The 115343-nt window shown below is 60.3% G+C and carries 92 protein-coding genes, 1 tRNA gene, 1 pseudogene and 1 riboswitch (2 of these 95 only partly in view); of the genes and pseudogenes, 66 read left to right on the top strand and 28 right to left on the bottom strand.

The genetic code is table 11. The annotated features are described in order from the left end of the window. The 6 genes in view from waaC to I9H07_RS21650 are tightly spaced (each overlapping or abutting the next) and all read left to right on the top strand, a layout consistent with a single transcriptional unit that may run on beyond the window. Window positions 1-963: the 3' portion of a lipopolysaccharide heptosyltransferase I gene (gene waaC / locus I9H07_RS21675; RefSeq protein WP_024674273.1), read on the top strand. It extends 102 nt beyond the left edge of the window; only the last 963 of its 1065 coding nucleotides appear in the window; the start codon falls outside the window, past its left edge; its stop codon occupies window positions 961-963. Continuing rightward, entirely contained in the window at window positions 963-2084 is a 1122-nt protein-coding gene (locus tag I9H07_RS21670; RefSeq protein WP_236425259.1) for a glycosyltransferase family 4 protein, read from the top strand. Before waaC ends, I9H07_RS21670 begins: the two co-directional genes overlap by 1 nt. Beyond that, window positions 2084-2890 (top strand): lipopolysaccharide core heptose(I) kinase RfaP, encoded by an 807-nt coding sequence (gene rfaP, locus I9H07_RS21665; protein WP_024674271.1) that lies wholly within the window; start codon window positions 2084-2086, stop codon window positions 2888-2890. Before I9H07_RS21670 ends, rfaP begins: the two co-directional genes overlap by 1 nt. Then, a complete protein-coding gene (locus I9H07_RS21660) occupies window positions 2890-3624 on the top strand; it encodes a lipopolysaccharide kinase InaA family protein (protein ID WP_236425258.1) in 735 nt (244 codons plus the stop codon). Before rfaP ends, I9H07_RS21660 begins: the two co-directional genes overlap by 1 nt. Continuing rightward, window positions 3621-4400, top strand: a complete 780-nt coding sequence (locus I9H07_RS21655; RefSeq protein ID WP_024674269.1) for a lipopolysaccharide kinase InaA family protein — start codon at window positions 3621-3623, stop codon at window positions 4398-4400. Before I9H07_RS21660 ends, I9H07_RS21655 begins: the two co-directional genes overlap by 4 nt. Further along, window positions 4400-5845 carry a lipopolysaccharide kinase InaA family protein gene (locus I9H07_RS21650; RefSeq protein WP_024674268.1) on the top strand — a complete coding sequence of 482 codons (1446 nt, stop codon included), beginning with the start codon at window positions 4400-4402 and terminating at the stop codon, window positions 5843-5845. Before I9H07_RS21655 ends, I9H07_RS21650 begins: the two co-directional genes overlap by 1 nt. Window positions 5846-5854: 9 nt before the next feature. Here the strand turns inward: I9H07_RS21650 and I9H07_RS21645 are convergent, their stop codons facing one another. Continuing rightward, entirely contained in the window at window positions 5855-11974 is a 6120-nt protein-coding gene (locus I9H07_RS21645; protein WP_236425984.1) for a membrane-targeted effector domain-containing toxin, read from the bottom strand. A 302-nt stretch (window positions 11975-12276) separates the two neighbouring features. Between I9H07_RS21645 and I9H07_RS21640 the strand changes: the two genes are divergently transcribed. The 3 genes from I9H07_RS21640 to I9H07_RS21630 are packed head-to-tail and all read left to right on the top strand — an operon-like array spanning window position 12277 to window position 16244. After that, window positions 12277-14031, top strand: a complete 1755-nt coding sequence (locus I9H07_RS21640; RefSeq protein WP_236424224.1) for a carbamoyltransferase family protein — start codon at window positions 12277-12279, stop codon at window positions 14029-14031. Continuing rightward, complete coding sequence (locus I9H07_RS21635) at window positions 14024-14929, top strand: glycosyltransferase family 2 protein (RefSeq protein ID WP_236424226.1); 906 nt, start codon at window positions 14024-14026, stop codon at window positions 14927-14929. The genes I9H07_RS21640 and I9H07_RS21635 overlap by 8 nt, the downstream gene beginning before the upstream one ends. Window positions 14930-14942: 13 nt before the next feature. Beyond that, the gene (locus I9H07_RS21630; RefSeq protein WP_236424228.1) at window positions 14943-16244 is read left to right on the top strand and encodes a capsule biosynthesis protein; all 1302 of its coding nucleotides are present in this window, start codon (window positions 14943-14945) and stop codon (window positions 16242-16244) included. Between the two features lie 17 nt (window positions 16245-16261). On the opposite strand, the gene I9H07_RS21625 is transcribed toward I9H07_RS21630, so the two are convergent. Continuing rightward, a complete protein-coding gene (locus I9H07_RS21625; protein ID WP_024674263.1) occupies window positions 16262-16891 on the bottom strand; it encodes a toluene tolerance protein in 630 nt (209 codons plus the stop codon). 307 nt (window positions 16892-17198) lie between these two features. On the opposite strand from I9H07_RS21625, the gene I9H07_RS21620 reads away from it, so the two are divergent. From I9H07_RS21620 to hldE, 5 genes are all read left to right on the top strand, one after another. Next, window positions 17199-18308 carry a capsular biosynthesis protein gene (locus tag I9H07_RS21620; protein ID WP_235591766.1) on the top strand — a complete coding sequence of 370 codons (1110 nt, stop codon included), beginning with the start codon at window positions 17199-17201 and terminating at the stop codon, window positions 18306-18308. A 213-nt stretch (window positions 18309-18521) separates the two neighbouring features. After that, window positions 18522-20318 (top strand): lipid A export permease/ATP-binding protein MsbA, encoded by a 1797-nt coding sequence (msbA, locus tag I9H07_RS21615; protein WP_024674261.1) that lies wholly within the window; start codon window positions 18522-18524, stop codon window positions 20316-20318. Next, entirely contained in the window at window positions 20318-21214 is an 897-nt protein-coding gene (locus tag I9H07_RS21610) for a GNAT family N-acetyltransferase (RefSeq protein ID WP_236424255.1), read from the top strand. The genes msbA and I9H07_RS21610 overlap by 1 nt, the downstream gene beginning before the upstream one ends. Window positions 21215-21230: 16 nt before the next feature. Beyond that, window positions 21231-22652, top strand: a complete 1422-nt coding sequence (locus I9H07_RS21605) for a PIG-L deacetylase family protein (protein ID WP_236424230.1) — start codon at window positions 21231-21233, stop codon at window positions 22650-22652. 75 nt (window positions 22653-22727) lie between these two features. Next, on the top strand, window positions 22728-24149 hold the full coding sequence (gene hldE, locus I9H07_RS21600; RefSeq protein WP_236424231.1) for a bifunctional D-glycero-beta-D-manno-heptose-7-phosphate kinase/D-glycero-beta-D-manno-heptose 1-phosphate adenylyltransferase HldE: 1422 nt from the start codon (window positions 22728-22730) through the stop codon (window positions 24147-24149). Between the two features lie 159 nt (window positions 24150-24308). On the opposite strand, the gene I9H07_RS21595 is transcribed toward hldE, so the two are convergent. From I9H07_RS21595 to I9H07_RS21580, 4 genes are read right to left on the bottom strand one after another with little or no spacing between them, the layout of a single operon-like run. Then, complete coding sequence (locus I9H07_RS21595; protein ID WP_024674257.1) at window positions 24309-25265, bottom strand: hypothetical protein; 957 nt, start codon at window positions 25263-25265, stop codon at window positions 24309-24311. Window positions 25266-25301: 36 nt separating this feature from the next. Next, on the bottom strand, window positions 25302-26117 hold the full coding sequence (locus I9H07_RS21590) for an aldo/keto reductase (protein WP_236424232.1): 816 nt from the start codon (window positions 26115-26117) through the stop codon (window positions 25302-25304). Next, the gene (locus tag I9H07_RS21585) at window positions 26114-27289 is read right to left on the bottom strand and encodes an NAD(P)/FAD-dependent oxidoreductase (RefSeq protein WP_024674255.1); all 1176 of its coding nucleotides are present in this window, start codon (window positions 27287-27289) and stop codon (window positions 26114-26116) included. Before I9H07_RS21585 ends, I9H07_RS21590 begins: the two co-directional genes overlap by 4 nt. 48 nt (window positions 27290-27337) lie before the next feature. After that, window positions 27338-27670, bottom strand: coding sequence for an SMR family transporter (locus I9H07_RS21580; protein WP_007251975.1), 333 nt, complete (start codon window positions 27668-27670; stop codon window positions 27338-27340). A 69-nt stretch (window positions 27671-27739) separates the two neighbouring features. On the opposite strand from I9H07_RS21580, the gene waaA reads away from it, so the two are divergent. Beyond that, window positions 27740-29020, top strand: coding sequence for a lipid IV(A) 3-deoxy-D-manno-octulosonic acid transferase (gene waaA, locus I9H07_RS21575; RefSeq protein WP_236424234.1), 1281 nt, complete (start codon window positions 27740-27742; stop codon window positions 29018-29020). A 197-nt stretch (window positions 29021-29217) separates the two neighbouring features. Here waaA and I9H07_RS21570 read toward each other — a convergent pair whose 3' ends face one another. After that, entirely contained in the window at window positions 29218-30657 is a 1440-nt protein-coding gene (locus tag I9H07_RS21570; protein ID WP_236424236.1) for a TolC family outer membrane protein, read from the bottom strand. Window positions 30658-30818: 161 nt separating this feature from the next. Continuing rightward, window positions 30819-30923, top strand: a riboswitch (TPP riboswitch). A gap of 156 nt (window positions 30924-31079) precedes the next feature. On the opposite strand from I9H07_RS21570, the gene thiC reads away from it, so the two are divergent. Then, window positions 31080-32969, top strand: coding sequence for a phosphomethylpyrimidine synthase ThiC (thiC, locus tag I9H07_RS21565; protein WP_024673638.1), 1890 nt, complete (start codon window positions 31080-31082; stop codon window positions 32967-32969). 257 nt (window positions 32970-33226) lie between these two features. Then, on the top strand, window positions 33227-34516 hold the full coding sequence (gene cytX / locus I9H07_RS21560) for a putative hydroxymethylpyrimidine transporter CytX (RefSeq protein WP_236424238.1): 1290 nt from the start codon (window positions 33227-33229) through the stop codon (window positions 34514-34516). On the opposite strand, the gene I9H07_RS21555 is transcribed toward cytX, so the two are convergent. Then, a complete protein-coding gene (locus I9H07_RS21555; protein WP_024672186.1) occupies window positions 34485-35231 on the bottom strand; it encodes an RsiV family protein in 747 nt (248 codons plus the stop codon). The genes cytX and I9H07_RS21555 overlap by 32 nt on opposite strands. Before the next feature lie 208 nt (window positions 35232-35439). Between I9H07_RS21555 and I9H07_RS21550 the strand changes: the two genes are divergently transcribed. The 10 genes from I9H07_RS21550 (at window position 35440) to I9H07_RS21505 (ending at window position 45358) form a co-directional block, all read left to right on the top strand. After that, the gene (locus I9H07_RS21550; RefSeq protein ID WP_024672185.1) at window positions 35440-36057 is read left to right on the top strand and encodes an NUDIX domain-containing protein; all 618 of its coding nucleotides are present in this window, start codon (window positions 35440-35442) and stop codon (window positions 36055-36057) included. Next, complete coding sequence (locus tag I9H07_RS21545) at window positions 36048-36500, top strand: DUF1249 domain-containing protein (RefSeq protein WP_005620906.1); 453 nt, start codon at window positions 36048-36050, stop codon at window positions 36498-36500. Before I9H07_RS21550 ends, I9H07_RS21545 begins: the two co-directional genes overlap by 10 nt. A 267-nt stretch (window positions 36501-36767) precedes the next feature. Then, on the top strand, window positions 36768-37130 hold the full coding sequence (locus I9H07_RS21540) for a hypothetical protein (protein WP_058390785.1): 363 nt from the start codon (window positions 36768-36770) through the stop codon (window positions 37128-37130). 87 nt (window positions 37131-37217) lie between these two features. Beyond that, window positions 37218-38024: a 3',5'-cyclic-AMP phosphodiesterase gene (cpdA, locus tag I9H07_RS21535; protein WP_236424240.1), complete on the top strand. Its 807-nt coding sequence runs from the start codon at window positions 37218-37220 to the stop codon at window positions 38022-38024. 88 nt (window positions 38025-38112) lie between these two features. Then, window positions 38113-38718 (top strand): YqiA/YcfP family alpha/beta fold hydrolase, encoded by a 606-nt coding sequence (locus I9H07_RS21530; RefSeq protein WP_236424242.1) that lies wholly within the window; start codon window positions 38113-38115, stop codon window positions 38716-38718. 71 nt (window positions 38719-38789) lie between these two features. Continuing rightward, window positions 38790-40694: a DNA topoisomerase IV subunit B gene (gene parE / locus I9H07_RS21525; RefSeq protein WP_024672182.1), complete on the top strand. Its 1905-nt coding sequence runs from the start codon at window positions 38790-38792 to the stop codon at window positions 40692-40694. After that, complete coding sequence (locus I9H07_RS21520; RefSeq protein WP_236424244.1) at window positions 40694-41683, top strand: esterase-like activity of phytase family protein; 990 nt, start codon at window positions 40694-40696, stop codon at window positions 41681-41683. Before parE ends, I9H07_RS21520 begins: the two co-directional genes overlap by 1 nt. Beyond that, complete coding sequence (locus I9H07_RS21515) at window positions 41680-42213, top strand: retropepsin-like aspartic protease family protein (protein WP_236424245.1); 534 nt, start codon at window positions 41680-41682, stop codon at window positions 42211-42213. The genes I9H07_RS21520 and I9H07_RS21515 overlap by 4 nt, the downstream gene beginning before the upstream one ends. A 10-nt stretch (window positions 42214-42223) precedes the next feature. Next, window positions 42224-44479 carry a DNA topoisomerase IV subunit A gene (gene parC, locus I9H07_RS21510; protein ID WP_024672179.1) on the top strand — a complete coding sequence of 752 codons (2256 nt, stop codon included), beginning with the start codon at window positions 42224-42226 and terminating at the stop codon, window positions 44477-44479. Between the two features lie 183 nt (window positions 44480-44662). Further along, window positions 44663-45358: a PqiC family protein gene (locus I9H07_RS21505; RefSeq protein ID WP_024672178.1), complete on the top strand. Its 696-nt coding sequence runs from the start codon at window positions 44663-44665 to the stop codon at window positions 45356-45358. A 732-nt stretch (window positions 45359-46090) separates the two neighbouring features. On the opposite strand, the gene I9H07_RS21500 is transcribed toward I9H07_RS21505, so the two are convergent. Next, window positions 46091-47635, bottom strand: a complete 1545-nt coding sequence (locus tag I9H07_RS21500; protein WP_058825304.1) for a HAMP domain-containing protein — start codon at window positions 47633-47635, stop codon at window positions 46091-46093. A gap of 129 nt (window positions 47636-47764) precedes the next feature. On the opposite strand from I9H07_RS21500, the gene serB reads away from it, so the two are divergent. Continuing rightward, window positions 47765-48979, top strand: a complete 1215-nt coding sequence (gene serB, locus I9H07_RS21495) for a phosphoserine phosphatase SerB (protein ID WP_058825330.1) — start codon at window positions 47765-47767, stop codon at window positions 48977-48979. Between the two features lie 45 nt (window positions 48980-49024). On the opposite strand, the gene I9H07_RS21490 is transcribed toward serB, so the two are convergent. The 4 genes and pseudogenes from I9H07_RS21490 to I9H07_RS21475 all read right to left on the bottom strand — a co-directional run bounded on the left by I9H07_RS21490 (window position 49025) and on the right by I9H07_RS21475 (window position 54467). Continuing rightward, on the bottom strand, window positions 49025-50809 hold the full coding sequence (locus tag I9H07_RS21490; protein WP_236424247.1) for a molecular chaperone: 1785 nt from the start codon (window positions 50807-50809) through the stop codon (window positions 49025-49027). 262 nt (window positions 50810-51071) lie between these two features. Further along, window positions 51072-51935 (bottom strand): archaetidylserine decarboxylase, encoded by an 864-nt coding sequence (asd, locus tag I9H07_RS21485; protein WP_058825329.1) that lies wholly within the window; start codon window positions 51933-51935, stop codon window positions 51072-51074. A gap of 141 nt (window positions 51936-52076) precedes the next feature. Beyond that, window positions 52077-52886: pseudogene (locus I9H07_RS21480) on the bottom strand (rhodanese-like domain-containing protein); the annotation flags it as partial. A gap of 45 nt (window positions 52887-52931) precedes the next feature. After that, the gene (locus I9H07_RS21475; protein WP_236424249.1) at window positions 52932-54467 is read right to left on the bottom strand and encodes an HDOD domain-containing protein; all 1536 of its coding nucleotides are present in this window, start codon (window positions 54465-54467) and stop codon (window positions 52932-52934) included. Window positions 54468-54673: 206 nt separating this feature from the next. On the opposite strand from I9H07_RS21475, the gene motA reads away from it, so the two are divergent. Both motA and motB read left to right on the top strand, forming a co-directional pair. Further along, window positions 54674-55525, top strand: coding sequence for a flagellar motor stator protein MotA (gene motA / locus I9H07_RS21470; protein WP_005763001.1), 852 nt, complete (start codon window positions 54674-54676; stop codon window positions 55523-55525). A 3-nt stretch (window positions 55526-55528) separates the two neighbouring features. Beyond that, window positions 55529-56569 (top strand): flagellar motor protein MotB, encoded by a 1041-nt coding sequence (gene motB, locus I9H07_RS21465; RefSeq protein ID WP_024672065.1) that lies wholly within the window; start codon window positions 55529-55531, stop codon window positions 56567-56569. Between the two features lie 68 nt (window positions 56570-56637). On the opposite strand, the gene rsgA is transcribed toward motB, so the two are convergent. Next, complete coding sequence (gene rsgA, locus I9H07_RS21460) at window positions 56638-57669, bottom strand: small ribosomal subunit biogenesis GTPase RsgA (RefSeq protein WP_024672064.1); 1032 nt, start codon at window positions 57667-57669, stop codon at window positions 56638-56640. A 108-nt stretch (window positions 57670-57777) separates the two neighbouring features. Between rsgA and orn the strand changes: the two genes are divergently transcribed. Together orn and I9H07_RS21450 are read left to right on the top strand one after the other, a co-directional pair. Then, on the top strand, window positions 57778-58314 hold the full coding sequence (orn, locus tag I9H07_RS21455; RefSeq protein ID WP_024672063.1) for an oligoribonuclease: 537 nt from the start codon (window positions 57778-57780) through the stop codon (window positions 58312-58314). Between the two features lie 106 nt (window positions 58315-58420). Beyond that, window positions 58421-59032: a trimeric intracellular cation channel family protein gene (locus tag I9H07_RS21450; protein WP_024672062.1), complete on the top strand. Its 612-nt coding sequence runs from the start codon at window positions 58421-58423 to the stop codon at window positions 59030-59032. 111 nt (window positions 59033-59143) lie between these two features. Here I9H07_RS21450 and queG read toward each other — a convergent pair whose 3' ends face one another. After that, window positions 59144-60232, bottom strand: coding sequence for a tRNA epoxyqueuosine(34) reductase QueG (queG, locus tag I9H07_RS21445; protein ID WP_236424250.1), 1089 nt, complete (start codon window positions 60230-60232; stop codon window positions 59144-59146). 63 nt (window positions 60233-60295) lie between these two features. Here queG and I9H07_RS21440 point away from each other — a divergent pair, with 63 nt between their 5' ends. From I9H07_RS21440 to I9H07_RS21385, 12 genes are all read left to right on the top strand, one after another. Further along, window positions 60296-61786 (top strand): NAD(P)H-hydrate dehydratase, encoded by a 1491-nt coding sequence (locus I9H07_RS21440; protein WP_236424252.1) that lies wholly within the window; start codon window positions 60296-60298, stop codon window positions 61784-61786. After that, window positions 61774-62244 carry a tRNA (adenosine(37)-N6)-threonylcarbamoyltransferase complex ATPase subunit type 1 TsaE gene (gene tsaE / locus I9H07_RS21435; RefSeq protein ID WP_024675704.1) on the top strand — a complete coding sequence of 157 codons (471 nt, stop codon included), beginning with the start codon at window positions 61774-61776 and terminating at the stop codon, window positions 62242-62244. The genes I9H07_RS21440 and tsaE overlap by 13 nt, the downstream gene beginning before the upstream one ends. 2 nt (window positions 62245-62246) lie before the next feature. Next, window positions 62247-63674 carry an N-acetylmuramoyl-L-alanine amidase gene (locus I9H07_RS21430; protein WP_200866819.1) on the top strand — a complete coding sequence of 476 codons (1428 nt, stop codon included), beginning with the start codon at window positions 62247-62249 and terminating at the stop codon, window positions 63672-63674. A 47-nt stretch (window positions 63675-63721) separates the two neighbouring features. Then, window positions 63722-65617, top strand: a complete 1896-nt coding sequence (mutL, locus tag I9H07_RS21425; RefSeq protein WP_236424257.1) for a DNA mismatch repair endonuclease MutL — start codon at window positions 63722-63724, stop codon at window positions 65615-65617. Continuing rightward, complete coding sequence (gene miaA, locus I9H07_RS21420; RefSeq protein ID WP_236424254.1) at window positions 65618-66589, top strand: tRNA (adenosine(37)-N6)-dimethylallyltransferase MiaA; 972 nt, start codon at window positions 65618-65620, stop codon at window positions 66587-66589. A gap of 93 nt (window positions 66590-66682) precedes the next feature. After that, a complete protein-coding gene (gene hfq / locus I9H07_RS21415; RefSeq protein WP_002551819.1) occupies window positions 66683-66943 on the top strand; it encodes an RNA chaperone Hfq in 261 nt (86 codons plus the stop codon). Window positions 66944-66955: 12 nt separating this feature from the next. Next, on the top strand, window positions 66956-68257 hold the full coding sequence (gene hflX / locus I9H07_RS21410; protein WP_024675700.1) for a ribosome rescue GTPase HflX: 1302 nt from the start codon (window positions 66956-66958) through the stop codon (window positions 68255-68257). 96 nt (window positions 68258-68353) lie between these two features. Next, window positions 68354-69544, top strand: a complete 1191-nt coding sequence (hflK, locus tag I9H07_RS21405; protein ID WP_058825298.1) for an FtsH protease activity modulator HflK — start codon at window positions 68354-68356, stop codon at window positions 69542-69544. Beyond that, complete coding sequence (gene hflC / locus I9H07_RS21400) at window positions 69544-70413, top strand: protease modulator HflC (protein ID WP_007251004.1); 870 nt, start codon at window positions 69544-69546, stop codon at window positions 70411-70413. Before hflK ends, hflC begins: the two co-directional genes overlap by 1 nt. 273 nt (window positions 70414-70686) lie before the next feature. Beyond that, complete coding sequence (locus I9H07_RS21395; RefSeq protein ID WP_024675698.1) at window positions 70687-71874, top strand: ATP phosphoribosyltransferase regulatory subunit; 1188 nt, start codon at window positions 70687-70689, stop codon at window positions 71872-71874. A gap of 54 nt (window positions 71875-71928) precedes the next feature. Then, window positions 71929-73221 carry an adenylosuccinate synthase gene (locus I9H07_RS21390; RefSeq protein WP_007251002.1) on the top strand — a complete coding sequence of 431 codons (1293 nt, stop codon included), beginning with the start codon at window positions 71929-71931 and terminating at the stop codon, window positions 73219-73221. Window positions 73222-73391: 170 nt separating this feature from the next. Further along, window positions 73392-75326: a methyl-accepting chemotaxis protein gene (locus I9H07_RS21385; RefSeq protein WP_236426534.1), complete on the top strand. Its 1935-nt coding sequence runs from the start codon at window positions 73392-73394 to the stop codon at window positions 75324-75326. A 127-nt stretch (window positions 75327-75453) separates the two neighbouring features. Here the strand turns inward: I9H07_RS21385 and I9H07_RS21380 are convergent. Beyond that, window positions 75454-75540 (bottom strand) — tRNA-Leu (locus I9H07_RS21380). Between the two features lie 225 nt (window positions 75541-75765). Between I9H07_RS21380 and rnr the strand changes: the two genes are divergently transcribed. The 12 genes from rnr to azu all read left to right on the top strand — a co-directional run bounded on the left by rnr (window position 75766) and on the right by azu (window position 93171). After that, window positions 75766-78399: a ribonuclease R gene (gene rnr, locus I9H07_RS21375; protein ID WP_024675696.1), complete on the top strand. Its 2634-nt coding sequence runs from the start codon at window positions 75766-75768 to the stop codon at window positions 78397-78399. After that, complete coding sequence (rlmB, locus tag I9H07_RS21370) at window positions 78396-79151, top strand: 23S rRNA (guanosine(2251)-2'-O)-methyltransferase RlmB (RefSeq protein WP_024675695.1); 756 nt, start codon at window positions 78396-78398, stop codon at window positions 79149-79151. Before rnr ends, rlmB begins: the two co-directional genes overlap by 4 nt. Before the next feature lie 306 nt (window positions 79152-79457). Next, complete coding sequence (rpsF, locus tag I9H07_RS21365) at window positions 79458-79883, top strand: 30S ribosomal protein S6 (RefSeq protein ID WP_002551828.1); 426 nt, start codon at window positions 79458-79460, stop codon at window positions 79881-79883. A gap of 28 nt (window positions 79884-79911) precedes the next feature. Further along, the gene (gene rpsR, locus I9H07_RS21360) at window positions 79912-80142 is read left to right on the top strand and encodes a 30S ribosomal protein S18 (RefSeq protein ID WP_002551829.1); all 231 of its coding nucleotides are present in this window, start codon (window positions 79912-79914) and stop codon (window positions 80140-80142) included. 39 nt (window positions 80143-80181) lie between these two features. Further along, on the top strand, window positions 80182-81078 hold the full coding sequence (locus I9H07_RS21355; RefSeq protein ID WP_024673050.1) for a hypothetical protein: 897 nt from the start codon (window positions 80182-80184) through the stop codon (window positions 81076-81078). A gap of 19 nt (window positions 81079-81097) precedes the next feature. Next, complete coding sequence (gene rplI / locus I9H07_RS21350) at window positions 81098-81544, top strand: 50S ribosomal protein L9 (RefSeq protein ID WP_003317208.1); 447 nt, start codon at window positions 81098-81100, stop codon at window positions 81542-81544. Window positions 81545-81667: 123 nt separating this feature from the next. After that, on the top strand, window positions 81668-83062 hold the full coding sequence (gene dnaB, locus I9H07_RS21345; RefSeq protein WP_024673049.1) for a replicative DNA helicase: 1395 nt from the start codon (window positions 81668-81670) through the stop codon (window positions 83060-83062). Between the two features lie 107 nt (window positions 83063-83169). Next, the gene (locus I9H07_RS21340; protein ID WP_024673048.1) at window positions 83170-85479 is read left to right on the top strand and encodes a YgiQ family radical SAM protein; all 2310 of its coding nucleotides are present in this window, start codon (window positions 83170-83172) and stop codon (window positions 85477-85479) included. 333 nt (window positions 85480-85812) lie between these two features. Then, window positions 85813-89091, top strand: a complete 3279-nt coding sequence (locus I9H07_RS21335; protein ID WP_024672839.1) for a DUF2126 domain-containing protein — start codon at window positions 85813-85815, stop codon at window positions 89089-89091. 89 nt (window positions 89092-89180) lie between these two features. Further along, window positions 89181-91676, top strand: a complete 2496-nt coding sequence (locus I9H07_RS21330) for a circularly permuted type 2 ATP-grasp protein (protein WP_058825244.1) — start codon at window positions 89181-89183, stop codon at window positions 91674-91676. Further along, window positions 91676-92569: a transglutaminase family protein gene (locus tag I9H07_RS21325; RefSeq protein WP_024672841.1), complete on the top strand. Its 894-nt coding sequence runs from the start codon at window positions 91676-91678 to the stop codon at window positions 92567-92569. The genes I9H07_RS21330 and I9H07_RS21325 overlap by 1 nt, the downstream gene beginning before the upstream one ends. A gap of 155 nt (window positions 92570-92724) precedes the next feature. Next, the gene (azu, locus tag I9H07_RS21320; RefSeq protein WP_236424012.1) at window positions 92725-93171 is read left to right on the top strand and encodes an azurin; all 447 of its coding nucleotides are present in this window, start codon (window positions 92725-92727) and stop codon (window positions 93169-93171) included. 742 nt (window positions 93172-93913) lie between these two features. Here the strand turns inward: azu and nadE are convergent. The 3 genes from nadE to I9H07_RS21305 form a co-directional block, all read right to left on the bottom strand. Beyond that, window positions 93914-94741 (bottom strand): ammonia-dependent NAD(+) synthetase, encoded by an 828-nt coding sequence (gene nadE, locus I9H07_RS21315; RefSeq protein WP_024643833.1) that lies wholly within the window; start codon window positions 94739-94741, stop codon window positions 93914-93916. Window positions 94742-94767: 26 nt separating this feature from the next. Next, complete coding sequence (gene pncB, locus I9H07_RS21310; RefSeq protein WP_024672223.1) at window positions 94768-95991, bottom strand: nicotinate phosphoribosyltransferase; 1224 nt, start codon at window positions 95989-95991, stop codon at window positions 94768-94770. Window positions 95992-96090: 99 nt separating this feature from the next. Continuing rightward, window positions 96091-96996, bottom strand: coding sequence for a LysR substrate-binding domain-containing protein (locus I9H07_RS21305; protein WP_024672224.1), 906 nt, complete (start codon window positions 96994-96996; stop codon window positions 96091-96093). Window positions 96997-97513: 517 nt separating this feature from the next. On the opposite strand from I9H07_RS21305, the gene I9H07_RS21300 reads away from it, so the two are divergent. From I9H07_RS21300 to I9H07_RS21275, 6 genes are all read left to right on the top strand, one after another. Continuing rightward, window positions 97514-98650 (top strand): branched-chain amino acid ABC transporter substrate-binding protein, encoded by a 1137-nt coding sequence (locus I9H07_RS21300; protein ID WP_024672225.1) that lies wholly within the window; start codon window positions 97514-97516, stop codon window positions 98648-98650. A 163-nt stretch (window positions 98651-98813) separates the two neighbouring features. After that, the gene (locus tag I9H07_RS21295) at window positions 98814-99728 is read left to right on the top strand and encodes an ABC transporter permease subunit (RefSeq protein WP_024672226.1); all 915 of its coding nucleotides are present in this window, start codon (window positions 98814-98816) and stop codon (window positions 99726-99728) included. 2 nt (window positions 99729-99730) lie between these two features. Beyond that, window positions 99731-101044 carry a high-affinity branched-chain amino acid ABC transporter permease LivM gene (livM, locus tag I9H07_RS21290; RefSeq protein ID WP_024672227.1) on the top strand — a complete coding sequence of 438 codons (1314 nt, stop codon included), beginning with the start codon at window positions 99731-99733 and terminating at the stop codon, window positions 101042-101044. Then, entirely contained in the window at window positions 101041-101916 is an 876-nt protein-coding gene (locus tag I9H07_RS21285) for an ABC transporter ATP-binding protein (protein WP_024672228.1), read from the top strand. The genes livM and I9H07_RS21285 overlap by 4 nt, the downstream gene beginning before the upstream one ends. Further along, window positions 101913-102629: an ABC transporter ATP-binding protein gene (locus I9H07_RS21280; protein WP_004407872.1), complete on the top strand. Its 717-nt coding sequence runs from the start codon at window positions 101913-101915 to the stop codon at window positions 102627-102629. Before I9H07_RS21285 ends, I9H07_RS21280 begins: the two co-directional genes overlap by 4 nt. 721 nt (window positions 102630-103350) lie before the next feature. Then, window positions 103351-104115, top strand: a complete 765-nt coding sequence (locus I9H07_RS21275) for an SDR family oxidoreductase (protein WP_024672229.1) — start codon at window positions 103351-103353, stop codon at window positions 104113-104115. On the opposite strand, the gene I9H07_RS21270 is transcribed toward I9H07_RS21275, so the two are convergent. From I9H07_RS21270 to I9H07_RS21245, 6 genes are all read right to left on the bottom strand, one after another. Further along, window positions 104116-105294 carry an AGE family epimerase/isomerase gene (locus I9H07_RS21270; RefSeq protein ID WP_236424014.1) on the bottom strand — a complete coding sequence of 393 codons (1179 nt, stop codon included), beginning with the start codon at window positions 105292-105294 and terminating at the stop codon, window positions 104116-104118. Window positions 105295-105577: 283 nt separating this feature from the next. After that, window positions 105578-106150 (bottom strand): HupE/UreJ family protein, encoded by a 573-nt coding sequence (locus I9H07_RS21265; RefSeq protein ID WP_024673757.1) that lies wholly within the window; start codon window positions 106148-106150, stop codon window positions 105578-105580. Window positions 106151-106175: 25 nt separating this feature from the next. Beyond that, a complete protein-coding gene (ureG, locus tag I9H07_RS21260) occupies window positions 106176-106793 on the bottom strand; it encodes an urease accessory protein UreG (protein WP_007250976.1) in 618 nt (205 codons plus the stop codon). 21 nt (window positions 106794-106814) lie between these two features. Then, the gene (locus I9H07_RS21255; protein ID WP_236424016.1) at window positions 106815-107489 is read right to left on the bottom strand and encodes an urease accessory protein UreF; all 675 of its coding nucleotides are present in this window, start codon (window positions 107487-107489) and stop codon (window positions 106815-106817) included. Beyond that, window positions 107486-107986, bottom strand: a complete 501-nt coding sequence (ureE, locus tag I9H07_RS21250) for an urease accessory protein UreE (protein ID WP_024644097.1) — start codon at window positions 107984-107986, stop codon at window positions 107486-107488. Before ureE ends, I9H07_RS21255 begins: the two co-directional genes overlap by 4 nt. Window positions 107987-108237: 251 nt before the next feature. Next, window positions 108238-108870 carry a TetR family transcriptional regulator gene (locus I9H07_RS21245; RefSeq protein WP_024673702.1) on the bottom strand — a complete coding sequence of 211 codons (633 nt, stop codon included), beginning with the start codon at window positions 108868-108870 and terminating at the stop codon, window positions 108238-108240. A gap of 223 nt (window positions 108871-109093) precedes the next feature. Between I9H07_RS21245 and I9H07_RS21240 the strand changes: the two genes are divergently transcribed. Continuing rightward, window positions 109094-111160, top strand: a complete 2067-nt coding sequence (locus tag I9H07_RS21240; RefSeq protein WP_236424017.1) for an AsmA family protein — start codon at window positions 109094-109096, stop codon at window positions 111158-111160. A 217-nt stretch (window positions 111161-111377) separates the two neighbouring features. Here I9H07_RS21240 and I9H07_RS21235 read toward each other — a convergent pair whose 3' ends face one another. Beyond that, window positions 111378-111917 (bottom strand): ferritin-like domain-containing protein, encoded by a 540-nt coding sequence (locus tag I9H07_RS21235; protein WP_024644100.1) that lies wholly within the window; start codon window positions 111915-111917, stop codon window positions 111378-111380. 360 nt (window positions 111918-112277) lie between these two features. Beyond that, on the bottom strand, window positions 112278-112616 hold the full coding sequence (gene osmE, locus I9H07_RS21230; protein ID WP_024673643.1) for an osmotically-inducible lipoprotein OsmE: 339 nt from the start codon (window positions 112614-112616) through the stop codon (window positions 112278-112280). Between the two features lie 311 nt (window positions 112617-112927). Here osmE and I9H07_RS21225 point away from each other — a divergent pair, with 311 nt between their 5' ends. After that, window positions 112928-113161 (top strand): hypothetical protein, encoded by a 234-nt coding sequence (locus I9H07_RS21225; protein ID WP_024673644.1) that lies wholly within the window; start codon window positions 112928-112930, stop codon window positions 113159-113161. On the opposite strand, the gene I9H07_RS21220 is transcribed toward I9H07_RS21225, so the two are convergent. Continuing rightward, a complete protein-coding gene (locus I9H07_RS21220; protein ID WP_024673645.1) occupies window positions 113158-114039 on the bottom strand; it encodes a DMT family transporter in 882 nt (293 codons plus the stop codon). The genes I9H07_RS21225 and I9H07_RS21220 overlap by 4 nt on opposite strands. A 152-nt stretch (window positions 114040-114191) precedes the next feature. Between I9H07_RS21220 and I9H07_RS21215 the strand changes: the two genes are divergently transcribed. Both I9H07_RS21215 and I9H07_RS21210 read left to right on the top strand, forming a co-directional pair. Then, window positions 114192-114482 carry a PsiF family protein gene (locus tag I9H07_RS21215; protein WP_024673646.1) on the top strand — a complete coding sequence of 97 codons (291 nt, stop codon included), beginning with the start codon at window positions 114192-114194 and terminating at the stop codon, window positions 114480-114482. 188 nt (window positions 114483-114670) lie between these two features. Continuing rightward, on the top strand, window positions 114671-115343 hold the 5' portion of the coding sequence (locus I9H07_RS21210) for an AI-2E family transporter (protein WP_024673647.1). Its footprint extends 338 nt past the window's final position; the window shows 673 of its 1011 coding nt (coding positions 1-673); the start codon lies at window positions 114671-114673; its stop codon lies off the right edge, out of view.

Raw genomic sequence — 115343 nt, 5'->3', positions numbered from 1 at the left:
TGGGTGGTGGAAGAAGGTTTTGCCGAAATTCCTGCCTGGCACCCGGCGGTCGACAGGGTGATCCCGGTGGCGATCCGCCGCTGGCGCAAGAACCTCTGGCAGACCTTCCGCTCTGGCGAATGGCGGCGCTTCAAGGATCGGCTGCGCGAGCAGCGTTATGATCTGGTGATTGACGCTCAGGGCCTGTTCAAGAGTGCCTGGCTGACGCGCTACATCGACGCGCCGGTGGCCGGTCTGGACCGTGACTCGGCGCGCGAGCCGGTTGCCAGCCGTTTTTATGACCGGGCCTTGCCGGTGGCGCGCGGGCAGCATGCTGTCGAACGGCTGCGCCAGTTGTTCGCTCAGGCGCTGGGCTATCCGTTGCCCGTCGGCATGGGTGATTACGGGCTCAAGCCCCTGGCTGCACTCGACGGTGCGCCGCAAGCGCCTTTTGTACTGTTTCTGCACGGCACGACCTGGGACACCAAACACTGGCCCGAGGTCTATTGGCGACAACTGGCCGAATTGATGGCCGCGCGCGGTTTTCAGGTGCAGTTGCCATGGGGCAACCCGACAGAGAAGGCGCGTGCCGAGCGCATCGCCGAGGGGCTGGACAGTGCTCATGTGCTGCCGAAGCTGAATCTGGCAGGCGTGGCGCGGGTATTGGCCAGTGCGCAGGCCTGTGTCGCGGTCGATACCGGCATCGGGCACCTGGCCGCAGCGCTGGACGTACCGACCATTTCCCTGTTCGGCCCGACCAATCCGGGGCTGACCGGGGCTTACGGCACGTCGCAGGTGCATCTGGCCAGCGACTATCCGGGCTGTGCGCCTTGCCTGCAAAAGAAATGCACGTACCAACCGACCGCCGACGATGAGCGCCGGTTTGACCTGAAACGCGAGTGGCCGATGTGCTTCACTCGTTTGAATCCCGAGCGAGTGGCGAGCCAACTGGGCGCGCTGTTGCTGGCAAAGGAACCTGGCTGATGCAACTGGCTTTCGTACTCTACAAATATTTCCCGTTTGGCGGCCTGCAACGCGACTTCATGCGCATCGCGCTGGAGTGTCAGCAGCGTGGCCATCAGATTCGCGTCTATACGCTGATCTGGGAAGGCGAGGTGCCGCCCGGCTTCGAAGTGCTGGTCGCGCCGGTCAAGGCGTTCTTCAACCATCGGCGCAACGAGAAACTCACTGCCTGGATGGAGGCCGATCTGGCCCAGCGCCCCGTCGACCGTCTGATCGGCTTCAACAAAATGCCGGGGCTGGACGTGTATTACGCCGCCGACGGTTGTTTCGAAGACAAGGCGCAGAACCTGCGCAGCCCGCTGTATCGCAAGTGGGGCCGCTATCGCCATTTTGCCGATTACGAACGAGCGGTGTTCGCCAAAGAATCGAACACTCAGGTGTTGATGATTTCCGAAGTGCAGCAGCCGTTATTCATCAAGCATTACGGCACGCCGCTGTCGCGGTTCCACCTGCTGCCGCCGGGCATTTCCCAGGATCGCCGCGCACCGCCTGACGCACCGCAGATTCGTGCTGATTTTCGCAAGGAATTCGGTCTGGCTGACGGTGACCTGTTATTGGTGCAGATCGGCTCCGGTTTCAAGACAAAGGGCGTCGATCGCAGCCTGAAAGCGCTGGCGACGCTGCCTGCCGAACTCAAGAAGCGCGCGCGCCTGTTTGTAATCGGACAGGATGACCCCAAGGTATTCCAGCTGCAGAGCGCCACGCTCGGACTGGGCGATCAGGTGACGTTCATGAAAGGGCGCAGCGATATTCCGCGTTTCCTGATCGGTGCCGACCTGCTGATTCACCCGGCCTACAACGAAAACACCGGCACCGTGCTGCTCGAAGCACTGGTGGCCGGTTTGCCGGTGCTGGTCAGCGCGGTCTGCGGATATGCGCATTACATTGCCGAAGCCGACTGCGGTCGGGTGCTTGACGAACCGTTCGATCAGGCTCAGCTCAATCGCTATCTGGCCAGCATGCTTCAGGACGCCGCCGCGCGCAGTGCCTGGAGTCGCAACGGCCTGGCCTTCGCTGACACGGCGGACCTTTACAGCATGCCGCAACACGCTGCGGATGTAATTCTGGCGGAGCACGACTGATGAAGCTGTTCCTTGCTGAACCGTTCAAGAGCCTGTGGGCCGGGCGCGATGCCTTCGCCGAGGTAGAAGGCCTGAGCGGTGAGGTTTATCGCGAGCTGGAAGGGCGCCGCACGCTGCGCACTGAAGTCGACGGGCGCGGTTACTTCGTCAAGATCCATCGCGGCATCGGCTGGGGCGAGATCGCCAAGAACCTTGCCACCGCCAAGCTGCCGGTGCTCGGCGCGGGCAAGGAGTGGGACGCCATCGAGCGCCTCCACGAAGTCGGCGTGCCGACCATGACCGCCGTGGCTTACGGCGAACGCGGCAGCAATCCTGCCGCGCAGCATTCCTTCATCGTGACTGAAGAACTGGCACCGACCACCAGCCTTGAGGACGTCAGCCTCAACTGGCGCACCGAGCCGCCCGAGCCGCGTTTGAAAAGAGCGTTCATTGCCGAGGTCGCGCGACTGGTCGGGATGATGCACCGGGCCGGCGTCAATCACCGCGACTGTTACATCTGTCATTTCCTGTTGCACACCGACAGACCGGTGACCGCCGACGATTTCAGGCTGTCGGTCATCGACCTGCACCGTGCCCAGACCCGACGGGCGATCACGCCACGCTGGCGCAACAAGGACCTGGCCGCGCTGTATTTCTCGGCGCTGGACATTGGCCTGACCCGACGCGACAAGTTGCGTTTTCTCAAGGATTACTTCCAGAAGCCGTTGCGGGAAATACTGCTCAAGGAAGCGTCGCTGCTGACCTGGCTGGATAAAAAAGCCGACAAGCTGTATCAACGTAAAGTGCGATATGGAGATGCGCTCTGATGGCAGGCTGGAAGCTCGAACCCGAGTACGCGTTCCTTGAGCGCGACTTTGGCAGCCTGGACGCGGTATTTGCCCTGGAAGGCCAGCGCCTGACCCGCGACCCGCTGTCCGAAGTCATCCGCGTCGAGCGCTCCGGGGTCAATTATTACGTCAAGCGTTACGTGAGTGCCGGCAAGGGCTTGCGTCGTTACATGGGCAGGCCTCGGGTCAAGTCCGAGTGGCAGAACCTCAAACGTTTCGCCAAATGGGGCATTCCCACGGCCGAGGTGGTGGCCTGGGGGCTGGAGCGCAATGGCGCGGCCTATGATCGCGGTGCGTTGATCACCCGGGAGCTGCCAAATACCAACGATCTGTCGGTGCTGGCCAAGCGCAACGATCCGTTGCTGGCCGACAGGCACTGGGTAGACGGCATCAGTCGCCAGCTGGCTGCTTATACGCGCATCATGCACGACAGGCATTTCACGCATAACGATCTGAAATGGCGAAACCTGCTGGTCGATAACGTGGGCAAGCTGTTTTTCATCGACTGCCCCAACGGGGCCTTCTGGTGGAGTTTCCTGCTGCGCTACCGGATCACCAAGGACCTCGCGTGCCTGGACAAGGTGGCCAAGTATCATCTGTCAGCCACCCAGCGCCTGCGCTTCTATTTGCAGTACCGCCAACGGGCGCGTTTGAACGCCTCGGACAAAAAACGTATTCGACATATCGTCAGCTTTTTCGAGGGCCGTGAATGAGCGTATTTATTGCCAGTGCCGATCGGGCGCTGCTGGAGCGCCACGGCCTGGTCGATTTTGAAGCGCTATGGAATCTTCAGCTGGATGCCGTCGACGAGCCCAATACCGGGCGCGGCGGCTGGAGCAGCGTGTTCCGCCTGGATCTGGACGACAGGAGCTTTTACCTGAAGCGTCAGAGCAATTACCTGACCCACACGCTGCACTACCCGCTGGGCGAGCCCTCGTTCTGCCGGGAGTTTCGTAATATCCGCCGTTACCAGAAGCTCGGTATCCCGGCATTGCAGGCTGCCTTTTACGGCGAGCGGCGTATCAATGGCGAGCGCCAGGCGATTCTGATGACCCGTGCGCTCGATGGCTGGACTGAATTGTATGCGCTGTTGCTGGAGTGGTCCGACCTGCCGGCCACCGAGCGCAGCGCAATCCTTCAGGCCTGCGGCCGGCTGGCGCGCACCTTGCACAAGGCCGGGCAGATGCACGGGTGCTTCTACCCCAAACACATCTTTCTTCAGGCTCAAGGTGATGTTTATAACGCGCAATTGATCGATCTGGAAAAGACCCGCCCGGTGCTGTTTGGCAAGCGCGATCTGATCAAGGATCTGGAGCCTCTGCTGCGTCGCTGCCATATGTGGAGTGACGACGAACAGCGTGAATTTCTGGCTGCCTACCTGCAGGCCGCCCCCGACAGCCCTCAGGTCGGTGCCTGGAGCGTGTTGCTGGGTAGACGCGGCCTGCATAAACGTATCGTCCAACACCGTGACCAGAATGAGATCCACTGATGCGCTTGTCTGAACTCAAGAACGCCGGACGCACCCCCGAGTTACCGATGAGTCTTACCCTGGCGGATGCTGCCGGCACCGCCGAACTGCAATTGTTGACCCTGCTGCGGGTACTTCCAGGACAGCGTTACGTCGGTGCTGGCGTATGGCGCGGCCGCTCGGTGCTGGCCAAACTGCTGGTCGGCGACAAGGCTGCCCGGCACTTTCAGCGTGAGCTGGCTGGTGTGCGTTTGCTGGCCGGGCAAGGCCTGAAGACCCCGCTGTTACTGGCCGATGGCTTGCAGGAAGGCGAGGGTGGCTGGTTGTTGTTCGAATTTCTGGCGCCAGCCCCCAGCCTGGGTGATGCCTGGGCTGACGTGCAGGACCTGCCGCCGCTGGCCGATGAGCAGCAGGCGGTACTCGGTGAGGCGCTGACGGCCATCGCGCTGCAGCACGCAAAAGGCTTGTGGCAGGAAGATCTGCACCTGGACAACCTGCTGCGCCATAACGGGCAGCTGTACCTGATCGACGGTGCCGGCATTCGAGCCGAACAGGCCGGGCAGCCGTTGTCGCGGCAGAAAGTACTGGAAAACCTTGGCGTGTTCTTTGCGCAGTTGCCCAGGGCTTTCGAGCCGTACACCGAAGAGCTGCTGGTGCATTATCTGCTGAGCAACGCCGAGCATGGCTTGCCGATGGAAGCGTTGCAAAAGCAGATCGACAAGGTCCGTAGCTGGCGACTCAGGGACTTCATGAGCAAGACGGTGCGCGATTGCAGTCTGTTCAGCGTCAAGGACAGCGCTTCAGTGTTTCGTGCGATTCGCCGTGACGAAGAGGCAACCCTGCTGCCGGTGCTGGAGCAGGCCGATGCCTTGCTCGACAAGGGCCATCTGTACAAGACCGGTGGCGCTGCAAGCGTAGGCCGGGTTGACGTCAATGGCCGCACGCTGGTCATCAAGCGCTACAACATCAAGAATTTCACGCACTGGCTCAAGCGTTTCTGGCGTCCCAGTCGTGCCTGGCATTCCTGGCGCGAAAGCAATCGGCTGAGGTTTCTTGGTATCGCCACGCCGAAACCGCTGGCAGTGCAGGAACAGCGTTTCCTGGGCCTGCGCAGCAAGGCGTGGCTGGTGACCGAATTTCTCGATGGCCCGGACATCATCGAACGGTTCGCACCTTATGTGCAAAGCGGCGATGCCCCGGAGACCGAGTTGCTGGCGCTGGATCAACTGTTCGCACAATTGATCCGGGAACGCATCAGCCATGGCGATCTCAAGGGCCATAACCTGTTCTGGCACAAGGACCGCTGGGCGCTGATCGATCTGGATGCCATGCAGCAGCACGGCTCGCAATCGTCATTCGCCTCGGCTTATGCCCGCGACCGGGCGCGCTTCATGCGCAACTGGCCGACCGACAGTGCGCTGCACCAGTTGCTGGAGCAGCGCCTGCCGCACATCACGCCGGTCTGAGCCTGCGCGTCAGCCTATCCGCTTGAGGCCCATCGTCTCCAGCGCCGCCACCAGTGCGTCCATATCGTCAAAAGGCATGAGGTGGACGCGCGGCCAGCGGACACGTTCCACATACAGTTTGCCCTCGCCGTTGACCAGCACCGGCGTGCGGTAAATCCATGTATCGCGGGCGCGATGAACGACGGTCTGCAAATTGCCTTCGCCTTCCTCCACCAGAAACATCCCTGGCTTCGCGAGGCGCTGTTCGAGAGTCAGCGGTTTAGGGGGGCGGACGACATTGACGGGGGGCGGCACTTCAATTTCGACCCGGTAATCGCTTTTGATCTGTACCTTGGCGGTCGCTATGCCTCCCGAAACAAGCTCGCCTGGATCCTCAATGACGCCCCTCGATAGCCCCGGCGCTACATCGACGACCCGCAGGCCGATCCCGCCCTCCAGTTCGGCAATGCCGGGCACGACGCCCTGATAGGTATTGGCATGGCTATTGCCAACCAGTGCGATCCACTTATGTGAACCCATGACCTCCTGATGCCTGCGCAGGGTGCGCGACGCAAAGTAGTTCATCATTTGCTGGCGGGTAATGGCTTCTTCCCTGGCGATACCTTTGAGGTGGTAACTGCTTGCGCAGTCGATGGCCCGCACTTCCATACCCTGCTGTCGCGCCTTGATGACCAGTTGCTCGAAGGTATAAACCTTGTCCGGGTCGGTGTGATGCCCCCGGTCCAGCGCTTTCAGGTCGTGAAGCAGGGTCTTGCTCATCTGCCCGGTTTCGAAAAAACGATCCAGATCTGCCTGGTGCAAATCGGTCAGCAGGTGCTCCATGTACAGCGTCTTGACGTTTTGCTGTGACAGCAATGGCAAGTTGTCGATGATGAGCTTTTTGCTGGCGACGGAAAAATGCGATTCGCCGATCACAACCCCGTCAGTCTGCTCGTACAGCTTTTCAAGCAGTTCGGACGTGCTTGTCTGCGGCGCGATTTCGGGTAACGCCGGACGAGGCGGCAGCTGTGCTGCGCTGATCGTTACGGCGTCCTGTTGCAGCCGCTTGCGGCGCAGGGCGAAGATGTCGCGAACGGTTTCGAATTCCGGATCGCCGAAAAAGTACTGCATATCGAGGCCCCTCTTTTCGAAGTTGGCCAGCGTATGAAAGGTCGTTCTGGTCTCCAGCGGCATCTCGTAGATTGCATCGATCAAGGATTGCTGAATCGCTGTCACAGGGCTGTCGACGCTCCAGTCTTCCGGCTCGACGCGCAGCCAGGCATCGTTTTCGGCCCGGACAAAGCCATACTGGCCTGCCCATTGTTCGCCGTCGGCAACAGGCGATGAGCCCCTCAGCTCGCGGATCAGTATCTCATCCAGAGGCGTGGCGGAAGGCAGCGGGACGGCCGTCAGTGTCGGGTCGGCAAACGCTATGCTGAAGTCGCAGTTAATCGGCGATTGTCCATCCACTGCCACGCCGGCACCTTGCCTGATGCGGGTCGGGCGTCCCGCCGGGAGGTCCTTGATGTGTACGCTGACCACGCCGTGCATGTCGGCGATGCCGGGTATCTGATCATGTGTCGTGGCAAGTTTCTGGTCGAGCAGTGCTATCCAGCGCTTTGAGGAGGCGCCTGCGATGTCGTTGCTGATGAGCGTATGCCCGAAGAAGTTGCTCATCTTGATGGCGGCGGCCGGGTCATCCGCAGCGGTCAGCACCGGATGGCCGAGAAACGGATAGCTGATCGACGAGCTGAACGGGCGCACCTCGATCCCGTAGCGATGGGCTGCCTTGATCAAGTGGTAGTAATCGTACTCGGTGCTTGAATTGTTCAAGGCCCCGCGATTGGTATCGCGCAGGTAGTACTTGAGCTCTTTAGAGCCCGTGCGGCTTTTTTTGCCCAGCTTTCGATATTTGGCCAGCCTGGACAGGTGTTTGTCGGTCAGCAGGTGTTCGATGTACAGCACCTCGACGCGCTGTTCTGCAAGCAAGGGCATGTTGAGCAGGAGCAGACGTTTGCTGGCTACCGATTTCGGTGCCTCGCTGAAGACCAGCCCGTTGCTGTGAGTAAAGACGTGTTCGATCAGCGTCTCGACGCTGCCGGGCAGCTCATAAGTCGGCAGTGGCGGTTTGGGTGGCAAGGAAAATCGGGCAAAAAAAGCCTGGGCGTCCTGATAGAGTTTTTCTCGAAGCGTTGTAAAGGTTCGCCGCACTTCTGTGAAATAGGTCTCGAAATAGGCTTCCATCCCCGAGCCGGTCGGATCAAAGGGTTCCTTGCTGATGACAATGTCCAGGTGCGCGCGCATGGTGCTCGGCATCTCGTAGCCACTTAACGTGTCGGTCGAGGTTCCGGCTGCCTGTTCAGGCAGGGGTTGATAGCTTTCCGGGCCGTCCAGACCGCCGCCACGCAGGCGCTGGCGGTCGATGACCAACCACTGCCCCTGCTCATCCAGACGAACTGGCTGGTTACCGAAGAACGCGAATGGATTGGCTGGATCAATGATTTGCCAGCAGCGTAGATGGGTGTCGTACCGGACCTGAAAGGTTTGCCCGGAAAGCTCGATGTAGTGTCTGCCGTTGACCAGGCACACGCCTTTGGCATGACCGTCTGCGATCCGCGGCAGGTTATCCAGCGAAATGTCGACGGCCAGATCGGTGCGCAGGGCTGAAGGCGCGCGCGGCACAGGGGCCGGTGTCGGGAGCAGTGGCTGCCAGGCACCACCGGCTTCTCGTGCGGCGAACTGGCCGGTTGCAATCGGCGGCGCTGAAGCGACGTGCGGCGCATGGAAAACCGCAGCATGGCCGTTGGCGTTGGGCTTGCCGAGCAGAAAGACCTGTTCTTGCAGCTCGACCGGGTACAGGTCTTCGTAGCGCGTCAGGGAAGACTGGCGCTGGAACGAGCGCAGCACGGGTACTGATTCTCGGCCTTGCTCAAGGTTGTGCAGCACGCCGCCAAAGCCTTTCAGGCCGCTCAGCAGATCGCCGCCTGCGCCGATCCCGTTGAACAGTGCCGACACGATGTAAGCCGTGGCGCGGTCCTGGTCGCCTTCGCTCAGTGCGGCAAGTGCCTGACCGCTGTCGTGCAAGGACAGCAGGCTGCCAACTGCAAAGCTTGCGGGAGGGAAGGGCAGGGTCAGCGCGGTGGCGATGATCTCGACACTGACCCAGATCAGACGGGACAGCATGTCATTGCGGCCGGTGGTGGTCTCTTCCACGTCCCGCAGCCTGCGCTCGAGTGGCCGGTTGTAACAGGTGTCGGCAACGTCGGAAATGAACGCTTTGGGAATGACCGGCGGCTTGTTGGCATTGCCTTGCTGCATATCGCGCAGGAAAAACGACAGGGTCCGGCGCGCCTTGATCCGGCAGCGATCCTTGTAGTAATCGATCATGCCTTCGGTGTTCAGCGAGCTGACGAAGTCGCTGAACAGACGGAACTCGATGCCGTCAGGGGCCTGCGGTGTGTAAAGCAATGCAGCGTGGCGAATCTGCATCGGCAGAACCACCAGGCAGCCCTGCACGGTCTCAACGTGGGTAAGCAGCGGGCTCGGAATAACCAGTTGATCGATGTCGGTCAGCCCTGAAGCAATCAGTGGTTTGTCGATATGCAACTGCAAGGGATAGAGCGGGTATTGCTCGCGAGCGGCCGGACTGTTCAGGTGTGCATTGTCCAGCGATTGTTTCAGCCAGGTATAGTGCGCCGCTTCGGTATGGCCTTTCAGAAGGCTGCGCAATGCGGCTGCCTTCATCTGGAGCTGAGTGATCAGCACGCTGGCCTGACGTCGGTCGGCGTAACCGGCGTTTTCAGTATTCAGCAAGGTGTTCCTGATCAGCGCAATGTAATCGTCTGCCAGCCATTGACCGCGTACCGAGCCTGCCACTGCCGCGGGTGACAGCGCGCTCAGGTCCACTCCCTCCGGGCCGCTGAAGGTTGCCTGTGTTGCAGCAGAGGTGCGTATAGGGTCGATGCTGTCGTTGTAGCCGTTGAGCAGCATGTCGGTGTAGGTCAGCGTTTCGCGCTCGCTGGTGATCACAACCAGATCCGGGTTCACCGTGCCAGCCGGTACATTCAGCAGCTTGCCGAGCTGCTGGCTGGCGCGCTGATGAACGTAGTCCTTGAACGGCTGGACCTGGGTGTGGGGCTGGGCCTGGTAGTTGCCGAGTGCGCCTCCGACAGCCTCTTCGAGTGCCAGCAGTTCGCGGCGCTGTTCACGACTGGCGCGCAGATACCAGTCCGGGGTATGGCTGGCTTGCTCGGAAAGCATCACCCGGGTCTGTTCGTCGGTAAAGCCGCGCAACGCCACCTCACAGTCGGGGTGATCAATGAATTGCAGGAAATCTTTTGCCGGCTGGGGCTTCTGACTGAGGGCCGTCAGTTGTTGCGCGAGTTCAGGGCGGGCAGCGACTTCCACCTGACCGAGCAGCCAGGCACTCATCGCAGGCGACGCACTCCAGCCGACCACCTCGTGGAGCAGGTGGGTTTCAGTGTCGAAGGCTTTGAAATGCTGGCCCGGAGCGTCCAGCGCGACCATGATCAGCCGCTCGGTCCGACCCTGCGCGCCTTGCTTGCGAAATACCAGCAGCCTGGCCATCACGTTACGTCCGTTCAGGCGTACCTGTTGCACGCGCAGTGCCGGGGCTGGCGTGTTCTGTGCCGGGGTTGCCGATGCTGCAACAATGGCGAAATCCTCGGGACGAATATGCCCTTGCATCTTCGCTGCCCAGGCCAGCGCGCTGAGGCGGGTTCGCGCCAGCAAGCGCAACAGATGCCTGTTGTGTTCTTTCTGGTAGGCCGTTCGCTGAAAATCGCCAAAGTTCGCGCGCAGCTCCAGCTCGTTGATCAGGCTGGCGAGGTACGTCGGGGTTAGCGTCGAGTAAGCCGCTGGCAGAGGTGCGTCGTCCAGACGGATGACGGTCTTGTCGAGGAACTCCGAGCCTGCGACCTCGTCATTCGGATGCAGGCCGTAGAGCGCCAGTTGCACCAGCGAGCGGCTCACGCGGTAGGTCTTGCTGGTCGATGGCAGCGTGCGCAGTGTGTCGATGGTTATGGCCTGCGGGTCCAGATCGTGGCCCAGATCATCGGCCAGCCGCATGCGCAGATGCGCTTCGGCGAATTGCTCGGGTGATGCCGCGCTGCCCAGCACGCTGAGCATGGCAGCACGCGCTTCATCATAGCGGCGCAGGTACCCGGCATAGGTCTGCAGGTCGGCCATGCTGGCAATCTTCAACCAGTCCGGCAGGCCCCGGTGGTACTGGCGTTGCCGGTAGCTGAGCTCGCGCAGCTCAAGCACGGCGGCGGGGCCGAACATGCCCCGCATGTCGATGGCTTCCTGAATCAGTACCTGACGCTGCGCCTGGTCCTCTATGTCGGCGCGTTCGCAGGCGTAGCGGACGTCGTTGCGCTGCTTGTTCAGCTGGCGATCCAGCGCATGCCTGAACGGGGCGCTGTTGACGGGTTGTAATTGCACGTCGGCTGCAGTGAAGGGGGCAAGGTACAGGTCGGCGTCCTCCCTGATGGCAGCCAGTCGCTCCTGTTGCTGGCGGTCGACCGTGTTCAGGAGCCCGCTTTGCAGCGTCGGCGAGTTGAGCCAGCGCGCCACGGTTTCGCACATGAGGGCCTGGCTGGCGAAAGCAATGAGGCCAAGGCCGGGCAGAGCCAGTAGCGTACGGTCCTGTGCTTGGGATATCACCAGCGCGCCGGCCATTTCAAACTGCTCGTCATCATGCAGTTGCACGCTCAGGGAGTGATAAGTGAGCGCGGGGTCTTGTGGCTCTGCCGATGCGGCGGGCAGGCAGGCCAGGTAGCCGCTTTCCAGATCGCGCTCGTGAATCCTGACGCTGGCCTCATCACGCAATGCGCGCTGCAAGGCGGGCACAAGCCGGTCCCGGCGGCTCTCAGCGGTTTCGCCGGGGTCAGCCCAGAAGTCGTCGATCTGTTGCAGCAGGCTGGAAATCTCCAGCTCTCGCTCGGCCGGGTCGACTCCGCCGATAGCCGTCAGCAGGGATTCGCCGGGGCTGGGCAGTGCTTGCAGTTCGCCAGCCAGCGCGATACGCAGCTCGTCGAGCCTGTGCAGGGCTGCCGAGGCAGCGGGCCAGGTGTCGGCCGGCGCCAACGGTACGGGGGTGAGAACGACAGGGGACAGTGTTTGTGTCATGAGAGGTTTCCCATTGCGCTAGGGGCGCTGAGGTGTTGAGCGGCGGCCTTCGGGCCAGCGGTTAATGGGCCTCAATTAATCAGACGCAGCGGGCGGCACGTCATAGATAGTTATCGAACACACTGAAAGAGACGTTTCTTACAGTGTCTGACGAGCGCCTTGTGGGGACATTTCAGGCCGTCGAGCCAATCCTCGGCCATTACGTTATAATCCCGCCCTTTAGCTGCCCTCAGCCCGCTGTGCGGGGGCACACCTTTTCTCGGGCGCGATGCGCCTGTGTGCAGACAAAGAGGCTAGACCCAGTGGCATTGACGATCCTTGGCCTGTCCGGCGCCCTTAGCCATGATCCTTCCGCAGCGCTTTACATCGACGGCAAGCTGATAGCCGCCGCCGAAGAAGAGCGCTTCGTTCGCGACAAGCACGCAAAGAACCGCATGCCCTACGAGTCGGCGAAGTTCTGTCTGGAGCAGGCAGGCATCAAGCCATCGGATGTCGATGTGGTCGCGATTCCGTTCGCCCCGATCAGCCTGTTCGGCAAGGCGCGCTGGCACTATGCCAAGCGCTACTGGTACGCCCCGGATCGCGCCCTCGACGCGCTGCTGATGGGCAACCGCCGTTACAAACGCTATCGCAACAAGATTGTCTGGTGCCTTGAACAGCTGGGCTTCGATCCGAAAAAGATCAAGATCGAGCCGGTCGAGCATCACCTGGCCCACGCCTCCAGCGCGTACCACTGCTCCGGTTTCACCGAGAAAACCGCGATCATGGGCATCGACGGCAAGGGTGAGTACGCCACGACCTTCTTCGGCTATGGCGAAAACGGCAAGATCCACAAGATCAAGGAATTCTTCGATCCGGACTCGCTCGGCGGCCTGTACGGCGCGATCACCGAATTCCTCGGTTTCGAGATGCTCGACGGCGAATTCAAAGTGATGGGCATGGCGCCGTATGGCGACGCCAGCAAGTACGATTTTTCGCGTCTGGCAACGTTCGAGAATGGCGAGCTGATCATCAATACCGAACTGGCCAATGTCATTGGCCTGCGTCGTTATAAAGAAAACGGCAAGGGCTTCTATTTCTCGCCGAAGCTGATCGAATGGCTCGGTCCGAAACGCGTCGGCGATGTAGCCGACGAGCCGTACATTCATTACGCCGCCAGCATGCAGGCGCTGTTCGAAAAACTCGCGTTGCAGATGATGGACCACTACCTGGGCGACATCCTCAAGGAAACCGGCAAGATCGCCTTCGCCGGTGGCTGTGCGCTGAACGTCAAGCTCAACCAGCGCATCATCGCCCGTCCGGAAGTCAAGGAACTGTTCGTGCAGCCGGCGTCCGGCGATGCCGGTACGGCGGTCGGCGCTGCGGCTTATGTGTCGCATGCCCGTGGTGTACCGGTCGAGAAGATGGAGCACGTCTATCTCGGCCCGGCGTACAGCAACGAAGATGTGATCGCAGCCTGTGCCCGTCATCCGAGCAAGCCGGTCTGGCGCCAGATCGACAATACGCCGCAGCGGATTGCCGAGATCATGGTCAAGGGCAACCCGGTTGCCTGGTTCCAGGGCCGTATGGAGTTCGGTCCGCGCGCGCTCGGCGGTCGTTCGATCATCGGTTGTCCAAGCGTCACCGGGGTGGCTGACCGCATCAACCATCAGATCAAGTTCCGCGAGCGTTGGAGGCCTTTCTGCCCGTCGATGCTCGACACTGTTGCGCCGCAGATGATCAAGATCGATCACCCGGCGCCGTTCATGACGTTCACCTTCGAAGTCGCCGAAGAGTGGAAGACCCGCGTGCCGGAAGTCGTCCACGAAGACGGCACTTCGCGTGCCCAGGTGCTCAAGCGCGAGTACAACCCGCGCTACTACGACATGATGAAGGCGCTGGAAAACCTGACCGGCAACGGCGTGTCGCTGAACACCTCGCTGAACCGCCGTGGCGAACCGATGATCTGCTCGCCGACCGATGCCCTGAACATGTTCTTCGGCTCGGACCTGGAGTACCTGATCATGGAAGACATCCTCGTCGTCAAAGAGGGTGTGGACGGGCTGAGCCTTGACTGAGGTGCTGATCAGCGTCGTCATTCCGGCTTACAATTACGCCAGCACTTTGCCCCGCGCGGTCAATTCGGTGCTGGCGCAACTGGATCAGACCCGTGCCGAGCTCTGGGTGATCGACGATGGCTCGACCGATGCGACGCCGCAGGTACTGGAGCAGTTGCAGGCCGATAACCTGGGGCGTTTCAAGGTACTGCGCAAGCCCAATGGCGGACTGTCCTCGGTGCGCAATCGCGGCATCGCGGAGGCGCAGGGTCAGTTTCTGGTGTTCCTGGATGCCGATGACGAAATGGCCCCTGATGCGTTGCAGGCGTTGCTGCACCATATTGCCAGCCACCCCGACAGTCGTCTGATCATCGGTGGGCATTGGTCGGCATTCGACGATGGCCGCCGTTCTCTGCATACCCCCAAACCGCTGCCGGCCGATGCAGAGCAGCGTGTGCGCGGTTACCTGCTGGACAAGACCGTGTCGCTGTCGAACGGTGCCTGTGCCATGCATCGCGATGTGTTCAAGCCAGGGCTGTACCCGGAGCAGTTGCGTAACGCCGAAGACATTCCGGTGTTTGCCCAGGTGCTGGCGCGTTTTCCGTGCAGCGTGGTTGAAACGCCGCTGGCGATTATCCACAAGCATGCCGACAGCATGCGGCATGACCTCAAACAGAGCCTGGCTTCCGGGCTGAACGTGGTCGACGAAGTCTTCTCGCCCGAGCGCATGCCTGCCGAGCTGCAAAGCCTGCGTCAGTCTTATCTGGCCCAGCGCTGCCTGTCGCTGTTCCGTGATTGCTACAGTGCCGGTGATTACGCCAACGCGAAGATGTTTTATGCCAGGGCATTGCGCGCAGACTGGCGCTCACTCGCACGCTGGTCGTATACCCGCAAGGCTGCGCGGTTGCTGTTCAAGTGAGGGGCCTGGTCCGTTGAGCAAGTTGTCTGTTCTGGAAGAAGCGTGCCCGGCTGAAGGCAGTTGGGCGCTTCGGGCTCGTCAACTGGATCGCTATCGCTGGAAGATGCTGCGCGAGCGTCACGGGCTGCCAGGCAGCTGTCTGCGCATGGCGCGCGATGCGCTGGTGGATTTCGCGGTCGGTGTGCGGGCCCGGCTCTGTCTCGGTTTTTCCAGTAGCGGTGCGCTTGCCGATACGCTGCCATGCGACACGCTGCTGCTGCATTCGGCACCTAAATCCATGGCCTTGCAACGCAAGAACATCCTGATTGATGCCGTGCGCGCGCGTGGCTGGAATCTGCAGGAAGCTGCACTGCTGTCACCGTCTCTTGCTTGCGCCAAGGGTCAGTTGCTGGCTCCGGAGCAAGCAGTTCCGTTGCGCTATCTGGCCTATGCCGCCCACGCGCAATGGTTGGTGGCCCGCTATAACCCGCGTGTGCTGATCAACGAGCGCAACGGCAGTTATCACACCCCTTTCCTGCGTCTTGCTCTGGCGGCGCGCAATGCCCGGCTGCTGCACCTGGCGCACGCTACCACCCTCGAGTCGTCGCGCCGTCTGGGCATGAACGATTACGACTATTACGGTGTTTTCGGGCACAGCTCGCTGGTGGCGTTGCAGGAGCGACCGTTGCGCTTCGGCCAATCGACCGTGGTGCTGCTCGGCTCTTACCTGGCCGACGAAACCTACGATTTGCCGGTCGCCGACCCTGCTATCAAAACCCTGCTGGTGCTGGGTGTCGGGCCTGATCGCGAGAAGGAACCCGGCTACCTGCGCACCTATGAATTGCTGCGTGACTGGGCGCAACAACACCCGGATTACCGCATGCTGTTCAAGCGTCATCCGCGCAGCCGCGCACAGTTCTGGAGCGACTCGGCTGCCCGGCTGGACACTATCCGGTTGCTGGATACCGACTGCACGCTGGCCGAGGCCTTTGCGCAAGCCAGCGTAGTGATCAATATCATGTCCAACGCGGGCATCGAGTCGGGCCTCGCCGGGCGGCCGGTGATTCACGTCAATGCCGGCGACGATGTGGACATCTTCTCCCATGCGCTGTTTTTCGGTACTCAGGTGCGCGATGGCGAAGAGTTTTCCCGGCAGTTGCAGGCGCTTGAGCTGGATTACCAGCAGCACGTCGAACAGGCGCGGCGCTTTGCGGATTATCACCTGGTGTATGGCTCTCAGGGGCTGGCCAGAACCACGCAACTGATCGACGATCTGTTGCGCGGCCAGAGCCCTGAACATGACTTCGAAACCTTCGAACTGCCTGCCGCAGGCTGAACGCTAGCGGGTCAGGTTCACGCCTTGAGCGCCAGCGCCATGTCCGCTTCATTGCAGGCGCGCTGGTGGCTCAGGTAGTGCTCCATAAACTGGCGGTCCTGCAACAACCACTCACGGTCCGCGCGATAACGCAGCATGTGGCTGAAATTGCGCAAGCGCAGGCCTTTGCGCAGCGGCCTTGAATACAGGCGCAGATCAGCGATGTCGATAAGGCCCAGCGTGCCGTTCGGGGTGAGCACCACATTGCCCAGATGGGCGGAGCGAAAGTAGATGCCTTTTTCGTGCAGCCGGGCGATGAATTCGCCCAGTGCTGCGCGAAGAGTGTCCCGAGGCTCATCAAGCAATTGTCGCAAAGTGTGACCGGGCAGTGGGTCGTAGTGAACGGCGTCGCGTTCGATACCCGGAATGCGATAGACCTGCAGAACCTTGGGGCAGTCTATGCCACGCGCATGCAGCGCCTGGCAGTTATCGGCGAAGCGCTGGGCATAAGGTGCCCAGATAGCGGAGCTCAGCAAGCGTTTGCGGCGGAACAGCTTGAGCATCGTCCCGTTGGACAGGCGCAGAACCTTGTCTCCGTTACGGTCTGATTCAAGCACCTCGGCACCTTCACGCAGGTCGAGGTAGGCAGTATGGTCGAGCTTTTGCATCAAGGTTCCAGTGCGGGGCTGACGAGTGTGCGACCGGCATGTTACCGCAGTGCGCGTGCCGCAAAAAATCGTTGTGCTACAATCGCGCCAAATTTTTTAGATGCGCACCGCCGCGTTGCGACAGGGCCGTCCCCCGCTGGTCATATTTTCATACCGTTTTCGCCGAACCACGCCGCACTGTTTTTCATGTTGAAGCTGTCCTTCTGGTCACGAAACAACGCAGTGTCAGGCCTTCGGATTCACAGGGCTGTTGCGTGTGGTCACGTGCGCGCCGGCGGGTGGATGCATCCTTTTCGGACTCATCACGATGACAATGCTGTTCCTATCGATGGCCCGACACCAGGGCCTCTATTTCAACCGTCTGCTCAACGAGACCGACTTGCGTGGGCGGGTGGTCACATCACTCAACATGCCGTGGCCACGTGCATCCCGGATGGTGGTCACGCTTTCGCGCATCGACTTCGACGCGCTGGTCGACGAGAAATGCGAAGAGCGCCGGATCAAGAACAAGAGCGCCGGCTACCTGTATCGCCGGTTACTGCGCCTTGAACTGACCTGGGCAGCCCTGCGCATCCAGGCCTTGCTCGACCGCGAGCGCCCGGATGCGGTGGGCGTGTGGAACGGCGCTCATCGCTACTGCCGCCTGCTGATCGCGCTGGCCCCTCCCGAATGCAAGACCTTCTTTTTCGAAAACGGTCTGCTGCCCAACACGACGACCGTAGACCCGAAGGGCGTGAATTACCTTAATTCCATGCCTCGCGATCCGGCTTTTTACCTCGATTATCCGTACCCCGTGACCGAGCGACCGTCTGCTGCAGTGCTTGTCCCGCGCAAGCCGCGCAGTCGTGGGCCGGCACCGATCAAGCTGCCCGAGCGGTTCATCTTCATCCCGTTTCAGGATGATCGAGACACTCAGGTGCGACTGTTCTCGCCGTGGGTCAGGAACATGCGCGACATGTTTGCCGTGGGTGAGCGTCTGGCGGCAGAAACCGGCATGACGGTGATCTTCAAGGAGCATCCGTCGAGTCGCGAGAGCTATCCCGATCTGCACAAACGCGCATCGAAAAACGTGCTGTTTGCCAACGGTAACGTCACGCAACAGCTGATCGAGGCCAGCCAGTTCGTGGTGACGCTGAATTCGACGGTGGGTCTGGAGAGCTTGCTGCTGGGCAAGCCTGTCATGACGCTGGGCAAAGCCTTTTACAACATCGAAGGGCTGGTCTGCCATGCCGAAGATGCTGACCAGGCCGTCGCGCATGCCCGTGCATTCCCTGACTGGTCGCTCGATGAGCGCTTGCGGCGCAACTTTCTGCATTACCTGTCCGAGCACTACTGCATCAAGGGTGACTGGAAGTCGGCCGACAGGTCGCAACTGCGACGGGTCGCCAATCGCTTGTTGGGCAAGCCGAGATGTTGAGCGCTCTGTCGACAATGACGTGTGCGTCTTTTCCTCATTATCTTCAAGCCACGTTCAAGGTGCCCGAGTGTATTCTCCCGGGAGTCTGATGGCGGCAGGTCCTGCCATCCCCATAACGCAGGACCGCCGGTTGCACACAGTCGTTTGTGCGCTGCCAGTCTTGTAACGGGTTCACTGGTACAATCACCGTTTTATACGCACGAGGCGCGCCGAATGGCCAATTCCAACCAGCAATCGAGCATGAAGATATACCTGAGGTTGCTGAAATACGTGCTCCCTTACTGGGGCGCTTTCGCTATCAGTATTGTGGGTTTCGTATTGTTCGCCTCCAGCCAGCCGATGCTGGCCGACATGCTCAAGCACTTTCTGGATGCCTTGCAAAAGCCTGATGACACCAAGTTTCTCGGCTTTTCACTGGTGCTCGGTGTGCCGCTGCTGGTTGTGCTGATCGCCGTTTATCAGGGTATTGGCTCGTTCCTGGGCAACTACTACCTGGCCAAGGTCGCACGCGGTGTGGTCCATGACCTGCGTTGCGCGCTGTTCGATAACCTGCTGACGCTGCCCAACCGCTATTTCGACAACCACAACTCCGGCCATCTGATCTCGCGTATCACCTATAACGTGACCATGGTCACCGGTGCGGCCACGGATGCGATCAAAGTGGTGATCCGTGAGGGTCTCACGGTGGTCTTCCTGTTCGGTTATCTGCTGTACAGCAACTGGAAAATGACCCTGGTATTGCTGGCGATTCTGCCGTTCATTGCGGTGCTGGTGAGCAGCGCAAGCAAGAAATTCCGCAAGCAGAGCAAGAAGATTCAGGTGGCGATGGGCGATGTGACGCACGTTGCCTCGGAAACCATTCAGGGCTACCGCGTAGTCCGCAGTTTTGGCGGCGAGACTTACGAAACCGAGCGTTTCCACAAGGCCAGCGCCGATAACATGAACCGCAGCCTGGGCATGACGCGTACCCAGTCCATCTACACCCCGGTCCTGCAACTGGTCATCTACATCGGCATGGCGGTGCTGATGTACCTGGTTCTGTATCTGCGTGGCGATGCATCGGCGGGCGAACTGATTGCCTACATCACTGCTGCGGGTCTGCTGCCCAAGCCTATCCGTCAGTTGTCCGAAGTCAGCGCCACTATCCAGAAAGGCCTGGCGGGTGCGGAAAGCATCTTTGAACAGCTGGATGAAGCGCCGGAAATCGATACCGGCACCCAGACCCGAGAGCGGGTCAGCGGTCGTCTTGAAGTGCGTAATCTGAGCTTCCAGTATCCCGGCACCGAGAAGCTGGTGCTCGACGACATTTCCTTTACGGCCGAATCGGGCCAGATGGTCGCGCTGGTCGGCCGTTCAGGCAGTGGCAAGTCGACCCTGGCAAACCTGATTCCGCGGTTCTATCACCACGACAAGGGTCAGATATTGCTCGACGGCATCGACGTCGAAGACTACAAACTGGTCAATCTGCGTCGGCATATCGCGCTGGTCACCCAGCAGGTCACGCTGTTCAACGACACAGTCACCAACAACATTGCCTACGGTGATCTGGCCGGTGCGCCGATCGAAGATGTACGCAAGGCGTCTGAAGATGCCTACGCAGCCGAGTTCGTCGAGCAGATGCCGCAGGGCTACGAGACGCTGGTCGGTGAAAACGGCGTGCTGCTTTCCGGCGGTCAGCGCCAGCGTCTGGCGATTGCCCGGGCGCTGCTCAAGAACGCCCCGTTGCTCATTCTCGACGAAGCCACCTCGGCGCTCGATACCGAGTCCGAGCGTCATATCCAGTCTGCTCTGGATCAGGTCATGAAAGGCCGCACGACGCTGGTGATCGCGCATCGCCTGTCGACCATCGAGAAGGCTGACCTGATTCTGCTGATGGACAAGGGCCGGATTGTCGAGCGTGGCACCCACGATGAGCTGCTTGCCCTCAATGGTCTGTATGCACGTTTGCACGAGAAGGACTTCATCGAGGTAACAGGCGAGGTCGTGACGGCGGCGGAGTCCGACGTTTGATTCTGAGTTACTGGCGATCCTGGCGTGAGCGGGGCTGGACCCCGATTGATGCAAACGCTTACGCCGAAGCCTGGCACAGGCTGGGCGGCAGCGTGGCGACTCACCCTGATGTAGTGGGGCGGCTGTCGGCGCTGGCGGCGATTCCGGTGCAGTATCTGGGCTGGTTCGCGGACGGTCTGTTGTTGGCAGCCATGCCCGTCTGGGGGCGTCATCTGGCGCTGTCCAAAGATGTCCTCAAGCGAGAAGGCAAGCGTGGCCTGTTCGATCTGGGCAACGCAGAAATCATACTGCCTGTCGCCGAAGGTACAACCATAAGCCTGCGCCACAAGGTGCGCTATGTGTCCGAGCTCAATGTCGGCAACATCGCCGGTCTGCGCGAGCAGTCCGAAGGGCTGGCCATGGCGCGTGAACCCGAGGCCTACAGCAAGAAGTTTCGGTACAACCAGCGCCGCGAGCAGCGTCTGCTGGAAGAAGCGGGTGGCAGTATCCGGGCCATGCCTGAGCTGAGTGCCAGCGAGCAGGCGACCATTTATGCCGACCTGTTCCAGCGTCGCTGGAATTTCGAGGTGCCGGGCAAGGCGCACCTGGCCGAGGTGTTCAGCCTACTGCGCGAGTTCATGACCGGCTCGCTGATCTACCTGAACGACGAGCCTGTTGCCATCCAGATTCTCTACCGGGTAGAAGCCCCCAAATGGGTCAGCCTGGAATACGTCAACGGCGGGGTCGACCCGCAGAATCGCGAATTCAGCCCCGGCAGCGTACTCAGTTTCGTCAATACGCAGACGGCCTGGGAGCAGGCTCGTGCGACTGGCAAACCGCTACGCTACTCGTTCGGCCGCGCCGACCGGGAATACAAGGATCGCTGGTGCCACCGGGTCCCGGTCTACCAGATTTGAGCGAGATCACGCCGTCATGAGTGGACGCAAGCAACAGCTGCTTAAACGTCACCGCCAGCGCAAGCGGGTGATACTGATCTGTGCGGTGCTGGCTGCTGTGCTGTTCGGGCTATTCGTTGCCTGGTGGCCGCTGCCGCTTTTCCTGCTGCTCGGCTGGTTCGCCCACGAGGCGTGGTTCGCCGACCACCTGTTTTATGCACCCTCCGACGACTACCGCTATGACTTCCCCGAAGGCACGCCTCACTGCCCGGCTACGCTGGAAAACGGCAAGCTGACGATTGTGGGGGATGTGCTTGCGACTCAGACGCTGGTCCTCAAGGTGCGGATCAAGAGCCACTGGCTGGGGCGTTTTCTCGATCCACAGGTGTGGATTGGCGATGATCGCCAGGACATGGAGCGGGGCGTCGACGGCGAGCGCTTTCTCAATCTTTCGGGGCAAGGTCAGGCGCTGCTGGCCGGGCGGCTCACGCTGCGCGGACGCTTTTGCAGCCTGGCTGCGCAAGCCACTGTGTATGCACTGGATAATCCCGACTTCGCCGCACAGCGCCTGCTGATTGTCGCGCCACACGCCGACGATGCGGAGCTGGCAGCCTTCGGCCTTTACAGCCGCGCACCCGACGTGGCGATCGTGACGCTCACTCAGGGTGAAATCGAAGCCGACCATTATCGCGACATGGGCCTCAACGCTGCCGAGGCCGCGCGCCTCAAAGGCCGTCTGCGCAGTTGGGACAGCCTGGCTGTGCCGCTGTGGGGCGGGGTGGCGCAACAGCACTGTTTCCAGCTGGGGTATTTTTGCCTGAGGCTGAGCGAGATGGCCCGCAACCCGCAACAGGCTTTTGGTTCTCGTGAGTCTGGAGAAACCGACATCCGCGCAGTGCGTCGGCATAACAGCCTGAGCCTGCCAGGCGATGCCGATGGCCAGCCGCACTGGAACAATCTGGTGGCCGACCTGGCCCGGCTGCTGGAGCATCAGCGCCCGGAAGTGGTGCTGACGCCGCATCCGGAGCTTGATCCGCATGACGATCATGTCTCCAGTACCCGCGCCCTGATGGAAGCTATCGAGCTCAGTGCCTGGCGGCCACGGACATTACTGCTTTACGCCAACCACCTCCACGATAACGATCGCTGGCCCATGGGGCCTGCGGATTATGGTATCGCCTTGCCGCCCACTATCGAGCCGCTACCGGCCGACGGGCTGTGGAGCCCTTCGCTGGATGCCGCTGCCCGCATGGACAAGGCAATGGCGTTAGGCATGCAACACGACTTGCAGGGGCGTCCACCGCTGAAGCGCCGCATCCGCCGAATGATCCAGCGACTGCTGGCCGGTCGGCGCTGGCCTCGTACTGGCGAGGATGAGTTTTTCCGCAAGGCCGTGCGTCGACACGAGATTTTCTGGGTGCGGCCACTGCAGGCTGTGCCGCCCGATGACATCCGCTGAGCCGGTTGGCGCATCGCTGATGCGCGCTTTCTCTATGTTATTATTGCCGCCGCTTTTATCGCTCCCGGAGTTTTCATGAAGCTATCCATGCCGCGCTTTGATCAGGCCCCTGTCCTGGTGGTTGGCGATGTCATGCTCGACCGATACTGGCATGGTGGTACCTCGCGTATTTCCCCTGAAGCGCCAGTGCCGGTGGTCAAGGTCGATCAGATCGAGGATCGCCCCGGTGGCGCGGCCAACGTGGCCTTGAACATCGCGGCCCTGGGTGCTCCCGCATCGCTGGTCGGCGTTACGGGCGACGACGAGGCTGCAGAAAGCCTGTCCAACAGCCTGAAAGCGGCGGGTGTACTGGCGCGCTTCCAGCGCATTGCCAATCAGCCGACCATCGTCAAGTTGCGCGTCATGAGTCGCCATCAGCAGTTGCTGCGTATCGATTTCGAAGAGCCGTTCAACACCGACCCGCTGGCCCTTAGTGCAGAGGTTTACAGCTTGCTGGATGGCATCAAGGTGCTGGTCCTGTCGGATTACGGCAAGGGCGCGCTGAAGAACCATCAGGCCCTGATTCAGGCCGCCCGCAAGCGCGGCATCCCGGTGCTCGCCGACCCCAAGGGCAAGGACTTCGCGATCTATCGCGGTGCCAGCCTGATCACGCCAAACCTCAGCGAATTCGAAGCCATCGTCGGGCATTGTGAAGACGAGGCGCAACTGGTCACCAAAGGTGCGCAGTTGATGCAGGAGCTTGATCTGGGCGCACTGCTGGTGACCCGTGGCGAGCATGGCATGACCCTGCTGCGCCCTGATCAGCAGGCGCTGCACCTGCCAGCCCGTGCGCGTGAAGTGTTCGATGTGACCGGTGCTGGCGATACAGTCATTTCCACACTGGCGGCAGCGATTGCGGCGGGTGAGGAACTGCCGCACGCCGTGGCCCTGGCCAATCTGGCGGCAGGCATCGTGGTCGGCAAGCTGGGTACAGCCGCGATCAGCGCCCCGGAACTGCGTCGCGCCATCCAGCGCGAAGAAGGCTCAGAGCGCGGTGTGCTGGGCCTGGAGCAATTGCTGCTGGCCGTCGACGATGCGCGTGCGCACCAGGAAAAGATCGTTTTCACCAACGGCTGCTTCGACATTCTGCATGCCGGGCACGTGACCTATCTGGAACAGGCGCGTGCGCTGGGTGATCGTCTGATTGTTGCGGTCAACGACGACGCCTCGGTCAGCCGACTGAAAGGGCCGGGTCGTCCGATCAACAGCGTCGACCGGCGCATGGCGGTACTGGCCGGGCTGGGCGCGGTGGACTGGGTGATCAGCTTCCCTGAAGGCACACCGGAAAACCTGCTCGCTCACGTCAAACCGGACGTGCTGGTCAAAGGCGGTGATTACGGGGTCGAGCAGGTCGTCGGTGCCGATATCGTCCAAACTTACGGTGGCGAAGTGCAGGTGCTGGGGCTGGTTGAAAACAGCTCGACCACGGCTATCGTCGAGAAAATCCGGAGTCAGTAGCTGGGGAGCAGCTGCAAGCCTCAAGCTTCTAGCTTCTAGCTTCTAGCTTCTAGCTTCTAGCTTCTAGCTTCTAGCTTCTAGCTTCTAGCTTCTAGCTTCTAGCTTCTAGCTTCTAGCTTGAGGCTTGCAGCTTGCAGCTTGCAGCTTGCAGCTTGCAGCTCAAAGCTTGCCACTAATAGCCTGTATCAGCTCCCGGGCTTTGCCGGTCAGGCGTTTGAGGCCGGTCTTTTTCGGTGGCGGGGTCATGCCCTGCTGACGCAGCCAGTCCTTCCAGCGAATGCGTTCTTCGCGCACCACCCAGCCATCCTGCGCGGCAAAACTCTCTGCCAGATACAGCCCTCGGGTCGGGGCCGGGATCAGCTTGTCGCGCTTGAGCGTGTACAGCTCGGGCAGCGGCGCTCCGTTTTCCAGCGGCATCAGGTACAGGTCAGGCTTGCTGCGATTGAGGCGGGCGACCAGTTCGTCGTTTTCCAGCGCCTCATCGACGTGAAACAGGCTGACCGGGCGCGCCTCTTTGGGAATTTCCAGGCGCATGTCGTAGATCAATTGCAGCGAGGCGGTGGGCAGATGCACATAGGCCCTGGGCCGTTCCAGTAGCGTCAGGGTGCCGCTGCGCACTGGTCGCGCCGCACCGGACAACGGGCTCAGGCGAAAGGGCATGGCTTCGCGGTAATGCAGCGCTGCGGCATAGGGCGCAGGCAGCCAGGTGTCCTTGAAGCGCCCGCTGAGCCAGCCTTGGGGCGTTTCGATCAGGCACTCCTCGGCCACTTCCTGAATTGCGGTGTGCAGCGGCAGGCTCAGCTCATGGGCCGGAACGTAGCCGGAGATCAGCTTGAGCACCACGTCGCCACGGTCCTGACGCCGCTGGCGGACCAGCACCCAGTAGTCGCGGTTCTGCCAGCTGACGGTCAGGCGCACCGACACACCCAGGTTGGCCAGTTCGGTGGCGAAGCGCTCGGTGTCCGGCACGTCGATTTTGCGCCGCCGCTGCAAGGTCTGAGCGAAGTTCATCGGCATGCCGACGCTCTGGTAGGTCAGGTTTTCCGGGGTCGCTTCGACGAACAGTGGCAGGGTCTTGAAGTTGCTGGGGTTCTTGCGGATCAGTGTTCGCGGCATAACGGCTCCTTCTTGCGTTGGGGTCGGCCGCCTCAATCAGGCTTGGCGACAAATCACGGCAGCGGCAGTTGCAACGTTGTGCGCCAGGTGCATGGGGTTGATGGTCCCGACAATAGCACTGGCAACCCCCGGATGTTCAAACAGCAGCTGGAAGCTGGCCTGTACCGGGTCCATGCCCGGCGTCAGGCAGACATGACCACTGGCCAGTGCTTTCTTGACCAGGATGCCTTTGCCATGCGCGGCAGCGTAGTCCAGAACCGGTTTTTCATCCTGCTTGTCGAGGTTGTAAGTGACCATTGCACAGTCCCCTTCGCGCAATGCCAGCAGGCCGCCTTCGACGGTCTTGCCGGAAAAACCGAAGCCGCGGATCTTGCCTTCGCGCTTGAGATCAGCAAGCGTCTGGTACACCTCTGCGTCGTTGAGAATCGCCAGATCGTTGCCGTCCGAATGCACCAGGACCAGATCCAGAAAGTCAGTTTCAAGACGTTTCAGGCTGCGCTCCACCGAGCGGCGTGTGTGTTCAGCGCTGAAGTCATGGCTTGACTGACCGTTGTCGAATTCTTCGCCCACCTTGCTGACGATTACCCAGTCCTGACGCTGTCCACGCAGCAGCGGACCGAGGCGTTCTTCGCTGGTGCCATACGCCGGAGCGGTGTCGATCAGGTTGATGCCCATGTCACGGGCCATGCGCAGCAGCATCTGCGCCTGCTGGTCATCGGGGATCTTGAAGCCGCTGGGGTATTTGACGCCCACGTCGCGGCCCAGTTTGACGGTGCCCAGCCCCAGCGGCGAGACGCTCAGGCCGGTGCTGCCGAACGGGCGGTGCAGGTCATGCAGGGTTTTCAGGCTCATGGCAGCAGTTCATCCCATACAGGTATGGCCATTGGTGGCCTTGGCACATCCACCAGCGGTGCTTGCGGTGTCGGATGGATACCGTCTCTCGACAGCTGGGACAAGACCCGATCGGCGAAGTCCGGTGCCAGTGCGAGCTTGGTCGGCCAGCCGATCATCAGGCGATGCTGGCTGTCGAGAAAGGCGTTGTCCGGGCGCACCAGTCCCGATTGTGCAGGCTCGGCGCGATCCACCCGCAGCGTCGCCCACTGCGCCTGGCTCAGATCGACCCACGGCAGCAGGGCTTCGAGTTCTTTGCGAGCAACGGCAATCTGCGCGCTCGGCTCGCGTGCCACGCCATCGGCTTCGGCCAGGTCGCCGCCCAGGTACCACACGCACTGGCCATCAGCCGCAGGATGCGTGGTGACCGTGATGCGCGGCTTGGGCCCGCCGCCCAGGCAGTGGGCGAACAGCGGTTTGAGGGTCGGCCCCTTGACCAGCACCATGTGCAGCGGGCGGCGCTGCATTTGCGGTTGCGCCACGCCCAGTGCGTTCAACAGCTCGGCATTGCCCCCCCCCGCGCTGAGCACGATACGCTGGGCATGAATATCGCGACCGTCGACGCGCAGGCCGATCAGCTCATCAGCTTCGTACAGCGGCTCGATTTTCTGCCCGGCCAACAGGCTGTCGCCCGCGAGTTCTGCGAGTCGTTCGATCAGGCTTGGCACGTCGACCACCAGTTCCGCCAGTCGATAGACCTTGCCCTTGAATTTCGGGTTTTGCAGAGCGGGCGGCAGTTGCTCGCCCTTGACCTGATCCACGCGACCGCGCACCGCCTTGCTGGCGAAAAAGCTGGTCAGGTTGCCCGCAATGGTGCCCGGCGACCACAGGTAATGGGCCTCGGACAGCAGGCGTACGCCAGACAGATCCAGTTCGCCCTTGCCGTCAAGCGCTTCACGCCAGCGGCGCGGCATGTCGGCAATGGCTTCCGAGGCGCCAGACAGCGCGCCGTGCAGTGCGTACTTGGCGCCACCGTGAATGATCCCCTGCGACTTGAGGCTCTGCCCGCCACCCAGGCTGGCGCTTTCTACCAGCACTGTCGAGAACCCTTGACGACGCAACCGGGCATTGAGCCAGAGACCGGCTACGCCAGCCCCGACAATCAGGACGTCAGTGGAAATAACCGATGGCATGAGCACCTCAGTGAGCAAAAAGTACGAGCATTATAAGGGATCAGGTTTTCAATGCCCGGCGGTTTTCGAGAACAACTGGATGACCGCCACCCCTGCGACAATCATCCCCATGCCCAACAGCGCGGGCAGATCGAGTTTCTGGCCGTAGATAAAGAACGCTGCGATGCTGACCATGACGATGCCCATCCCCGACCAGATGGCATAAGTGATACCGACCGGAATCGTGCGCATCACCAGGATCAGCATCCAGAACGCAATCGCGTAGCCGGTGATCAGCAGTATCAAGGGCAGGGGGGTACTGAATCCCTTGACCGCTTTCATGGAGGTGGTGGCGATGACTTCCGCGCAAACGGCGATGGCCAATAGGTAGTAAGCGTTCATGGTGCATTCCTTTTCGTCAGGCTGCGCATTCTAGCGACTTGTGATGGCGGGCTGATAAACTCCGCGCCCATGAATAGAACCCTTTATACCGTGCTGTTTCATCTCGGCCTGCCGCTGGTCGCACTGCGCCTGTGGCTGCGTGCGCGCAAGGCCCCGGCGTATCGCCAGCGTATCGGCGAACGCTTCGCCAGAGGCCTGCCGGCCATGCAGCACGGCGGCGTCTGGGTACACGCGGTGTCGGTCGGCGAAAGCATTGCAGCCGCGCCGATGATTCGTGCGCTGCTGGCGCAATACCCGCAGTTACCGATCACTGTGACTTGCATGACGCCCACAGGTTCGGAGCGAATCAAGGCGCTGTTCGCCAGCGAGCCGCGCATTCAGCATTGCTACCTGCCGTATGACCTGCCGTGGGCCGCTGGGCGTTTTCTCGATCATGTGCAGCCGCGTCTGGGCATCATCATGGAGACTGAACTGTGGCCCAACCATATTCATCAGTGTGCCAGGCGCGGGATTCCCGTGGTGCTGGCCAATGCGCGGTTGTCGGAGCGTTCGGCGCGCGGCTACGCGCGTTTTGCCAGGCTGACCCGGCCGATGCTGTCGGCAATGGCCTGGTTTGCGGTGCAGACTGAAGCCGAAGCGCAGCGCTTTCGTGATCTGGGTGCGCGTCCCGAGTGCGTTACGGTGACGGGTTCGATCAAGTTCGACCTGAGCATCGACCCGCAACTGCTGGAGCGCGCTGCGCAGTTGCGTGAGCAATGGCAGGCGACACAGCGTCCGGTATGGATCGCCGCCAGCACCCATGCTGGCGAGGACGAAAGCGTTCTTTCAGCCCATCGCACGCTACTGACGAGCCATCCCGATGCGCTGCTGATTCTGGTGCCGCGTCATCCCGAGCGCTTCGACAGCGTGCATGCACTGTGTCAGCAGCAAGGCTTTGCGACAGTTCGGCGCTCTACTGCGCAACCTGTCACGCCAGACGCCTCGGTGCTGCTGGGCGATACCATGGGCGAATTGCTGTTTCTCTATGCGCTGGCCGATATCGCCTTCGTGGGGGGCAGCCTGGTGCCGAATGGTGGACATAACCTGCTGGAACCTGCGGCATTGGCCAAGCCGATACTGAGCGGCCCGCACCTGTTCAACTTTCTTGAGATTGCCGCAAAGCTGCGCAATGCCGGTGCCCTGGAAGAAGTCAGTGACGCGACCACACTCGCCGCTGTCGTGCAGCGCCTGATCGACCAGCCGGAACTGGCCCGCGGCATGGCCGAGGCTGGGCTTGCGGTGATGAAAGCCAATCAAGGTGCGCTGCAGCGCTTGCTGGACGGGATAGGGCGGTTGATAGCCCGGCGCTGAATCGGGGAGGACGCAGAGCGTCCAGAACTGCATACCGACGCAGAGCGTCGGCACGATAGTTGAGATTCTCGTTCCTCACGCCTGTGCAGACGCCTATCGTTCCTCACGCTCCAGTGCGGGAATGCCTTGGGTGACGCTCCGCGTCACACATCTGGCCCGCGCTGCATGACTAAAAGCATCCAGAACGGCCAGCAACCTCAGCGTTGCGCCGGCCGCTCGAAATTCTTCTGCGCCGCCGTCGCCAGGTCGGGTGGCAGGAAGTCCTTGTCCGGGTTGTAGTCAGGCTTGAGGTAGCGCGACAGGTCCTGCAGGTCGCCGGGGTTCAGGGTGCCTGCTGCCTGTTTGAGGCGCAGGTTGTCGAGGATGTAGTCATAGCGCGTGTTGTTGTAATCACGCACCGAAGCGTACAGCTGGCGCTGCGCATCCAGTACGTCGACGATGTTGCGCGTACCGACCTGATAGCCGATTTCCGTGGCTTCCAGCGCGCTCTGGTTGGAAATGATCGACTGCTTGCGCGCCTGGACCTGCTCCACATCAGTGTTCACAGCACGGTGCAGGTTGCGGGTGTTTTCCACCACCTGACGGCGCAGGCTTTCACGACGCTGCTCGCTCTGGCTCAACCGCGAATAAGCCTCGCGTACCTGCGAGCTGGTCAAACCGCCGCTATAGATCGGGATATTCAACTGCACGCCAATGCTGCGCTGCTCGACATCGCCGCCGTAATTGCGGCCGGTGTAGTTGGGGTTGCTGAAACCGAGGGCGTCGTTGTCGCCACGCTGATAGGTGGCCACGGCGTCCAGTGTCGGTGCGTGCCCGGCCTTGCGCTGACGCAAGGTTTCTTCGGCGGCGCTGACCGCGTAGTTACTGGCCAGCAGATTGAGGTTCTGCTGCGCGGCGGTGTCGACCCAGGCTTTGGCGTCATTGGGTGTTGGCGCGAGCACCGGCAACGTGTGCACGATGCCTTCGATGGAGTTGTATTCACGATTGGTCAGCGTCACCAGTGCCTGAAAGGCATCGTCCACCTGACGCTTGGCAAGCAGCCGGCCGGCGCGGGAGGTGTCATAGCTGGCCTGGGCTTGCAGCACATCGGTCTTGTCCGACAGGCCGACATCGAAGCGCTCATTTGCCTGATCCAGCTGGCGTTTGAATGCCGCTTCCTCTGCCTTGGTCGACGCCAGGTTGTCCTGCGCACGCAACACGTTGAAATAGCTTTGCGCCGATTGCAGGATCAGGTTCTGTTCAGTGGCCGACAGCTCCAGCGCCGCCTGTTCGTTACTCGCTTCGGCAGCCTGCAACTGGAACCAGCGGTCGGCGCGGAAGATCGGCTGGCTCAGTGTGGCTTGATAGACATTGCCGCTGCGCGTGGCCACGGCTCGGGGCTGGTCGATGCTGGTGCGCGTGTTGCTGTTCTGCACGCTCCCGGAAATATTCGGCAGCAGACCGGCACGCGCTTGCGGCACGACTTCCTTGCGGGCGTCGTAATCGGCGCGCGAGGCGGCGAGGTCGGCGTTGTTGTCAACCGCTTGCTGGTAAACATTCAGCAGGCCGGTCTGGGTAGGCATTGGCAAGTCGGCTGCCCAGGTCAGCCCGCTGGACGCAAACGAAACGGCCACAACCAACGAAAGTTTGCGCAACATGAGGCATTCCCTGTTCATGAAGAAAGTAATCACAGTTTGAAAAAAACCGGGCTAGCGAGTGTAGAGCCAGACGCTTTTGGCAACAATCGTCGATTCACGCCATTTATCGAGGTCTGTGCAAATAGGCTGGCATTGCGACCGCGCCCCGTCATAGACTGACCGCGTTCTTGTCGGGGTGCCTTGCTATGAGGCTGAGATCGGTTAAACCGGATCCCGTTGAACCTGATCAGGTTAGCGCCTGCGTAGGGAACAAGATTTCTCGTCTCCCGGCGAGTCCTCTTGAGTTTCGTCCGGGGTCGATTGTTCAAATAATGAACAGTTCCGCCTCCTTTCGATACTCAGCACCAGCACTGGTGCATCCGTCCGTCATGATCAGGTCACTCCGACAATAAATCCGCAACCGGATGTCTGGAGAGCCCGTGATGAGTACAACACTAAAAAACACAGCCCATTTGAGCGAGTCGGCGCAGGTCGATTCCGGATCGGTACAGCCCTTTACCCGTTCGCAGAAAATCTACGTTCAGGGCTCGCGCCCGGACATTCGCGTGCCGATGCGCGAAATCACTCTGGATGTCACACCGACCGACTTTGGCGGCGAAATCAACGCCCCGGTCACGGTTTATGACACCTCCGGCCCCTATACCGACCCCAACGTGATCATCGACGTGCGCAAAGGTCTGGCTGACGTACGCTCGCCGTGGATCGATTCGCGCAATGACACCGAACGCCTGCCTGGCCTGACCTCCAATTTTGGCCAGCAACGCTTGAGCGACGCCGAACTGACCGCGCTGCGTTTTGCCCATGTGCGCAACCCGCGCCGCGCCAAGGCAGGTGCCAACGTCAGCCAGATGCACTATGCGCGTCAGGGCATCATCACCGCCGAGATGGAATACGTCGCCATCCGCGAGAACATGAAGCTTCAGGAAGCCCGCGCCGCCGGTCTGCTGACCCAGCAACATGCCGGGCACAGCTTTGGTGCCAGCGTCCCGAAGGAAATCACCGCCGAGTTCGTGCGCGAAGAGATCGCCCGTGGCCGCGCCATCATCCCGGCCAACATCAATCACGTCGAGCTGGAGCCGATGATCATCGGCCGTAACTTCCTGGTGAAGATCAACGGCAATATCGGCAATAGCGCGCTGGGTTCTTCGATTGAAGAAGAAGTCGCCAAGCTGACCTGGGGCATTCGCTGGGGTTCGGACACGGTCATGGACTTGTCCACTGGCAAGCACATTCACGAAACCCGCGAATGGATCATCCGCAACTCGCCGGTGCCGATCGGCACCGTGCCGATCTATCAGGCGCTGGAAAAAGTCGGTGGCGCGGCCGAGGACCTGACCTGGGAACTGTTCCGCGACACGCTGATCGAGCAGGCCGAGCAGGGTGTCGATTACTTCACCATCCACGCCGGCGTGCTGCTGCGTTACGTGCCGCTGACCGCCAAGCGTGTGACCGGAATTGTCAGCCGTGGCGGTTCGATCATGGCCAAGTGGTGCTTGGCGCATCACCAGGAAAACTTCCTGTACACCCATTTCGAAGACATCTGCGAAATCATGAAAGCCTACGACGTCAGCTTCTCGCTGGGTGATGGCTTGCGTCCGGGCTCGATTGCCGACGCCAACGATGCGGCACAATTCGGTGAACTGGAAACCCTCGGCGAACTGACCAAAATCGCCTGGAAGCACGACGTGCAGACCATGATCGAAGGCCCCGGCCATGTGCCGATGCAGTTGATCAAGGAGAACATGGACAAGCAGCTGGAATGCTGCGACGAAGCGCCGTTCTACACCCTGGGCCCGCTGACCACCGATATTGCGCCAGGTTACGACCACATCACGTCGGGCATCGGCGCGGCAATGATCGGCTGGTTCGGCTGCGCCATGCTGTGCTACGTCACCCCCAAGGAACACCTGGGGCTGCCGAACAAGGATGACGTGAAGACCGGGATCATCACCTACAAGATCGCGGCCCACGCGGCGGATCTGGCCAAAGGGCATCCGGGTGCGCAGATCCGCGACAATGCGCTGAGCAAGGCGCGCTTCGAGTTTCGCTGGGAAGACCAGTTCAACCTCGGCCTGGACCCAGACACCGCACGCTCGTACCACGACGAGACCCTGCCCAAGGACTCGGCCAAGGTCGCGCACTTCTGTTCCATGTGCGGGCCGAAATTCTGCTCGATGAAAATCACCCAGGAAGTACGTGAATACGCGGCCAACCAGCGGATTGAAGCTGTGGACGTCGACGTCGCCAAAGGCCTCGCCGAACAGGCCGAACGCTTCAAGCAGGAGGGTAGTCAGCTGTACAAGAAGGTGTAGAGCATGACTCTCCTTATCTGGCGCGGCACAGATTTGTGACGCGGAGCGTCACCCAAGGCGTTCCCACGCTGGAGCGTGAGGAACGATAGTCCGTAACTATCGTACCCATGCTCCGCGCTCACGGTTATACACAAGCCTTGAGATGACTATCGTGCCAACGCTCCGCGTTGGCATGCCGTTCTGGACGCTCTGCGTCCGACTTTGGGCGTGCAGCGCCGCCGTAATCAGTTCATCAACGCTCCACATGAGACATACACGTGAACACACCCGGCACCTATTCTCCCGACACGCCCGTCCCCGCCAGCCAGCGGGTGTTCGGCGGGCGGGATCTGTTTTCCCTGTGGTTTTCCCTCGGCATCGGCCTGATGGTGTTGCAGACCGGGGCCTTGCTGGCGCCGGGGCTGGGCATGTCGGGTGCGATGCTGGCGATTTTTCTCGGCACGCTGCTGGGCGTTTTGCTGCTCGCCAGTGTCGCCGTGATCGGCAGCGACACCGGTTTGTCGTCCATGGCAGCGCTCAAGCTCAGCCTGGGCAGCAAGGGCGCGTCGTTGCCTGCGCTGTTGAACCTGCTGCAACTGATCGGCTGGGGCTCGTTCGAGATCATCGTCATGCGCGATGCCGCCAGCCTGTTGGGCGCCCGGGCTTTTGCAGACGGCAGCCCATGGGCCAGTCCGCTGCTCTGGACGCTGTTTTTCGGTGCCCTGGCGACCTTGCTGGCGGTCAGCGGTCCGCTGACCTTCGTGCGCCGTTTCTTGCGCAAATGGGGTGTGTGGATTTTGCTGGCGGCCTGCTCATGGCTGACCTGGAACCTGCTTGCCAAGGCTGATTTGGCCGCGTTGTGGGCGACAACCGGCGACGGTTCGATGCCGTTTGCTTCCGGTTTCGACATTGCCATCGCCATGCCGCTGTCCTGGTTGCCATTGATCGCCGACTACTCGCGCTTCGGCCAGCGCGCCAAACGTGTCTTCGGCGGCACCGCAGTCGGCTTTTTCATCGGCAACTTCTGGCTGATGAGCCTCGGCGTTGCCTACACCCTGGCGTTCGCGCCGAGTGGTGAAGTCAACGCCTTGCTGTTAGCGCTGGCGGGTGCAGGCCTAGGCATTCCGCTGTTGCTGATCCTGCTGGATGAAACCGAGAACGCGTTCGCGGATATCCACTCGGCGGCGGTTTCCAGCGCGCTGTTGACGCGCATCAAGGTTGAGCATCTGGCGTTGATGATTGGCGTGATCTGCACCTTGATCGCCTGTCTCGCACCATTGGCGCAGTACCAGAACTTCTTGCTGCTGATCGGCTCGGTGTTTGCGCCGCTGTTCGGCGTGGTGCTGGTCGACCATTTCATTCTGCGTCGGCGCAGTGGTCTGGTCGCGGAGGGCGGTTTTCGCTGGATGAGTCTGCTGGCGTGGCTGGGTGGCATCAGCACCTATCACCTGCTGGCCAATCTCTATCCCGAGGTGGGCGCAACACTGCCAGCGCTTATCGTCGCTGGCGTGTTGCAGCTGTTCATCGACGGAGCGATCAACCGCGACCGGGGAACAGTTCCGACTTGAGGATGCCATTGAGCTGCGGATAAGGAATCTTCAGCTCGATATGGCCCATCGCGTAAGGCGCGATGGTTTCCACCGGATACTTGAGAATCACGGCACCGTAAGTCAGGGCGATATGCGGTGTGCGCTTGAAAGGCCAGGTCTTGATGAATTCGCTGTCTTCGTTCAGCTTGGCCGAGACCAGCCAGCTCTGGTGAGCCAGTTGGGCTTTCTGCCAGAACTCGCTTTCCTTGCCCGGAATGATCATGTCGGCCAGGGTCAGGACTTTCTGCTGCTGACGCGAATAGTTGATGAACGCACGGCCGGGATTGCCGTGAGCGCCACCGTTATCCAGATAACTGGACAGCTCGACAACCACGATACCGTCATGCTGTTCGCGTACCTTGGCTTGCAGGTAACTGGCGTTGCGGCCCTGGGCCTGGCTCAGGAACTGCTCCTGATAGGCTTTGACGGATGGCGGTGCCGACGCGCTGGTTTCACCGACCGTCAATTGCAGCAGGGTCTTCTGGACGATGGCGTCCAGGCGCGGCTCATCGGGGAAATGCACGGTATCGACGTTCACCAACGGGCAGTCAGCGCTGGTGCAGCCCGGCTTGATCAGCTCGGAGGCATCGCGCTGGACTTGCAGCGGTGTGCGCATGTTGGGCGTGAAGAGGCTTTGGCAGGCGCCGAGCAACAGGGCCAGGCAAGCCAGTGAAGTGATCCTCAATAACGACATGTTGATCCTTGGCAGTGTCAAAAAAGGCGGTTGCGTTGTGCGTGTGCAGGCTGGTTGGACTGTAAACAACGACTTCGGTTCGCTAGATGGCAGATTAGAATTGTTTTATGTTGCGGCCGTCTACCCTGCGTGTTCAAGGGGGCTGCATCCGACCGTCGATGCGCGTTAGGATGGACCGATGTCCAAAATGGCGGCAAGCGAGAATTCCATGACCCAGAACACACGAACTGCACCTACAGCGTTTGAAACCATCAGCCGTGAAAACTGCTTCAAGGGCTTCTATAAGCTGGACAAGCTGCATGTGCGCCATGAGCTGTTCGCAGGTGGCATGAGCAAGGAAATCAGTCGCGAACTGTTCGTTCGTCACGATGCCGTCTGCGTGCTTCCTTATGACGCCAAACGCGATGAAGTGGTGCTGATCGAGCAGTTCCGCGTCGGTGCCATGAAGAAGACCGACAACCCATGGTTGATCGAACTGGTCGCCGGTCTTATCGACAAGGACGAGCTGCCGGAAGAAGTTGCTCATCGCGAGGCAGAAGAGGAAGCTGGACTGGTGTTCGACGCGCTGTGGCCGATCACCAAATATTTTCCTTCGCCGGGCGGCAGTGACGAGTTCGTTCACCTGTACATGGGGCGCTGCAGCAGTGAAGGGGCCGGTGGATTACATGGCCTTGAGGCGGAAGGCGAAGACATCCGCGTGACGGTCTGGTCCTTCGACGACGCGATACAGGCGATGAAAGACGGAAGAATCAAGAACGCTTCAACCATCATTGCCTTGCAATGGCTGGCGTTGAACCGCGCTGAAATAAGGGGGTTATGGTCGTGAATCTATTGCGCGAACGCTACCGTGTCGATCTTGCCGGGCTACAGGCTGCGTGTGAGGCCAACTACGCGCGCCTGATGCGCCTGTTGCCCGACATGCGCAACGAACAGCGCTCGCGCCGCGTCGCCGTCACCCAGGGCGACCAGATGCTGGGCGTCCTGGCCGTCGAAGTGCTGCTCGACTGCCCGTACACCACCACCCTGCAAGTCCGCCAGGAACACAGCCTGCCGTGGCTGCCGGTGCCCGTGCTTGAAGTGCAGGTCTATCACGATGCGCGCATGGCTGAAGTCATCGGTGCCGAACATGCACGGCGCTTTCGCGGTATCTATCCCTACCCCAACGCCGAAATGCACCAGCCAGACGAAAAAGCCCAGCTCAACCTGTTCCTGGGCGAATGGCTGAGCCACTGCCTGGCGTGTGGGCATGAGTTTGAAGCGGTGCGTTAACTCCCCCTTTTTTCAGTTGTTATCTCGCGACGCCTTCGTCGCTTCGCTCTGAGTTTTTCTCCCGCTGCTTGGTGAAAAGTCGTATCAGCTGACAGTGAGTAAGCTTCGATCGTGTAGGTCGTTTCTGAAAATGTCGCAGCACCTTGGATTTGCCGCTGCATGCCTTACATTCGGCCTGAATTGATTTGCAGGTATGACGAATGAGCCACTTAAGCATCCCCACTGAATGTCTGTCGGATTGTTTCCTGCTCCGCAAGGTGGCGGTAAATGACTGACTGGCGTCCGTTAGCGTGCATCTCGGGCATTACGTTCGGTCTTTTCCTCTATCTCGGCTTGATCACCTTGCTGGGCAGCGCTCTGCGTTGGGAACATTCCCTGTATGCGGCCATGATCGGCGCGGTGATCGGTGTTTTGTCTCTGAGGGTTATGCCGTGGACCGTTCATCTGGCCGGGTTGGGAGGAATGATTCTCGGCATTGTTTCAGTGCTTTTGCTGGCAGGCTATATCTGGCCCGGCATGCCTTATGAATACGCTCTAAGCTATCTGCTGAGTGCAGGACTGGCGGGGATGGTGCTGGCGGGTCTTATTGCTTCCATTGCGCTCAAGCGTCGAGCGAATCAGCAAATGTGACCAAATGCTCACCCGCGACCACATTCCCGGTTTACCCGCTCGTTGCCACATCACATAATCGCGCTGAATCCTCCCTGGGAGACACCCTTGCCGAGCGCAGCCCCTTCATCGTCAGTTTTGCTGGTGCAGTTATCCGACAGCCACCTGTTCGCCGAGGCGGACGGGGCATTGCTGGGCATGAGCACCCGCGCCAGTCTGGAAAAAGTCGTTGATCGGGTGCTGGCCGAGCAGCCGCAGGTGGATCTGGTGGTGGCCAGCGGGGATATTTCCCAGGATGGCAGCGTCGAGTCGTATGAGGCGTTTCGCCGGACGAGTGCGCGGATTCATGCGCCAGTGCGCTGGTTTGCCGGTAATCACGACGAATTGCCGCAAATGGAGTATGTCGCGCAGCGTCTCGGGCTGCTGGACCCGATTGTCGATGTTGGCCAGTGGCGCGTCACGCTGCTCGATTCGGCGGTGCCCGGCTCGGTGCCGGGTTTTCTGGCCGCGCAGCAATTGCAGTTGCTGGAACAATCGTTGAGTGAAGCGCCTGACCGCCATCATCTGGTCTGTCTGCACCATCATCCGGTGGCCATTGGCTGCGAATGGATGGCGCCCATCGGTCTGCGCAATGCCGATGCATTGTTTGCGGCGCTGGATCGATTTGCGCAGGTCAAGGCTGTGCTGTGGGGGCATGTGCATCAGGAGTATGACCAGATGCGTAATGGCGTGCGCCTGCTGGCGTCGCCGTCGACCTGCATTCAGTTCGCACCGGGCAGCGCGGATTTCAAGGTAGACACCTCGGCGCCGGGCTATCGCTGGTTGCGGCTGCACGACGATGGAGGGCTGGAAACCGGGGTATCCAGGGTCACCGGTATGCTGTTTGAGGTCGACGAGAGTGGCACTGGCTATTAAATGAGCCGTTCGACACGTTTGCGGTGAGGTGTTGTAGCCTGAGTCCCTGTAAACTGCACGGCTTTGCACCGCACTCGGGAGCGACAGCGTGATCAGCGACACACCTGCATTGCTGTATATCCATGGCCTGAACAGTTCGGCCCAGTCAGTAAAGGCCCGTCAACTGATTGCGCTGATGACCTCGTTGGTGCTGGCCGACCGGCTACAGGTTCCTGAGCTGCATCACCATCCGCGTCAGGCCATGCTTCAGCTTGAGTCCGCCATTGTCGAGCTGGGGCGGCCATTACTGGTCGGCAGCTCCCTCGGCGGCTACTATGCGACTCATTTGGCGCAGCGCCACGGTCTCAAGGCTGTGCTGATCAACCCGGCGGTCAATCCGCATCAACTGTTCGACGGGTTTCTCGGCATGCAGCAGAATCTGTATACCGGCGAGCAATGGCAACTGACCGAAGACCACATTCGCGCACTGGCCGAGCTGGAAGTACCCGCTCCGCAAGACCCGCAGCAGTTTCAGGTGTGGTTGCAGACCGGAGACGAAACGCTCGATTACCGGCGCGCCGAGACGTTTTACCGGGCCTGTGCCTTGCGCATCCAGGCGGGCGGCGACCATAGCTTTCAGGGTTTTGCCGAGCGCTTGCCTGCGCTGTTGGGTTTTGCCGGTTTTGCACCCGGCCTGCTGCAAACGATCAAGTGATCGATGCCCGGTCACATGAATGCAAGAACATTGAATCCCGAAATTCCATGAAAGATTGATAACGAGAACCCATGGCCAATCCCAGCGCTAGCTCTTATAACGCAGACGCCATCGAAGTCCTCTCGGGCCTCGATCCGGTTCGCAAACGTCCGGGCATGTACACCGACACCTCGCGGCCCAATCACCTGGCCCAGGAAGTCATCGACAACAGCGTCGACGAAGCCCTGGCCGGTCATGCGCGTTCGGTTCAGGTCATCCTGCACGCCGACAACTCTCTGGAAGTGTCCGACGACGGTCGTGGCATGCCGGTGGACATTCACCCGGAAGAGGGGGTGTCCGGTGTCGAGCTGATCCTCACCAAGCTGCACGCGGGCGGCAAGTTTTCCAACAAGAACTACCAATTCTCCGGCGGCCTGCACGGCGTGGGCATTTCCGTGGTCAACGCGCTGTCCACCCAGGTCCGGGTGCGGGTCAAGCGTGACGGCAACGAATACGAGATGACCTTCGCCGATGGCTATAAGGCCACCGAGCTGGCCATCATTGGCACCGTCGGCAAACGCAACACCGGCACCAGCGTGTATTTCGCGCCCGATCCAAAGTATTTCGATACCCCCAAGTTCTCGGTCAGCCGTCTCAAGCACGTGCTCAAGGCCAAGGCCGTGCTGTGCCCCGGCCTGCTGGTCAGCTTTGAAGACAAAGCCTCGGGCGAGAAAGTCGAGTGGCATTACGAAGACGGCCTGCGCTCTTACCTGCAGGACTCGGTGAGCGACTTTCTGCGTCTGCCGGACGAACCGTTCTGCGGCAGTTTTGCCGGTAACAAGGAAGCGGTCGACTGGGCATTGCTGTGGCTGCCCGAAGGGGGCGACAGTGTGCAGGAAAGCTACGTCAACCTGATCCCGACTGCGCAGGGCGGCACCCACGTCAATGGCTTGCGCCAAGGCTTGCTGGATGCGATGCGCGAGTTCTGCGAGTTCCGCAATCTGCTGCCGCGTGGAGTGAAGCTTGCGCCGGAAGACGTCTGGGAACGCATCGCCTTCGTCCTGTCGATGAAAATGCAGGAACCGCAGTTCTCGGGGCAGACCAAAGAGCGTCTGTCGTCCCGTGAAGCGGCGGCGTTTGTCTCGGGAGTGGTCAAGGACGCGTTCAGCCTGTGGCTCAACACCCATTCCGAACTGGGCCTGCAACTGGCTGATCTGGCGATCAACAACGCCGGTCGTCGCCTGAAGGCCAGCAAGAAGGTCGAACGCAAGCGCATTACCCAAGGGCCGGCGTTGCCAGGCAAGCTGGCTGATTGTGCGGGTCAGGACCCGGCGCGTTCCGAGCTGTTTCTGGTCGAAGGTGATTCTGCCGGTGGTTCGGCCAAGCAGGCGCGTGACAAGGAATTCCAGGCCATCCTGCCGCTGCGCGGCAAGATTCTAAACACCTGGGAAGTGGACGGCGGCGAAGTGCTTGCCAGTCAGGAAGTGCATAACATTGCCGTTGCCATTGGGGTCGATCCGGGCGCGGCCGATATCAGCCAGTTGCGCTACGGCAAAATCTGCATCCTCGCCGACGCCGACTCGGACGGTCTGCACATCGCCACCTTGCTGTGCGCGCTGTTCGTCCAGCACTTCCGCCCGCTGGTGGATGCTGGCCATGTGTACGTCGCCATGCCGCCGTTGTACCGCATCGACCTAGGCAAGGAAATCTACTACGCGCTCGATGAAAGCGAGCGCGACGGAATTCTTGACCGGCTGGTGGCGGAAAAGAAACGTGGCAAGCCGCAGGTCACCCGATTCAAGGGCCTGGGTGAAATGAACCCGCCGCAACTGCGCGAGACCACCATGGACCCGAACACCCGGCGTCTGGTGCAGCTCACCCTGGATGATTACGCAGCCACTGCGGAAATGATGGACATGCTGCTGGCCAAGAAGCGCGCCGGTGATCGCAAATCCTGGCTTGAGTCGAAGGGCAACCTCGCCGAGGTTCTGACTTGATGCGAGCCTGGCTCGCAACGCTGGTCTTTACTGTTCTGGCGTCTACAGGCGTGGCGGTTTTCGCCGCGCCGATCGAGGGCCTGAAGCTGCAATCCGAGCATCCGGTGGAGGGCATGGTCGGCGGCAATCTGTCCGGGCTGGCCATGTGCAATGGTCGGCTATGGACGGTTTCCGACCGCGACGACAACCTGCTTTACAGTCTTGATGTGTCGGAAAACACCTGGAAGGCCGAGCCACACGCCATCGAGGCTCCGGCACCGCAGAGTGACCTGCCGCTGAATCTGCGCTCGATGGCGGGCCTGTCAGCGGTGGTGCGTGGTGGCAACCTGGATTTCGAAGGTGTCAGTTGTGACGCTGCCGGTAATCGCTACCTGATCAGCGAAGCCTACGGCACGGTTCTCAAGGTTCCGGTCAGTGGCCCGCCTTCGTGGTTGCCGCTGCCTAAAGAGCTGATCGAGCAGGCGCGTGCGCAAGGCATGTTGCAACACTTCAACGCGATTTTCGAAGGCATCGCCGTGAATGCCGCAGGTGACCGCATCTGGCTGGCTGCCGAGCGCGAGAAACGCGGCTTGCTGGTGGTCAGGCGTGACCAGAATCGCTGGAACTGCGGGCAAAGCTGTGTGCTGCTGTCTGAATCCGGTCTGGACACGTTGCCGGCAGAGCAGGGCAGCAAAAAGGTGTCCACGGATTTTTCTGATCTGTCGCTGTACAACGGCAAGCTGTTCACGCTGGAACGTGCGGTGTATCGCATCTGTCGGCGTGACCTGCAGACCGGGCAGGTTGAACGTTGCTGGTCGTTCGCCAAAGAGGCCATGCTGCCTTCGCGCCGTTACGATCAACCTTATGGCCTGACGGAAGCGCTGGTGGTGGATGAGAGCGGTGCCTGGATTGGCATCGACAATAACTTCGGTGCGCGTGCCGACGGTGAAAAACGCCCGATTGTCTGGCGTTTTGCTGCGCCGAAAGCGGGCTGGAGCGAGGGTCAGTGAGTCAGCCAGCACATCAGCCGCAGCCCGGCAGGCGCGCTGGCAAGGTACTGATGCTCGTGGCCTGGGCGGCCGGTCTGTTTCTGGCGACGCGCTTTTTCGGCAGTTGGGAAGACAAGCAGCAGAACCCTAACGCAGTAGTCACCTCGCAACACGGTGACGGCTATATAGAAGTGCAACTGGCAGGCAATCGTCAGGGGCACTTTGTCAGTACCGGTCAGATCAATGGCCGGACGGTGGAACTCATGATCGACACCGGGGCGACCGACGTCGCCATTCCCGGTGAGATGGCCGACAGCCTTGGCCTGAAGCGCGGCCTGCCGGTCACGGTCAGCACCGCCAACGGCAATAGCCAGGGCTTTCGTACCACGCTGGACCGCCTGCAGCTGGGCGATATTGTTTTAAGCAACGTGCGTGCGCTGGTAGCACCTGGTCTGGAAGGCGAACAGGTGCTGCTCGGCATGAGCGCAATGAAACAACTCGAATTCACACAGCGCGGCGGCAACTTGCTGCTGCGCCAGTCAACGAAATAATGAGGCCCGCATGAGCGACTCCCTTGACCTCAGCCTGGATGGCGTAGAACGCCGATCACTGGCGGACTTCACCGAACAGGCCTACCTCAACTACTCCATGTACGTGATCATGGACCGTGCCTTGCCGCACATCGGCGACGGCCTGAAGCCGGTACAGCGGCGCATCATCTATGCGATGAGCGAGCTGGGCCTGGGCGCTGACGCCAAGCACAAGAAGTCGGCGCGTACTGTCGGTGACGTGCTCGGCAAATTTCATCCGCACGGCGACTCGGCCTGCTATGAAGCCATGGTGCTGATGGCTCAGCCGTTCAGCTATCGCTACACGCTGGTGGACGGGCAGGGCAACTGGGGTGCGCCGGATGATCCCAAGTCCTTCGCCGCCATGCGTTACACCGAGGCGCGTCTGTCGCGCTATTCCGAAGTGCTGCTCAGCGAGCTGGGCCAGGGCACCGCAGACTGGGTGCCGAACTTTGACGGCACACTCGACGAACCGGCGGTTTTGCCTGCGCGGTTGCCGAATATTCTGCTCAATGGCACCACCGGCATTGCCGTGGGCATGGCCACTGACGTTCCGCCGCACAACCTGCGCGAAGTCGCCAGCGCTTGCGTGCGTTTGCTGGACGACCCGAAGGCGACGATCCCCGAGCTGTGCGAGCACATTCTCGGGCCGGATTATCCTACCGAAGCGGAAATCATCACCCCGCGCGCCGACCTGCTGAAAATCTACGAAACCGGTCGTGGTTCGGTGCGTATGCGGGCGGTTTACCGGATCGAGGACGGTGACATTATCGTCACGTCGCTGCCGCATCAGGTGTCCGGTGCCAAGGTGCTGGAGCAGATCGCCGCGCAGATGCAGGCCAAAAAGCTGCCGATGGTTGCCGACCTGCGTGACGAGTCGGACCACGAAAACCCTTGCCGTATCGTGATCATCCCGCGCTCCAACCGGGTTGAGCTGGATGAACTGATGCAGCATCTGTTCGCCACCACCGAGCTGGAATCCAGCTACCGGGTGAACATCAACATCATCGGTCTGGACGGCAAGCCGCAACTCAAGAACCTCAAGACGCTGCTCAGCGAATGGCTGACGTTCCGTATCGGTACGGTGCGTCGTCGTCTGCAATTCCGTCTGGACAAGGTCGAGCATCGCCTGCACCTGTTGGACGGTTTGCTCACGGCGTACCTGAACCTGGATGAAGTGATCCATATCATCCGTACCGCCGAGCATCCCAAGGCCGAGCTGATTGCGCGCTTTGACCTGAGCGAAATCCAGGCCGATTACATTCTCGACACCCGTCTGCGTCAGTTGGCGCGTCTGGAAGAGATGAAGCTGCGCAGCGAGCAGGATGCTTTGCGCAAGGAGCAAGCCAAACTGCAAGCCTTGTTGGGCAGTGAGGCCAAGCTGCGCAAGCTGGTTCGCGCCGAACTGATCGCCGACGCTGAAACCTACGGCGACGACCGCCGTTCGCCTATCGTCGCCAGGGCTGAGGCCAAGGCACTGTCTGAAAACGAGCTGATGCCGACCGAGCCGGTCACTGTGGTGCTCTCGGAAAAAGGCTGGGTGCGTTGCGCCAAAGGTCATGACATCGACGCTACGGGGCTTTCCTACAAGGCGGGGGATGGTTTCAAAACCTCATCCATTGGCCGTTCCAATCAGTTTGCGGTGTTTATCGACTCGACCGGGCGCAGCTACTCGGTGCCTGCACACACCTTGCCGTCGGCACGGGGGCAGGGCGAGCCGTTGACTGGCAAGCTGCAACCGCCACCGGGCGCGACGTTCGAGTGCGTACTGATGCCGGAAGACGACGCGCTGTACGTGATCGCGTCTGACGCCGGTTACGGTTTCGTGGTCAAAGGCGAAGATTTGCAGGCCAAGAACAAGGCGGGTAAAGCGCTGCTGAGCTTGCCGGCTGGCGCCAAGGTGATTCTGCCGCGCTCCGTGCCTGACCGTGAGCAGAACTGGCTGGCGGCGGTGACCACCGAAGGTCGCCTGCTGGTCTTCAAGATAAGCGATCTGCCGCAATTGGGCAAAGGCAAGGGCAACAAGATCATTGGTATTCCGGGCGAGCGGGTTGCCAGTCGCGAAGAATATGTAACTGATCTGGCTGTTATCGCGCAGGGCGCTACGCTTGTGCTTCAGGCGGGCAAACGAACGCTTTCGCTCAAACCTGAGGATCTCGAACATTACAAGGGTGAGCGGGGCAGACGGGGTAATAAGCTGCCAAGGGGCTTCCAGCGCGTCGACGCGTTATTGGTGGAAAATAGCTGAAAACGTTGATCTGGCACCAGTGTTCTTCGTTTTGCCATGAAGTACGATGCATAATCGCTGGAGTCACGATGCATATTCACGGATGATATGAGGTCTTGGGGTGCATGCGTGGCTCTGTGCCTGCATGGGTCTTGAAAGCACTTATACCGTGGCCAGTCTCTGGACGGCCACTTGGATGGGATGATGAATTTTTTACGTTTTCCCCTGATCTTGCTGATGACTGGCGTTCTGGGTCTGGCTGGTTGCAGTTCGCGCCAGCCGACCGCGCTTTATCAGCTCGATAGCGGTGAGCCGGGTCAGCCGAAACAGAGTAGCGGTCTGGCAGTATTGCTGGGTCCTGTTTCGGTGGCCGACTATCTGCAACGCGAAACCCTTCTGCAACGCCAGCCCGATGGCACCTTGACCGTATCGCCCGACGGGCGCTGGGCGGGCAATCTGTCGTCGGATATCGACCAGTTGCTGTTGCGGCAACTGGCCTGGAAACTGGACAGCCAGCGCGTCGTGATGGCGCCTGCGGTTGCCAATTTCACCCCGGATGTTCAGGTTGTATTGTCGATCACACGACTGGACTCCGGCGCCAGACAGCCTGCCGTTCTGGATGCGCAATGGCGCCTTCTGGACCGCAAGGGCCATGTGCGCGATAGCCGGCTGGTGCACCTTGAACAGGTCCATTCCGGTAGCTCGGCCGATCAGGTCAAGGCGCAAGGTATGCTCTTGCAGCGCCTGGTCGATCAGGTCAGCACGGCAATCAAACCGATTGCCTGGCAGCCACTGGATGAGCCGAAGAAAGCCCCGGTCGCGAAGGCCAAAGAGCCCGACAAGCCAAGAATGCCGCTGGCGTCCCCTATACGGACCGATCTTGAAGTGTTCCGCTTCTAGGTCTGCCATCAGGATCTGCCACAACAAAAAGCCCGCAGCGATGCGGGCTTTTTGTTGGCTGGGCGAATGGCCCTCTTTAAGAATGGCCTTCGTGATGTTCCGGGTCAGAGGTCTGCGGTGCAACGCGCATTCAGGGTCTGGCGCGGAGCATGGGCACGAGAAGCCTGGTCCATCAGACCTTGTTGATGAACCCGGAATACGTGCCTTATCAGGCTTCTGCCCGCAGGGCGTAGGAGCGGACTTGTCCGCGAAGAGGGCGGTATATTCAATGCATTTTCCGGTGTTGAAATACCGTCTTCGCAAACAAGTTCGCTCCTACGGCCTATGGCCAGAATCAAAAGCGGACTTGTGTATAACGCTGAGCGCGGGCACGAGAAGCTTTGTCCATCAGACCTTGTTGATGAACCCTGAGTACGTGCCTTATCAGGCTTCTGCCCGCAGGGCGTAGGAGCGGACTTGTCCGCGAAGAGGGGGGTATATTCAATGCATTTTCTGGTGTTGGAATACCGTTTTCGCGAACAAGTTCGCTCCTACGGCCTATGGCCAGAATCAAAAGCGGACTGTGTATAACGCTGAGCGCGGAGCATGGGCACTATAGGTATTCTTTCGGACACCTATCGTTCCTCACGCTCCAGCGTGGGAATGCCGTGGGTGACGCTCCGCGTCACAGGTCTGCGGTGCAACGCGCATTCAGGATCTGACGCAGAGCATGGGCACGAGAAGCCTGGTCTATCAGACCTTGTTGGTCTCATGCATGCGCGACAGCTGCCGTTCGAGCATTGACGGGTAGGGCTCCATCAGGCGTTCCACGCAGCAGGCGCCTTCGGGGCTGGCGATGGGGCGGATGCGCGCGCGTTGGCGGATCAGCGGATCATCGTTGATGCGCCGCTCTACCAGCAGCAGGTTGCGACTGTGCTGTGACAGTGCCAATGCATCCTGAGCGGTCTCGGTCAGCAGCAGATCGATCTGACTCAGATCGCTCAGGTTTTCACCCAGCGTCAGGCCCAGTTGCAGTTGCAAGGTGATGCCGCTGTCTGCGACTTCAATCTGCAAGGCATGACTCAGTGCCCGCAGCAGCTCGCCGCAGCAAATCGCATTGGTCAGGTAGTCTTCGCCGCTTTCGTGGCTGTGGAACAGCATCAGGGTGCTGCCGTCATTCAGGGTGTGCAGCTCGCCTTCGTACAGGGAAGCCGCCTGATCGAGGCAGTCGCGATAACGTTGCAGCAGTTCGGTCAGACGGGCACGCGGCAGGCGGCGCAACTGGTCCTGCGCGCCAAGCTGTACGGCCAGCACGGCGCTGTCGTGGGGCTCGCTCTGAACAGCAGCAGAAGCGGCAGCGGGGCGCGCGGCCGGTGTGCTGCTTGACGTGTCACGCAGGTCCGCGAACGGATCTTCCTCGTCTTCTTCATCTTCTTCGGCAACGATGCGACGCTGCACGGGCGGCGCTGGCAGGCGAGGCTTCGGCTCGCTGGCGGCGGGTGTGCGTACCGAAACCGTTGGCGCAGGCTTTTCTTCCGGCTCCAGATACGGGTCATCATCCTGTTCGTCGTATTCGGCTTCAGGCTCGGGCAGCGGCTCTGGCTCGGGTGGCGCGAACGAGGTGCGCAACTGACGGGCAAGGTCGCCGATCTCATCCTGACGGTCAGTGGCCGGGGTGTACGGGTCGATGTTGCGCAGCCAGATGCGCATCTGCATCAGCGGCGTAGAGATATGCCGCCCCAGGCGCAGGCTCAGGGCCAGCGCGAGTGCCAGCAGGATACCGGCCAGAATGCCCATGCTTTGCAGGCTGATGGTCATCGGCTGCTGGAACTGCGACATGTCGAGGCTGATGCGCAGATGACCCGCCATCGTGTCCTGGAAGGTTATCTTGATTTCATACAGCCCCTGCGCCTCACCCAGAATCCCGTTTTTCGGGCGCTGGCCGGCTTCCGCAAGAATACGGTTGTCCACGCTATAGATAGCGGCGTGCGCCACCAGCGGGTTCTTGACCAGATTGCCCAGAAGCACGTTGAGACTGAGGATGTCGTTGGACACCAACAGCTCGGTGGCCGAGGTGGCGGTCTGGGTCGTCAGGGCCTGCCCCAGCGCATCAGCCTGTTCATGCATGGCCTGCTTGAACTGCAGCCCCATGACACCGGCGTAGATCACCAGCGCCAAGGCGACCAGGATCACGTTATGGCTGGCAATGCGCAAAGCGATCGGTATCCGGCGATGACGCAGGGCACGAAAGATGAGCAGGAAGAAATTATCGGTTTTAACGGGCGTGGGCCGGTTCACAGAGCACGGCTCTTTCGGTGAAGTTGTCGCGCAGTATAACGAGCGACCCAGTAGCGGCAAAGCGCTGCCTGTGCCCGATGGTCACTGAATGTGGTTAGAATGCGTTTTTTTTCACTGCGGGGGTGCGCCTTGCGCGAAATCGTCCTGATTAACATCACTGGTGTCGACCGTCCCGGTCTCACCGCAGCCATCACCGGCGTCCTCGCCCAGGGTGGCGTGAACATTCTCGATATTGGTCAGGCGGTGATCCACGACACCCTGTCGTTCGGCATCCTGGTTGAAATTCCGGATACCGTCGAAGGCTCGTCTGTGCTCAAGGATATTCTGTTCACGGCCTACAAGCTGGATCAGCAGGTGCGCTTCACGGCGGTGTCCGAAGAAGATTATCAGCTGTGGGTCGACGGCCAGGGCAAGGCGCGGCATATCGTGACGTTGCTGACCCGCAAAGTCACTGCCGAGCAATTGCAGTGCGTCAGCGCCATTACCGCGAAATACGGGCTGAACATCGATCAGATCGACCGTCTTTCCGGGCGCATGCCACTCGATACGCCGGTCGACAAAGGCAAGGGCTGCATCGAGTTCACCGTGCGCGGCGAGCCTGCCGACCCTAAAGCCATGCAGGCCGAGTTTCTTGCCGTGGCGCAGGATCTGAACGTCGATATCGCTTTTCAGCAGGATTCACTGTTCCGTCGCAACCGCCGCCTGGCAGTGTTCGATATGGACTCGACCCTGATCGAAGCGGAAGTGATCGACGAACTGGCCAAGGCCGCAGGCGTCGGCGAGCAGGTTTCCGAGATCACCGAGCGGGCGATGCGCGGCGAGCTGGATTTCAGCGCAAGCTTCAAGGAGCGTCTGGCGCTGCTCAAGGGGCTGGACGTCAGCGTGCTGGATGAAATCGGTGCCTCGCTAAGGCTTACCGAAGGCGCTGAAACACTGTTCGCCGAACTCAAGCGCCTGGGCTACAAGACCGCGATTCTGTCGGGTGGCTTCACCTACTTTGCCAAACAGCTGCAAGCGAAACTGGGCATCGACTATGTATTCGCCAACGAGCTGGAAGTGGTCGACGGCAAGGTGACCGGCGTTGCCGTCGAGCCCATCGTCAATGCTCAGCGTAAAGCCGACCTGCTGCGCGAACTTGCGCACAAGGAAGGCCTGAGCCTTGAGCAGACCATCGCGGTCGGCGACGGGGCCAATGATCTGCCGATGCTGGCAATTGCCGGGCTGGGCGTGGCATTCCGCGCCAAGCCGCTGGTCAAGCAATCTGCCAGACAGGCGATTTCGACGTTGGGGCTGGACGGTGTGCTGTATTTGCTGGGTTTCCGCGACCGTGAGGCGCAGCACTGAGTCTGGCGTGGTACGTCGTCGTGATTCGCCAATGGATTGCGGCGGCTACAGCGAGCCCCACAAGGAATCGAACTCCTGCCCCGGCTGCACTTTTTCGGTCTCGGCCGCTTTCGGTGCGTCGTACATCTGATACTCGAACTGGTTGTAACTGGCGCTGCTGATGCGCCGGTTGTTCAGTGAGGCCCGGCGTTCCTCGCCACTGACGTTGATCATCACCTTGCTGCCTTCCTGAAACGGCAGGCGCGGCGCGAGCACGGTCGGCGGTTTGTCCATGGCGCGTACTTCCGGCAGCATCAAGGTACGCAAGTACTGGCTGTTCTGTTGCTCTCGGATCAACTGCATGCCGCATGGCTGGGCAAAAGGCGCGATCAATTCGATGCCCATCTGCGTACCGCCGCTGCGTACCTGGCGAACCCAGCGCACAATGGCCACGCTCCAGCCCTGGCCGGCATCGTCCTGAATACCCACCAGTTCGCCCGCCTGCAATTGTTGTGGCACATCCTTCTGCCACGCCAGGCAATAACCACCGGGGCTGTGGTTGACGATGTTCAGGTCAAACGTCGGGAATGTGTGCTGACCGTTGGAAAGCGAGTCAGTGTCGCCGTCGATTTTCGGGTATTCGATCTCTTCATACGGCAGCAGGACCGATGAGGTATTGCCGCGCTGTGTGTCGAAGGCCGAAGACCAGGGATCATCCTCGGAGTCGTTGGCCATCTTGAGCGAAAAACTCGCCACACTGGTCGCGTTCTGCAACTGTAGCAGCTGGCTGAACGATTTCTGACCGGCAACGTAATAATGCAGAGCGCTCATGCCGATGCACAGTTTCAGCGTGCCTTGCCCGGCGGTGCGCTGGAAGACGCGTTCGGCCACATCGCCCCAGGCCGCTGCCAGATGTTGCAGCAAGTCGGTATTGATGCCGGTCGGTATCAGCAGCCTGGACGGTGAGCGTTGATCATCCGGCAGGGCCAGATACTGATTGATTGCTTCCGCCAGCGCAGCGGTATTGATGCCGAGCAGTCCGTGCATCTTCTCATCAGTGAACAGCGTGCTGTACAACGGCGGCTTGTCAGCAGTGGCGTCCAGCGCAAACAGGCTGCTTTCTTCAGCAGGCGATTGCAGCTTGACCAGCGGGCTCCAGGCTTCGAGCGCGTCGGCCAGCTTGCCGATATTCAATTGGCGCATCTGATTGCAGCGCGAGCAGCCCATCAGCAGGGCAATCACATAGGTTTGTTCGACGCTCAGGGCTTTGGTGTGGTGCGCCAGAGGCTCGTCGATCATTGCGTAATGCAGCCCGTAATGACGGGCGATCTGATAGAGCTGGTGAATCTCGAGCCAGAGCCCTTCCTGCACCGGGCAATAGAGCTGGTTGGCGCGAATCAGCGGCCCGTTGAGGCCATGCAGCGCGCGTTGCAGTGCGGTGCCGAGCAGGCCGCTCTGATCCTTGCTGTAACGCGCTGCGACCTGCTGAATGATCTGCTTGTAGCCAGTCGCCAAGTGGTTTTGCAGGGCCTGGCAAAGATTGGCAACCTTGCGCGGCCGCTCGTCGAGCACGATGGCCTGGTTGAGAAAGTGACGCTCAAGGTGCTTGCAGACGAAATACACCTCGGGGCGTAGCAGTTCAAGCAGTTGCAAACGGTTGTCGCTGGGGGTGACCAACTGGTTCAGTTCGGTCAGGCCTTGATACAGCTGGCGCGCCATTTCCCCGAGATTTGCCTTGGGCAGTCTGGAGATCCAGCGTTTCAGGTCGCGTGGAGTGGCTTCACAGAACGTCAGGCTCGACTGCGTTGGCGTGGGGGCACGCAACAACAGAGGGAGGCTAAAATTACTCATGTGAAAGGCAGACTCCAACGACTCACTGGAACGGGCGACGGCATTAATTGGGTGGCTGACACCATCGTCCTACAGAGATGTGTCCAGCATACGCCATGAACGTGCGAAGTATCCTACAACGTCAAATGAGTGACTCTACCAGCATCGGTGAAACCGCGCAGTAAGTGTGGCTTTATGCCAGCTTCGCTCCGGTTTGACGCCGCATGGGTGCTGCCGTTCAGGCAGGACCCATGTATTTTCAGCTTCAGGCAGCTATCGGCTATCAGGCGTGTTTCGGAACCGCCAACGCCTGCCCCATCTGCACGCTGGAGCCAGCCTTCAGTTGCTCGACCCATTGCACCTGGTTCGGCCCGAACAGCACGATGGCGGTAGAGCCCAGCTTGAAGCGACCCATCTCTGCGCCTTTCTCCAGATGGATCGGCGCACGTGCCGCTTCGTCGTAACGGAAAGTCTTCAGTTCACGCTTGGGCGGCGTGACCAGCCCGGCCCAGACTGTTTCGACCGACGCCACGATCATTGCACCCACCAGCACTACGGCCATTGGCCCGCGCTCGGTATCGAACAGGCAAACCACGCGTTCGTTACGGGCGAACAGCTCCGGTACGTTTTCAGCGGTGGTCTGGTTGACCGAAAAGATGCGACCCGGCACGTAGACCATTTCACGCAGCGTACCGGCGAGCGGCATGTGCACGCGGTGGTAATCTTTCGGCGACAGGTAGACCGTGGCGAACTCGCCGCCCATGAACGGCGCAGAAAGCTTCGGGTCGCCGCCCAGCAATTCAAGGACGCTGAAGCTATGACCCTTGGCCTGGAAGATCCGGCCATGCTCGATCGGGCCCAGTTGACTGACTGCCCCGTCGGCGGGCGACAGAATCGCGCCGGGGGTGGTGTCCAGCGGACGCGCGTCGGGTTTCAGGGCGCGGGTGAAAAAGGCGTTGAAGTGCTCGTAGGAGGTCAGGTCTTCGACCAGCGCCTGCGACATGTCCACCTGATAGCGGCGGGCGAACCAGGCGGTAAATGCGTTCTTGAACCAGCGCACGCGGCACTCGGCGACACAGCCAGCCAGTCGGGACAGCAAGTGGTGCGGCAACAGGTACTGACTGAGAATAAACAGACGGTCTTTCATTGAGGGTCCTGAAGAGGTTCCTGAAGATTTTTGAGAGGTCCGGCCTGGCTCGGTAGCGCGAACGGGGTCGGCAGCTTCGACTGGCGGAACGGGCCGGGCCGGTTCGACGGGCTCGACGGGCGCTGAAACCGCTGCGGGTCCTTCCACCGGGGTTTCCGGATGATTGCCCCATTCGCCCCACGAGCCGGCGTACGCCTTGACCCTTGGATAACCCAGCGCTTTCGCCACCAGATAGGTGAAGCCAGAGCGGTGGTGGGTCTGGCAATGGGTGATCACTTCCTTGTCGGGAGTGATGCCCAGGTCGCGCAGAATTTCTGGCATGTCCTGACGAATGCGCAGGTTGCGCGCCTTGTCCATGCCCTCGGTCCATTCGAAGTTGACGGCACCGGGGATGTGCCCGCCTTTGGCTGCAACCACTTTTTCGCCTGAGTACTCGGTCGGGCCGCGCGCGTCCCAGATCGCCAGGTCGGCTGCGCCCAGGCGGCTTTGCAGGTATTCACGGGTGGCGGTCGGTTCGTCGTGCAGCGTCAGCGTTACCGGGCCGCCCGCAACCGGCGGCACCTCGGTGCTCAGCGGCAACGATTCGGCTTCCCAGGCCAGCACGCCGCCGTCCAGATAGTGGTAGCGCGTATGGCCAATGACATCCAGCAGCCAGATGAAGCGCCCGGCCCAGCCGCCGCCTTCGTCATCGTAGACCACGTAGACCGCATCGGGGTTGTGCCCCAGCTCGCCGAACAACTGCTCAAGCCCGGCATGCTCCGGCAGCAGGCCGGGCGCAGGGGGTGTGCCCAGTTGCGTGCGTTTCGGATCGACAAAGCGGGCGCCGCGAATATGCCCGGCTTCGTAGCGAGCGCTGCTGGTCAGATCCACGAGGATCAGTTCAGGAGCGTCAAGGCGCTGAAGCAGATCGTTGGGTTCGATGACCAGCGACAAGCCAGTGAATTCGGACATTTGCAGCCTCCGGGGGAAAGAAAGAGGCGAATTGTACGCCAGGCCTCACGCTTTGCGATGACTAAAGATACCAAGTGCCCGTTCAATACATTGCGCGGTTTTTCCGAATGCCTGAACGGAAATTTCCGACAAGACACCGCCACCCTGGTCCGCGACGACCAGCAGCATGACCTTGCCGTTATTGCTCAGCGAGCGAATCAGCCAGTTCTGGCCGCTGAACAGTGTCTTGAGCGGCGCGGGCAGCAAAGCCGAAAACTGTGCGTTGTTGGCCGGCGTCATACGCAGCTGGGTCGGCTGGGTCAGCAGGCGTTGCAGCACGGTGCTTTCCTTGACGAACAGCTGCAAGGTGGCGGCGTCCTGGGGCAGACCGGCAAGCTGATTGACCCGTAGCACCGATGAGGTCTTGTCGAGCATCAGCAGCATGACCCGTTGCATGCCGCACGCCATGAACGCATCACGAGCCGAGGTGGTCAGGTGCATGGCGTTGATGAACGGGCTCGGCTCCTGCAACAGCTCGGCGCACTGCTTGCGCCATAATTGCAGGGCGTCGGCCGATGGCGGTGGTGTGGGTTCGTTATCGCGCCGGACGCGACGCGCATCCCACGGCCAGATCAGCGATTCGGCCGGGTGCCACAGATCGTTTTCCGCATGAATGCGCGCGCTGCTGGCCGCGTTCTGGTGCGCCTGTTGTTGCACTTCGCTCAGCGGTTGTTGCAGATAAAGGCTGGTCAGTCGCTCCCAGCGCAGGCAGTGCGGGCTGTTCCAGGCCTGTTGTGCCGCCAGCGCCAGGCCGTTGCCCAGCAACACGGTATTGGCGGGCTGATTCAGCCAGCGGCGCAGGTTGGGGTCAGCGTCCATCAGCTGTTGCTGTTCCAGCGGGCTGCGGCTTTCACGGGCGATGCGCAGCGTCTTGGCCAGCTCGCGTCGTTCATTGATCAGCAGCTTGTAGCCGCGGGTCACCCAGACCGGCAGACGCCAGAACTCGGCCAGCGCCAGGCACAAGTCCAGCAGGTTGACGCCAAATAGCTCTTTTTCCACCGCGTCGCTGGAGTGTCCCTTGTGGATAACCCTTACTTCCAGCTCTTCCAGCAATTTTGGATAGGCCAGCGCCATGGGCCAGAGCGGCGCGAGGAACAGCAGGCTGCCCAGATGAATATCCTGCCAGAGCCGCGCAAGCCGGCTGGCAAAAAGCCCGTTGGCCTGTTGAGTGGCGTGCTGGCTGACCAGGATCAGCTGGCGATAGGCGGCGGGGATTTCTGCGGGTGGTTTGGCTGGCAGGCGACCCAGCAGGGTTTCAGTGCGCGCCAGCCCCAAGCGATTGATGGCGATTTCTAGGCTTTCGGCCTGCTCGGTCATCCCGTGGGTGTGATGGTTGGCTTCGCGCATCACACTCAGCACCAGTGCAGGACTTTCCTGCATCATTTCGGCGATTTCACGCAGCGAACGGCGGCTGTCATTGAGCGCTGAACGAACGTGAGCATGATTGACGGCAGGAACCGGCAACGCGATACCGTCGAGTTGTTTGACCCAGGCATCAAGCGTTTTTGGAGCCAGGTGATGTGGTGCGCTTTCTGTCGGCATTCGGTGGCCTGTGCGACTGATTATCTGGGCTGGAGGACTGCCAGTGTGCAGGGCGGCCCGGCCATTTTCACCCTTTGATTGACAGGGCAAAACGGTTTTTCACAAGAACCGGCTATAGTCTGGCCCAGATGGGCCGATAAGGAGAAGAAGAGATTCAAGAACTTCCGCACTGTCCCTGAACCCGACTCAGTAAAGTATTTTCTCCTATGGCTAAAATCATCGGCATCATTGTCGTCATCGCGAGCGTCCTCGGCGGATATGTTCTGTCCCATGGCAAGATCATGGCGCTGTTCCAGCCCTACGAGGTCTTGATTATCGGCGGTGCTGCACTGGGCGCGTTCCTCCAGGCCAACCCTGGCTACATGTTCATGCACGTGTTCAAGAAGTCGCTGAAGATGTTCGGTACGCGCTTCACGCATGCCTATTACCTCGAAGTGCTGGGGCTGGTCTACGAAATCCTCAACAAGAGCCGCCGTGAGGGCATGATGGCGATTGAAGGGGATATCGAAGACGCTGCTTCCAGCCCGATCTTCGCCAAATACCCGGGTGTGCTGAAAGATGAGCGCATGACGGCGTACATCTGTGACTACCTGCGCATCATGTCGTCCGGCAACATGGCTCCCCATGAGCTGGAAGGGCTGTTCGACATGGAGCTGCTGAGCATGAAAGAAGATCTCGAGCACCCATCCCACGCCATTACCGGTATCGCCGACGGTATGCCAGGCTTCGGTATCGTGGCGGCGGTACTGGGTATCGTGGTGACCATGGCGTCGCTGGGTTCGGGCGACAAGGCTGCGATCGGTATGCACGTAGGTGCGGCGCTGGTCGGTACGTTCTTCGGTATTCTCGCGGCTTACGGTTTCTTCGGGCCGCTGGCCACCAGCCTTGCGCACGACGCCAAGGAAGAAATGAACGTTTACGAAAGCATCAAGGCGTCACTGGTGGCTTCTGCCTCGGGCATGCCGCCTTCGCTGGCTGTCGAATTCGGCCGCAAGGTTCTGTATCCGCTGCATCGCCCCAGCTTCAGTGAGCTGGAACAAGCGGTTCGCGGTCGCTAAGTCATGGAAAATAATCAGCCGATAATCATCAAGCGCGTCAAGCGCTTCGGTGGCGGACACCACGGTGGCGCCTGGAAAATCGCTTTCGCTGACTTCGCGACAGCCATGATGGCGTTCTTCCTGGTGCTGTGGCTGATGTCGTCCGCTACCCCTGAGCAGTTGCTGGCCGTTGCAGGGTACTTCAAGGACCCTGTGGGCTTTTCGGACAGTGGTTCGCCGTACGTGATCGACCTGGGTGGTTCGCCGGAAATGTCGCCCAACCAGACCCTCAACCCCGAGGTCAAGACCACGCCGTCGCCGGATACCGTGCCTATCGAGGCGGAGACGTCGGAGGCCAAGGCTGAGGCGGTCGAGCAGGAGCGTCTGGAGATGCTGTTGCAGGAACTGCAGAACAAGGTCGAGGAAAACCCGCAGCTGCAGAAATTCAAGGACCAGATTCTGTTCGAGATCACTCAGGACGGCTTGCGTATCCAGATCATGGATGCCGAAAACCGGCCAATGTTCGACTCGGGCAGTGCCCGCCTCAAGCCTTATTTCGAAGACATTCTGCTGGCACTGGCTGACACCATCAAAAGCGTGCCGAACAAGATCAGCATCAGCGGTCACACCGATGCAACGCCTTTCGTGGGCAGTGGCGGGTTCGGCAACTGGGAGCTGTCGGCCAACCGCGCCAATGCTGCTCGTCGCGCGCTGGTTGCCGGGACGTATCCGGATTCACAGGTGGCAAGGGTGGTGGGCTATGCCTCGTCGGCGCTCTACGACCACCAGAACCCTACCAATCCGGTCAACCGTCGCATCGATATCGTGGTCTTGACCAAAAAGGCTCAGCATCGTATCGAAGGCGATCAGAACTCCGGCGGTGCGCCACCCGCCAATCCAGCGGCACCAGCAACTCCGGCACCAGCGCCAGCGGCACCTGCTGCTCCGGGAGCTTCGAGTGCTACGCCGCCCGATCCGCAGGCCTACGCTCAGCCTCACGAGCTTCGGCAAAAGCTGAACATCTTCGACGACGGTAAGTTGCGTATCGAGCCCGCTCAGAACTAAGCAGCAACACCTACGAAAACGCCGCGATCATCGCGGCGTTTTTGTGTGCGGCTTTCAGTCTGCGGTGTTCAGTAACTTTCTTGCGGCAGGCTGGCAATGATCGAGCGGTAGCTGTTCATGCGCTGCTGTTGCACACGACCGTCTTCCAGACCCTTGAGCAAGGCACAGCCCGGCTCGCGGTCATGCTTGCAGTCGCGGAAACGGCACGTGCCGATCAAGTCGTTGAACTCGATGAAGCCGGCCTCTACATCGGCACGGCTGACGTGGCCCAGGCCGAATTCACGAATACCCGGTGAGTCGATCAGATCGCCGCCGCCCGGGAAGTGAAACAGGCGGGCGGTGGTGGTGGTGTGCGTACCCTGACCGGACACTTCGGACAGCGGGCCGACACGGGTATCGGTTTCCGGCAGCAGGCTGTTGACCAGCGAGGACTTGCCGACACCGGACTGACCGACGAACACGCTGATGTGGCCATCAAGCTGGCTTTGCAGCTTCTGCATGCCGTCGCCGTGGTGGGCGGACACTTCCAGTACCGGATAACCGAGGGTGCGATAGACCGCCAGCAACGCATTCAGCGCCGGTGCGTTCTGCTCGTCGATCAGGTCGGCCTTGTTCAGCAGCAGCAGCGGATGAATCCCGGCGTGCTCGGCAGCGACCAGGTAACGGTCGATAAGATTGGCGTGTGGCTCGGGCATCGGCGCAAAGACGATCACGATCAGATCGACGTTGGCGGCCACAGGCTTGAGCTGGCCACGGGAATCCGGGCGGCGCAGTTCGGTGGTGCGCGGCAGCTGCGCGACGATCACCCCGATGCCCTGATTGCCGGCACGCCATACGACGCGGTCGCCGGTGACCAGTGCGGGCAGGTTGGCGCGCAGGTGGCAACGAAAGACCTTGCCGCTTTCCTCGCCTTCCTGGGCCTCGACTTCAACCTGTACGCCGAAGTGAGCGATCACCAGGCCGGTCTGCTCGGGGCCGAGGTCGCCGCCTTCCAGTGTTTCGAGTGTCACGGACTCGCGTTTTGCCGCGCGGGCAGCGCGCTCGCCCTGAATTTTTTCGATGCGCCAGTTCTGACGTCGATTGAGTTGGCGTTTGGCCATGGGTGTTCCGATGTGATGTAACCGATGAATTAAGCTGTGCGTTTGATCGGCAGGAGTCTATCACGGCAGGGTGAGCTAAACTGCGCGCCTACGCTGAGGAGTCGACACATGCAGAACAAGCAGAACCTGATCTGGATCGATCTGGAAATGACCGGACTGGACCCTGATACCGATGTCATCATCGAAATGGCCACGATCATCACGGACAGTGAGTTGAACACGCTGGCGGAAGGGCCGGTCATCGCCGTGCATCAGAGCGACGAGACGCTGGCAAAAATGGACGAGTGGAACACTCGCCAGCACGGCGGCTCGGGCCTGACCCAGCGCGTGCGTGAAAGCACCGTCAGCATGGCTGAAGCCGAGGCGCAGACCCTGGAGTTCATCAAATTGTGGGTGCCCGAGCGCAGTTCGCCGATCTGCGGCAACAGCATCTGCCAGGATCGTCGCTTTCTGTATCGCCACATGCCGACGCTGGAAAACTACTTCCACTATCGCAACCTGGACGTCTCGACACTCAAGGAACTGGCTGCCCGCTGGTCTCCCGAGCTCAAGTTCAAGAAAGGCAGCACACATCTGGCGCTGGACGACATCCGTGAGTCGATCGCCGAGCTGCGCTTTTATCGCGAGCACTTCATCAAGCCGTGACCGATCGATAGCAGGGCCTTGGCGTGCGGCGAATAATCTTTGCTGCACTCTTTCAGTGCGCAAGTCCGCTGGTTAGACTGCGCGCCTTTGTCGCAGAGTCGCCGCCATGCTACTGATGCTTTATCTGATCGCCATCACCGCTGAGGCCATGACCGGCGCACTGTCGGCCGGGCGTCGCGGGATGGACTGGTTCGGAGTGGTGCTGATCGCCTGCGTGACGGCGCTGGGTGGCGGTTCGGTGCGCGATGTCTTGATCGGCCACTACCCGCTGACCTGGGTCAAACACCCGGAATACCTGATGCTGACCAGCGTGGCAGCGTTGGTGACGATCTTCATCGCGCCACTGATGCGCCATCTGCGTTCGCTGTTTCTGGTGCTTGATGCGCTGGGCCTGGTGGCGTTCACCTTGATCGGCTGCATGACCGCGCTGGAAGCCGGGCATGGACTGGTGATTGCGTCGGTGTGCGGTGTTATTACCGGCGTATTCGGCGGCATCCTGCGCGACATCTTTTGCAACGACATCCCGCTGATCTTCCGCCGCGAGCTGTACGCCAGCGTTTCATTTCTGGCTGCGTGGTGCTTTTTGCTGTGCCAGTCTCTGCAACTGCCGAACGAGCAAGCCGTATTGATCACCTTGTTCGGCGGCCTGCTGCTGCGCCTGCTGGCCATCCGTTTCCGCTGGGAAATGCCCAAGTTCGTCTATAAAGACGAGCCTTGAAGCGGACGCAGAGCGTAGGCACGATAGTTGGAGAATTATCGTTCCCCACGCTCCAGCGTGGGAATGCCCTTCGTGACGCTCCGCGTCACAACTGCGCGCCACGCTGCGGGTTCAAAGCGGCGCCACACCATGCCGCCGCAACGCCCATTCCACATGCTCCCTGACCAGCTCCGACGGGTAGTCGCGGCGTGCCCGCAGGGCTTCTACGACCGGAATGGTGGAAGGCGCGTTGCCGAGACCGACGGCCAGGTTGCGTAGCCAGCGTTCGTATCCGGCGCGGCGCAGGGGTGAGCCTTCGGTGTTGCCGAGAAATTTTTCTTCGTCCCATAGAAACAGTTCGGCCAGCCCGGCGTTATCCAGGTTGTGGCGTGGCTGAAAATCACTCTGCCCGGTAGGGCGGGCGAAGCGGTTCCAGGGGCAGACGATCTGGCAGTCGTCACAGCCGAACACCCGGTTACCAATCAACGGCCGCAGCTCTTCGGGAATTGCCGTCTTCAGCTCAATGGTCAGGTAAGAAATACAGCGCCGCGCATCCAGCACATAAGGCCCGACAAACGCAGCAGTCGGGCAGATATCCAGGCAGGCCGTGCAGCGTCCGCAGTGTTCGGTCGCGTGGGGCGCATCCACCGGCAGCGGAATATCGACAAACAGCTCGCCGAGAAAGAAAAAGCTCCCCGCCTTGCGATTGAGCACCAATGTGTTTTTGCCGATCCAGCCCAGCCCGGCCTGTTCGGCGATGGCCTTTTCCAGCACCGGCGCGCTGTCGACAAAGGCCCTGAAGCCAAATGGCCCGATGGCCTGCTGAATGCGTTCGGCCAGTTGCTGAAGACGCTTGCGGATCAACTTGTGGTAGTCACGGCCCAGGGCGTAGCGTGAAACGTAGGCTTTTTCCGGCTCTATCAGGCGCTGGGCCATTTCGCTGTCGCCCGGCAGATAATCCATGCGCAGCGACACCACACGCAGGGTCCCCGGCACCAGTTCTTCCGGGTGGGAACGTTTGCTGCCATGGGCTGCCATATAGTCCATTTCGCCGTGATAACCCGCATCGAGCCAGCGTTGCAGGTGCTGCTCGTGCTCTGCCAGATCCAGGCCGCTTATCCCAACTTCCTGAAAGCCCAGCTCACGCCCCCACGCCTTGATCGACAGGGCAAGGGCGGCAAGATCATCGGAAGTAGGAAGTTCAGCAGTAATAGCGGACATGCGCAGAGAGAAACCGGGGCCAAGGTGCGTATAATTCTGCCAGACATCGGAGCCCATAGACGCATGTTCGACACTAAACCTCATTTACCCGACGCGCTGTACAGCGCAGCGCAGGTCCGCGACCTCGACGCCCGGCTGATTGCCGCCGGTACGCCGGGCCTGGAACTGATGCAGCGCGCTGCCCATGCCACATGGCGTGCGCTACGCCGGCGCTGGTCGGAAATGAACGAGCTGACCGTGCTGGCCGGGCGTGGCAACAACGCCGGTGACGGGTATCTGGTGGCAGCGCTGGCGCACAAGGCGGGCTGGCAGGTCAGTGTGCTGGCAGTCGGCGCGCCGGACGCGCTGACGGGCGATGCGGCAGCAGCCTATGCCATGGCTGCTGACGTGACTGTTCACGCCTGGGCCGGGCAGTCGCTGAAGGGCGTTGTGCTGGATGCCTTGCTCGGCACCGGGCTTAACGGCGACGTGCGCGAGCCTTATCGTTCGGCCATCGAAGCAATCAATGCCAGCGGTCTGCCGGTTGCCGCCGTGGACATTCCGTCAGGCTTGAGCGCCGACACCGGGCAATCCCTCGGTGTTGTGGTGCGTGCCGATCTGACGGTGACCTTCATCGGCCTGAAAGCAGGGCTGCTGACCGGCGAGGCGGCTGATTGTGTCGGCGAACTGGTTTTTGACGATCTACAGGCCGATCCCTCGTTGGTCGCACAGACTCAAGCAAGCGCGAAACGTCTGGACACTTTCAACCTGCCGGTGCTGCCGCCACGCCCGCGCACGGCCCATAAAGGCATGTTCGGGCGTGTGCTGGTCATCGGCGGCGATCACGGCTTTGGCGGTGCCGCGTTGCTCAGCGCCGAAAGCGCATTGCGCAGCGGTGCCGGCATGCTCACCCTGGCGACCCGCGCCGAACACGTGCCGGCTGCCTTGACGCGCATGCCGGAAATCATGAGTGCGGCGATCCGTTCGGCCAATCAGTTGATGGCGCTGATCGAGCCCGCCAGCGTGCTGGTGGTTGGTCCCGGTCTGGGCCAGGCCAGTTGGGGGCGCAGCCTGCTGTCTGCCGCCGCCAACGCTGACCGGCCACAAGTCTGGGACGCCGATGCGCTGAACATGCTGGCGACCGGGCAGGTGAGCCTGCCCGCGCACAGCGTCATCACCCCGCATCCGGGGGAGGCGGCGCGCTTGCTGGGCGTCGGCATTAAAGAGATTCAGGCCGATCGCCTTGCCGCTGCTCGGGCACTGGCCCGCAAATTCAATACCGTTTGTGTCCTCAAGGGCTCCGGCAGCCTGATCGCCGATGCACACGGTCAACTGGCGTTATGTGATCGCGGCCATCCAGCAATGGCAACCGCCGGGCTGGGTGACGTGCTTGCCGGCCTGATCGGCGCGCTGATGGCGCAACACCTGAAGCCCTTCGACGCAGCCTGTCTGGCCGTGTGGCTGCACGCCAGTGCCGGTCAGCAGGTCGGTGAAACAGGTCGCGGGCTGGCCGCCAGCGATATTATTCCCGCCATTCGTCAGTTATTGGAGGAGCTGCAACCGTGTCTGAATTAACGCTGCATGTGGTGGGTGAAGAGGCAATGATGCATTTTGGTGCGCGCCTCGCCGAGGTCACCGAAGGCAAGGGCGTGATTTTTCTCGACGGCGATCTGGGTGCCGGAAAAACCACCCTTTCGCGGGGAATGATTCGCGGGTTCGGGCACGCCGGGCCTGTCAAGAGCCCGACTTTCACGCTGGTCGAGCCCTACGAAATCGATGCCGTGCGGGTGTTTCACTTCGACCTGTATCGTCTGGTAGATCCCGAAGAGCTTGAGTTCATGGGCGTGCGTGATTACTTCGACGGCGAGGCACTTTGTCTGATTGAATGGCCCCAACGCGGTGCAGGCTTTTTGCCAAAGCCCGACCTGACCATTACCATTGGCCCGCACGGCGACGGTCGGTCGGTCATGTTGAGCCCGCTGGGCTCGCGTGGCGAACGCTGGTGTGCCACTTTGGCTTTGGAATTCAAATAGATATGGGGTTAGGTATGCGCATGCGCGCGCTGGTTACTGTAGTGGGTCTGCTGTTGATGGCCATGGCTGTCGAGGCGGTTGCCGCTACGCAAGTGCGAAGTGTCCGCTTATGGCGAGCGCCGGATAACACGCGTCTGGTCTTTGACCTGACCGGGCCGGTGCAGCACAGCCTGTTTACCCTGACTTCGCCTGATCGTCTGGTGATCGATATCAACGGCGCGACGCTCGGCGGACCGCTGAACGTACCGACGGCCAATACACCGATCAGCAGCATGCGCTCTGCGCAGCGCACGCCCACCGATCTGCGCGTGGTCATCGACCTGAAAAAGGGCGTGACCCCGAAGAGCTTTACGCTGGCGCCGAACCAGCAGTATGGCAACCGTCTGGTGGTTGACCTTTACGACAACGCGGCCGATGCCAACCCGACGCCAGTGATCCCGGATACCCCCGCCAACACGGCACCGGCGGTTCCGGTCAGCCCTGCCAAACCGGAAATCAAATTGACCCCGGTGCCCAATGGCAAGCGCGACATCGTGGTCGTGATCGATGCCGGGCACGGTGGTGAAGACCCGGGCGCCTCGGGCGGCGCGGGTCAGAAAGAGAAAAACGTGGTGCTGTCGATTGCCAAGGAGTTGCAGCGCCAGGTCAACGCTGAAAAAGGCTACCGCGCCGAGCTGACGCGAACCGGCGACTACTTCATCCCGCTGCGCAAACGTACCGAGATTGCCCGCGCCAAGGGCGCAGACCTGTTCGTGTCCATTCACGCCGACGCGGCCCCGTCTTCTGCTGCATTCGGCGCCTCGGTGTTTGCCCTGTCGGATCGCGGCGCGACCTCCGAAACCGCGCGCTGGCTGGCAGACAGTGAAAACCGTTCCGACCTGATCGGTGGTGCCGGTGCGGTCAGCCTCGATGACAAGGACCGCATGCTGGCTGGGGTACTGCTGGACTTGTCCATGACCGCCTCGCTGTCGTCGAGCCTGAACGTGGGCCAGAAAGTGCTGAGCAACATCGGCCGCGTCACCTCGCTGCACAAGGCTCGCGTCGAGCAGGCGGGCTTCATGGTGCTCAAGTCGCCGGACATTCCGTCGATTCTGGTGGAAACCGGCTTCATCTCCAACGCCAACGAAGCCAACAAGCTTGGCTCTGCATCACACCAGCAAGCGTTGGCGCGCTCGATCACTTCCGGCGTGAAGCAGTTCTTCCAGCAGAATCCGCCGCAGGGCACCTATATTGCCTGGCTGCGTGACAACGGCAAGCTGGCCCAAGGGCCGCGCAACCATGTGGTGCGCTCCGGCGAAACCCTGGCTATGCTCGCGGCGCGCTATGACATGAACATCGCCACGCTGCGCAGTGCCAATAACCTGAAGACCGATGAATTGAAAATCGGCCAGGACCTGCGAATCCCGAGTTCCGAGGTTGCGACCCAGTAATGAGTGACCTTCTGCTCGACGGCAGCGAAGCCGATAACGCCCCGACTGTGCTGAATGCGGCGCGCATCGAACTGCTAAGTCCTCGTCTGGCCAACCAGATCGCTGCGGGTGAGGTAGTCGAGCGTCCGGCTTCGGTCATCAAGGAACTGCTGGAAAACAGCCTCGATTCGGGGGCGCGACGCATCGACATCGATGTCGAGCAGGCCGGCATCAAACTGCTGAAAGTGCGTGACGACGGTGGCGGTATTTCCTCCGATGATCTGCCGCTGGCTCTGGCGCGACATGCGACCAGCAAGATTCGTGATCTGGAAGACCTTGAACGGGTGATGAGCCTGGGTTTTCGTGGCGAGGCGCTGGCGTCGATCAGTTCCGTGGCCCGCCTGACGCTGACTTCCCGCACCCGCGAGGCCGATCAGGCCTGGCAGGTCGAAACCGAAGGCCGCGACATGGCTCCGCGCGTTCAGCCGGCAGCGCACCCGGTAGGCACCTCGGTAGAAGTGCGCGACCTGTTCTTCAATACGCCTGCCCGCCGCAAGTTTCTCAAGGCCGACAAAACCGAATTCGATCACCTGCAGGAAGTCATCAAGCGCATGGCGCTGGCGCGTTTCGACGTGGCCTTCCACCTGCGCCATAACGGCAAGACTGTGCTCAGCCTGCACGAAGCGCATGACGACACCGCCAGAGCGCGTCGTGTCTCGGCCATCTGCGGGCCGGGCTTTCTTGAGCAGGCGCTGCCTATCGAGATCGAACGCAACGGGCTGCATCTGTGGGGCTGGGTCGGGCTGCCGACGTTCTCGCGCAGCCAGGCCGATCTGCAATATTTCTTCGTGAATGGCCGTGCCGTGCGCGACAAGCTGGTCGCCCACGCGGTGCGTCAGGCGTATCGCGACGTGCTGTTCAACGGCCGTCATCCAACCTTCGTGCTGTTCTTCGAAGTCGACCCGGCTGCCGTAGACGTCAACGTGCATCCGACCAAACATGAAGTGCGCTTCCGTGACGGACGCATGGTCCACGACTTTCTGTATGGCACTTTGCACCGCGCTTTGGGCGACGTCCGCCCTGAAAACCAGGTGGGTGGCAGCGTGCCGGTGGCCACCGAACCTCGGCCGACCGGGCCGGAGGCGGGCGAATTCGGGCCGCAGGGCGAGATGCGCCTGGCCAACAATGTGTTGGAGCAGCCGCAGGGCGAGCCTTTCGCCAGGCCTGCGGGCAGCGGTTCCGGCAGTGGTTACCAGTATCAGTATTCACCGCGACCCACTTCGGGCGTGCCGGTTGCCGAAGCGCAAAGCGCGTATCGCGAGTTTTTCGCGCCGTTGCCGAGTGCCACGCCATCGACCTTGCCAGAGTCGGCCAGTGACATCCCGCCATTGGGCTACGCATTGGCGCAGCTCAAAGGCATCTACATTCTGGCTGAAAACGCCCAGGGTCTGGTGCTGGTCGACATGCACGCGGCTCATGAGCGAATCATGTACGAGCGCCTGAAAATAGCCATGGCCAACGAAGGCCTGAGCGGGCAGCCGCTGCTGGTGCCCGAGTCCATCGCGGTCAGTCAGCGCGAAGCGGATTGCGCCGAAGAGCACATCACCACCTTCCAGCGGCTGGGCTTCGAGCTGCAACGGCTTGGCCCGGAAACCCTGGCGATCCGCCAGATTCCTGCGTTGCTCAAACAGGCCGAGGCCAATCGGCTGGTCAGTGATGTGCTGGCCGACCTGATGGAATACGGCACCAGCGACCGGGTGCAGGCGCACATGAACGAGTTGCTCGGCACCATGGCCTGTCACGGAGCGATCCGCGCCAACCGGCGTCTGGCCATTCCGGAAATGAACGCTCTGCTGCGCGACATGGAAAACACCGAGCGCAGCGGACAATGCAACCACGGTCGTCCCACCTGGACCCAGATGGGCCTCAGTGACCTGGATAAATTATTCCTGCGCGGTCAATGAATGAACGCTTTACCTCCGGCCATCTTTCTCATGGGGCCAACCGCTGCAGGCAAGACCGATCTGGCGATCGAGCTGAGCAAAGTCCTGCCCTGCGAGCTGATCAGCGTCGATTCGGCACTGGTCTATCGCGGCATGGATATCGGCACCGCCAAGCCTTCAAATGCGCAACTGGCCGAGTTTCCTCATCGTCTGATCGACATTCTCGACCCTGCGCAAAGCTACTCCGCCGCTGACTTCCGCGCCGATGCACTGACCGCCATGGCGGAAATCACCGCACGCGGAAATATTCCTTTGCTGGTCGGCGGCACTATGTTGTATTTCAAGGCTCTATTGGACGGGCTGGCAGATATGCCGGCCGCTGATGCAGAGGTCCGGGCGCAGCTTGAAGCCGATGCACTGGCCTTTGGCTGGCAGTCGTTGCACGATCAATTGGCGGTGGTCGACCCGGTGTCGGCGGCACGTATTCACCCCAATGATCCGCAACGTCTGATCAGAGCGCTGGAGGTTTATCGCGTCAGCGGAATGAGCATGACCGCACACCGCGAGCAACAAACTGCGCAAAGTACTGAAGCGGCCGCATCAGGGCGTCAGCAATTGCCCTATACTGTCGCGAATCTTGCAATCGCTCCGGCGGATCGCAAGGTGCTGCACCACCGCATCGCGCTGCGTTTTGAGCAAATGCTGGATCAGGGGTTTCTGGACGAAGTACTGGCATTGCGCTCAAGAGGCGACCTGCATTCAGGGTTGCCATCGATAAGAGCAGTCGGTTATCGCCAGGTCTGGGATCACCTGGATGGAAAGCTGACGCGGGATGAAATGCAGGAACGGGGCATCATTGCGACGCGCCAACTGGCCAAGCGGCAATTCACCTGGCTACGCAGCTGGGAGAATCTCCACTGGCTCGACAGTCTGGCCAGCGACAATCTGCCACGTGCCTTGAAATACCTGGGATCGGTCTCCATATTGGGCTGAGTCCCTGCAATAGCCGTCTATCCTTGGGGGGTGGCCGGTCAAGCCAATCGAATTCGATTTATTATTTTTTTGATCCTTAAAGGAGTGCGGCACATGTCAAAAGGGCATTCGCTACAAGACCCTTACCTGAATACCTTGCGTAAAGAGAAGGTCGGGGTATCGATCTATCTGGTCAACGGTATCAAGCTGCAGGGTACGATCGAGTCTTTCGACCAGTTCGTCATTTTGCTGAAGAACACGGTCAGCCAGATGGTCTACAAACACGCTATTTCCACCGTCGTACCGGTTCGTCCGATCCGCCTGCCAAGCGCTACCGACGCTGACGGCGCGGACGCCGAGCCAGGTAACGCCTGATAGGAGTCTGCCTTGTTCTTTGAGCGCCACAGTGGTGGTGAGCGGGCCATACTCGTTCATCTGGATGGTCAGGACCCTGAGGCGCGCGAAGATCCGCAGGAGTTTCAGGAGCTGGCCATTTCGGCCGGTGCCGATACCGTTGCGTTTATCAACGTGCCGCGTCATCGGCCATCGGCCAAATACCTGATTGGCTCTGGCAAGGTCGAGGAGCTTCGCGACCAGGTCAAAGCCGAACAGGCTGATCTCGTGATATTCAATCACACCCTCACGCCCAGTCAGGAACGTAACCTCGAACGCGTTTTCGAGTGTCGCGTGCTTGATCGCACCGGGCTGATTCTCGACATCTTTGCCCAGCGGGCACGTACTCACGAAGGCAAGTTGCAGGTCGAACTGGCCCAGCTTGAGCACATGAGCACGCGTCTTGTGCGTGGCTGGACTCACCTTGAGCGTCAGAAGGGTGGTATCGGCCTGCGCGGTCCGGGTGAGACCCAGCTCGAAACCGACCGTCGTCTGTTGCGGGTGCGCCTGCGCCAGATCAAGGGGCGGCTCGAGAAGGTTCGCAGCCAGCGTGACCAGGCCCGTCGTGGGCGTCGTCGCGCCGATATCCCGTCGGTATCGCTGGTGGGCTATACCAACGCCGGCAAGTCGACGCTGTTCAATTCGATCACCGATTCGAATGTGTTTGCGGCCGACCAGCTGTTCGCCACGCTCGATCCGACCTTGCGCCGTCTGCAGCTTGATGACCTCGGTCCCATCGTGCTGGCCGATACCGTGGGCTTCATTCGTCATCTGCCGCACAAGCTGGTTGAAGCCTTTCGCGCGACGCTTGAAGAATCGAGCAACTCCGATCTGCTGCTGCATGTCATCGACTCTCACGAGCCTGAGCGCATGTCGCAGATCGAACAGGTCATGGCCGTGCTGGGCGAGATCGGGGCCGAGGGCTTGCCGATCCTCGAGGTCTATAACAAACTCGATTTGCTGGAAGGGGTAGAGCCCCAGATACAGCGGGATGCCGATGGCAAGCCGCAACGTGTCTGGTTGTCTGCCCGTGATGGCCGGGGTCTGGACCTGCTCAAGCAGGCGGTTGCCGAGCTGCTGGGTGACGATCTGTTTGTCGGCACGCTGCATTTGCCGCAGAATCTTGCCCGGCTGCGTGCCCAGTTTTTTGAACTGGGTGCGGTGCAGAGCGAGACGCATGATGAAGAAGGTGCAAGCCTGCTGGCAGTGCGATTGCCGCGCGTTGAACTCAATCGTCTGGTGAGTCGCGAAGGATTGCAGCCGCTGGAGTTCATCGAGCAACACACTTTGCAATAAAAGCACGAGAAAGCCGTTGTACGGTTTTCTCGGGCATTCTGTAGCATTGGTCGGCGCGCCGTGGGCGCGTCTTTGCTTTATCAGATGGAGAGCGCTATGGCTTGGAATGAGCCGGGTGGCAACTCGAATAATCAAGATCCCTGGGGTGGCAAACGCCGTGGCGGCGACCGCAAGGGGCCACCGGATCTCGACGAGGCCTTCCGAAAGCTGCAGGAAAGCCTGAAGGGGCTGTTCGGTGGCGGAAACAAACGCGGCAGTGATGGCGGCGGCAGTGGCAATGGTGGCAGCTCGGGCAAGAGCGGTGGCCTTGGCCTGCTCGGCATCGGTCTGGTCGTACTCGTCGCTTTCTGGCTCTACAGCGCTATCTATGTTGTCGACGAGCAAGAGCAGGCTGTCGTGCTGCGCTTCGGTCAATACCACGAAACCGTGGGGCCGGGCCTCAACATCTACTTCCCGCCGTTCGACCGCAAGTACATGGAAAACGTGACTCGCGAGCGTGCTTACAGCAAGCAGGGCCAGATGCTCACCGAAGACGAGAACATCGTCGAAGTGCCACTGACCGTGCAGTACAAGATCAGCAACCTGAAAGACTTCGTTCTGAACGTCGACCAGCCCGAGATCAGCCTGCAGCACGCGACTGAAAGCGCGCTGCGCCATGTCGTGGGCTCCACGGCGATGGACCAGGTACTGACAGAAGGGCGCGAGCTGATGGCGAGCGAAATCAAGGAGCGTCTGCAACGCTTCCTCGATACCTACGGCACCGGCATCACCGTGACTCAGGTGAACGTGCAGAGCGCCGCTGCACCGCGTGAAGTTCAGGAAGCCTTCGACGACGTGATCCGTGCCCGTGAAGACGAGCAGCGTTCCCGTAACCAGGCTGAAAGTTATGCCAATGGCGTGATTCCGGAAGCCCGTGGTCAGGCCCAGCGCATCCTTGAAGATGCCAACGGCTACCGCGATGAAGTGGTTTCGCGCGCCAAAGGTGAAGCTGATCGCTTTACCAAACTGGTCGCCGAGTACCGCAAGGCACCTGAAGTCACTCGCCAGCGTCTGTACCTGGACACCATGCAGGAAGTCTTCAGCAATACCAGCAAGGTTCTCGTGACCGGTGACAAAGGGCAGAACAACCTGCTTTACCTCCCGCTCGACAAGATGATCGAGAGCAGCCGCAGCAGCACCGCCAATGGCAACAATACTGGCGCGTCATCTCAGGCCGCTTCTGAGGCTGCCACGCGAGCGACCGATACTCAGCAGCGCGGTGAAGTACGTACCAGGGAGACTCGCTGATGAGTAACAAATCGCTGATCACCCTTATTGTTGGTGTGGTACTGGCAGTCATTGCCTGGAACAGCTTCTATATCGTGTCCCAGACAGAACGTGCGGTCCTGCTGCAATTCGGTCGTGTGGTCCAGGCGGATGTTCAGCCGGGTCTGCATGTGAAGGTTCCTTACGTGAATCAGGTGCGCAAGTTCGACGGGCGTTTGCTGACGCTTGACGCACCCACCCAGCGTTTTCTGACGCTGGAAAAGAAAGCGGTCATGGTCGATGCCTACGCCAAGTGGCGCGTGAAGGATGCCGAGCGTTTCTACACGGCGACTTCCGGCCTCAAGCAGATTGCCGACGAGCGCCTCTCGCGCCGTCTGGAATCAGGCCTGCGTGACCAGTTTGGCAAGCGCACCCTGCACGAAGTGGTGTCGGGTGAGCGCGATGCGCTGATGTCGGACATCACCGGTTCGCTGAACCGCATGGCCGAGAAAGAACTGGGCATCGAAGTTGTGGATGTCCGGGTCAAGGCCATCGACCTGCCGAAGGAAGTGAATCGCAGCGTCTTCGAGCGCATGAGTACCGAGCGTGAGCGTGAAGCTCGCGAGCATCGCGCCAAAGGTAACGAGCTGGCCGAAGGCATTCGTGCCGACGCCGATCGTCAGCGTCGTGTGTTGCTGGCAGAAGCCTATCGCGAGTCTGAAGAGGCGCGTGGTGATGGTGATGCACAGGCTGCCTCGATCTACTCCAAGGCGTACGGCCAGGATCAGGAGTTCTATGCGTTCTATCGCAGCCTGCGCGCCTACCGTGAGAGCTTCGCGAACAAGAGCGACGTGATGGTGCTGGATCCGAATAGCGAATTCTTCCGCTATATGGAAAAAGCCAAGCCGTAATCAATCACCCGCCGGGCGGCAAAACCGTCCGGTGGGGTGATCGCACGGTGAAACGTGTGTATCATGCGGCAGCCGGGAAATTCCCGGCTTTTTTGCGTCTGCACGGTTGATTGGCTGCAGTCGGGTCGATCCCGGCAGGCGGCAGGTTTTTCGAGGGAAGTGGTCCGGGGTCTTTCGCGGGCGTTTGTCGTGCCCGTCATACGGCTCACCACTTTCTGCTTCACTCAAGGCTGGCCTCGAGGCTGGCCGCCCGGATCACAGGGGAATGGCGTAATGGCAACGGTTGACCGCTGGCTGCTACCAGATGGCATCGAAGAAGTACTGCCACCAGAAGCGGCGCGCATTGAAGTGGCGCGCCGTCAGGTGTTGGATCTGTTTCAGAGCTGGGGCTATGAATTTGTCGTCACCCCGCATATCGAGTACCTGGAGTCCCTGCTGACTGGCGCGGGCTCGGATCTGGATCTGCGTACCTTCAAGGTCATCGACCCGCAATCGGGCCGGCAGATGGGCTTTCGTGCCGACATCACGCCGCAGGTTGCGCGTATCGATGCACACACGCTCAAGCGCGAAGGCCCGAATCGTCTGTGTTATGCGGGCAGTGTCCTGCATGCTCAGCCGCGTGCGCTGTCTTCGTCACGCAGCCCGATTCAACTCGGCGCAGAGCTGTACGGCGATGCGAGCCCGAGCAGTGATGTCGAAGTCATCAGTCTGATGCTGGCAATGCTGCAACTGGCTGAAGTGCCTGATGTGCACATGGACCTCGGGCATGTCGGCATTTACCGGGGGCTGGCGCGTGCTGCCGGGCTGTCGGGAGAAGTCGAGCAGCAGTTGTTCGATGCCCTGCAGCGTAAGGCCATTGATGAAGTGGTTGCCCTGACGGCCGATCTGCCGCAGGACCTGGCGTCAATGCTTCGCGCACTGGTTGACCTGTGCGGTGGTCGCGAGGTGCTGGTTGCGGCGCGTGATCGCCTGGCTGCCGCACCGGCACCAGTGCTGGCGGCACTGGATGACCTGCTGGCCATCGCAGATCGTCTCGCCGCACGCTTCCCGCAGTTGCCGCTATATTTCGACCTCGGTGAGCTGCGCGGCTACCATTACCATACCGGTGTGGTGTTCGCGGTATTCGTACCGGGCGTCGGGCAGTCGATTGCCCAGGGCGGTCGTTATGATGACATCGGTGCCGACTTCGGTCGTGCCCGTCCGGCGACCGGCTTCTCCACTGACCTGAAAACCCTGGTAACCCTGGGGCAGGCAGAAATTGTTTTACCGTCCGGTGGCATCTGGATGCCGGACAGCACGGATGCAGCTCTCTGGCAGCAGGTATGCCAGTTGCGCAGCGAAGGTCAACGTGTGGTTCAGGCGTTGCCTGGGCAGCAGGTGAGCGCGGCACGTGAAGCCGACTGTGACCGGCAATTGATTCAGCATGGCGAGCACTGGCAGGTAATGCCGCTGGCTTCTTGAGTATTCCTGCCGGCCGCCGCCGGCACCAAGTTTGCGTGAATGAGGACAAGTGTTATGGGTAAGAATGTCGTAGTCCTGGGCACTCAATGGGGTGATGAGGGCAAAGGCAAGATCGTTGATCTGCTGACCGAACATGCTACCGCCGTAGTTCGCTATCAGGGTGGCCACAATGCGGGTCACACCCTGGTGATCGACGGTGAGAAAACCGTATTGCACCTGATTCCGTCCGGTGTACTGCGCGAAGGCGTGCAGTGCCTGATCGGTAACGGTGTGGTGGTTGCTCCCGACGCGCTCCTGCGCGAAATCATCAAGCTGGAAGAGAAAGGCATTCCGGTGCGCGAGCGCCTGCGCATCAGCCCGTCCTGCCCGCTGATCCTGTCGTACCACGTAGCGCTGGACCAGGCGCGTGAAAAGGCCCGTGGCGAGTTCAAGATCGGTACCACCGGTCGTGGTATCGGCCCGGCGTACGAAGACAAGGTCGCACGTCGCGGTCTGCGCATCGGTGACCTGTTCCACCGCGAGCGCTTCGCCGCCAAGCTGGGCGAGTTGCTCGACTACCACAACTTCGTGCTGGTCAATTACTACAAAGAGCCTGCCATCGACTTCCAGAAAACACTCGACGAGTGCATGGAATACGCTGACATGCTCAAGCCGCTGATGCTCGACGTTACCGCTGCGCTGCATGAAATGCGTCGTGACGGCAAGGACATCATGTTCGAAGGCGCTCAGGGTTCGCTGCTGGATATCGACCACGGTACCTATCCTTACGTGACCAGCTCCAACACCACCGCTGGCGGCATCGCCACCGGTTCGGGTTTTGGTCCGATGTACCTGGATTACATTCTGGGTATCACCAAGGCTTACACCACGCGTGTGGGGTCGGGTCCGTTCCCGACCGAGCTGTTCGATGACGTCGGTGCGTTCCTGGCCAAGCGCGGCCACGAGTTCGGCGCCACTACCGGTCGTGCCCGTCGTTGCGGCTGGTTCGATGCCGTCATCCTGCGTCGCGCCATCGAAATCAACAGCATCTCGGGCCTGTGCCTGACCAAGCTGGACGTGCTCGACGGTCTGGAAACCATCAACATCTGCATTGGCTACGAGAACGAAGAAGGCGCGGTCATCGACGCACCTACCGATGCTGACAGCTACCTCGGTCTGCGTCCGGTCTACGAGCAAATGCCGGGCTGGAGCGAGTCCACGCTGGGTGCCAAGACCCTTGAGGAACTGCCTGCTGCGGCACGCGCTTACATCAAGCGTGTTGAAGAGCTGGTGGGTGCGCCGATCGACATCATTTCGACCGGTCCTGACCGCAACGAAACCATCGTGCTGCGTCACCCGTTCGGCTGATACGTCACCGAGCTGTACAAAAAGGGCCGCATTTGCGGCCCTTTTTGGTTCCAGTGTGTGGCGCAGCGAATTCGGCAAAAGTGAGACTTGTGTCACGGCACGGCGCTTGCTACAAAGATGACAGAAAAGTGCCATCATTTTAATGGCGCTCATGGCGGAAGGATTCTCCTGTGTCAGCTGTCCTGTCTCTTTTGCAAAGTCGTCTGCTGCGCCCGGTCTTTATTGCGCTGGGCATCGCCCTTTTGGTGCAGGTCGTGGTGGCGGTTGCGCTTACCCGGAGCACGGTCACTGCCCTTGAAGCTGATCTTGCCACTCGTCTCGGGGTAGATTCGCAACATCTTTCCTCCGAGCTGGAGCTGGCGAGTAGCGAAGTGACGTCGAGTCTCGATGCGCTTTCTGCCAGTACCCGTCAGCGCCTGAGCGTCGGGCTGTCGACGCGCCTGAAAGATGAACAGGCGCAATTGCGTGCGACACTGGAAAAAGACCTGAAGGATTCCGCCACCGATCTGGCCGAACTGCTGGCCGCCGTCGCGCCGCGAGCCATGTGGGACAACGATACACCCACCCTCTCCGAGTTTGCCCGACGTGCGCAGCGCAATCCCAATGTGCTGTTCGTGGTGTATGACGATGCGGCAGGCGAGCACCTTACCCGCTACATGAACCGCGATAACCCGCTGGTCAAGGCGCTGCTCGCCAAGGGCGAGGGCGAGCGGGCGATGGACAAAATCCTGAATGCCGCAAAAAACGATGCTTCGGTGTACTACGTCGAAGCGTCCATCAGCCCTAACGGTGTGGAGATCGGCAAGGTGCGCATGGGCGTTTCGACCGCAACGGTCGAGGAAAACCTTGCGGCACTGGACAAGCGTTTTGCAACGCTGATCACCAGTGGTGAGCAGCTGGTTTCCGACAGCCTTGCCGGTGCCTCCAAAGACAGCTCGACGGCCTTGCGTACCCGGTTGCAATCCGCTCAGTCGGCCGCGACTGCGATGACCGGCAACACCCAAGTCGCGGTTCAGGAAGCGGCGGAAACCCTGCGCTGGCGGATCGGCATGGGCCTGGCGCTGGTCGGCCTTGGCGTGCTGTTGTTACTGGCTGTTGTGCTGGGGCGTCGCGTGGTCAGCAAGCTGCACCTGCTGATCGCTGCGCTGAATGATCTGGCAGCGGGTGAGGGCGATCTGACCAAGCGCGTCAAGCTGGACAGCAATGACGAGATCGGCGACATGTCGGCTGCGGTCAACCGCTTCATCGACAAGCTGCAACCGATCGTGCGCGAAGCGGGCGAGGTGGCGCAGCGCACTGGTGTGGAAATCGGCGTCATGAGCGAGCGCAACGCCGGTGCCGATGCGGCGGCCGAGTTGCAGCGTGACGAAGTGGCGGCCAGTCTGAAGGCTCTGGAGCAGATGGCCGACGAAGCGCAGTCGGAAAGCCATGCGATGCAGGCGGCCCTGCGTCAGGTCATCGATATCAAGCAGGCAACCGATGAAAATACCCGCACGTCCAATCAGGTGGGCGGTTTGATCGAGGCGCTGGCCGGGCAGGTCGAAACCGGTGCGCAGGTGATCGAGCGTCTGGCGCGGCAAAGCCAGCAGATCGAGGTCGTGCTGGAGGTGATCCACGGTATTGCCGAGCAGACCAACCTGCTTGCACTCAACGCGGCCATCGAAGCGGCTCGCGCGGGCGAGACGGGCCGGGGCTTTGCGGTAGTGGCTGATGAGGTGCGCGCGCTGGCCAGCAAGACGCAAAGCTCGACCGGCGATATCCAGGAGCACATCGTGGCCTTACAGCGAGGTGCGAAAGAGGCGGTTGCCGCCATCGGCATTGCCGGACGTCAGGCCAAGGAAGGTCTGGAAGTGCTGCGCGACAGTGCCAAGCGGCAGCAAACGGTGCAGACGTCGGTAGAGCAGGTGCATGCAGCTATTGGTCTGGCGACACAGGCTGCTGCTCATCAGGCCGAAGGGGCTCATGCGGTGCGCGGTCGGGTCGAGGTGATTCACGCTCAGGCCGAGCGTGCTGCCAAAGCAGTGGTGGAGACGACGGCCAGCGGCAAGGTGCTCAACGGGCTGGCTGCACAGTTGAAGGCGAGCCTGGGGCAATTCAGGGCTTGAGGCTGTCGTGCAGGGCGCCACGTGTGTGTGGCGCTATGCACGGGCAAGGCGAGAACACTTCCAAACCCCGGAAAGTTCAAACCCCAGAAAGCACAAAACCGAGCCAGTGGCTCGGTTTTGTTTGAATTGGTGCCCAGAAGAAGACTCGAACTTCCACGACCTTGCGGTCACCAGCACCTGAAGCTGGCGTGTCTACCAATTTCACCATCTGGGCAGTATCAACAAGCATCAGCCTGTCGATGGCGCGCACTATACGGAGCGCCTTTTGGGCTGTAAACCCCGGCAGTGAAAAAAAGTCCAAAAAAATCGTGGGCGGCGTGTTTCGGGTGTTTCAGCGTGGTTGAAGAGGCTTTTTAATGAGCGGTTTGAGCGTGAAATTTCCCGTTTCATGAGGTCTATGCCAAACTAACCCCTATATATACAAGGTGAAAACTATCTAATGGCCGATTGGCAGTCCCTCGATCCCGAGGCCGCTCGTGAAGCGGAAAAATACGAAAACCCTATTCCCAGCCGCGAGCTGATCTTGCAGCACCTTGCCGAGCGCGGTTCGCCGGCAAGTCGCGAGCAACTGGTCGAAGAATTCGGCCTGACCACCGAGGATCAATTCGAGGCCCTGCGCCGTCGCCTTCGTGCGATGGAGCGCGACGCCCAGTTGATCTACACCCGTCGTGGCACTTACGCGCCTGTGGATAAGCTGGACCTGATTCTGGGTCGCATATCCGGCCATCGCGACGGCTTCGGTTTTCTGGTCCCTGATGACGGCTCCGATGACCTGTTCATGAGCCCGGCGCAAATGCGCCTGGTGTTCGACGGTGATCGCGCGCTGGCACGGGTATCGGGTCTTGACCGACGCGGTCGCCGCGAAGGCGTGATCGTCGAAGTGATTTCGCGGGCCCACGAAACCATCGTCGGCCGCTATTTCGAAGAAAGCGGCATCGGCTTCGTTGTTCCGGACAACCCGAAAATCCAGCAGGAAGTGCTGGTGACCCCGGGCCGCAACAACAGCGCCAAGATCGGTCAGTTCGTAGAAGTGAAAATCACTCACTGGCCGACCCCGCGCTTCCAGCCGCAAGGTGATGTGGTCGAGGTTGTCGGTAACTACATGGCGCCTGGCATGGAAATCGACGTCGCGTTGCGCACGTACGACATTCCGCATGTATGGCCAGAAGCCGTACTCAAGGAAGCTGCGAAGCTCAAGCCGGAAGTCGAAGAGAAAGACAAGGAACACCGCGTCGACCTGCGTCACTTGCCGTTCGTGACCATCGATGGCGAAGATGCTCGCGACTTCGACGATGCGGTTTATTGCGAAGCCAAGCCGGGCAAGCTGCGCTTGTTCTCCGGTGGCTGGAAGCTCTACGTGGCGATTGCCGACGTATCGAGCTACGTGAAGATCGGTTCGGCGCTGGATGCTGAATCCCAGGTGCGCGGCAACTCGGTGTATTTCCCCGAGCGCGTCGTACCGATGCTGCCAGAGCAGTTGTCCAACGGTCTCTGCTCGCTGAACCCGCATGTCGACCGTCTGGCCATGGTTTGCGAGATGACCATCTCCAAAACCGGCGAGATGACGGACTACGTGTTCTACGAAGGCATCATCCACTCCCACGCTCGCCTGACCTACAACAAGGTCAGCACGATCCTGGAGCAGCCAAAGACCGCCGAGGCGAAAAGCCTGCGTGGTGAATACGGCGATGTGGTCCCGCACCTGAAACAGCTTTACGCGATGTACAAAGTATTGCTGGGCGCGCGTCATGTGCGCGGCGCGATTGATTTCGAAACGCAGGAAACCCGGATCATCTTCGGTTCCGAGCGCAAGATTGCCGAAATCCGTCCGACCACTCGCAACGATGCTCACAAGCTGATCGAGGAGTGCATGCTGGCCGCCAACGTGGCCACCGCGCAGTTCCTGAAGAAGCATGAAATTCCTGCGCTGTACCGCGTCCACGACGGCCCGCCGCCAGAGCGCCTTGAAAAACTGCGCGCATTCCTGGGTGAGCTGGGTCTGACGTTGCACAAAGGCAAGGAAGGTCCGACACCGAAGGATTATCAGGCGCTGCTTGAAACCGTTCGCGATCGTCCCGACTACCACCTGATCCAGACCGTGATGCTGCGTTCGTTGAGTCAGGCGGTCTATAGCTCGGACAACAACGGTCACTTCGGTCTGAATTACGAAGCGTATACGCACTTCACGTCGCCGATTCGTCGTTACCCGGATCTGCTGACCCATCGCGCGATCCGCAGTGTCATTCGCTCCAAGCAGGATACGCCGCACGTTCGTCGTGCCGGTGCTGCCACGATTCCGAAGGCGCGCATCTACCCGTACGACGACGCGTTGCTCGACCAGTTGGGCGAACAATGCTCGATGAGCGAGCGCCGGGCCGACGAAGCCACACGTGACGTGGTCAACTGGCTCAAGTGCGAGTACATGAAAGATCGCGTCGGCGAGTCTTTCCCGGGTGTGATCACGGCGGTGACCGGCTTTGGCCTGTTCGTCGAACTGACCGACATCTATGTCGAAGGTCTGGTCCACGTCACCGCTCTGCCGGGTGACTACTACCACTTCGATCCACTGCATCACCGCCTTGCCGGCGAGCGTACCGGGCGTAACTTCCGCCTGGGCGACACCGTTGAAGTGCGCGTCATGCGGGTCGATCTGGACGAGCGCAAGATCGATTTCGAAATATCCGAGACCGCAGCGGCTGCCACTCCGGTGGGGCGCAAGCGTCGTGGTCATGACACTGCGCCACCTGCTGCTGCACCGGCTGAAAAGGACAAGGCACCTGCCAAGTCGTCCGGACGCCGTGCGGCCTCTACCAAAGAGAGCAGTCCCGAAGCGTATCGCCCAAGCGATGCGGCGGCAAAAAACGCCGAAGTGCGTAAAAGTCGCGAGCTGAAGAAAGCTCTTTTGGCAGACGCGAAGGGTGGTAGCAAGGCGTCGTCGGGAAAGTCTGACAGGTCGGGCTCTGCGCCTTCATCGGACAGGCCGGCCAGCAAGCACCGTAAAGGCTCGTCGAAGACGGGCTCCGCGCCAGCTGCAAAAAGCAGTGGCGCTCGTAAACCCAAGGCCAAGTCATGAGTCAGCTGGAAAAAATCTACGGTGTGCATGCTGTAGAAGCGTTGCTTCGTCACCATCCGAAACGCGTCAAGCATATCTGGCTGGCCGAGGGTCGTAACGACCCTCGCGTGCAGACGCTGGTTGCGCTGGCGAGCGAGAATCGCGTGACTATCGGTCAGGCCGAACGTCGCGAAATGGACGCCTGGGTCGATGGCGTGCATCAAGGCGTGGTGGCCGACGTCAGCCCGAGCCAGGTCTGGGGTGAGGCGATGCTCGACGAGCTGCTGGACCGCAGCGAAGGTCCGCCCTTGCTGCTGGTGCTCGACGGCGTGACCGATCCGCACAACCTGGGCGCCTGCCTGCGTACGGCCGATGCTGCCGGTGCGCTGGCTGTTATCGTGCCCAAGGACAAGTCTGCAACGCTGACACCTGCGGTACGAAAAGTTGCCTGCGGTGCGGCCGAAGTCATACCGCTGGTCGCTGTAACCAACCTTGCGCGCACGCTGGAAAAACTCCAGCAGCGCGGTTTGTGGGTTGTCGGTACGGCAGGCGAGGCCGAGGTCGAGCTGTACCAGCAGGACCTGACCGGCCCGACGATCATCATCATGGGTGCGGAAGGCAAGGGCATGCGTCGCCTGACCCGCGAGCACTGTGATTACCTGGTACGCCTGCCGATGGCCGGCAGTGTCAGCAGCCTCAACGTGTCGGTTGCCACCGGCGTGTGTCTGTTCGAAGCGCTGCGTCAGAGGTCCGCCAAGCGGAAGCCGGCCTAGAAGCAGCTGCAAGTTGCAAGCTTCAAGCTTCAAGCTACAAGCTACAAGCTACAAGCTACAAGCTACAAGCTACAAGCTACAAGCTACAAGCGGACTGCCTCTACTTGCAGCTTTCCACTTGCAGCTTGTAGCTGCTCCCCCATTTGTAGCTTTCCACTTGCAGCTTGCAGCTGCCTTCTCTACACTTGCGCCCCTTGCTGTCACGGCAGGCGCTCATGTGCCTGTCCCTGAGCAAGACCAACAGTGTCATTCACTCCTTGTCTGACCGCTATTTGAGCGGCAGGCTACAACCCGTAAGGAGCATTCATGCGTCATTACGAAATTATCTTTTTGGTCCACCCGGATCAAAGCGAGCAAGTCGGCGGCATGGTAGAGCGTTACACCAAGCTGATCGAAGAAGACGGCGGCAAAATCCACCGTCTGGAAGATTGGGGCCGTCGTCAACTGGCTTACGCAATCAACAATGTTCACAAGGCTCACTACGTGATGCTGAACGTTGAGTGCACTGGCAAGGCTCTGGCCGAGCTGGAAGACAACTTCCGTTACAACGATGCTGTGATCCGTAACCTGGTCATCCGTCGCGACGAAGCCGTAACTGGCCAGTCCGAGATGCTCAAGGCTGAAGAGAACCGCAGTGAGCGCCGTGAGCGTCGTGACCGTCCTGAGCACTCCGACAGCGCCGATGGCGATGACGGCGACAACAGCGACGTTAGCGATAACGCTGACGAGTAATCCACGGACCTTTTGAGGAGCCAATTACATGGCACGTTTCTTCCGTCGTCGTAAATTCTGCCGCTTCACCGCTGAAGACGTCAAAGAGATCGATTACAAAGATCTCAACACTCTGAAAGCCTACGTATCCGAGACCGGCAAAATCGTTCCAAGCCGTATCACTGGTACCAAAGCACGTTATCAGCGTCAGCTGGCCACCGCTATCAAGCGTGCCCGCTTCCTGGCCCTGCTGGCCTACACCGACAGCCACGGCCGCTGAGACCAGGTAGTCGACAAAACGTAACAAAGGATAGAAAGCATGCGTGCCCTGGCTGAATTCATCATGCGCGGCCGTATGCAGGCCACTCTCGTAGTGGCTGGATGTGCGGCATTGCCGCTGTTGTTCTGGTTGAGTGCTGCCGCGGGTTGCCTTGTGCTCCTGCGGCGCGGGTTCAGTGATGCCGTTGGTGTCCTGTCCTGGGCTCTGCTGCCGGCCTTGGTCTGGTGGTATTTCGGCGAACCTCGTACAGCCATGGTGCTGGCCGGTTCGCTGGGTTTGGCAATGGTTTTGCGTGCCAGCGAGTCCTGGGTCCGCACGCTGCTGGTCAGCGTGGCGTTGGGTGTGGTGTATGCAGTAATTCTGGGCACGGTTTTTCGCGAACCTCTGGAAGCAATGTCGCAGGAGTTGCAGAAACATCTGCCGACAATGCTGGCCGGGCTCTACGAGCAAATGAACGTAGAAGAGCGAGCGCGTCTGGGAGCACTGATTGCCCCCGTCCTGAATGGCCTGATAGCGGCTGTGTTGCAAATCGTCAGTGTGTTGTGCCTGGTTATCGGGCGGTACTGGCAAGCGATGTTGTACAACCCTGGCGGTTTCGGGCGTGAATTTCGCGCCGTGAAGCTCCCGCTGGTGGCTGCGTTGATGCTGTTGGTGTGCATGCTGGTGGGGCCGAATTTCGGTCCGCAGATAGCCATGCTTACACCGCTGTGCAGCGTACCGCTGGTGTTCGCCGGGCTGGCTCTGATTCACGGACTGGTCGCTGAAAAGCGTCTGTCGCGGTTCTGGCTGGTAGGGATGTACATCACGCTGCTGGTGTTCATGCAGCTGATTTATCCGTTGCTCGTGGTAATTGCCATTGTCGACAGCCTGATTGATTTTCGCGGTCGCCGGGGTTCGAAAGATTCCGGCAATGGTCCTGCGAACGGTGAAGGTTAAAAGTTAAGAGGATTTCCACATGCAACTGATCCTTCTGGAAAAAGTCGCCAACCTGGGCAACCTGGGCGACAAAGTAAACGTTAAGGCCGGTTACGGTCGTAACTACCTGCTGCCTTACGGCAAAGCAACCGCTGCAACCGCTGCCAACGTGGCTGCGTTTGAAGAGCGTCGTGCCGAGCTGGAAAAACTGGCTGCAGACAAGAAAGCATCTGCCGAAACTCGCGCTGCCCAACTGGCTGAGCTGGAAGTGACTATCACTGCCACCGCTGGTGACGAAGGCAAGCTGTTCGGTTCGATCGGCACCCACGACATCGCTGATGCACTGACCGCCTCTGGCGTTGAAGTTGCAAAAAGCGAAGTTCGTCTGCCGAACGGCACTATCCGCAACGTTGGCGAATTCGACGTAGCCGTGCACCTGCACAGCGACGTAGAAGCGACCGTACGCGTTGTCGTAGTGGCTGCTTAAGCAACACGTAATCGTCTGGCGGCATTGACGTCAGAGGATTAACATCGGGCACGATCCTGTTTACAGGTCGTGCCCTTTGTCTTTGTGCCATCCCCATTCTGCAAACTCCGAATTAAAGTGGCCATGAACGATATTTCCGCCCCCGAGCAATACGATCTGCAAACCGCTGCCCTCAAGGTGCCGCCGCATTCCATCGAGGCCGAACAGGCTGTACTCGGTGGTCTGATGCTGGACAACAACGCCTGGGAGCGCGTGCTCGATCAAGTCTCTGATGGTGATTTCTATCGACATGACCACCGTCTGATCTTCCGGGCCATTGCCCGGCTGGCCGATCAGAACAGCCCGATTGACGTAGTGACTCTTGCCGAGCAACTGGACAAGGAAGGTCAGACCTCGCAAGTCGGCGGTCTGGGCTACCTCAGTGAGCTGGCGAAAAACACGCCGTCCGTGGCCAACATCAAGGCTTACGCGCAAATTGTCCGCGCACGAGCCACATTGCGCCAACTGATCGGTATCAGTACCGAAATCGCTGACAGTGCGTTCAACCCGGAAGGTCGAACCGCCGAAGAGATTCTTGACGAAGCCGAACGGCAGATCTTCCAGATTGCCGAAGCGCGGCCCAAGACCGGTGGCCCGGTCAGCGTCAACGACCTGTTGACCAAGGCCATCGACCGCATCGACACCCTGTTCAACAGCGATAACGCGATTACCGGCCTGTCCACCGGCTACACCGATCTGGATGAAAAAACCAGCGGCCTGCAGCCAGCCGACCTGATCATCGTCGCCGGTCGTCCGTCGATGGGTAAGACCACCTTCGCCATGAACCTGGTCGAAAACGCCGTGTTGCGCAGCGACAAGGTGGTGCTGGTCTACTCGCTGGAGATGCCAGGCGAATCGCTGATCATGCGTATGCTTTCGTCGCTCGGCCGTATCGACCAGACCAAAGTGCGTGCCGGTCGGCTGGACGATGATGACTGGCCGCGCCTGACGTCTGCGGTCAACCTGCTCAATGACCGCAAGCTGTTCATCGACGACACTGCCGGCATCAGCCCGTCGGAAATGCGCGCCCGTACACGCCGGATCGTTCGCGAGCACGGCGAAATCGCCATGATCATGATCGACTACCTGCAGTTGATGCAGATTCCGGGTTCCAGCGGCGACAACCGTACCAACGAGATTTCCGAGATCTCTCGCTCGTTGAAAGCCCTGGCCAAGGAATTCAACTGCCCGGTGATTGCCCTGTCGCAGCTCAACCGATCGCTGGAGCAGCGTCCGAACAAACGCCCGATCAACTCCGACCTGCGGGAATCCGGAGCGATCGAGCAGGATGCCGACGTGATCATGTTCGTCTACCGGGACGAGGTGTATCACCCGGAAACCGAACACAAAGGCATTGCCGAGATCATTATCGGCAAGCAGCGTAACGGCCCTATCGGCACCACGCGCCTGGCATTCATCGGCAAGTACACGCGCTTCGAGAACCTGGCGCCGGGCAGTTATAACTTCGACGAAGATTGATCGCGGGGCCAGCCCGTCAAATCCGACCACTGTCGTCGGATTTGATCAAAAAATATGCTATATTCCGCGCCCGCGATTTTTCCAACGTGCAAACGTAGGTCCTGAACATGCAATCAGCCAAGCCGTTATTTGACTATCCCAAGTACTGGGCCGAATGTTTCGGACCAGCACCTTTCCTGCCCATGAGCCGGGAAGAGATGGATCTGCTTGGCTGGGATTCCTGCGACATCATCATCGTCACTGGCGATGCATATGTTGATCACCCGTCTTTCGGCATGGCGATCATCGGCCGTCTGCTTGAGTCCCAGGGCTTTCGGGTCGGGATCATCGCGCAGCCCAACTGGCAGTCCAAAGACGACTTCATGAAGCTCGGCGAGCCGAACCTGTTCTTCGGTGTCGCTGCTGGCAACATGGATTCGATGATCAACCGATATACCGCCGACAAAAAAATCCGCTCCGATGACGCCTACACCCCTGGCGGCATGGCCGGCAAGCGTCCGGACCGTGCGAGTCTGGTCTATAGCCAGCGTTGCAAGGAAGCCTACAAGCATGTGCCGATCGTGCTGGGCGGCATCGAAGCCTCGCTGCGCCGCATCGCGCATTATGACTACTGGCAGGACAAGGTTCGCAACTCGATCCTGATCGACGCCTGCGCCGACATCCTGCTGTACGGCAACGCCGAACGCGCGATTGTCGAAGTGGCTCAGCGTCTGTCCTACGGCCACAAGATCGAAGACATTACCGATGTGCGCGGTACCGCGTTCATTCGTCGCGACACGCCACAGGGCTGGTACGAAGTCGATTCGACGCGCATCGATCGTCCGGGCAAGGTCGACAAGATCATCAACCCGTACGTCAACACCCAGGACACCCAGGCCTGCGCCATCGAGCAGGAGAAAGGCAACGTCGAAGACCCGAACGAAGCCAAGGTGGTGCAGATTCTTGCCAGCCCGCGCATGACCCGGGACAAGACGGTGATCCGTCTGCCATCGGTGGAAAAAGTCCGCAACGACGCCGTGCTGTATGCTCACGCCAACCGCGTGCTGCACCTGGAAACCAACCCGGGCAACGCCCGTGCGCTGGTGCAGAAGCATGGCGAAGTCGACGTCTGGTTCAATCCGCCGCCGATTCCGATGACCACAGATGAAATGGACTACGTGTTCGGCATGCCTTACGCACGCGTCCCCCATCCTGCGTACGGCAAGGAAAAAATCCCTGCCTACGACATGATTCGTTTCTCGGTGAACATCATGCGTGGCTGTTTCGGTGGCTGCACGTTCTGCTCCATTACCGAGCATGAAGGCCGGATCATCCAGAACCGTTCCGAAGAGTCGATCATTCGCGAGATCGAAGAGATCCGCGACAAGGTGCCAGGCTTCACCGGGGTTATTTCCGACCTGGGCGGGCCGACTGCGAACATGTATCGCATCGCCTGCAAAAGTCCTGAAATCGAGTCGGCGTGCCGCAAGCCGTCCTGCGTATTCCCCGGTATCTGCCCGAACCTGAACACCGATCACTCGTCGCTTATTCAGCTGTACCGCAGCGCTCGCGCCTTGCCGGGCGTGAAGAAGATTCTGATTGCTTCAGGTCTGCGCTATGACCTGGCGGTCGAGTCGCCGGAGTACGTCAAAGAGCTGGTGACGCACCACGTTGGTGGTTACCTGAAGATCGCCCCGGAACACACCGAGGAAGGTCCGCTCAACCAGATGATGAAGCCGGGCATTGGCAGCTATGACAAGTTCAAGCGCATGTTCGAGAAGTACACCAAGGAAGCGGGCAAAGAGCAGTACCTGATTCCTTACTTCATCGCCGCCCACCCGGGCACCACCGATGAAGACATGATGAACCTGGCGCTGTGGCTCAAGGGCAACGGCTTCCGCGCGGATCAGGTGCAGGCGTTCTACCCTTCGCCGATGGCCACCGCTACAGCCATGTATCACTCGGGCAAGAATCCGCTGCGCAAGGTCACTTACAAGAGTGATGCGGTCACGATTGTGAAGAGCGAAGAGCAGCGTCGTCTGCACAAGGCCTTCCTGCGCTATCACGACCCGAAAGGCTGGCCGATGCTGCGTGCAGCGCTTGAGCGCATGGGCCGTGCCGACCTGATCGGGCCGGGCAAGGATCAACTGATTCCGCTGCATCAGCCGGCGACCGACAGCTATCAGAGTGCCCGTCGTAAAAACTCGACGCCTGCCGGTAGTCACAAGGTTGGCAAGGACCCGAAAACCACGCTGATCCAGACCCAGCACACCGGCCTGCCGCCACGCGGCAGCGACGGCAGCAAGCCATGGGACAAGCGCGAAGAAGCCAAGGCTGCGGCAATGGCGCGTAACAAGCAGGCCGCTAAAGAACGCATGGACGCGGCCAAAGGCAAAGGTCCGAAACCAGCGAAGCGCAAGCCAGTGGTGCCTCGCTAACCCTGAGCGTCAGCCGCTTCCGGCGCCGTCTGCTAAAGAGCGGACGCAGAGCGTCCGGAACGGCATGCCGACGCGGAGCGTCGCACGATAGTCGAGATTCTCGTTCCTCACGCGCCAGCGTCACCGTCACAATTGTTCACCCCCCGTTCAATCCCTCTGCCACACTGTCTGCCTTATTACTGTGCGACCCTTGCACGGTCAGGTCTGGCTGGCACAATTTTGGTGCCGCGTCTGACCGGGCGGGCGATGCCGATGTCGTTGGCGCATGACTTTGACCGGATGGCATAAGTCTTGCGCGGCTCATTTACCGTTCAGGCTCGCAGGAGGCACGCCGTGTCGATTCATATTGCCTTGCACCACGTCACGCATTACCGCTACGAACGCGCGGTCGAACTGGGTCCTCAGATCGTTCGTCTGCGCCCGGCCGCACATAGCCGCACCCGCGTACTGTCCTATTCGCTCAAAGTCCTGCCTGAAAACCACTTCATCAACTGGCAGCAGGACCCTCAGGGCAATTACCTGGCGCGTCTGGTCTTTCCGGAAAAGACCAACGAGTTTCGCGTCGAGGTTGATCTGGTCGCCGAGATGGCGGTCTTCAACCCGTTTGACTTCTTTCTGGAGCCGTACGCCGAAAACATTCCCTTCACGTATGCCAGTGAAGAGCAGCGTGAGCTGGCGCCGTACCTCGAAAAGCTGCCGCTGACGCCGAGATTTCAAGCCTACCTCGACAGCATCAGTCGCGAGCCAATCCCTGCCATCGATTTTCTGGTCGGCCTCAACCAGCGTCTGAGCCAGGACGTCGCTTACCTGATCCGCATGGAGCCGGGTGTTCAGACCCCGGAATTCACCCTCGAAAACGCCTCGGGCTCGTGCCGTGACTCCGCGTGGCTGCTGGTGCAGTTGCTGCGTCATCTGGGCATGGCCGCACGGTTCGTGTCGGGCTATCTGATCCAGCTCAAGGCTGACGTCGAAGCGCTGGACGGACCTTCCGGCACCGACGTCGATTTCACCGATCTGCACGCCTGGTGCGAGGTGTATCTGCCGGGAGCGGGCTGGGTCGGGCTGGATGCCACGTCCGGGCTGTTCGCCGGTGAAGGGCACATTCCGCTGGCGTGCAGCCCCGAGCCGTCCTCGGCAGCGCCGATCAGCGGCCTGGTCGAGCCATGCGAAACCGAATTCAGCCACGAGATGTCGGTCGAGCGTATCTGGGAGGCGCCACGCGTCACCAAGCCCTATACCGAAGCGCAATGGCAGGACATCCAGGCCCTCGGTCGGCAGATTGACGCCGACCTGCTGCGCGACGATGTACGCCTGACCATGGGCGGCGAACCGACGTTCGTCTCCATTGATGATCGCGATGGCGCCGAATGGAACACGGCTGCACTCGGCCCGCGCAAACGTGAACTGTCTGCCGAGCTGTTCCAGCGTATGCGCGCGCATTACGCGCCGCTGGGGATCGTGCATTTCGGGCAGGGTAAATGGTATCCGGGCGAGCAACTGCCGCGCTGGTCGCTGAACTGTTTCTGGCGCAAGGACGGCAAGCCGGTCTGGCACAACAACGCGCTGATCGCTGATGAAACACAGGACTATGGCGCGACCGGCGAACTGGCCGGGCGTTTCCTTGCCAGCGTTGCCGAGCGCTTGAAGCTGCCGGGCCGTTTCGTGTTCCCGGCCTACGAAGACAATTTCTACTACTTGTGGCGCGAAGGTGCGCTGCCGGTGAACGTGAGCGCTGAAGATTCGCGGCTGGATGATGAGCTGGAGCGGGCGCGCCTGCGCAAGGTCTTTGCGCAAGGTCTGGACAAGATGATCGGTCAGGTCCTGCCGCTGGCACGTAGTGCAGAAGGTGACAGTTGGCAGAGCGGGCGCTGGTATCTGCGTGACGAGCATTGCCGTCTGGTGCCGGGCGATTCGGCGCTGGGTTATCGACTGCCGCTGGCCTCCCAGCCTTGGGTCAAGGCAGCGGAATATCCGTTCATCCATCCAACCGACCACAACCAGGACTTCCCTGAGCTGGCCGACAGTGAGTCGCTGACCTCGCAACTCAAGTCCAGAGAGACTGATGCCGAGCGCGAACCCAAGATCGACGAGTCCGCCGACTGGCTGACCCGCACGGCGCTCTGTGCCGAGGCGCGTGACGGGCGTCTGTACCTGTTCATGCCGCCGCTGCAAAAGCTTGAGGAGTACCTTGAGCTGGTGGCCGTGATCGAAGCGACCGCCGAAGAGCTGCAATGCCCGATCCTGCTGGAAGGCTATGAGCCGCCGAGCGATCCGCGCCTGTGCAACTTCCGTATCACGCCTGATCCGGGTGTGATCGAAGTCAACGTGCAGCCCTCCGCAAGCTGGGACGAACTGGTCGAACGCACCGAGTTTCTCTATGAGCAGGCGCGTCTCACGCGCCTGACCACCGAAAAGTTCATGATCGACGGTCGTCATACCGGCACTGGCGGCGGTAACCACTTTGTATTGGGCGGGGCGACCCCGGCTGATTCGCCGTTTCTGCGTCGCCCGGACCTGCTGCGCAGCCTGATCAGCTACTGGCACAACCATCCATCGCTGTCGTACCTGTTCTCCGGCCTGTTCATTGGCCCGACTTCCCAGGCACCGCGCATTGATGAGGCGCGCAACGACTCGCTCTACGAAATGGAAATCGCTTTCGCGCAGATGCCCGAGCCCGGCGAAGAGGTTGCGCCGTGGGTCGTCGATCGTCTGCTGCGCAACCTGCTGATCGATGTCACCGGCAACACCCATCGTGCTGAATTCTGCATCGATAAACTGTACTCGCCGGATGGCGCGACCGGGCGCCTGGGCCTGTTGGAGTTACGCGCCTTCGAGATGCCGCCCCATGCGCGCATGAGCCTCGCCCAGCAGTTGCTGTTGCGGGCACTGGTTGCGCGCTTCTGGCGTGAGCCGTATGCACCGGCCAAACTGGCGCGTTGGGGCACGCAACTGCACGACCGCTTCATGCTGCCGCATTTCATCGAACAGGATTTCGCTGATGTGGTGGCCGACCTGAATACCGCCGGTTACCCGGTCAAGGCTGACTGGTTCGCCGCGCACCTGGAGTTCCGCTTCCCGAAAGTGGGCGATTACGCGGTCAACGGCATCCAGCTGGAGCTGCGCCAGGCGCTGGAGCCCTGGCATGTGCTGGGTGAGGAAGGCTCGGCCGGTGGCGCAGTGCGTTATGTCGATTCGTCGCTGGAGCGTTTGCAGGTGCACCTCACTGGAGTGCCACCGCAGCGCTATCTGCTGACCTGCAATGGCGTGCCCGTGCCGTTGCAGCCCACCGGAACGGTCGGCGAGTTTGTCGCGGGCGTGCGCTATCGCGCCTGGCAACCGGCCAACTGCCTGCAGCCGACCATCGGTGTGCACGCGCCGCTGGTATTTGACCTGCTCGACACCTGGATGCAGCGCTCGCTGGGCGGCTGCGAGTATCATGTCGCCCATCCGGGCGGCCGCAACTACGAAACCTTGCCGGTTAACGCCAACGAAGCGGAAAGCCGCCGCCTGTCACGTTTCTTCCGAATCGGTCACACCCCCGGCAAACTGGACGTTCCGTCGCTCAACATTAACGACGAGCTGCCGATGACGCTGGATATGCGTCTGCATTAAAAGAACAGTGGCTCTGTGCGTCAGATGCACACGGATGTGACATCTGACTGCACTACTCTGAAGTCCTTACGTTGCCTGCCGAGCCTTCCATGCCTGACCTGCTTGACCGCTACCCGCTTTCCGAGGGTACTTACCACGAAATGCTCGACGCCGACGGGGCGGTTCGCCCGCACTGGCGTCGTCTGTACGAACACATGCAGCGCAGCACCTCGGCGCAATTGATTCAGCGCCAGGCGCTGTTGACCCGGCAGATTCAGGAAAACGGTGTCACCTACAACGTGTACGCCGACCCCAAGGGCGCGGACCGGCCGTGGGAGCTGGACCTGCTGCCGCACATTATTGCGGCGGATGAATGGCAACACGTGGCGGCAGGGATTGCCCAGCGTGCGCGCCTGCTGAATGCCGTGCTGGCGGACCTGTATGGCCCACAGACGCTGATCGCCAACGGCCTGCTGCCTGCGGAACTGGTATTTGGCCATAACAACTTTCTGTGGCCGTGTCAGGGCATCAAGCCGCCGGAAAACACTTTTCTGCACATGTACGCCGTCGACCTGGCGCGCACGCCCGATGGCCGCTGGTGGGTCACGGCCGACCGCACGCAGGCGCCTTCGGGTGCTGGCTACGCGCTGGAGAATCGTCAGAGCGTCGCCCGTGCCTTGCCGGAGACCTTTCGCGACCTGCAGGTCAGGCACCTGTCGGGCTTTTTCGACACGCTGCAACAGACCTTGTCCCGTCAGGCGCCGACCAGCAATGAAGCACCGCTGGTGGTGCTGTTGACGCCAGGTCGTTTCAACGAGAGCTACTTCGAACATCTTTATCTGGCGCGGCAGTTGGGCTATCCGCTGGTCGAAGGCGGTGATCTGACGGTGCGTGATGCCACGGTCTACCTGAAAACCCTCAGCGGTCTGCGTCGGGTTCACGCCATCATGCGGCGTCTGGACGATGACTTCTGCGACCCTCTGGAATTGCGCACCGATTCTGCGCTGGGCGTGCCGGGGCTGCTGGAAGCGGTGCGTCAGGGCAATGTGCTGGTCGCCAATGCGTTGGGCAGCGGTGTGCTGGAGTCGCCAGGTTTGCTGGGCTTCTTGCCGAAAATCAGTCAGTACCTGTTTGGCGAGGATCTGATTCTGCCCTCGGTTGCGACCTGGTGGTGCGGCGAACCGACGGTGCTGGCGCAAGCGCTGGAGAAACTGCCTGATCTGTTGATCAAGCCGGCATTCCCCTCGCAGCATTTCGCCCCGGTCTTCGGCCGCGATCTGGATGAGAAGCAGCGCCAGGAACTTGCCCGGCGCATGCAGTCACGACCTTATGCCTACGTTGCTCAGGAACTGGCACAGCTTTCCCACGCGCCGGTGTTGCAAGCCGATGGCACCGGTTTGCAGCCGCGCGCCATTGGCATGCGTGTTTACGCCGTGGCCAGTCGCGATGGTTATCGTGTGCTGCCGGGCGGCCTGACCCGGGTCGCCGCCGAAGCCGATGCCGATGTGGTGTCGATGCAGCGCGGCGGCGCGAGCAAGGACACTTGGGTGCTGGGCGAACGCTCGCACCTCGGCGAACCCTGGAAAGGCCAGCGGGCATTGGGGGTCTACGACCTGATACGCCGCGATCCTTATCTGCCTTCGCGGGTGGTGGAGAACCTGTTCTGGTTTGGCCGTTATTGCGAGCGTTGCGAGGACAGCGCCCGACTGCTGCGCATCATGCTGACCCGTTATGTCGATGACGACGACCCGCTCGCGCTGGAGGCCGCCGTCGCGCTGGCTGAAAACCTCGGCATGTTGCCCGAGGCGGAGGAGGGCGAAGAACTGAGAGAGCGTCTGCTGACGGCCATGCTGGGTGATGAGTGGCCGTTCAGCCTGCGTGCCAACCTGCAGCGTCTGCAATGGGCTGCTTCGCAGGTGCGCGGCAAGCTCTCAAGGGAAAACTGGCAGGCGCTGGTCGAATTGCAGCGTGAAGCGTTGAGTCTGGAAACCGAAGAGCCGGACTTTGGCGAACTGGTGGATTTTCTCAATCGTCTGGTGATGTCGCTGGCGGCCCTTTCCGGGTTCGCCATGGACGACATGACCCGCGACGAAGGCTGGAACTTCCTGATGATCGGGCGGCGCATCGAGCGTCTGAAGTTTCTCAGCACCAGTCTGGCGGCATTTCTGCGGGGTTCGGCAGTTTCGGAAAAGGCGGGGCTGGAGTGGTTGCTGGAGCTGGGCAACAGCAGCATTACCTATCGTTCTCGCTACATGGCCGTGCCGCATCTGATTCCAGTGCTGGACCTGTTGCTGCTCGATGAGCAGAACCCGCATGCGGTGCTATTTCAACTCAAACTGGTGCAACGTTCGTTGCGCCGCCTGAACGACGAGTTCGATGCGCCGCGCGACAACAGCCTTGTGGTGCTGGCGCAGCGTCTTGCCGGGTTTGATCTGGGCAGCCTTGAAAACCCGCTGTTTGGCCAGAGCAGCATCGACGCGGTGCTCGACGGGCTCGCCGATCTGCTACAGAGCATCGGTGAGTGCAGCGGGCAAGCATCCGATCGCCTGGCGCTGCGCCACTTTGCTCACGTCGATGACGTCAGCCAACGCACGGTATCTGTCTGATGAGCGCTTTTTACCAGATTTTCCATGACACGCATTACAAGTACGACAGCCCGGTTTCCCTGGCTCAGCAACTGGCGCATCTATGGCCACGCAGCAGTCCGTGGCAGCGTTGCACCGAGCAGGAACTGGAAATTTTCCCGACGCCCACCACGCGTCGTGATGAGCTGGACGTATTCGGCAACCCGCTGACCCGTCTGGCGTTCGAGCGTCCGCATGACGAGTTGCAGGTCAATGCCCGACTGCGCATCGAAGTGCTGGAGCGGCCGTTTCTGGATTTCAATCTGTCGCCGGAATGGGAAGTGACGCGCAGTGCGCTGACCTACAGCGCCAAACCGATGACCGAGGATATTCTGGACGCCTGTCGCTATCGTTTCGAATCACCCTACGTGCACTTGAAGCGTTCGTTCGTCGAGTTCTCGCAGGACTGTTTCCCCGCTGGTCGACCCTTGCTGCTGGGTGTGCAGGCGTTGATGGAGAAGATTTTCAGCGAATTCACCTTCGATGAAGAGGCGACTCAGGTCGCCACGCCGCTGGTGGAAGTGCTGGAGCGGCGGCGTGGTGTCTGCCAGGACTTTGCCCACCTGATGCTGGCCTGCCTGCGCTCGCGTGGTCTGGCGGCGCGTTATGTGAGTGGTTATCTGCTGACTCAGCCGCCACCGGGCCAGCCCCGATTGATCGGCGCAGATGCGTCGCATGCCTGGGTGTCGGTGTTCTGTCCGGCCTCGGGCTGGGTCGACTTCGACCCCACCAACAACGTGCAGCCTGCGCTGGAACACATCAGCCTGGCCTGGGGGCGCGACTTCTCGGACGTCTCGCCGTTGCGGGGTGTGATTCTGGGTGGCGGTACGCATGATCCGGAGGTCCGGGTGACGGTGATGCCGGTCAGCGCTTAATTACTTGTTCCCGTGAATCGTTCTTCAAAAGGGCGCTCTGTCGCAAGCGCTCAAGGGGACCATTTGACGCACGTCCTTGGAACCCCGGCCCTGATCGGGCACTCTCTTCTTACGTCAGTTTTTACGTTAATCACCTTCCTGCCCTGGAGATTCAAATGATTCGCAAGCTTGTAGCGATTTCGCTGTTGTCGTTGGCCAGTGGTCAGTTGTTGGCTGCCGAGTGCAGCGCCACCGTCGATTCGACCGATCAGATGATGTACGACACCAAAGCCATCCAGATCGACAAGAGCTGCAAGACCTTCACCGTCAACCTGACCCACTCCGGCAGCTTGCCGAAGAATGTCATGGGGCATAACTGGGTACTGGGCAAAGAAGCCGACGCTCAGGCGATCACCACTGACGGCATGTCGGTTGGCATCGACAAGGATTACGTGAAACCGGACGACACCCGCGTCCTTGCCCACACCAAAGTCATCGGTGCTGGCGAAAAGGATTCGGTGACGTTTGACGTGTCGAAGCTTGATCCGGCGGAAAAATACCAGTTTTTCTGCACCTTCCCGGGCCACATCAGCATGATGAAAGGCGCTGTGACCCTCAAGTAACGATAAGCCTTCAGACGCGGACGCAGAGCGTCCAGAACGGCATGCCGACGCGGAGCGTCGCACGATAGTTGAGATGATCGTTCCTCATGCTCCAGCGTAGGAATGCCGTTCGTGACGCTCTGCGTCACAGATCTGTGCCGCACTGCACATTCAGGATCGGACGCGGAGCGTCGCACGGTAGTTGAGGTTATCGTTCCTCACGCTCCAGCGTGGGAATGCCGTTCGTGACGCTCTGCGTCACAGATCTGTGCCGCACTGCACATTCAGGACCGGACGTGGAGCGTCGCACGGTAGTTGAGATTATCGTTCCTCACGCTCCAGTGTGGGAATGCCGTTCGTGACGCTCTGCGTCACAGATCTGTGCCGCACTGCACATTCAGGATCGGACGCGGAGCGTCCAGAACTGCATGCCGACGCGGAGCGTCGCACGATAGTTGAGATGATCGTTCCTCACGCTCCAGCGCAGGAATGCCGTTCGTGACGCTCTGCGTCACAGACCTGCGCCGCACTGCACATTCAGGATCGGACGCACAGCGTCAGAACTGCATGTCGACGCAGAGCGTCGCACGATAGTTGAGATTATCGTTCCTCACGCTCCAGCGTGGGAATGCCTTGGGTGACGCTCTGCGTCACAGATCTGTGCCGCGGCGCACATTCAGAAGCGGACGCAGAGCGTCCAGAAAGGCGTACCCACGCGGAGCATGGGCACGATAGTGTTGCAGCTCTCTCGTTCCGCACCCACTCACGGCGCGTAAGGCAGTTCGCGCTTGTGCTGGGTCTTGGCGTAGGTTTCGCAAATGATCCGGAACGCTTCTTCACGCACCGGCTCGCCGTGCAGGAAGGCGTCGATTTCGGCGTAGGTCACGCCGTGCGAGGCTTCGTCCGGTTTGCCGGGTGACAGGTCTTCCAGGTCTGCCGTCGGGACTTTTTCCACCAGCGATTCCGGCGCGCAGAAGTGGCGGGCGATGGCGCGTACCTGGTTTTTCACCAGGCCACTGAGCGGGGCCAGGTCGCAGGCGCCGTCGCCGAATTTGGTGAAGAAACCCATCACCGCTTCGGCTGCGTGGTCGGTACCGATCACCAGGCCCTGATAAGCCCCGGCGACGGTGTACTGCGCCACCATACGCATACGCGCCTTGGTGTTGCCCAGCACGAAGTCCACCGAGCTGGCCGGTAACCCGTCGAAGGCCTTCACTTCAGCTGCCAGTGCCTTGACGCTGGAGCCGATATTGATGGTGTGGCGCTCGTCTGGCTCGATGAAATCCACCGACGCCTGAGCCTCATGCTCGTCCGCTTGCACCACATAGGGCAGGCGCACGGCGATGAAGCGATAGCTGTTATCACCGGTGCTCGCGCGCAGCTCCTTGACTGCGCGCTGCGCCAGCAGGCCTGCGGTCAGCGAGTCGACACCGCCGCTGATGCCCAGCACCAGCGTCTTGAGCCGTGCGTTCTGCAGGCATTCCTTGATGAAATTGACGCGGCGGGCGACTTCGGCCTGTAACGCGTTCTGGTCCGCGAAAGGTGGCTGGACCTTGAGCTGTTCAGCAATCTGGCGCTGTACGGCGTGCATGATTCACTCCTCGTAAGTAGGGCAATTCAAACGGGTTTTTCAGGCGTCGGCAAGGCGGGCACCTTGAACACATGGCGCAGGTAGGCGACAAAGTTCGGGTCCTTGCATTGTGTCTTGCCTGGCTCATCGGAAATCTTCGCCACGGCCTGACCTGCACAGGCGGTCATTTTCAGCACCATGTTCATGGGCGCGATGCCGGGAATGTCTGCGGTCAGATTAGTACCGATACCGAAACTGACATTGATGCGCCCGCGCAGCGCGCGAAAAATCTCCAGCGACTTTTGCAGGTTCAGGCCATCGGAAAACACCAGCGTCTTGCTCATCGGGTCGATACCGAGTTTGCGGTAATGCGCGATGCATTTTTCGGCCCACTTTATCGGGTCGCCCGAATCATGGCGCAAGCCGTCAAACAGCTTGGCGAAGTACAGATCGAAGTCGTTCAGAAAGGCATCGGTAGTGATGCAGTCAGTCAGGGCGATACCCAGCAGGCCGCGGTACTCGCGAACCCAGCAATCCAGCGCGGCGATCTGGCTGTCGATCAGGCGCGGCCCGAGTTGCTGGTGCGCCATGATCCATTCGTGGGCCATCGTGCCCAGCGGCTTCAGATCAAGCTGGCGCGCCAGATGCACATTGCTGGTGCCGACGAACTGCCCCGGAAAATCCTTTTTCAGCACGCCGAGGATTTCTTCCTGTACGCGGTAGGAAAAGCGTCTGCGGGTGCCGAAATCCGCCACTTTCAGCTCGGCCAGCTCGTCTGCTGTGGCGTGGGTGGTCAGCCATTCGAACTTGTCGTACAGGCGCTCCCGCGCCTGGCTGAGCAGGGTGTCCGGGTAACGGTGGCGGTTGCGCACCTCGCTGACGATGGCCAGCAGAGGTACTTCGAAAAGAATCACATGCAGCCACGGCCCGTGCAGGCGAATGCACAGTTCGTCATGCTCGATCGAGGTTTTCACGTAGCGGGTATTGAAGCGGAACAGGCCGAGGAACCGCAAAAAGTCCGGCTTGATGAACGTGATGCGCTCCAGAAAAACCAGGTGTTCAGGCGTCATGGACAGCTCGCACAACAACTCGATCTGGTGGCGGATTTCATCCAGGTAGGGACGAAGGTCTTCCCCGTTGCGGCAGCGAAACTCCCACTCGACGTCCACGTTGGGGTAATTGTGCAGGACGGCCTGCATCATGGTCAGCTTGTAGAAATCAGTATCGAGCAGGCTTTGCACGATGCGATTGGAAAAGGCGCTCTCGCTCATTGAATCGGGCTCTCCAGAGCAGCCGGATAATGTCGGGCTCGTGACTTCCTGTCTGTCACCAAGGAAAGCTCACAGCCGAATGGGTATGCATTGTCGCCCTTAAGCTGGCGGTTGATCCAACTGTTCCAGCATCCAGTGTAGAAAAACCCGGATTTTAGGCACGTCGGCGGTATGTTCCGGATAGGACAGGTAGTAGGCGCTGTTAGTGCTGGGCAATGCGTAATCCCACGCAATCACCAGTTTGCCCTCGGCCAGTTCTTCCTCGACCAGAAAGCGTGGCAGCAGCGCAACGCCGCAGCCAACCTGAGCAGCGCGGATGCACATGTAGAACGTTTCAAAGCGCGGGCCGTGGTAGCTGTGGTCGGTCTGATAGCCCTGGCTTTCGAACCATTCATGCCAGGCCTGCGGGCGGAAGGCATTCTGCAACAGCACCAGTTCGCTCAGTTGGGTCGGGTCGCTGAAGGGCGTATCAGGCAGGCTGTCCGGGGAACACACCGGCACCAGTTCCTCGCCAAACAGCTTCACACTTTCCGCGCCGGGAATGGCCGCCTGGCCGAAGTAGAACGACACGTCGCAACGGCCCTTGATCAGGTCATCGGGCTCCTGCTCGTTGAGCAGGTCCAGATGAATGTGCGGGTGACGCAGACGCCAGCCCTTGAGGCGCGGCACCAGCCAGCGCGCACCGAAGGTTGAAGGCGTCGATACCCGCAGCACTTCGGTATCGCCACCGTAGGAGCGCAGGAAGTGGGTCGACATCTCGATCTGCGTGAGGATCTTGCGCACTTCTGCCAGATACAGCGCGCCGGCCGGCGTCAGTTGCAAGCGTCGACGTACGCGCTGAAACAACAGGTGCTGGACCAGCTCTTCAAGCTGCGCCACCTGTTTGCTGACTGCACTCTGCGTCAGATTCAGTTCTTCGGCGGCACGCGTGAAGCTCAAATGCCGGGTGACCGCCTCAAAACATTGCAGGGCGGCGATTGAAGGCAGATGGCGTTTGTTCAGCATGGCAGGGCTTCTCTGTTTTGCGACACGAGCGTGCTGACTTCAGCAACATGAATGGCCCGGATGATATCTCGCCTGCACGGCGTTTGTCGGTCGCATACAGGGCAGTGGCCCGCAGGTTTGTCTCTACGATGGGGCGTACTTCTCGAAACCGGGCGCTGGTTTCGGCAATTCCCGACAATTCCGCTAGCCTTAAATGGTGCGTCTCGTAGCGTTCGCGCACCGCGCGTGTGCACTTCGGTGACGTGTGTTGTTACAGGTGGGTTGCCCATCATCCGATACGCCGGTTGCTACTCGGGTTACTGCCGGTTGCTCTTTTTTGAAAGGGGGTTGCACCTTCTGCGTCTCAGGCAATCGCACGGCCTTTGTGCGCGGTATTCAGGTCATTGAATGGCCTGAAAAACACGACATTTTCCATTACCAAAAAGTGATGGCACGCGCCTTGCTCTGAGCAAACCTGTATTTGTTCGATCATGTAAGCGCAGTGCCAACTAAAAAAATATCCTCAGGAGCACCACTCATGTCGCATACGTTTTACAGGAAAGGTTTTCTGGCAATCGCAGTGGCAACTGCATTGGGCGTGTCTTCGTTTGCACAGGCGGACGTGAAAATCGGTGTAGCAGGTCCAATGACCGGCGCCAACGCATCGTTTGGTCAGCAGTACATGAAAGGTGCGCAGGCAGCGGCCGACGCAATCAACGCGGCAGGTGGTGTGAACGGGGAGAAAATCGTGCTGGTCGCGGGCGATGATGCCTGTGAGCCGAAGCAGGCCGTGGCAGTCGCCAACCGCCTTGTCGATCAGGACAAGGTGATTGGCGTGGTCGGGCACTTCTGCTCGTCGTCGACCATCCCGGCGTCGGAGATTTACGGGGATGCAGGCGTGATTGCCATCACGCCCGGCTCGACCAATCCGACAGTGACCGAACGGGGTTTGAAAGAGATGTTCCGCATGTGCGGCCGTGACGATCAGCAGGGTATCGTTGCCGGTGACTACATCGTCGATGTGCTCAAGGGCAAGAAAGTCGCGGTTATCAACGACAAGGACACTTACGGCAAGGGCCTGGCGGATGCAACGGCCAAGCAACTGGTCGCGCGTGGCGTCAAGCCAGTACTTGAGGAAGGCCTGACCCGTGGCGAGAAAGACTTCAGCGCCCTGGTGACGAAGATCCGTTCGGTAGGCGCTGATGTCGTGTACTTCGGCGGTCTGCACCCGGAAGCCGGTCCGCTGGTTCGCCAGATGCGCGAGCAGGGCCTCAAGGACGTCAAGTTCATGTCCGATGACGGTGTCGTGACGGACGAACTGGTGACCACGGCAGGTGGCCCGCAATACGTGGACGGCGTGTACATGACGTTCGGCGCGGACCCGCGTGCACTGCCGGACAGCAAGGCCGTCGTGGATCAGTTCCGCAAAGCCGGTTATGAGCCTGAAGGCTACACCCTGTACGCATATGCGTCGGTACAGGCCCTGGCTGCCGGTTTCAACGGTGCCAAGTCCAACAAGGGTGACGCAGCCGCCACGTGGCTCAAGGCCAACCCGGTCAAGACCGTCATGGGTGAAAAAGCCTGGGATGCCAAAGGTGACCTGAAAGTCTCCGACTACGTGGTTTACCAGTGGGACGCCGCCGGCAAATACAAGCAACTCGAAAAACAGAAGTGAGATAGACCTCGTGTCAGCCCTGCCTGTCAGGTGCTGAACCGGTGATGGGCTCGCCCATGAGCGAGCCTGCATCTCTTTTGTTGTTTTCGGACCTGCCGGTCGTACCTCATCAGGGCATGACCGGCAGGGTGCTGAGCTGCCTTTCAGTGTGTGAGCGTGCGTGATGGACGGAATCTTCCTGCAACAAATGGTCAACGGACTCACTCTCGGGTCTGTCTATGGCCTCATCGCCATCGGCTACACGATGGTTTACGGCATCATCGGCATGATCAACTTCGCCCATGGCGACGTGTACATGATTTCTGCCTACCTGGCCGCCATCGGCCTCGCGGTTCTGTCTTTCTTCGGTGTGGAGTCCTTTCCATTCCTGATTCTCGGTACGCTGATCTTCACCATCATCGTCACCGGCGTTTACGGGTTCGTCATCGAGCGTGTGGCTTACAAGCCGCTGCGCAACTCGACCCGGCTGGCTCCCCTGATCAGTGCCATCGGTATTTCCCTGATCCTGCAGAATTACGCGCAGATCAGTCAGGGTGCCCGGCAGCAGGGCGTGCCCACGCTGCTTGAAGGTGCGTGGCGCTTCGAGGTCGGCAGCGGCTTCGTGCAGATCACCTACACCAAGATCTTCATCCTCATCGCCGCGTTCGTCGGCATGGGCGTGCTGACCTACATCATCAAGTACACCAAGCTGGGCCGCATGTGCCGGGCCACGCAGCAAGACCGCAAAATGGCGTCGATTCTCGGTATCAACACCGATCGGGTCATTTCCTACGTGTTCATCATCGGCGCAGCCATGGCCGCACTGGCCGGAGTGCTGATCACCATGAACTACGGCACCTTCGATTTCTACGCCGGGTTCATCATCGGTATCAAGGCGTTCACGGCGGCGGTGCTGGGCGGGATCGGTTCGCTGCCGGGCGCCATGCTGGGCGGTTTGATTCTGGGGGTTGCCGAGTCGCAGTTCTCCGGTCTGATCAACTCCGATTACAAAGACGTGTTCAGTTTCGGCCTGCTGGTGCTGATCCTGATTTTCCGTCCCCAAGGCCTGCTGGGTCGCCCACTCGTGGCGAAGGTATAAGTATGTCCGCTCCTGCCGCTATTCCTGTCTCCAAACCTGTTGAAATCAAGAAAAGCCTGATCGACGCTGTGATTGCCGGGTTGCTGGCCCTGATCGTGTTCGGCCCCATCGTCGGCATCGTGCTCGACGGCTACAGCTTCAACCTGCAGCCGACCCGCGTCGCCTGGCTGGTCGCCATCGTCATGGCCGGGCGCTTTCTGATCAGTCTGTTTCTGCAAACCCCCCGAGGCCTGCGCGTTTCCCAGAGCTTTGAAAGCTCCGACTCGGGCGTACATGTGCTCAAACCGGATCACCGGTCGAGCCTGTACTGGATCATTCCGTTGCTGATCGTGATTGCCATCGTGTTCCCGATCTTCGCCAACAAGTACATCCTGACCGTGGTCATTCTCGGTCTGATTTACGTGTTGCTGGGGCTGGGGCTGAACATCGTGGTCGGTCTGGCGGGGCTGCTCGATCTGGGGTACGTGGCGTTCTACGCCATCGGCGCCTACGGTCTGGCGCTGGGTTATCAGTACCTTGGGCTCGGCTTCTGGTCGGCGTTGCCGTTGGCGGCGATTGCCGCGGCGCTTGCCGGCTGCATTCTCGGCTTCCCGGTGTTACGCATGCATGGCGATTACCTGGCCATCGTGACCCTGGGGTTCGGCGAGATCATCCGTCTTATCCTGAATAACTGGCTGTCGTTCACCGGCGGCCCGAATGGTGTGCCGGTGCCGTCGCCGACCTTTTTCGGCCTGGAATTCGGACGCCGTGCCAAGGATGGAGGGGTTCCGATCCACGAATATTTCGGCTTCGATTACAACCCGGACCTGAAATTCATCTTCATCTATACCGTGCTGTTCCTTGTAGTGCTGGCGGTGCTGTTCATCAAGCATCGCCTGACCCGCATGCCGATCGGGCGTGCCTGGGAAGCCCTGCGTGAGGACGAGATTGCCTGCCGCTCGATGGGCCTCAATCACGTGCTGGTCAAGCTCTCGGCGTTCACCATCGGTGCTTCGACGGCGGGCCTTGCGGGCGTGTTTTTCGCCAGCTATCAGGGCTTCGTCAACCCGACGTCGTTCACCTTCTTCGAGTCGGCGCTGATTCTGGCGATTGTGGTGCTGGGCGGTATGGGGTCGACCATTGGCGTGGTGATTGCGGCCTTCGTGCTGACCGTCGCGCCTGAACTGCTGCGCAGTTTCTCCGAGTACCGCGTGTTGCTGTTCGGGATTCTGATGGTGCTGATGATGATCTGGCGGCCACGCGGTCTGATCCGCATCAGCCGCACCGGCGTGAAACCGCGCAAGGGCGCACTGGTGACAGAGGGAGCTGCACGATGAGCAATGAAGTGATTCTCTCCGTCGAGCACCTGATGATGCACTTTGGTGGCATCAAGGCCCTCAGCGATGTCAGCCTCAAGGTCCGGCGCAACTCGATCTTCGCCCTGATTGGCCCCAACGGCGCGGGCAAGACCACGGTCTTCAATTGCCTGACCGGTTTCTACAAGGCCACTGGCGGGCGCATCGAACTGCATACCCGCGGCAAGACCACCAACGTGATCAGGCTGCTGGGCGAGCCTTTCAAGGCCACCGATTTTGTGTCGCCGAAAAGCTTCCTCAGCCGTGTGTACTACAAGATGTTTGGTGGTACGCACCTGGTCAACCGTGCAGGGCTGGCGCGCACGTTCCAGAACATCCGTCTGTTCAAGGAAATGTCGGTGGTCGAGAACCTGCTGGTTGCCCAGCATATGTGGGTGAATCGCAGCCTGGTCAGCGGGATTCTCAACACCAAAGGCTATCGCAAGGCCGAAGAGGACGCGCTCAATACCGCGTTCTACTGGCTGGAAGTGGTCGACCTGGTGGATTGCGCCAATCGTCTGGCTGGCGAGCTGTCCTACGGGCAGCAACGTCGTCTGGAGATCGCCCGCGCCATGTGTACGCGCCCGCAGGTGATCTGCCTCGACGAACCGGCTGCCGGCCTTAACCCGCAGGAAACCGAAGCGTTGAGCGGCATGATCCGCCTGCTGCGCGACGAACATGACATGACCATCGTGCTGATCGAGCATGACATGGGCATGGTGATGGGCATTTCCGACGATATTGTGGTGCTTGACCACGGCAACGTGATTGCCATGGGCGGGCCGGAACAGATCCGTAACGATCCGAAGGTGATCGCTGCGTATCTGGGCGCTGATGAAGAGGAGCTGGTATGAGCAAGCCGATCCTCGAACTGAAAGAGATCGATGTGTTTTACGGGCCGATTCAGGCCCTCAAGAAGGTCTCGCTGCACATCAACGAGGGCGAAACGGTCAGCCTGATCGGCTCCAACGGTGCGGGTAAGTCCACGTTGCTGATGTCGATCTTCGGTCAGCCGCGTGCCGCCAGCGGGCAGATCATTTATCAGGGCACCGACATCACCCAGAAGTCGTCGCACTACATCGCTTCCAACGGCATTGCGCAGTCGCCGGAAGGGCGGCGGGTGTTCCCCGACATGTCGGTCGAGGAAAACCTGATGATGGGCACCATTCCGATTGGCGACAAGCATTCGGCGGAAGACATGCAGCGCATGTTCGAATTGTTTCCGCGCCTCAAGGAACGCCGTAATCAGCGCGCCATGACCATGTCGGGTGGCGAACAGCAAATGCTCGCCATTGCCCGGGCGTTGATGAGTCGTCCCAAGCTGCTGCTGCTCGATGAGCCGAGCCTTGGTCTGGCACCGATCATCGTCAAACAGATCTTCTCGACCCTGCGCGAGCTGGCGGCCACCGGCATGACCATTTTTCTGGTCGAGCAGAACGCCAACCATGCGCTCAAGCTGTCCGACCGTGCCTACGTGATGGTCAACGGCGAGATCCGTCTGTCCGGCACCGGCCAGGAATTGCTGGTCAATGAAGAGGTGAGAAACGCCTATCTGGGCGGTCACTGAACCAGTCAAAAACTTCGCTGTTTCCTGCGCACGCCCCGGATGTTCAAACGTCCGGGGCGTCGTTGTTTGCAATTGTGGAAAACAATTTTGGCGAGCCTCCAGACTGCGACATAAAACCGCTGCAAATGGTTGTTTTGTCACAGTTTCGACTTGTTCAGGTTTACTGTGGAACTGGCTGTTAATAACTTGGGAGTATTTGCCTGCAGCCCTTTATGCATAAGGGCTGTAGCTAGCTGGTTAAAATTTGAACAAAGGTTTTCAGCCAACTTTTGGGGGTGTTTGTCAACAGTCCTGGAGCTGGTCGTTCATACAGCTTTCTACACTGCCAGCCCTGTGGATAAGTCTGTGAACAAGCATTGGAAAGAGTGAGCCAGACGTTACTGCATCTGGGCTACAGGCCATCACGGTTTTTCCAAGCTTATGGAGCCGCTCAGGGGATTGATCAAAGTCAAGCAAAAAACTTTGCTTTTTTTGCTGGAGGCCCCGTATGGCGTGGCTTTCAGCGTGTGCGAGTTGCCCCCAGAGATTGTGTGTCTGACTGTGGATAAGGTGGGCAAAACTACCTGCGAGGCCCGAACTATATGGCTTTGTTCGAGTTGGTTGTTTTTTGTACAGATTAAACCGGGATGTTGCATCGCAGTCCCGCTGACGGGCATTCTGCGGCCCTGCCATTCACTTATTAACAGGCTGCGCTTTTTTCGCGCCCTCTCAGGAGACTCAAATGACTTCCACTGTATTCATCACGGGCGCTACTTCGGGTTTCGGCGAGGCCTGCGCACGTCGCTTTGCCGAGGCGGGCTGGGCGCTGGTGCTGACCGGTCGCCGCAAGGACCGTCTGGATGCCCTGAGCGCCGAACTGTCGAAGCAGACCAAAGTACACACGCTGGTGCTGGATGTGCGTGACCGCAAGGCGATGGAGAGTGCCATCGCCGATTTGCCTGCAGAGTTCGCCAGCATTCGCGGCCTGATCAACAACGCCGGTCTGGCGCTGGGTATTGATCCTGCACCGAAGTGCGATCTGGATGACTGGGACACCATGATCGACACCAACGTCAAAGGCCTGGTCTACACCACTCGCCTGTTGCTGCCACGCCTGATCGCGCATGGTCGCGGTGCAAGCATCGTCAACCTGGGTTCAGTGGCCGGTAACTATCCGTATCCGGGCGGCAACGTGTATGGCGGCACCAAGGCCTTCGTCGGTCAGTTTTCGCTGAACCTGCGCAACGACCTGATCGGCACCGGTGTGCGGGTGACCAACCTGGAGCCGGGGCTGTGCGAGAGCGAATTTTCGCTGGTCCGTTTCGGCGGCGATCAGGCCAAGTACGACGCCACCTATGCAGGCGCCGAGCCGATTCAGCCGCAGGACATCGCCGACACGATCTTCTGGATCATGAACACGCCCGCGCACGTCAATATCAACAGTCTGGAACTGATGCCCGTCAGCCAGACCTGGGCCGGCTTTGCGATTGATCGCAATCGTGGCTGATCAGCCTTCTGTGGGCGTTGGTGGCGGGAATGCAGTGATGAAGCGATTCGCGATGCAGTCGGCCAGCCCGATGTAACAGGTCGCCAGATGGTAAGGCGTGGTCGACGGCATATCGCTGCGGCTGACGCTGCCATCTGGTTCGACACACTCGTTCCAGCCCTTGGCATGCAGAAAGCGCCGTTCGAACGCCAGCAACTGGTCGGCCAGTGCGGCCTCGCATTCGGGCCTCAGCGCCATTGCCCGCAAATACTCGGCCTGAGCCCAGATGCGCTGGGTAGCGTCGCGTACCGTGCCCTCCAGCGTCAGCGTGGCCGTTACTGCGCCGGTCTGTGGGTCGACGCCTTGTGCTTGTGCGTAGGCAAACGCACGGCTCATGGATTGGTGCAGCTCGCGACCGTGCAGGTCGGGCGAGGTTTGCAGCAGGAAAAACCATTCGAACTGATGACCTGGCTCGTACCAGTTATCCACAGCGCCCAGCGGTTTCTCCAGCATTACGCCAGTCGCCGGGTCGACGAAGCGGCGCTGCATGTGGATAACCAGCGCATCCATCGCCGACTGAGTGGCCGGGTCAGCGCGCACCGCAAGCGTCGCCAGAAAGGCTTCCGCCAGATGCATCAGCGGGTTCTGCAACGGGCCTGTGCCCAGCGTTGACCAGTCTTCATCGAGTTGCGCTTCATACAGCCCGTCAGCGTCAGCAAAGCGTTCAGCGACGACCTCAAGCGCTGCATTGAGGACTGATTCGGCGAGCGGGTCCCGCACCTTCGCCCAGTAATGCGCGCAGGCAAAGATGATGAATGCGTGGGTGTAGAGGTCCTTGCGGCGATCCAGCGGCTTGCCCTGCGGATCAATGCTGTAGAACCAGCCGCCATGCTCGGCGTCATGAAAATGTTGTTGTAACGAACGGAACAACGCACCGGCCCGCGTTCGCGCATCCGGCACTTCAGGACGGTCGATCAGGCTGGAAAACAGGAACAGTTGCCGCGCACAGGCCATCGCCCGATAGCGCTGCGCAGGCAGCGGCTGATCGTTGGCATCCAGTGCTTCGTAAGGCAATGCCAACTGTGCATTCCAGCCCGGCCCCTGCCAGAGCGGCACGACGACCTGCAGGAAATGCGCCTGCAAAGCGGCGAAAACCAGAGTCAGTTCGGGGGCGGAGGCAGAGCTGGAAACATGAGGCATCGGCGGGCATCGCGGCAGTGTCGAGTGCGCAGCATGTTATCAGGATTGCTGCGCTGTAGGCTCGGCAGCGGACGCAAAGCGTCCAGAATTGCATGCCCGCGCGGAGCGGGGGCACTATAGACATTCTTTCGGACGCCTATCGTTCCCCACTCCAGCGTGGGAACGCCTTGGGTGACGCTCTGCGTCACAAATCTGCGCCGCTCCGCACACTCAGGATAGGACGCGGAGTGTCCGGAACTGCATGCCCACGCGGAGCGGGGGCACGAGAGTCACCGATAGGCAATCAGCCCGCCAGCAACCACACACCCGCCGCTGCCGAGGCTGCGCCTGCAAGGCGAACCAGTGGCGCAGCCGCTTGTGGCAGTACGCGCACGAACGCGTAACCCGCCGCATGCAACGCAGCAGTCGCCGCCACGAAACCTGCCGCGTAAGCCCATGGGCTGGACATATCAGGCAACTCGAGGCCATGCGCCACGCCATGAAACAGCGCGAACAACGCAGTCGCTGCGACCGCCAGTGCCAGCGGTGGACGAACCGCCAGTGCCACTGCCAGGCCCAGCGCCAGCACCGAGGCAGCAATACCGCTTTCCAGCGCAGGCAGGTTCAGGCCTTCGAAACCCAGAACCCCGCCGATCAGCATGGTGCCGACAAAGGTGCAAGGCAACGCCCAGCGCGCCGCGCCTTGTTGCTGCGCGGCCCACAGACCGACCGCAAGCATCGCCAGTAAATGATCCAGACCGCCAAGCGGGTGGCTGATACCGGCGATCAGGCCGTTATCGCCATGACCGGGGTGAGCCAGGGCCAGCGTCGGCACCAACAGCAGGGCGAGGGCGCCCAAGGCTTTTTTGTAGTTCATCAACGGGTTCCTTAGGGTGGTGAATTCAGGCGGCCGCAGTCAGCAGGCCTTGGCGCTCGATGAAAGCAATGATCTGTTCCAGACCCTGGCCGGTTTTCTGATTACTGAAAACGAAAGGCTTTTCGCCGCGCATCTTGCGCGTGTCACTGTCCATCATCTCCAACGAAGCGCCCACCAGCGGTGCAAGGTCGATTTTATTGATCACCAGCAGGTCGGACTTGCAAATACCTGGCCCGCCTTTACGTGGCAGCTTGTCGCCCGCCGACACGTCGATCACGTAGATTGTCAGGTCGGACAGCTCGGGGCTGAAGGTGGCCGACAGATTGTCGCCACCGGATTCGACGATGATCATGTCCAGACCTTCGAAACGCCGGTTCAACTGATCGACCGCTTCCAGATTGATCGACGCGTCTTCGCGGATCGCCGTATGCGGGCAACCGCCAGTTTCGACGCCGATGATGCGCTCAGGGGCCAGCGCTTCATTGCGCACCAGAAAGTCGGCGTCTTCGCGGGTGTAGATATCGTTGGTCACGACTGCCAGGTTGTAGCGATCGCGCAAGGCCAGGCACAGCGCCAGGGTCAGGGCGGTCTTGCCGGAGCCGACCGGGCCACCGATGCCGACGCGCAGGGGTTGGCTGTTCATTGAATTCTCCTTGGAGGCTGATCAGGACCGGAATAACCGGCTGTATTGACGTTCGTGCGCCATGCTCGCCAACGCCAGGCCGAAGGCCGCGCTGCCAGCATGTTGTGTGTTCTGGTTCGTGGCATTGACCTGTGCCTGTTGCAGCAATGGCAACAGCTCGCTGGTCAGGCGTTGCGCGGCCTGCTGGCCCAGCGGCAAGGTTTTCATCAGTACTGCCAGCTGGTTTTCCAGCCAGCTCCAGAGCCACGCGGCCAGCGCGTCCTGCGGACTGATTTGCCAGGTGCGCGCCGCCAGTGCCCAGCCTAATGCCAGATGCGGCTCTTCGGTCTGCTCCAGAAAGTGGCGAGCATCGCGGTCCAGCTCAGGCAGCCCGTTGAGCAACTGCTTCAGGGAGTAGCCCATCTGCCGGCTTTCAAGATGCAGCTCGCGGGTCTCACGGCTGGCGCGATGCTGTTCGCTGACTTGCAGCAATTGGCCCCAGTCGCCAACCGCCGCTGCTGCGCAATGCGCCAACAGCAAGGGCGCTTCGAAACGGGCAAGATTGAGCAATAACTGATCACCAATCCAGCGCCCGGCGGTTTGCGGGTCGACGACAATGGATTGCTCGACCGCCATTTCCAGCCCTTGCGAATAGCTGTAGCCGCCAATCGGCAACTGCGGGCTGGCCAGACGCAAAAGCGCCCAGGCGCTGTTCACGTGCGCACGCCGAACTGGTGCATGCGTGGCGGGTAATTGAAGTCCTCTTCCCCGGCACGCGAATGATGATGGCCGCCACCATAGGCGCCATGTTCCGGCTGAAACGGTGCTTCGATGGTTTCAGTGGTTGCGCCCAGTTGATCGAGCATCGCCTTGAGCACGTAGTCGTCGAGCAGGCGCAGCCAGCCATCACCCACTTGCAGGGCAACGTGTCTGTTGCCCAGATGATAAGCCGCGCGGGTCAGCTCGAAAGCGCTGCTGCAGGTGACGTGCATCAGCTTTTCGGGGCGCGCACAGACGCGCACGATGCGGCCGTCTTCAGCCTGCAGAAACTCGCCATCACGCAACGGTGACTGGCCGCGTTGCAGGAACAGCCCCACGTCTTCGTTTTCCGCACTGAAGCAGCGCAGACGACTTTTGCTGCGCGCCTCGAAATTCAAATGCAGCTCGGCGGCCCATTCGGCCTGGGGTTCGATTCGAGTGTGAATCACCAGCATCAGATAGTTTCCAGGCAGTTGCGATGCTTCAAAGCAGAGCAAGGTGCTTGCCAACAGAGCAGGGTGTAGGAAATGGCTGACGGAAGTGGCTTATATCAGTTCATAACGATGCTGTGAGTGTTTGTTTTTGGTGCGTAAAGTCTGATCTGCACCAAGCCGGGGCGTGGCGATTGTTCGATGAAGGAGCGAGCCGGGCGACGCCTCGCTTGCTCGCGATGCCACTGTTTCAAACACCCTGTCTCTGGGGGCTTTCAATCGTGGCTGCCAAGCCCGCGCCAGTGGCGTGCGCCGATGAAGATGAAGCGCAGTTGCTGGGTGATCTTGGCCTGAGGCGTCAAGTGCGGAGCCAGCGAGGCGGGGGGTGGGTCGATCAGTTCCGGGAGCATGGCGAACACGCTTTTGACTACCAGGTCGGCGATGATCGACAGCGCTTCGGCATTCAGGTGGCGCCATTTCGGCATTTTCGCCAGGTCGGCGGTCAGGTCGGCACTGATGCCTTCGCGCAGGGCGCCCAGTGCCTGCCGTACCTTGAGCGAGCCGCCGTACTGTTCGCGAGCCAGAAACAGAAACTGTGAACGGTTGGCCGCAACGCGCTCCAGAAAGATTTTCACCGAAGCGCGAATAAGCCCGCCCACGGCAAATTCGTTTTGCCGCACCAGCCGAATGGTTTCACGGAAGGTCTGGCCGACTTCGCTGACCAGTGCCAGGCCCAGTTGATCCATATCTTCAAAGTGGCGATAGAAACCTGTCGGTACAATGCCTGCGGTACGGGCCACTTCCCGCAAACTCAGGCTGCCGAATCCACGTCCGCTCTCCATTAATTGGTGGGCAGCCTCCATAAGGGCTCGGCGGGTCTGTTGTTTCTGTTCGGCGCGCGGCAGCATGGCTCAAACGATTCTTGGAATAGACTGGAGCGCACTTTAGCAAAAGCGCTTTGCCTGCGTCGAAGAGGTTTTAGCGCAGCCTGTTCAAATGAGGGGCTGGTCACCATGCTGGCCTTTGGCTTGATTTCATATTCAGATCAAACCCTTGGCGCGTTTGTCAGTCGAAGGGTCATGTCATATTCGGCGCGCCAGGGTAGGGGCGCTGTTTTCTGGAGATTCACGCATGACGCGCAGCCGCAAGATTTTCGGATGGACAGGCATCACACTCGTGGTGCTCCTGGCCCTATTGGTCATCGTGATCGTCACGTTCGACTGGAACCGCATCAAACCCACGCTCAACAGCAAAGTCAGCGAAGCGCTGCATCGCCCGTTCGCCATTAATGGTGACCTGGATGTGCGCTGGACCCGCGAGCCTGAGCTGGGTGGCTGGCGCGCCTGGGTGCCGTCGCCGCACTTTGTCGCGGATGACCTGACGCTGGGCAATCCCGAGTGGTCGAAAACGCCGCAGATGGTCACCCTCAAGCATGTCGAGTTTCGTCTGTCGCTGCTGCCTTTGCTGGTTCAGCAGGTGGTGATCCCGCGTATCGACCTGACCGGCCCGGAAGCGAAGCTGGAGCGGCTTGCCGATGGTCGTGCCAATTGGGTGTTTGACCTGCCCAAGTCCGATCCGAATGCCGAGCCCTCCAAATGGGTGATTGATATTGGCGCAATCAAGTTCGACAAGGGGCTGGTGAGCTTCAATGATCAGACGCTGAACGCCAATCTGGACGTGGTGATCGACATGCTCGGCAAGCCGATCCCGTTCAGTGAGATCGTCGGCAGCAAAGAGGCGCAAAAGGCGCAGGAAAAGGGCGCTGTGCCGCAGGACTACGCATTCGGTCTGGGCGTCACCGGCCAGTACCACGGCCAGAAACTCAGCGGCACCGGCAAGATCGGTGGCCTGCTGGCGCTCAAGGATGCCCGTCAGCCATTCCCGGTGCAGGCAGACGTCAAGATTGGCGACACCCATGCAGTGATCGCCGGGACCCTGACCGATCCACAGAACCTCGGTGCGCTGGATCTGCGCTTGAAGCTGTCCGGCGCGAGCCTGAGCAATCTTTACCCGCTGACTGGCGTGACCCTGCCTGACTCCCCGGCCTATTCCACCGACGGCCGACTGGTCGCCAAGCTGCACGATGCGGCCGGCGCAAGCTTCCGTTACGACGGCTTCAACGGCAAGATCGGCAACAGTGATATCCATGGCGACCTGGCTTACGTCGCCAGCCAGCCACGGCCCAAGCTGAGTGGTGTGCTGGTGTCCAACCAGTTGCTGTTCAGCGACCTCGCGCCGCTGATTGGTGCGGACTCCAACGCCGCGCAGAAAAAGCGCGGGGGCGAAAGCAAGCAACCGTCGGGAAAGGTCTTGCCGGTTGAAGAGTTTCAGACTGATCGCTGGCGTGCCATGGACGCAGACGTCGAGTTCACCGGCAAGCGCATTGTGCAAAGCCCTGATCTGCCGTTCACCGACCTCTATACGCATCTGGTTCTCAACGACGGCCAGTTGAGCCTTGAGCCGCTGCGGTTTGGCGTTGCGGGTGGCAAGCTGGACGCCGACATCCGCCTTGATGGGCGCGACAAGCCCTTGCAGGGTCGTGCCAGACTGTCTGCACGCAACTTCAAGCTCAAGCAGTTGTTCCCGACCTTCGAGCCGATGAAAACCAGTTTCGGTGAGCTGAACGGCGATGCCGATATCAGTGGTCGCGGCAACTCGATTGCAGCCCTGCTCGGCACCGCCAACGGCGAAATGAAAATGCTCGTCAACGACGGCGCGATCAGCCGAGGCCTGATGGAAATCGCCGGGCTTAACGTCGGCAATTACGTGGTGGGCAAACTGTTCGGCGACAAGGACGTGAAGATCAATTGCGCGGCCTCCGATTTCGGCATCAAGGACGGCCTGGCGACCAGTCGCCTGTTTGTCTTCGATACCGAGAACGCCATCATCTACATCAGCGGCACCGCGAACATGAAGACCGAGCAACTGGATTTGCAGATCAACCCTGAATCCAAAGGCTTCCGCGTGTTCTCGTTGCGTTCGCCGCTATACGTCAACGGCCCGTTCGCCAAGCCCAATGCCGGCGTGCAGTCCGGGCCGTTGCTGTTGCGCGGCGCCGGTATGGTGCTGCTCGGCGCGACCGTGGGCCCGGTGGCAGGCCTGCTGGCGCTGGTCGCGACCGGCGACAACGAACCCAACCAATGCGGCCCGCTGCTGGAGCAGATGCGCACCGGCAAGGCGCCGAAGACAGTGAAGTAACGTCCCCTCTCTCGTGCCAGCGCTCTGCGTTGGCATGCATTTCGTGACGCTCCGCGTCACAAGTGTGCGCCCCACCGCATATTTGGCCGGACGCAGAGCGTCCAGAAATGCATTCCCACTGGAGCGTGCGTAACGATGTTCATGCGCACTGCCTGAAAACTTATCACCCACAAAAAAGCCAGGACACAGGTCCTGGCTTTTCATGTGCTGCCGCGTATTACAGGCCTTCGAGAATATCCGCCATGTCATCGGCGTGCTCTTCTTCCTGAGCAAGGATTTCTTCAAAGATGCGGCGAGTCGTCGGGTCGCTGTCACCGAGGTACTGAATGATCTCGCGGTAGCTGTCGACCGCGATGCGCTCGGCGACCAGGTCTTCGTAGACCATTTCCTTCAGCGTGTTACCGGCAACGTACTGCGCATGAGAGTTTTTCGACAGCAGGTCCGGGTTGAACTCCGGCTCGCCGCCCAGCTGCACGATACGCTCGGCCAGCTTGTCGGCGTGCTCGGCTTCCTGAGTCGCATGCTCCAGAAACTCTTCCGCAGCGACGCTGGCTTTCAGGCCGGACGCCATATAGTAGTGGCGCTTGTAGCGCAGCACACAGACCAGTTCGGTCGCCAACGACTCATTGAGCAGGCGCAACACGGTCTCACGGTCAGCGCTGTAACCCTCAGTCACCGCACCATTTTCAACGTTCTGGCGCGCACGCTGGCGCAGGGTATTTACATCGGATAGCTGTGATTGCGGTGCAGAATTCATCATTTATCTCCAGGACTCATCAGGTTTTGCTGTCTCGCTCTGTGGATTGCCCGGCAAGATCAGCAAAGGTTGTGAGTGGTGGAGGGCGCAAAAAGTTTTATCGGATTTTCGCAGGACAGGGCGGATGTGACTAAATGTAAAAATATAAGAAACGAGCGCCGAGCAGCGAGGTCCCAACCATGAGACCCAAATAAATCGTGGAGATACACAATGCTCAAGTTCCTGGGAAGCACCGTCGGCATCATCTTTCTGATCGGCCTGGTTGTGGTTATTGCCCTGTTCAAGCTGGTTTTCTAAAAAGCATTCAACAAAAAGCCCGAGGCATCGCGTCTCGGGCTTTTTGTTTGTAGCGTGCTTTTATCACATCGCTTTTTCGTTCTTCTCGCGCTGTTCGCAGGTCATGAAACCCTTGTTGGTCACACGGCCGTCGCTGTTGAAGCTGACGTGGTAAACCTGCTTGTGGCCATCTTTGTTCATCACGTAATTGTTGCAAGTACCTGGGTTGACCTTACGCTCGATGGTGGTCGAAGGCTCGCCGCCGATGGTCAGAACCTGTTGGCGAGTCATGCCGTTCTCGACCTGTTTGACCAGAGGCTCGTTGCGATAAGTGACGTAGTCCACCGGGTTCTGCACGGTTGTGTTGCTGCAGCCAGCCATTGTTGCCAACACAAACGTCGCCGCGAAGAGTTTCTTGTACATCGTTATTGCTCCACATGTCAGAGCCGGTTTTGGCCCGGTATGCCTTGGAGCAGGGAAGGTGCGCAAGAGTTCGAAAAAAGATGGCGATGAGGCAGTACTTTGCCGTCACGCTGATGCCTTTTCTGATCCGCAATGCCATGACGGTCGAGAAAAGATGGCCCTTTGAATATTCCTCGCACGTTCCCGAAAGACCGAGGTCAATCTGATGGCATGGTCGAGCGCTTTTGTTCGGCCCTGGGCTCGGTCATCGTTTGTCTGTCAGACCGTAGTTCGTTAATCAGCCGATCCTCTGTGACGGCCAGGAAGATGCGATGAGCGATAAAGAACTGTATGAGATCGAGTACACCTTGCTGGGCGAGCACCACGTAGACGTTATCGAGAATCTGGACGTGCCCATTATCGAAGTGGTGCACGAGCTGGCGCTCAAGCATCACGTAGAACTGGACGAGTTGCCAGGCGGCGAAACCGGGCTGCCTCACGCGGCCGGTATCACCGATGTGTCGATTCATAGCCTGGAGGTGGGCGAGAGCAGCGCGACGGCCTAGTCTGCCCTTGACCGCAACGGCGTCGTCCAGCGCTCTGCCAGGATGACGCCGCACAGGGTCAGCGCTCCGCCGAACAGGTGATAGAGCGCCAGTTGTTCGCCCAGCGTCGCCGCGGCAATCAATGCCGTGGCGATTGGCATCAGATTGAAGAACAAGGTCGTGCGGCTGGGGCCGAGGCGCATGATCGCTTTCATCCACAGCCACGGCGCGAGCATGGACGTGGGGATGGCGGCGTACAGCACCATCGGGATGTTGCTCGCATTCAGGCCGGTTTTCGCCGACAGGATAAACGGCGGCAGTAGCACGATAATCGCCAGCAGAATCTGCACATACAGCAATTGCAAGGGTGGCAGACACAGTTGCCACTTCTTCAGCAGCGTGCTGTAGACGGCATAGGATGCCGCGGCCACCAACACCATCGCATCGCCTCGGTTGACGCCATGTTCGATCAGATCGCCCGGATGGCCTGCCGAAACCACGACCACTACCCCCGCGAATGAAATCATGGCCCCCACCAGCGCGCCCGACGTCAGGCGTGTGCCCAGGCAGGCTATCGAGAGCCCGAGCGCCATCATCGGCACCATGGACTGAATGATCCCCATGTTGGTGGCGGTCGTCAGGCCGGCAGCGAAATACGCCAGGCTCTGATAAAGCGCTGTGCCCAGCACGGCGAGGATGAAAATCTTGCCCAGCAACGGTTTGATCGCGGCACGGTTTGCCCAGACCGGCCTGAGCATGAACGGTGTGAACAGCAGCCCGGCCAGCGCCCAGCGATAAAACCCTATTTCAGCCGGGAAGATCACCCCGGACGACGCCTTGGTGACAGCCGTATTGATTGCCCAGATAAGGATTGTGATCAGCGGAAAAGCGTATTGCATGTGGGGATCATCATGAAAGCGAGGAGCGATTATCCGCCTGTTTATCGCGAATGCCAGCGCCAATGCGCTGTGCCCCGTCATATCTCGCAACAGCTGACTACACTGGTTATCAGCTTGCGCCGTCCGGCGCAGCGGATCTGGAGAGTCTATCGATGAAGAAGCTCGGTATTCCTTTGTTGCTCGTTGGCCTGATGTTTTCCGCTCAGGGGTTTGCCGCCACCGCGCAGCAGAACAAGATGACCACCTGCAACGCTGACGCCAGCGCCAAATCGCTCAAGGGCGACGAGCGCAAGGCATTCATGAGCACCTGCCTGAAAGCCGCGCCACCGCCAGCGGCCACCCAGCAGGAGAAGATGAAGACCTGCAACGCGACGGCCAGCGCAGAAGCGCTAAAGGGTGACGCGCGCAAAAGCTTCATGAGCGATTGTCTCAAGAAGAAATAATTTTCCGGCGCTGACCAACGTCTCCAGCGGCAGGCGAAAGTGCAGTAAACACGGCACTTTCGTGCGGTTATCAGGCCGATCATCGGGCGGATGATTGCGCCATGGTTTTTCCGCCTTGCGCATCGCTGGTTCTCGGCTAAGAAGGCTGGCAGACTGCCCACCTTCCTTGTGTCGCCCTTTGAGGGTCTATGCCAACGTTTTCTGCGCGTCAGGTGTTAATAGCCAGCTGGATTCTTGTGTTTGGCGGTTTGCTGTTGGTATTGCCTTTCAAATTGTTGCCCAGTCTGCTGGCCGGTCTGCTGGTCTTCGAACTGGTCAACATGCTGACTCCCAAGCTGCAACGCCTGATCTCTGGCGAGCGTGCGCGCTGGCTGGCCGTGGCATTGCTGGGGACCATCGTGGTCAGTCTGCTGACCCTGATTTTTGCCGGTGTCATCAGTTTTGTGCTGCATGAAGCCGAAAATCCCGGCGCCTCGCTGGACAAGTTCATGGTGCTGGTGGATCGCGCCCGTGGCCAGTTACCGCCATTCATCGACGCCTATCTGCCCGCCAGTGCGGCAGAGTTCCGGATTTCCCTGGGGCAATGGCTACAGAAGCATGTCGGTGAGCTGCAACTGATCGGCAAGGGCGCAGCGCACATGTTCGTCACCATGCTGATCGGCATGGTGCTGGGGGCGATCATCGCCTTGCAGCGGATTTCCGGTGATCACGTCCGCAAGCCGCTGGCGGCAGCACTGTTTGATCGTCTGTACCTGCTCAGCCGGGCGTTCCGCAATATCGTCTTCGCCCAGGTCAAGATCTCCCTGCTCAATACCGCCTTCACCTCGGTATTTCTGGCCATCGTGCTGCCGTTGTGCGGTA

Source organism: Pseudomonas syringae, assembly GCF_023278085.1.
GTDB lineage: Bacteria > Pseudomonadota > Gammaproteobacteria > Pseudomonadales > Pseudomonadaceae > Aquipseudomonas > Aquipseudomonas syringae_Q.
Note: the sequence above shows the minus strand (reverse complement) of the source record. Positions and strands in the feature narration are given on the sequence as shown.

Coding starts and splice junctions, on each gene's coding strand:
- I9H07_RS21670 (WP_236425259.1), top strand. CDS start 963: ATGCAACTGGCTTTCGTACTCTACAAATATTTCCCGTTTGGCGGCCTG.
- rfaP (WP_024674271.1), top strand. CDS start 2,084: ATGAAGCTGTTCCTTGCTGAACCGTTCAAGAGCCTGTGGGCCGGGCGC.
- I9H07_RS21660 (WP_236425258.1), top strand. CDS start 2,890: ATGGCAGGCTGGAAGCTCGAACCCGAGTACGCGTTCCTTGAGCGCGAC.
- I9H07_RS21655 (WP_024674269.1), top strand. CDS start 3,621: ATGAGCGTATTTATTGCCAGTGCCGATCGGGCGCTGCTGGAGCGCCAC.
- I9H07_RS21650 (WP_024674268.1), top strand. CDS start 4,400: ATGCGCTTGTCTGAACTCAAGAACGCCGGACGCACCCCCGAGTTACCG.
- I9H07_RS21645 (WP_236425984.1), bottom strand. CDS start 11,974: ATGACACAAACACTGTCCCCTGTCGTTCTCACCCCCGTACCGTTGGCG.
- I9H07_RS21625 (WP_024674263.1), bottom strand. CDS start 16,891: ATGCAAAAGCTCGACCATACTGCCTACCTCGACCTGCGTGAAGGTGCC.
- I9H07_RS21620 (WP_235591766.1), top strand. CDS start 17,199: ATGACAATGCTGTTCCTATCGATGGCCCGACACCAGGGCCTCTATTTC.
- msbA (WP_024674261.1), top strand. CDS start 18,522: ATGGCCAATTCCAACCAGCAATCGAGCATGAAGATATACCTGAGGTTG.
- I9H07_RS21605 (WP_236424230.1), top strand. CDS start 21,231: ATGAGTGGACGCAAGCAACAGCTGCTTAAACGTCACCGCCAGCGCAAG.
- hldE (WP_236424231.1), top strand. CDS start 22,728: ATGAAGCTATCCATGCCGCGCTTTGATCAGGCCCCTGTCCTGGTGGTT.
- I9H07_RS21595 (WP_024674257.1), bottom strand. CDS start 25,265: ATGCCGCGAACACTGATCCGCAAGAACCCCAGCAACTTCAAGACCCTG.
- I9H07_RS21590 (WP_236424232.1), bottom strand. CDS start 26,117: ATGAGCCTGAAAACCCTGCATGACCTGCACCGCCCGTTCGGCAGCACC.
- I9H07_RS21585 (WP_024674255.1), bottom strand. CDS start 27,289: ATGCCATCGGTTATTTCCACTGACGTCCTGATTGTCGGGGCTGGCGTA.
- I9H07_RS21580 (WP_007251975.1), bottom strand. CDS start 27,670: ATGAACGCTTACTACCTATTGGCCATCGCCGTTTGCGCGGAAGTCATC.
- waaA (WP_236424234.1), top strand. CDS start 27,740: ATGAATAGAACCCTTTATACCGTGCTGTTTCATCTCGGCCTGCCGCTG.
- I9H07_RS21570 (WP_236424236.1), bottom strand. CDS start 30,657: ATGTTGCGCAAACTTTCGTTGGTTGTGGCCGTTTCGTTTGCGTCCAGC.
- thiC (WP_024673638.1), top strand. CDS start 31,080: ATGAGTACAACACTAAAAAACACAGCCCATTTGAGCGAGTCGGCGCAG.
- I9H07_RS21555 (WP_024672186.1), bottom strand. CDS start 35,231: ATGTCGTTATTGAGGATCACTTCACTGGCTTGCCTGGCCCTGTTGCTC.
- I9H07_RS21550 (WP_024672185.1), top strand. CDS start 35,440: ATGACCCAGAACACACGAACTGCACCTACAGCGTTTGAAACCATCAGC.
- I9H07_RS21545 (WP_005620906.1), top strand. CDS start 36,048: ATGGTCGTGAATCTATTGCGCGAACGCTACCGTGTCGATCTTGCCGGG.
- I9H07_RS21540 (WP_058390785.1), top strand. CDS start 36,768: ATGACTGACTGGCGTCCGTTAGCGTGCATCTCGGGCATTACGTTCGGT.
- parE (WP_024672182.1), top strand. CDS start 38,790: ATGGCCAATCCCAGCGCTAGCTCTTATAACGCAGACGCCATCGAAGTC.
- I9H07_RS21520 (WP_236424244.1), top strand. CDS start 40,694: ATGCGAGCCTGGCTCGCAACGCTGGTCTTTACTGTTCTGGCGTCTACA.
- parC (WP_024672179.1), top strand. CDS start 42,224: ATGAGCGACTCCCTTGACCTCAGCCTGGATGGCGTAGAACGCCGATCA.
- I9H07_RS21505 (WP_024672178.1), top strand. CDS start 44,663: ATGAATTTTTTACGTTTTCCCCTGATCTTGCTGATGACTGGCGTTCTG.
- I9H07_RS21490 (WP_236424247.1), bottom strand. CDS start 50,809: ATGAGTAATTTTAGCCTCCCTCTGTTGTTGCGTGCCCCCACGCCAACG.
- asd (WP_058825329.1), bottom strand. CDS start 51,935: ATGAAAGACCGTCTGTTTATTCTCAGTCAGTACCTGTTGCCGCACCAC.
- I9H07_RS21475 (WP_236424249.1), bottom strand. CDS start 54,467: ATGCCGACAGAAAGCGCACCACATCACCTGGCTCCAAAAACGCTTGAT.
- motA (WP_005763001.1), top strand. CDS start 54,674: ATGGCTAAAATCATCGGCATCATTGTCGTCATCGCGAGCGTCCTCGGC.
- motB (WP_024672065.1), top strand. CDS start 55,529: ATGGAAAATAATCAGCCGATAATCATCAAGCGCGTCAAGCGCTTCGGT.
- rsgA (WP_024672064.1), bottom strand. CDS start 57,669: ATGGCCAAACGCCAACTCAATCGACGTCAGAACTGGCGCATCGAAAAA.
- orn (WP_024672063.1), top strand. CDS start 57,778: ATGCAGAACAAGCAGAACCTGATCTGGATCGATCTGGAAATGACCGGA.
- I9H07_RS21450 (WP_024672062.1), top strand. CDS start 58,421: ATGCTACTGATGCTTTATCTGATCGCCATCACCGCTGAGGCCATGACC.
- queG (WP_236424250.1), bottom strand. CDS start 60,232: ATGTCCGCTATTACTGCTGAACTTCCTACTTCCGATGATCTTGCCGCC.
- I9H07_RS21440 (WP_236424252.1), top strand. CDS start 60,296: ATGTTCGACACTAAACCTCATTTACCCGACGCGCTGTACAGCGCAGCG.
- I9H07_RS21430 (WP_200866819.1), top strand. CDS start 62,247: ATGGGGTTAGGTATGCGCATGCGCGCGCTGGTTACTGTAGTGGGTCTG.
- miaA (WP_236424254.1), top strand. CDS start 65,618: ATGAACGCTTTACCTCCGGCCATCTTTCTCATGGGGCCAACCGCTGCA.
- hfq (WP_002551819.1), top strand. CDS start 66,683: ATGTCAAAAGGGCATTCGCTACAAGACCCTTACCTGAATACCTTGCGT.
- hflK (WP_058825298.1), top strand. CDS start 68,354: ATGGCTTGGAATGAGCCGGGTGGCAACTCGAATAATCAAGATCCCTGG.
- hflC (WP_007251004.1), top strand. CDS start 69,544: ATGAGTAACAAATCGCTGATCACCCTTATTGTTGGTGTGGTACTGGCA.
- I9H07_RS21395 (WP_024675698.1), top strand. CDS start 70,687: ATGGCAACGGTTGACCGCTGGCTGCTACCAGATGGCATCGAAGAAGTA.
- I9H07_RS21390 (WP_007251002.1), top strand. CDS start 71,929: ATGGGTAAGAATGTCGTAGTCCTGGGCACTCAATGGGGTGATGAGGGC.
- rnr (WP_024675696.1), top strand. CDS start 75,766: ATGGCCGATTGGCAGTCCCTCGATCCCGAGGCCGCTCGTGAAGCGGAA.
- rlmB (WP_024675695.1), top strand. CDS start 78,396: ATGAGTCAGCTGGAAAAAATCTACGGTGTGCATGCTGTAGAAGCGTTG.
- rpsF (WP_002551828.1), top strand. CDS start 79,458: ATGCGTCATTACGAAATTATCTTTTTGGTCCACCCGGATCAAAGCGAG.
- rpsR (WP_002551829.1), top strand. CDS start 79,912: ATGGCACGTTTCTTCCGTCGTCGTAAATTCTGCCGCTTCACCGCTGAA.
- I9H07_RS21355 (WP_024673050.1), top strand. CDS start 80,182: ATGCGTGCCCTGGCTGAATTCATCATGCGCGGCCGTATGCAGGCCACT.
- rplI (WP_003317208.1), top strand. CDS start 81,098: ATGCAACTGATCCTTCTGGAAAAAGTCGCCAACCTGGGCAACCTGGGC.
- dnaB (WP_024673049.1), top strand. CDS start 81,668: ATGAACGATATTTCCGCCCCCGAGCAATACGATCTGCAAACCGCTGCC.
- I9H07_RS21340 (WP_024673048.1), top strand. CDS start 83,170: ATGCAATCAGCCAAGCCGTTATTTGACTATCCCAAGTACTGGGCCGAA.
- I9H07_RS21330 (WP_058825244.1), top strand. CDS start 89,181: ATGCCTGACCTGCTTGACCGCTACCCGCTTTCCGAGGGTACTTACCAC.
- I9H07_RS21325 (WP_024672841.1), top strand. CDS start 91,676: ATGAGCGCTTTTTACCAGATTTTCCATGACACGCATTACAAGTACGAC.
- azu (WP_236424012.1), top strand. CDS start 92,725: ATGATTCGCAAGCTTGTAGCGATTTCGCTGTTGTCGTTGGCCAGTGGT.
- nadE (WP_024643833.1), bottom strand. CDS start 94,741: ATGCACGCCGTACAGCGCCAGATTGCTGAACAGCTCAAGGTCCAGCCA.
- pncB (WP_024672223.1), bottom strand. CDS start 95,991: ATGAGCGAGAGCGCCTTTTCCAATCGCATCGTGCAAAGCCTGCTCGAT.
- I9H07_RS21305 (WP_024672224.1), bottom strand. CDS start 96,996: ATGCTGAACAAACGCCATCTGCCTTCAATCGCCGCCCTGCAATGTTTT.
- I9H07_RS21300 (WP_024672225.1), top strand. CDS start 97,514: ATGTCGCATACGTTTTACAGGAAAGGTTTTCTGGCAATCGCAGTGGCA.
- I9H07_RS21295 (WP_024672226.1), top strand. CDS start 98,814: ATGGACGGAATCTTCCTGCAACAAATGGTCAACGGACTCACTCTCGGG.
- livM (WP_024672227.1), top strand. CDS start 99,731: ATGTCCGCTCCTGCCGCTATTCCTGTCTCCAAACCTGTTGAAATCAAG.
- I9H07_RS21285 (WP_024672228.1), top strand. CDS start 101,041: ATGAGCAATGAAGTGATTCTCTCCGTCGAGCACCTGATGATGCACTTT.
- I9H07_RS21280 (WP_004407872.1), top strand. CDS start 101,913: ATGAGCAAGCCGATCCTCGAACTGAAAGAGATCGATGTGTTTTACGGG.
- I9H07_RS21275 (WP_024672229.1), top strand. CDS start 103,351: ATGACTTCCACTGTATTCATCACGGGCGCTACTTCGGGTTTCGGCGAG.
- I9H07_RS21270 (WP_236424014.1), bottom strand. CDS start 105,294: ATGCCTCATGTTTCCAGCTCTGCCTCCGCCCCCGAACTGACTCTGGTT.
- I9H07_RS21265 (WP_024673757.1), bottom strand. CDS start 106,150: ATGAACTACAAAAAAGCCTTGGGCGCCCTCGCCCTGCTGTTGGTGCCG.
- ureG (WP_007250976.1), bottom strand. CDS start 106,793: ATGAACAGCCAACCCCTGCGCGTCGGCATCGGTGGCCCGGTCGGCTCC.
- ureE (WP_024644097.1), bottom strand. CDS start 107,986: ATGCTGGTGATTCACACTCGAATCGAACCCCAGGCCGAATGGGCCGCC.
- I9H07_RS21245 (WP_024673702.1), bottom strand. CDS start 108,870: ATGCTGCCGCGCGCCGAACAGAAACAACAGACCCGCCGAGCCCTTATG.
- I9H07_RS21240 (WP_236424017.1), top strand. CDS start 109,094: ATGACGCGCAGCCGCAAGATTTTCGGATGGACAGGCATCACACTCGTG.
- I9H07_RS21235 (WP_024644100.1), bottom strand. CDS start 111,917: ATGAATTCTGCACCGCAATCACAGCTATCCGATGTAAATACCCTGCGC.
- osmE (WP_024673643.1), bottom strand. CDS start 112,616: ATGTACAAGAAACTCTTCGCGGCGACGTTTGTGTTGGCAACAATGGCT.
- I9H07_RS21225 (WP_024673644.1), top strand. CDS start 112,928: ATGAGCGATAAAGAACTGTATGAGATCGAGTACACCTTGCTGGGCGAG.
- I9H07_RS21220 (WP_024673645.1), bottom strand. CDS start 114,039: ATGCAATACGCTTTTCCGCTGATCACAATCCTTATCTGGGCAATCAAT.
- I9H07_RS21215 (WP_024673646.1), top strand. CDS start 114,192: ATGAAGAAGCTCGGTATTCCTTTGTTGCTCGTTGGCCTGATGTTTTCC.